This window comes from Streptomyces sp. NBC_01498, assembly GCF_036327775.1.
GTDB lineage: Bacteria > Actinomycetota > Actinomycetes > Streptomycetales > Streptomycetaceae > Streptomyces.
In genome coordinates this window covers 461,372-576,714 of record NZ_CP109598.1, presented here as the reverse complement: position 1 = coordinate 576,714, position 115,343 = coordinate 461,372, and the positions used below count along the sequence as shown (strand labels likewise).

The window sequence follows — 115,343 nt, the reverse complement described above, 5'->3', positions numbered from 1 at the left end:
GTAGCCGGGCACGGGGGAGGAGACGCCTCCCGAGCCGCCGGTCTTGTGCCCGCCGTCCGTGAGCTTGAGCCGGGCGAACGTCTCCGGGCCCGGCGCCCCGTCCGCGTTGGTGCCGCTCCACCCCTGCGCCCGCTGGAACGCGGTGCAGGCGGCCTTGGTCTCGTTCCCGAACAGTCCGGTCGCGCCGGACGGGATCTTGTGACCCTTGGCTATCAGGGCCTTCTGGAAGGTCGTGACACACGGGTCCTTCGATCCGTGCTTCACATGACTGAACTCAATCGCTGCCACGCCGTATCTCCTTGTGCGGTGAGTGCGCCAACACGGAGGCTCAGGCTCTTCGGAGCATGAGAATTCATGTCCGAGAGTTCATGTCCGCGAGTTCCTGGCATTCGTGTTGGTGCGAATTCCGTTGCCAGAGACGGTATCCGCCCCGATCCCGCGATTCCTTGTTGCTGAATGAGAGGTCTCTTGACGATGCGTGCACTGCGACCGGCTTCGCCAAGGGAGCGTTGCCGATAGTCCGCCGACGACCGACCCGTCCGACGCCCTGAGCGCCCGGGTGCTGTGACATCGCGCCGGATTGTCAATTCAGGCCACATGCCGCGTGAAAAGGATCAATGAGCTCGGCGGGACCAGGCTGCGCGAATGCGCCCCGCCGGTCGGCTCATCAAGCCATATCGCTCCTGGGTGAAACCGGGTTCGCGACGCCACCCGTCTCACTGCGGGACAGGACCACACCGCGCACGGGGGAGTACGGTGAACGAGACGGTGTTCCGGACCTCAGATGTCGCTCCGGAGGAAAAGTTCGACATGTGGCACGAGCTGATGGCGAGCACCATGGCTCCGATGGAATTGACCGCTGATCGACCCGACCAGTTCCAGGCGGAGATGAGCCTTCGCACCCTGGGCGAGGTGACCGTCTGGCCGGCGAAGTCGAAGTCCATGAGATTTCAGCGGACTCCGCGGTTCATCCGCCAGTCCGATCCGGAGATCTGCCACCTGACCCTCATGCTGACCGGAGGAATCGGAATCAGCCAGAGAGGCCAGAGTGGTTTCCACGGTCCGTGGGAGATGTACGTCGTCAGCACATCGGAACCATTCGACTGCATCAACAAGGACGACAGCGCGGTGGTTGCACTTGAGGTCCCGCGACGGCTTCTGCCTCTGCCCGGCGACCAGGTGCGCCGGCTGGTGACGCGCCGTTTGTCGGGCCGGGAAGGGCCGGGAGCCCTGCTGGCCGAAACACTCGTCAGGCTCGGGACGGAAAGTATCTGTTCATTCCGTCCGTCGGACGGGCCCCGTCTGGAGCCGGTGGTGGTCGACCTGCTCGCCGCGACCCTGGCTCACCATCTGGACGCCGACAACGAACTCCCGCCGGAGACGCGTACCCGCGCCCTCGCCCTGCGGATCCAGACCTTCGTCCGCCATCACCTCCACGACCCGGACCTCACCCCCGGCACGATCGCCGCCGCCCACCACATCTCCCTGAGACACCTGCACACCGTCTTCCGTACCCTCGGCCACCACACCTCCCCGGCCGCGTGGATCCGCCAACAGCGTCTCGAACAGGCCCGCCGCTTCCTGATCGACCCCGCCCACCACACCACCCCTGTCCACCACATCGCCGTCCGCTGCGGCTTCACCGATCCTGCGGTCTTCTCCCGCACCTTCCGCAACGCCTTCGGCCTCCCGCCCCGCGACTACCGCCACCAAGCCCTGAGCAGCGAAATCACGTCACCCACCCCGGACAGCCGAGCCCTCGACGGCTGGGCCTGACCCCGTGAACACAGCGATCCGGCCCGTCCGTTGAGGCTCTTCCCGGACCGCACCACGTGCCCGCCGCCGTCCGAGAACGAAGGGATCCCGCGTGACCCGTCGAAGGTGCGAAGCCGCCCGGATCGCGGCCCGCGTGGACGAGGTTCAGGCGCTGTGTGAGACGGGCACGCCAGTGCTCCGACCGGAAACGACCACCGGGGTGGTGTGATGGCCGAGCGTCCGCGGCGGCGGAGCCGCGCAGCTCGACCCACGTTCAGGACACGGCCTGTCGGTTCTCTGCTCTAGGGTGCCCGCATGGCTGAGTCCTCCTACCTGACCGCCGTCCGCGAGTCGTACGACACGGTCGCCGCCGACTACGTCGAGCGCGTCCCGTCACCGGCCGAGATGGACCCGCTGTCACGCGCGATGCTGGCGGTGTTCGCCGAACTGGTGCGGACGGCCGGTCCGGGGCCGGTCGCGGACCTGGGGTGCGGCCCCGGCCGCGTGACGGCGTACCTGGCCGGGCTGGGGGTGCCCGCGTTCGGCGTCGATCTGTCGCCGAAGATGGTCGCGCTGGCCCGGCACGCCTATCCGAACCTCCGGTTCACCGAGGGCTCGATGACCGCGCTGGAGACGGCGGACGACGAGCTCGGCGGCATCCTGGCCTGGTACTCCACCCACCACACGCCCCCGAAGTGGCTGCCGGCGGTGTTCGCCGAGTTCCACCGCACGCTGGCGCCCGGCGGCCACCTGCTCTGGGGAGACTACGTCGGCGACGAACGGCTGCGGCCGACCCGGGGCTACGGCCGTCCGGTGTCCTACGAGTCGTATCTGCTGCCCCTGGACCGCGTGAGCGGCCTGCTGGAGCGGGCCGGATTCGTCGTCACCGCTCGGCTGGAGCAGGAGCCGGGCGGACGGGTGAACAGACCGCGCGCCTGCCTGCTGGCCCGCAGGCCCGAAAAGCCCTGACGGGCCTTGTTCCCGCGGCGGACGCCGACGGGCCGGCCGGCCCGTCGACGAGGACGCTCGTGTCGGATCACCGGCCGGTCACGCCGGGGCGGTACGGAGCCCGAGAACCGGAGCCCGGGGGCTCCGTACGGTGTGCCCGGGGGCGGCTCAGCAGGGAGCGGTGACGTTGTCGCAGTAGATCCAGCCGTACACGGTCTTGGGGATGCCGTTGCCGAACACGTACTGGACGTAGTACCAGCGGTTCCCGGAACTGTTGATCGCGTAGTGGCTCCACCGCACCGTCTCGCCGGGTCCCGGACGCCAGACCTCGTCGCACGAGGCCGCGTAACACTCCCTGATCGGGCCGTTGTTCAGAGTGGTGGTCGGAGTCCAGGCGGTGGCTGACGTACCGCCGCGGGTGTCGGCCGCGGCCGGTGTGGCGGTGATGCCGGTGCCGAGTGCGACCGCGGCCGCGGCGACGGCGAGTGCGTTTCTGACGCGCATGATGGCTCCCCCTCGGGTTGGTCGGGGAAATCTCCCACCCCGACCTTGGGGGAATCTGCGGGGAACCTTGAATGTCCCGCTCAGGGCACAGTCGCGGGACGCTGCCGCTCGAAGCGAGCGACTTCCACGGGCCGAAGCGGCGTGACATCCACGAACTCCACGAACTCCCGTTAGATTGAAGGAAGGTGACGGTCAGTCGGACAGACCCCGGACGCGGGCGGCGATCTGTCTGGAAAGATGCGGGGAGCGATGAACCACTTACCTGAACAGCCCTCCCCGCAGTCGTCCGCACGACCCAACCCGCCGCCGTTCCCGGGGCCCGCCGAGCCCCCGGACGGTCCCCGCACCGAGCACCCCGCGCGCCGCCGCGCCCCCCGCCCCGTCCCCACCAGCGCCGACGTCGCGCGGCTGGCCGGAGTCTCGCGGGCCACCGTCTCGTACGTCCTCAACAACACGTCGGCCGTACGGATCAGCGAGCCCACCCGCCGCAAGGTCCGGGAGGCCGCCGAGGAGCTGGCCTACGTCCCGCACGCCGCCGCGCGCAGCCTGCGCGCGGGGCACACCAGGATCGTCCTGCTCCCCACCGCGCACATCCCCGTCGGCCCGCTCTACAGCGGTTTCCTCAACGAACTCCAGTGGGCGCTGCGGCGGTTGGACTACACCGTCGTCCAGTACGGCAGCCTCGGACTCGGCGGCGACGAGGCCGCCCGCGCCTGGGCCGAACTGCGCCCGGTCGCCGTCGTCTCCCTCGGCGAGATCGCGCTCACCCCGCAGGGGGTCGAGATACTCAAGCGTTCCGGCGCGAGGGCCGTCATCACCCTCGGGCCGCAGCGGGTCGAAGGGGCGCACGCCCTCGTCATGGACCAGCGCGGGATCGGCAGGTGCGCGGCCGAGCACCTGCTGGAGCGGGGCCGCCGCCGGATCGGCGTCGTGATGCCTGAGGAGACGGGCCTGGCCCTGTTCTCGGAACCCCGGCTGGCCGGGGCACGGGCCGCCGTCGCCGAATCGGCGACCGGGGCCCGCGTCGTACCACTGCCGCTGGCGTACACCGAGGAGTCGGCCGCCGCGCTCGCCGCCCGCTGGGACGCCCTCGGACTGGACGCCGTGCACGCCTACAACGACGAGTACGCGATGCTCCTGATGCGGGCCCTCCAGGACGCGGGCGTCTCCGTCCCCGGCGACACGGCGGTGCTCGGCTCCGACGACCTGCTGCTCGGCAAGCTGCTGCGCCCCCGGCTGTCCACCGTGCGGATCGACCTCGTCACCGGGCAGCGGCTGGCCGCGCTGGTCGACCGTGTGGTGCGGGACCCCGGCGGTGAACCGGAGCGGCACGACCTGATGGGGGCCCGCGCCGTACTCCGCGAATCGACCTGACACCTCCGCACACCTCCGTACACATACACCTCCGTACACCTCCGTACGCGGGCGCGCGCCGTCCCCGACACGCGCGCGCCGCCGGACACCCCGCGCGCGGTCCGACGACATGCGCGCCCCCGGCCCGTTGTCTAGCGTCACCGGCATGAGCACTCACTGGCATCCCTACCCGCGGCTCTTCGAGATCCTCCTGGTCCCGGAGCACGCCGACGACCACACGGGCCCGCCCGACGCGTCGACCGCGCTGCGCTCCGCCGTGGTCGAGGTGACCGGCGAGATCGGGGAGTCGGGGTACCCGCGCTACGCGGGCAGCGGCATGGTCGCGGACATCGACCCGGAGACCCGGACCGTCGAAGGTCTGCTGATCGACGGCTACGAGGTGGACTACGGGCTGTCCGCGCGGGTCCGCGACGTTCCGGACCCGATCGGCGGCGCGCAACCCCCCGCCTCCTGATCCCCGCTTCCCGACCCCCATCCCCCTGACCTGACCTGACCTGACCGCCCGCACTCCCGCCCGCCGGCCTCCCCGCCCGTCCCGCGACCTCCCGGCCCCGCCGCTCCCGCCCGCCCGGTTCCGCCCGCGCCCGCCGTGAAAGAGTGCCGCGAGCGACAGCCGACCGAAGGGGAGAGCCGATGAACGACCCGATGACCATCCGTGACGTCTACATCGTCGACGCCGTCCGCACACCGATCGGAAAGTTCGGTGGCGCGCTCTCCTCCGTACGGCCGGACGATCTCGCCGCCCATGTCGTACGGGCCCTCCTCGACCGCACGCCGGACCTCGACCCGGCCAGGATCGACGACGTCGTGCTCGGCGCCGCGAACGGCGCCGGCGAGGACAACCGCGACGTCGCGCGTATGGCGGCACTGCTCGCCGGGCTGCCCGTGACCGTCCCCGGAGTCACCGTCAACCGCCTCTGCGGCTCCGGTCTCGAAGCCGTCATCCAGGCCGCGCGCGCCGTCGCCCTCGGCGACGCGTCGATCGTCGTCGCGGGCGGCGTCGAGTCCATGTCGCGCGCCCCTTGGGTGCTTCAGAAGCCCGAACGCGCCTTCCCCGCCGGGCATCAGCAACTGCACTCCACGACCCTCGGCTGGCGCATGACCAACCCCCGGATGCCCGCCGAGTGGACCGTCCCGCTGGGCGAGGGCGCCGAACTGGTCGCCGACAAGCACGGCATCACACGGGAGGACCAGGACGCGTTCGCGCTGGCGAGCCACCGCAAGGCGGCACGGGCGTGGAGCGAGGGACTGTACGACGCGGAGGTCGTGCCGTACGCGGGAGTGGACCTCGTCCGCGACGAATGCGTCCGCGACAACACCTCGCTCGAAGCGCTCGGCAAGCTGCGGCCCAGCTTCCGTGCGGACGGCCGGGGCACCGTCACGGCGGGCAACGCCTCCCCGCTGAACGACGGCGCCGCCGCGCTGCTGCTCGTGGACGAGGCGGGCCTGCGGGCCACCGGACGCGAACCCCTCGCCCGGATCAGGACCTCCGCCGTCACCGGCATCGAGCCGCAGCTGTTCGGCCTCGGTCCGGTCGAGGCGGTACGCCGGGCCCTCGGCAGGGCGGGCCGGGACTTCGACGACCTCACCACGTTCGAACTCAACGAGGCGTTCGCCGCCCAGGCGCTGGGCTGCCTCGCCGAATGGCCCGGACTGGACCCCGCCCTCGTCAACCCGCGCGGCGGCGCGATCGCCGTCGGCCACCCCCTGGGTGCCTCCGGCGCCCGCCTGGCCGGCTCCGTCGCCCACCAACTCGCCGCGGCGGGCTCGGGAACCGGCCTCGCCGCCCTCTGCATCGGGGTGGGTCAGGGCCTCGCCCTCGTACTGGAGCGCTGACGCGGCCGCTCCAGGGCCTGTCGTTCGGAGCTTGCCGGGCTCGCGCGCCCCGGCACCACGCCTCGCCGCCGTTAAAGCACCGGAGGGAGGAATGGCCTCAGCCATGCCTCCCTCCGCCGCCGTGCGACCTACGGCACCGACGTGACATCGCCCGCCGACGCGGCGGGCGCTCACCGATCCGGCCCGATCCGAACGACGGAACCTACGCGCTCGCGGCGCCGCCGTCCTGCGCCGCCCCGCCCGGTGCGTTCGCCCGCGCGGCGGCCTCCGCCTCCGCGACCGACTTGCGGACCTCGTCCATGTCGAGCGCGCGCGCCTGCCCGATGACGTCCTCCAGGGCCGTCTCGGGCAGCGCGCCGGGCTGCGCGAAGACCGCGACGTTCTCCCTGACGATCATCAGCGTCGGAATGGAGCGGATCTCGAACGCCGCCGCCAGCTCCTGCTGCGCCTCCGTGTCGACCTTGGCGAAGACCAGATCGTCATGGCGCTCGGACGCCTGCTCGTACACCGGGGCGAACTGACGGCACGGACCGCACCAGGAAGCCCAGAAGTCGATCAGGATGAAGTCGTTCTCCGACACCGTCCGGTCGAAATTCTCCTTGGTGAGTTCCACAGTGGCCATGACCTCATACCTCTTCCTGGTTTCTCCGGGGGAAGCCGCCTCGGACAACGGTGGGTACCACCGCCGTATTCCTGGCCCATGCCCGAAGATCGTCTGGCCATGCGGCGGACGGCGCACCAGACTGGCCCCATGACGGATGCCGTGGAATACGACGTGGTGGTGCTGGGCGCGGGACCGGTCGGGGAGAACGTCGCCGAACGCGCGGGAGCGGCGGGACTCAGCACGGCCGTCGTCGAGAGCGAACTCGTCGGCGGGGAGTGCTCCTACTGGGCGTGCATGCCCAGCAAGGCGCTGCTGCGCCCGGTGATCGCCCGCGCGGACGCGCGCGCACTGCCGGGACTGAGCACGTCGGTCCAGGGGCCGCTCGACGTCCCGGCGGTCCTCGCCCGCCGCGACTCGTTCACCTCGCACTGGAAGGACGACGGCCAGGTCGCCTGGCTGGACTCCGTCGGCATCGCCCTGCACCGGGGCCACGGCCGGCTCGACGGCCCGAAGCGGGTGGTCGTCACCGGCCCCGACGGCACCGAACAGGTCCTCACCGCCCGCCACGCCGTCGCCGTCTGCACCGGAACCAGCGCCGTCGTGCCCGACCTGCCGGGCCTCGCCGACGCCCGGCCCTGGACGAGCCGCGACGCCACCGGGGCGTCGAGCGTGCCGGACCGGCTCGTGGTGGTGGGCGGGGGAGTGGTCGGCGTCGAGATGGCGACGGCGTACCGGGGCCTCGGCTCGGAGGTCACGATGCTCGTACGGGGAGAGGGCCTGCTGCCCCGGATGGAGCCCTTCGCGGGCGAACTGGTCGCCGAATCGCTGACGGCGGCGGGCGCCTCCGTACGTACGGGCGTCTCCGTCACCTCCGTCGCACGCGACGGCGGCACGGGACCGGTCACCGTCGTTCTCGACAACGGCGAGCGGATCGAGGCGGACGAGATCCTCTTCGCGACCGGCCGCGCCCCGCGTACGAAGGACATCGGCCTGGACACCGTCGGTCTCACGGCGGGCTCCTGGCTGACGGTGGACGACAGCTGCCGGGTCGAGGGAACCGACTGGCTGTACGCGGTCGGCGATGTCAACCACCGCGCGCTCCTCACCCATCAGGGCAAGTACCAGGCCCGCATCGCGGGAGCCGCGATCGGCGCCCGGGCCCGGCGCGTCCCCCTGCTGGAGACCGACCGCTGGGGCGCCCACGCGGCGACCGCCGACCACGACGCCGTCCCGCAGGTCGTCTTCACCGACCCGGAGGTGGCCTCGGTCGGCCCCACCCTGAAGGAGGCCGAGGACGCGGGCCACCGGGTCCGCGCGGTCGACTACGACATGGCGAACGTCGCGGGCACGAGCCTCTACGCGGACGGCTACCGGGGCCGCGCCCGCATGATCGTGGACCTGGACACCGAGACCCTGCGGGGCGTGACGTTCGTGGGCCCCGGCGTCGGCGAACTCCTCCACTCGGCCACGGTGGCGGTCGCCGCCGAGATCCCGATCGACCGCCTCTGGCACGCGGTCCCCGCCTACCCGACCATCAGCGAGATCTGGCTGCGGCTCCTGGAGACGTACCGGGGCTGAGGGGGCGGGCGGCCTACGGGACGTCGCCCGGGAGCAGGGACCGGGCGAAGCGGCCCAGCGCACGGAAGTCGTCCTCGCGCAGCCCGACGCGCGGGTTGACGTGGCGCAGCAGGCACGGCGCGCGATGGTGGGCGGTCACGTACGCCTGGTCGCTGTCGCTCTGTTCGTCGTCCACCCAGGCGAAGGGACGCCCGTCGGCATGGTCCACCAGTACGGCGGTCTTCCAGTGGACTCCGTCGGGGCGCTCCTGGAACAGAGCGTCACCGAAGTCGACGAACGGGAGCGGGGGAAGGCCGAGCACCGGGGCGATCCACCGGTTGGCGTCCGCCATCCATGTGGTGGCCCAGCACAGTTCGTAGCCGAGCCCGAGCAGTTCGCGCCCGTGCGCGGGGTTGAGCCAGATGCGCAACGGCCGTCGGCGGAGGAGGAGTTCATCCTCCTCCGGAGTTCCGCCTGCGCGGGGCACCCTGATCGTTGTGCAGCCCTCGGGCCGCCTCTCCGGCTGCGCCGCACAGGGGTTGAGGGGCCCGTCCACATCGAGGAACAGCAGTGGTCGGCTCACGGTCGCCCCCGGCGTGTTCGTTACGGGCTCTGCTGGTGGAAGCGTGGTCACGGCCTTCGCCCGAGAGGCCGTCCGCCCCACGTCGAGAGGTGCTCGGCACGGGGCGGCGTCCGGTCGTCGGGGGCAGCACGCCTCAGGAAGTCGAACTCGGCATGCACTGGGCGGGACGGGGTTCCGCATGGGCCGTTGCGACGCTCCGGGGCACGTCCGTGCGCTCCGGCAGTTCGGGATTCGCTGTCATCAGCAGCACGGCCACAAGAAAGTCAGGGGTCACTCGGGAGATCCTTCGGGGGCGGGCTCGAAAGCCAGTACGATCTATGCCCGAATAAGATCATCCGAGTGCCCGAGTATGCAAATCGAGAGCGATTCGCGACCGATCTGGATCGGTGTACGACCGTTCTTCGCTCACCCTATTGGTGTAGACCAGCGTCTTCGATTGCGCTCATTTTCTTTCGGATCCGATCGGCCTCGAACCTGTTGATGGGCTCGAATGCGGAGTGCGCCCTCTCCAAGTAGGAGAGAGCTTCTCGTGTCCGTCCGGCCGCCAGTTCCAGTTCGCCCAAACCGGCATATGCCAGTGCTTCCTCGTGGCGCGCGCGAATGCGCTGGGAAAGGGACAACGCTGTCGTCAGCTGACGTGACGCGGCATTCCGCCTCCCCGCGCGCAGTTCCGCCCAGCCGAGGCCGCAATGGGCCGACGCCTGCTCCTGTGCGATGCCGATCCGGTGGGCCAGGCCGAGGGCCGTGGTGTGGTGGGCCGCCGCCTCCGCGTACTGGCCGGCGCGGAACAGTGCCGCTCCGACGGCGTTCAGCGTCACCGCCTCGTTACGGCGATCATTTATCCTGCGGAAGGTGAAAAGCGCCTCCCGCAACAGATGCAGACAATCCTCGAGTTTCGCCGAAGGCGGCATCGTACTCGCCTTGTTCAGCTGAGCGATTGCCTGTTCCGAAAGACTTCCCACGCGCAGTGCGATATCGAGTACCCGGGTGAAGGTTTCGTGGGCGGCTTCCCTCTCACCCATGCGTTGGTATCCGTCCGCGAGATTGTTCAGCGCCTGTGTCTCGCCCCGCGGGTCCATTTTCTGTACAAATCCGGTCATCGCTTCCCGGAAAAGCTGCATGGCCTCTCTGTTCAGGCCCAGATGCAGGACGGTTATCCCCAGGTTGTTCTTGTACCGCGCGATCTGCCAGGGATCTCCGGCCGCCAGTTTGATGCTCAGCGCTTCTTCGCTGCATTCACGCGATTCGTCCAGTCGGCCGGTGTTCCAGTAGAGCAGCCCGAGTGCCCGAAGGGCCTCCGCCTCCGCCTCGGTGTCGCCCACGGACCTCGCCGTGCCCAGGGCGCGCCGCGCGCTCCGCTCCGCCTCGGTGTACCGACCCGTCTGCGACCGGACCGCCGCGAGGTCGATCAGCGAGCGTGCCTCCCGGGCGGCGTCGCCCTCCGTGCGCCAGTGGTCGACGGCGAAGGTGTGGAGTTCCTCCGCCTCCTCCCAGTACCCCTCGGACTCCAGGAAGCCCGCCAGCACATGGGCGAGATGAGCGGCACGGCCCGGACTGCCGTGCCGGCGGGCGTACCGCGCGGTCGCGGCGAGGGCGGTGTGCTCCGCGACGAGCCAGGCGCGCGCCTGCTGCGGCTCCGCCCAGTCCGGCAGGACGTACGGCGACGGCGGCAGCGACAGATCGGTACGCGGGCGCAGCGGGTTGAGGGCGTGTTCCGCCTCCGCCGCCGCCCTCAGGTAGAAGTCCGACAAACGGTCGAGTGCCGCCTCGCGAACGGGCGCGGAATCATGGGAAACGGTCAGCATGAGCGCGTATTCGGTGATCAGATCGTGCCGGGAGAAGCGCTCGGGAGTCGGTTCCCGAATGAGGTGCGAGTCCTGGAGCGACTCCAGGATCCTTTCGGCCCGCTCCAGTGGCAGATCCGTGAGCGCCGCCGTCGAGTGCACGCCGAAGTCCGTTCCGTGGTGCAGGCCGAGAAGGCGGAACGCTCTTCTCTGATCGGTGGGCAGCGTGTCGTACGACATGGCGAAAGCGGAAATGATCTCGGAGCCGCCGTCGCGTAGTTCCGCCAGTCGTCCCGACTCCTTGGACATGCGCCGCACCAGGTGCGAGACCGTCCATGCCGGGCGGGAGTTGAGACGCCCCGCGGCCAATTCGATCGCGAACGGAAGATGGTCACAGAGCTGCGCGAGAACGGAGATGTCGCGCTGGTCCCGGGCCCGTTCCGGAGTGACGAGACTGGTGAAAAGGTCCACCGCCTCCTTTGTGGAAAGGACATCCAGGAAGAGCTGCTGGGCCCCGGGAAGTCCGCTCAGCCTGCGCCGGCTGGTGATCAGGATCAGGGACGGCGACGTGCCGGGGAGCAGCGGAAGGACCTGAGCCGTGTCGGACGCGTCGTCGAGGATGATCACCGTGCGGCGGGCGCTGAGCAGCGTGCGCCAGAGGCTGACGAGGTCCGCCAGGTCATGGGGTATCCCGGCGGCCGTCACCCCCAACTGCCGTAACAGCGCGGCCAGGGCGGCCTCAGGTGTCAGCGGGTCCCGTCCCGACGCGTGGGCGGCGAGGTTGACGTAGAGCGCCGCGTCCGGGTAGTGCCTGGCGAGCCGCCGGGCGGTGTGCAGGGCGAGCAGGCTCTTTCCGGTACCCGCCATTCCGGAGATGGCGTGCAGGGCGACGGTGCCGGACGACGGCTTGCGGAGCGCGCGCAGTTCCTCGGCGCGGCCGATCAACTCGCCATGTGCCGGAAGGGTGTTGGGCGCGGGAGTTCCCGTCGCGGACGCCTGGCCCGTCAGTAGGTCGGCGACGGGCGCGCGATCCAGGACGGCGCGGTACGCACGGGTGACGGCCTCGCCCGGTTCCGTACCCTCCTCGCGCAACAGCCGCCGCAGCGTCTCGTACGCGCGCAGCGCGTCCGTCTGCCGTCCGCATCCGTAGGAGGCCGTCATGTACTGCCGGGTGATCACCTCGTCCGCCGGACGGCGGACGATCAGGTCGGACAACGCACCCGCCACGTCCGCGAAGTGGCCCATGCGCAATTCGATCTCGGTCCGCAGCAGGGTGGCCGTGAGTCTGCGCTCGCCGAGCGCGTGGCGCACGCGGTCCACCCACAGTCCCGTCATGCCGGTGAGGGGCTTGCCACGCCACAGGGCGTCGGCCTGCCGGAGAAGGGTCAGTGCCTGAGGGTCGTCGCCGCTGGCGGCCAGTGAGCCGGCCTGGGCGACCAGCCGATCATGACGGTGCCGGTCCACCGCGTCCGGCTCGACGTCCAGCGTGTACGCGTGGGCTTCGTGCCGCAGCCGGTCGGCGCCCAGACGGGTGCGGATCCGGGTCGCGTACGAGTGGAGGGACGCACCCGGCTTCCCGGGTGGCCGGTCGTCCCACAGGCGCTCGACAAGTGTGTCCAGGGGCACGGCGCGGCCGACGTCGAGCGCCAGCGCGGCCAGCATGCGGACGGCCTTGGCGGAGCCGTACATCTCCCGGAACCCGTTCCGCCGCAACTCCACCGGCCCCAGGATCAGGATCTCGAAGTCCACCAGCACCCCCCGTAGCCGGTTCACCCCGCGTGTCTCAAGAGTGACATGCGGTCAACTTCGATCGATAGTGATGCTCAACTCGGGATATTTATTGGCCGAAATGTGTCTGATTTCGTCACACTCTTGCGGTGTCGTGCGGAATTCGCGCAGAACTGGTCGGCGCCCGGAGCCGCACTCGTACAGCGCCCGTACGGCGCCCGTACGCAATCCGCGCCGGACCCGTACCGGACCCGTACGGGCGGCGAACGGACCCGTACGGATGGTGCTCGGGCATACACACGGAGCGATCGTGGCTCTACCGTGAGGAGTTGACGCGGACGGCGCAGGGGGGCGGCGGCATGGACCGGTTGACGGTGCCCGCATTGGCGGGCGCACTGGGCAGGGCCGACGAGACGGCCCGTCGGACCCTGGCAGGTCTGGCGCCCGGCGAGTCGCTTCCACGAGGGCCCTGGGACACGGCCACGGCGTCCGCGCTCGCCGGAAGCCTCCTGGCCGAGGCCGACGCCCGGCCCGAACTGGCCGAGGCGCTGCGCCTGTGGCTGACTCTCATGACCCCGGCCGGTCCCTCCGTGTCCGCCGCCAACTCCATCGCGGGCGGCGCGAGCATCGACGGCACCGCCATCCAGGCGGGTGAGATCCATGGCGGCGTACACGTCCACACCGGCGAACGACGCCCCGCACCACCCGTACCCCGTCAACTCATCCCCGGCCCCGCCCACTTCACCAACCGGCTGTCCGATCTCGGGGCCCTGGAGTCCCTCCGCTCCGCCCACCCGGGCGCCTCGGCGCTGACGGTCGTCGTCACCGGCGCGGCCGGAGTCGGCAAGACCGCCCTGGTGTCGCGTTGGCTGCACGGGCTCACCGCCGACTATCCGGACGGTCAGCTGTACGCCGATCTGCGTGGCCATTCGAAGGACGGACCCGTGGGACCGGGCGCCGTACTGGGCCAGTTCCTGCGGGCGTTCGGCCTGGACCAGGTGCCCGCGGCGGCGGCCGAACAGGCCGCCCTCTGGCGCACCGTCACGACCGGCCTGCGCATCGCCGTACACCTGGACAACGCGCTCAGCGCCGCGCAGATCCGCCCCCTGCTCCCCTCGGCCGCCACCGCTCTCACGGTGGTGACCAGCAGGAACCAGCTTCCCGGGCTCGGTGTCGACGGCGCGGCCTTCCATCATCTGGGCATCCTCGATCCGGCCTCCGCCGTGGAACTGCTGACCCGTCGCCTCGGCGACGAACGCGTGGCCCGCGAGCGCGAGACGGCGCACCAACTGGCCCGGCTCTGCGCCGGGTTGCCACTCGCACTCTGCGTCGCCGGGGCCCGGATGGCCGCGCGTCCCCGGCAGTCACTGACCGCGATGACCCGGGCGATGAGCCGGGAGGGCGGCCGGCTGGCCGCCCTGGACGCCGGAGGGGAGCAAGCCGTGGAGCGGGCACTGGACGGGTCGTACGAGGTGTTGTCCGACGAAACCGCCAGAGGCTACCGGCAGTTGGGCCTGCCACCGGTCGCCGAGTTCCCGGCCGCCGTCGCGGCGGCGGCCTGCGCCCTGAGCGTGGAGCGGGCCGATCGGCTGTTGGACGAGCTGATCGAGGTCAATCTCGTGGAGGAACTGGGGCCCGACCGCTACCGCTTCCACGATCTCGTACGCCTGCACGCCGCCCAACTCGCCGCCGCACGGGACACACCGGAAGCGTGCGAGAGCGTCCTGCGCCGGGTCGCGGACTGGTACGTGGCCTCGGCCACGGCCGCGGAGGCGCTGCTCTCCCCGTCCCGCCGCAGACTGCGCCGGGACTACGCGCGGACCCCGGTCGCCGTACGCCGCTTCGCCGACCCCTCCGCCGCACTGGCCTGGCTCGACACCGAACGCCTGCATCTCATGGACCTGCTGAGAACCGCCGTCGACCGGGGCTGGCACGCGACCGCATGGCAGATCGTGGACGGCATGCAGCCGCTGTTCCTCCGGACCAGGCCGTACGACCTCTGGGTCGAGGCCCACCGCCTGGGACTGGCCGCCGCCGAGCGGGCGGGCCACCCGGAGGCGGTGAGCCGGATGCTCACCACCGGAGGCAGCGGCCTCTACAACTCCGGCAGTCACGACGAGGCGATCGGCTGGTTCACCCAGGCTCTGGAAGGCGCCCGCCGCGACGGCAACCGGCGTACTCAAGCCCAGGCGCTGCACGGTCTGGGACAGTCCCACCGGCTCGCGGGACGGCTCGGGACCGCCACCACCCTGTTCACCGAGGCCCTCGGGCTGCGGGAGGAGATCGGTTACGTACGGGGCGCCGCGCTGTCGCGACTGTGCCTCGGCGACATCGCGCTCGCCTCCGGCGAGTCCGGGAAGGCCGTCGCGCTTCTCACCCGCGCCCGCGCCGACCTGCGCGCGGTACCCGATCCGTACGACGCCGCGCGAGCGCTGGCCTTCCTGGGCCGCGCCCACGCGGCCCCCGCAACAAGGGACTTCGCCACCGCCGAGCGGTTACTGGGCTTGGCGCTCTCGGAGTTCGCGGACACCGGTTCGGTCCACTGGCAGGGGCGGGTCCTGGAGATGCTCGGCGAGACGGCCCAGGAGAGGGGCGACACGCAGCGGGCCAGGGACTGGTACGAACAGTCCCTGGCCCGCTACGCCCCGGTCAGTCCGACGGACGCCGCGCGTCTGGAGGAACGCCTACGGGCCCCGGACCCCCTCTGAGCGCCAGCAACAGCCGGTAGAGCGCCGAGACGACCAGCGCGTGATCCCGTTCGTCCCGTACCCGGCCGACCTCGACGGTCCGGGGGACACCCCGGGCCGCCGCCGTGCAGCGGCCGTCCACGCGGTCCCGGACACTGGCCAGCAGACAGCCGGGGTGGGCGTCCAACACCCGCGCCGCCATGGCCGGTTCACCGGTGCCGTACAGCACGTCCGCGCACTCGAGCCACGCCGCGGAGGCGTCACTGTCGAGGTCGACACGGACGTGATCGGGGAGGACGGCCCGGTCCGCCCCGATCATGTGCGCGTCCGGCGCCCTCGCGTCCCGCCGTCCGCTCACGCCGCCCCCAGTTCTTCGAACTCGTGCAGCGCGGGCGGCAGCGGCACCGGTTCGGTGGTGGGTGCGAACGCGGGCTGACCCAGCCCCAGCAGCCGGTACATCAGTCCGCGCATGTTCCGGTTGAAGGCTCCCGGCTCGGAGGAGAGCCGGGCACCGATCCGCGCGTACTCCTCACGCGGATACCGCGCCGCCGCGTAGTCGAGCTGCTCGTCCAGCCGCCGGGACAGCGACAGCGCGGGCGTGGCGAGCGCCATCGCGACACCCGGCGACACGGGATTGGCGTCACCGTGCGGATAGCGCGTCAGCAGGATGGGCGCGTCCGTCATCGTCGCGTACAGCGTCAGCGAACCGTAATCCCCGATCACCGAGTCGGCGGCGATCAGCGGGGCCCGCCAGTCGACCGCGGGCGGAAGCACCACCACCCCCGCCCGCCGGCAGTCGGCGAGCCACGCCCGGACCTGCCAACTCCCATGGAACGACCACACGTTGGGATGAACGAGCAGCGCCGTCCGGAACCTCCGGCCGGGCAGTTCCGTCAGTAACCGCGGCAACAGCGAATCCAGTTGGCCGAACGACGAGCGTCGGCCCCAGGTCATGGTCGCCAGCACCAGATGCTCGTCCGTCCGCAGGCCCAGCGCTGCCCGGTAGCGCTCCCGGAGCGGCAGGCTCGCCGCGATCCGGTCGTAGGCGGGATCACCCACCACCTCGGCCACCGGCAGCGCCTGCGGGCACCACCGTCGCAGGGCCGCGAGGTCGTCATGGTGCGGCAGAGCGACCGCACGGGGCACCACCACCCCGTTCCAGGTCAGATAGCCGGGGCCGGTGATACCGGCGGGTCCCCGAACGCCGTCCGTCACGCTCCCGCCCTCGGAGCCGTGCGACACCCGCTCCAGGGACATGTGCCCCGCGCCGTGGGAGATCCTGACGAGCGGCCCCCGCACCTGCTCCATTCCCCGCGACCCCGCGGCCAGCACCAGGTCGAACGCGGTGCGGACCGCGTCCTGCCAGGGCAGCACCGTCGCGCCCAGCTCCCGCAGGAATCGCGCCGCGCCGTCGTTGAACGCGTGCGGGGCGACCGTGAACACCACCTCGATCCGCAGATCGGACTCCAGCAGCGGCAGCAGGTCGCGCAGCCGCCTGCCGTACACCTCCGTGTGCACGAGGACGAGCACCCGCTTCTGCCCCGGCAGCGTCACCCACGGCCCGCCGCTCACCGCGCGTCCCTCCTCCGTCGCCCGGCGCACGGCGACGTCCGTACTGTCTCCGACATCCCTCACTGACATGTCTCCCCCGGTGAAATCGACTCCGTCCGCACAGAACCCGAACGGATCCCGTGCGAGGGAAGACATTCCCGAGAGGCGACGCGGAAGCCTTGCCGGGCGCTTGACGAAAGCTTGCTCCGCAGGAAAACGGCCTGCGGCTCCCGTCCGGCTCACCGTAGTCAACCCGCTTGAGGGAAAGGGAAGTTGAGCGAATCGGGGCTCGCTCCGGATCACCACCTCCGCCGCCGCGTGCCGACATCCGCCGGCGCGTGCCGACGCGTGCCGGCGCAGGGCGGCGCAGGGCGGCGCGCGGGGGGTGGTGCACCACGCGCGGGCCGGCCGAGGTGGGGCCCGCGTCCGAGAGCAGGGCGAATGCCGACAGGCCGGTGGCCGGGTCGCCCGTGGTGGCCGGACTGGTCGCGGTGGTCCGAAGCATCGACCCCACCGCTCCCGCACTCCCGTGACCAGGCACTCCCCGGGAGCCGTACGCCCGCTCGCGACCACGATCCCGTTCAGCCGCTGCCCCGTGTCGGCCACGCGTCGTCGTACGCCCTCCGGCCCCCGTCAGGCGCCCTCGACGTACCCTCCGACGTACTCCCGCAGGTGCCGCGCCGTGACCGTGTCCGAGTGGGCCACCAGGTCGGCCGGTGTGCCGGTGAAGACGATCCGGCCGCCGTCGTGACCGCCGCCCGGCCCCAGGTCGACCAGCCAGTCCGCGTGGGCCATCACCGCCAGATGGTGCTCGATCACGACGACGGTGTTGCCCGCGTCCACCAACCGGTCGAGCAGCGCGAGGAGTTTGTCCACGTCCGCCATGTGCAGCCCGGTCGTCGGCTCGTCCAGGATGTAGACCGACGACTTCTCGGCCATCTGGATCGCCAGCTTCAGCCGTTGCCGCTCGCCGCCGGACAGGGTGTTCAACGGCTGGCCGAGACGCAGATAGCTCAGCCCCACATCGGTGAGCCGGCCGAGAATCGCGTGCGCCTGACCGGAGGTGAAGGAGTCGTAGGCCTCCGCCACCGACATGGACAGCACCTCGCTGATGTTCTTGCCGTTCAGCCGGTACGTGAGCACCTCGGGCGTGAACCGCTTGCCCTCGCACTCCTCGCACACCGACGCGACGCCCGCCATCATCGCGAGATCGGTGTACACGAGCCCCAGGCCGTTGCAGTTGGGGCAGGCACCCTCCGAATTGGCGCTGAACAGCGCCGCCTTGACGCCGTTGGCCTTGGCGAACGCCGTACGGATCGGGCCCAACAGCCCTGTGTACGTGGCCGGGTTGCTCCGCCGCGATCCCCGGATCGGCGACTGGTCCGCCACCACGACACCGTCCCGGCCGGAGAGATAGCCATGGATCAGCGACGACTTGCCCGATCCGGCGACTCCCGTGATCACGCTCAGCACGCCGGTCGGGATGTCGACGCTCACGTTCTTCAGATTGTGCAGACCGGCGCCCTCCACGGACAGCTGTCCGCTCGGCTCACGCACCGACTCCCGCAGTTTCGCCCGGTGTTCGAGATGCCGCCCGGTCAGGGTGCCGGACGCGCGCAGCCCCGCCACGTCACCCGTGTAGCAGACCCGCCCGCCGTCCGTACCGGCGCCGGGCCCCAGGTCGACCACATGGTCGGCGATCGCGACGACCTCCGGCTTGTGCTCGACGACCAGCACCGTGTTGCCCTTGTCCCGCAGCCTCAGCAACAGGTCGTTCATCCGCCGGATGTCGTGCGGGTGCAGGCCGATGGTGGGCTCGTCGAAGATGTACGTGACATCGGTGAGGCTGGAGCCGAGATGCCGCACCATCTTCACGCGTTGCGCCTCGCCGCCGGAGAGGGAGGACGAGGTGCGGTCCAGGCTCAGATAGCCGAGCCCGATCTCCACCAGCGACTCCAGCAGATCGCGCAGATTGCCCAGCAGCGGCGCCACGCCCGGGTCCTCGATGGTGCGGATGAACTGAGCCAGATCACTGATCTGCATCGCCGAACACTCCGCGATGTTCACGCCGTCGATCCGGGAGGAGAGCGCGGCGGCGCTCAGCCGGCTGCCCCCACAGGAGGGGCACTCGGCGAACACCACGGCCCGGTCCACGAACGCCTTGACGGGCGCCTGCATCGAGTCCCGGTCCTTGACCAGGATCATACGGTTGACCTTGGTGACGAGCCCCTCGTACGTCATGTTGCCGGTGCCGATCTTGACCTTCGTCGCGCTCCGGTGGAGGAAGACCTCCCACTCCTCGGGCGTGAAGTCCTTGAGCTTCCTGTCCGGGTCGTAGAAGCCCGAGGAAGCCATGATCTGCCAGTACCAGGAGTCCACGGCGAAGCCGGGGACGGTGATCGCGCCCTCGTTCAGGGAGAGTTCACGGTCGACCAGCTGATCGATGTCGATCTTCGACACCTGGCCGATGCCCTCGCACTCGGCGCACATCCCCTCGGCGGCGTTGAAGCTGAAGGCGGTCGACGTGCCGACGTGCGGGACACCGAGCCGGCTGAACACGATCCGCAGCATCGTGTACGCGTCGGTCGCCGTGCCCACCGTGGAACGGGAGTTGGCGCCCATCCGCTCCTGGTCGACGACTATCGCGGCACTCAGATTGTGCAGCGAGTCGACGTCCGGCCGGCCCATGCTCGGCATGAACGACTGGATGAACGCCGTGTACGTCTCGTTGATCAGGCGCTGCGACTCGGCGGCGATGGTGCCGAAGACGAGGGAGGACTTGCCGGAGCCCGAGACGCCGGTGAAGACCGTGAGCCTGCGCTTGGGGATGTCGACGGAGACGTCCCTCAGATTGTTCTCGCGGGCCCCGCGGACCTGGATCACATGGTGACTGTCGGCGGTCGGGATGTTCACGGACGGCTCCTCGGCAGGCTCGGCGAGCAGTCAGCGTACACCGTACTCAGAAGGGTTCGAACCTTTTTTCGAAAGGGTGGACGCGGGCCGGCGGGACCGGGGCGGGAGAAGGCGGCGAGGAGACGGCGAGGAGGCGGCGAGGAGACGGCGAGGAGAAGGGGAACGGCTGAACGGGGGCGGGTCGAACGGGGCACCGAGGGGTCGTGGAGGGCGGTGGACGGCGGTGGGGGTCGTGACGGCGGGCGGTCCCGGACCGCCGTCACAGCCAGCCGTTGCGCCGGAAGCTCCGGTGCAGCACGTAGCAGGCGGTGGCCATGAGGGCGCCGGCGGCCGGATACCCGTACGTCCACCCCAGACCGGGCATGTGCTCGAAGTTCATCCCGTAGATCCCGCAGACCATGGTCGGTACGGCGATGATCGCGGCCCACGCGGTGATCTTGCGCATGTCCTCGTTCTGCGCGACGGTCACCTGCGCGAGATGCGCCTGGAGGATCGAGTCCAGCAGACTGTCGAAAGCGGCGATCTGCTCGGTGAGCCGGGCGAGATGGTCGGTGACGTCGCGGAAGTACGGCCGTACGGCGGGAGTCACCACCGGAAGCGCCCGGTTGGCCAGCATGCCCAGCGGCCGGTCCAGTGGTGCCACGGCCCGCTTCAGCTCCAGCAACTCCCGCTTGAGCTGGTAGATACGGCCCGATTCGCCCCCGCCCGGGCGCCCCGCCGACGTGTTGAAGACATCGGACTCGACATGGTCGATGTCGTCCTGGACGGCGTCCGCGACGGTGAGACAGTCGTCCACCACCTGGTCCGCGATCGCGTGCAGAACGGACGACGTTCCCATCGCGAGCCGTTCCGGCGCGGCCTCCAGCCGCTCCCGCAGAGGACCCAGCGAACCGTGCCTGCCGTGCCGGATCGTGATCACGAAGTCGGTCCCGGCGAAGACCATCAACTCACCCGTGTCCACGACCTCGCTGGTGGCGGTGAGCTTCTCGTGCTCGACATAGCGGCAGGTCTTGAACACCGCGAACAGCACCCCGTCGTACTCCTCGACCTTCGGCCGCTGATGGGCGTGCACGGCGTCGTCCACCGCCAGCGGATGGAGCCCGAACAGCTCGGCCAGCCCCTTCAGCTCGGCTTCACCGGGCTCGTGCAGACCGATCCACACGAAGCCCCTGCCGGTACCGCGGACCCGTCGCACGGCTTCCTCGGCCGGGTGGTCGCCCGGCTGCCGTATGCCGTCCTCGTAGACGACGCAGTTCACCACGGCGCTACCGAGCGGCGACCGGGCCGGGTGGCTGAGGTCGACGGTACTGCGGTAGACGCGCCGCACCGCCCGGCGGAGGCGACGGATCATGGGCACCAGGGAACTCCGTTCGAAAGACCGGCGGCCAGTCTGCCACCACGCTTCCGGCCCCGTCCCGGCCGTCTCGGCGCCGGGGCGGAGCTACGACGCGCCGCCCGGCCGTGCCTCGGACTCGACCAGGGGGCGGGGCGGCGTCCCGGACGCGGACCCGGCCGGCGTCCCGGACTCGGTGTTCCCGTCCGTGCCCCTGTCCGCGTCCGCGTCGGTGCCGGTGCCGGTGTCCGTATCCGTATCCGTGTCCGTATCCGTGTCCGTGTCCGACGGTGCCTCCGTGATGTCGAGGAAGACATGGTCGGCCTCGGGCCAGGTCCTGACCACCGAGCGTTTGATCCGTACGCAGATCAGCTCGATCTCCTCGCTGTCGAACCCCGGCACCAGATCCATGCGCGCCGCGATGAGCGCCGAGTCCATCCCCAGCCGCATCGTGAGCAGTTCGGCGACGTTGTCGATCTCCGGCTGGGCGTCGAGCAGCGCGACGATACGGCCCCGCAACTCCGGATCGACCGACTCACCGACGAGTTGGACGCGGGCCTCGGCCCCCAGCCGATACGCCACGTACACCAGCAGCAGCCCGATACCGAAGGACGCGCCCGCCTCCCAGACGACCTCCCCGGTGACCAGGTGCAGCACCATGCCCGCCATGGCGAGCAGCACACCGAGCACGGCGGTCGCGTCCTCGGCGACGACGGTGCGTACGGCGGGGTCCTTGTCGCTGCCCGCCTGCTTGCGGAGCTGATGGAGCGCGCGGAGCAGCGAACTGCCCTCGGCGATCAGCGCCACCGCCAGGACGATCAGGCCGACCGTGTAGCCGCTCGGCTGCTCCCCGTCGTCCGAGGCCAGCGCGTGATAGCCCTGGTAGAAGGAGAAGCAGCCGCCCATGACGAAGATCCCGACCGCCGCGAGCAGGGACCAGAAGTAGCGCTCCTTGCCGTAGCCGAAGGGGTGCCTGCGATCGGCGGGGCGGCGGCTGCGGCGCAGCGCGGTGAGCAGGAAGACCTCGTTCATGCTGTCGGCCACGGAGTGCGCGGCCTCGGAGAGCAGTGCGGGCGACCCCGAGAGGAGACCGCCGACGGCTTTCGCGGCGGCGATGACGATGTTCGCGGCGAGGGCGACGAGGATGGTGATGCGGGTCTTCGAGTCGGATTCTTTCTGGTTCACGTCCGCCCACTGTCGAGTCGATGAGGGTCAAGATGAGGGTTGATCGGAAGACGATCAATCGGAACCGGCGGCCACCCGGTAGACGGTGACCGCCGGTGATGCGTCAACTGCGCTGTACGCGGGGCCTGTTCGGTCCACCACGGCGCGGAATGTGCCGGGATTCGTGAGCCGTGAGTCGCAACTCGCCACCTATGAGTTTTCGTTGACGAGTCGTCACCCGCGCCTGTCGCGTGGCGAGTTGTATGTGCCGAGTTGTGTGGTGCCGTGTTGTGTCGAGGGGCGCCTCAGCGGTTGTTCAGCCGTTCAGCGCCCGCGCGAGCTGCTCCTTGTTCATCGTGGAACGGCCGTCCAGATCGCGGCGCCTGGCCTCCGCGTACAACTGGTCGTACGTGGGGCCCTGCGCGCCGCTGTGCGAGCGGCGACCGCCGCGCCGGCCGGACGACATGTCCTCGGTGGAAACGCGCGACGCGGTCTTCGACTCGCCGTGCCTCGCCCGCTCCTTGTTGACCGTCCGGGAGGCGATCTCCTCGGCACGCGACGTGCTCTCGCCGCGCTTCTCGGCGCTTTCCTTGATGTGCGCGTACTGCCGTTCACGCTTGGGACTGGATCCTCGCGGCATGACGGACCCTCCTTTCGTCCGGGCGAGCCGACCGTCTCGTACCGGCCGCTGCGCCACGTGTACCCCGCGCACCCTGGCCGAATCGGCGACCGGAGCGGTGACAGGTCCCGGGGCGGCCCTGCGGCCTGAGGTCCCGAGGGGTACGCGGAAGCGGTGCGCGACGCTGGTGGGCCGCCCGATGCACAGCAGCCCGCTTCGCCGCCCCCTCCCCGCTCCGCCCCTCCCCGTTCCGTCCATGGTCACAGCGATCCGCCGCGCCCGCAGGGAGAGGCCCCGGCCCACCCCCGGACCGGCCCTCCCAGGGGGCGACATGCGGGCCGCCCGCACTGCTGGCACAGTCGTCAGTGAGCGCGCGGGAGCGCGGGGGCTTCCACTGGCACGACCGGAGTGAGGCGAGCGCCCATGGCACCGAGGCATCCTGTGTTCGGGGCGCCGTGCTGGGCGAGCCTGCTGGCCCGCGACCTCGCCGACACACGGAACTTCTACGGTGCGGTGCTCGGCTGGACCTTCCGCCCGGCCAGGACCGGTGACCAGTTCGTGGTGGCCGAGACCGACGGCGTACCGGTCGCGAGTATCGGCGCCCTCGCCTCCGCCCTGCGGATCGCCGTGGCCTGGACGCCGTACTTCGTGGTGAGCGACGTCGACGCGACGGCCGCCCGGATCCGGGAACGCAGTGCCACCGTCGCCGTGGGCCCCCTGTCCTTCGAGATGGGCCGGGCGGCGCTCGCCGCCGACCGGGACGGCGCGGTCTTCGGCTTCTGGGAGGGCGAGCCGCTGCCCGACGTGACCGCCCGGCGCGGCGCGCCGCCCGTCCGGCTGGAGTTGCGGACCCACGACGCCATCGCCTCGGCGATCTTCTACGGCGAGGTGCTGCGGTGGGCCGAGGACGGTTCCGGGGGCATCGACGTCAGCTACGAGAAGGACGCCGTCGTGCTCCGTACGGGCCACGGGCCGGGGCATGTCGTGGCCCGGATGAGCAGCGGTGGAGTCGAGGCCGCGCTGAACCCGCATCTGCGTCCCCGCTGGCACGTGGCGTTCCCCGTGGACGGCGTGCGGTCGCTCGGGGCCGCCGCGGAGACCGCCGAGAAGCTCGGCGGCGGCGTGGTGGCGGTGAAGGAGCGGGGGCGCGACGGCGTGGAACAGGTGACGCTGCGGGACCCGGACGGCGGACTTTTCACTCTGACGGACCGCTGACCACTGACCGGACCTCGGCGGGCCCTGACCGGCGGACGGGAGACGAGGGGCGGGAGGCACGAGGCAGCGGACAAGGACGGGGAAGGGGCGCCGATCGTCCGGTTCCCCGGTACGTGATCGGGTAGGCGGCGAGGACCCGCCCGGCCCCGGCGAGGGCCCGCGACGAAGGGAAACAGAATGAGCAACCGACATCCGGACGACGACGAGGGCGACCAGGAGGCCGTCCCGAGGGATCTGCCCGATCAGCACGCCCGCCCGCCCGGGGACGACCCGCTGGACGTGGACATCGACGAAGACATGGACACCGTCGAACCGGACACGCCCGACGACCCGGAGACCCCTGAAGAGGCCGTCCCCGACGAACCTTCGGGCTAGGCACGGCCCACCACCCCTATCAGCGGAGGAGCCACGGTGAACAGCTCGCACGACCCCGCGCACGACCCCACACCCCATTCCACACCCGATTCCGCGCCCCACCCCGCGACGGCACACGACGGAGCCGGCGAGGTGACGGTGGAACTCAGCGGTTGCGAGACCCAGGACGCGCACGCCGTGTTCGGCGCACTGCGCACCGTCTTCGCCTCCGACCGCGCGCCCGACGACCGGCCGCAGGAGCGGGCGGGCGCCCGGCCGACGGTGTGGAGCTCGACCTTCGACGTGTCGGACGTACGGGAGCGGCCCGGTCCGACGCCGCTGACCCGACCGGTGACCGCCGAGATCCAGGGCGGCTACTGGGCGGTCGCCAGACTCCAGGAGGAGCTGACCGGCGCGTTCGCGGTGGAGGTCCTCGGGACGGCGGCGGGCGACCAGGAGCAGGAGGTCCAGCTACGGCTGGCCGGCCGCCGTTCCTGAACCGTGTCCGGTGCACCGTAGCGATGCACGAACGGTGCACAAGGCGTGACGGGGAGCGATGGCCGCAAATCCGACAAGTTGCGCATTCGGCTCCCTCGGGTCAGTCTTTTCAGTGACCCAAGAGTGGCAAATGCTCACGCTTCGTGTTCGGGGCTCGTTGGTACAACGAGGTGAAGCACGTGGGCCTCTGTGTGAGGAGCCTCGACCATGACGATTCCACACGACCGTTACTACGTCGTGGAATTGCACGCCTCTCCGGAGCGCGTGACGCAGATCCGGCGCATCGTCGCCGCGCACCTCCGGCACTGGGATCTCGACCCGCACGTCGACCCGGTCTGCTCGGGCATCGGCGAACTGCTGACCAATGTCCACCGGCATGTCGGCACGGACAACAAGTGCATGGTCGAGCTCCGCTGGACCGGCCGGTTTCTCACGACCGCCGTCTCGGACAACGGCCCCGAACTTCCCCGGCTGCCCTCGGGGGGCGGCGGCGGACTCGCGCGTCTCGCCTCCCTCAGCGACAGCTGGGGCACGTGCGGCACGGTGGAGGGCAAGGTCGTCTGGTTCACCAGGAGCGTCGAGGCGCCGCAGAACGTGCTGCGGCTGCCCGTCGTGCCCGACGGCGGGACCGACACGTCGGCCAAGGAGCCGGTCGCGTCCCCGGCGTCGCAGCCCGAGTCCGTGCCGCTGCCGTCGCTGATCTCGGCCTGACGGGTCTGCCCCGCGCAAGCCGCACGCGCGCGACTCGTACGCGGTTCGTACGCGACCCGTACGCGGCGCAACTCGCCTACGGCGGGGGGCACTTCGCGGTCGGCCGGCCCGCCAGGTCCGAGTCCGGGGCCGGATCCGGAGTCGTACGCCGACCGGACCGGAGTCGTGTCGCGCCTGTGGCGCAGTCCTGTCGCAGCCGTGGCGGACCCGTATCGACCGCCGAACCCGAACCCGAACCCGAACCGGAGGCAGCACGGCCGAAGCCTTCCGGCCCGGCCCGGCCCCCGCTTTTCGGTGCCGGAACGTCGGGTACCCGACCGGTGAGCCCGCGCCTGTGGCGCGAAGACAAGGAGCCTGAGATGGAAACCGACCAGGGCCTCATAACGGCCCGTCGTCGACGAGCGGCCGAGCGCGAGGGGCGGTTGCGGACCTGCCAGCCGGCCCGCCTCCCGGCGCGCGACCACGAGGCGAGAGACCGCAAGGAACACCAGGAGACGGTGGACCAGGACTGGAACGTGGTGCGGGGAGAGGACTGAATGACTGCGCGGCTGAACATCGATCAGAGGATCACGACCGACGAGGACCGGACCGGAGCGGGCGCGGACACGTGGGAATGGCTGCGGGACGCGGCCTGCGTGGGCGCCGATCCCGAACTGTTCTTCCCGGTGGGGGACTCGGACCCCGCCGCCGAACAGGTCGAGCGCGCCAAGGCGGTGTGCCATTCCTGCCCGGTGGAGAGCCGGTGTCTCGACTGGGCCCTCAACACCGGCCGTACGTCCGGGGTTTGGGGCGGTACGGACGAGGAGGAACGCCGTCGGCTGCGCCGCAACGGCCGCCGTAACGTGCCCGCGCCACGCGGCAGGCAGGCGTCGGCGCCGGGCGGTACGCGGCGACCCCGTGCCCACTAGAGGACGCGGGCGCGCCACGGGCGGGGACCCGGGCGGCCCGGCGGAGACCGAGGTACGGGCGGGCGACCGGACCGTACGGATCCACCGCCCGTACAAGGTCCTCTTCCCCGGCGACGGGGTCGGCGCCGACGCGCACGGTGGGGACGGCGGCGGTGACGGCGGCGCTGTCGGCGGGAGATCCGCCCTCACGAAGGCGGATCTTGTCGAGCACTACCGCTCCGTCGCCCGCTACATGCTGCCGGAGATCAAGGGCAGACCCCTGACGGTGGAGCGGTATCCGGACGGTGTCGGCGGTCCCCACTTCATGCAGAAGAACGTTCCGGGGAACTATCCCGACTGGGCACACCGGGCCGAGATGCCGAAGAAGGGCGGGACCGTCACGCACCCCGTGTGCGACGACACCGCGACGCTCGTGTTCCTCGCCGACCAGGCGAGCGTCACCTTCCACCGCTCGCTGTCCCGGGCGGACCGCCCGGACTTCCCGGACCGGCTGGTGTTCGACCTCGATCCGGCGCGCGACGACTTCGAGCCCGTACGCGCCGCCGCGCTGCTGCTCCACGACCTGCTCGACGAACTGGGCCTGCCGTCGGCGCCGATGACGACCGGCTCCAAGGGCCTGCATGTGAGCGTCCGGCTGGACGGCCGGACGGGCCACGACGAGGTACGGGCCTTCGCCAGGGACGTGGCCGGCGTCCTCGCGGCCCGTGACCCGGACCGGCTGACCACGGAGCAGCGCACGGACGCGCGCGGTGGCCGGCTCTACCTGGACATCCAGCGCAACGCGTACGGGCAGACCGCCGTGGCCCCCTTCTCCGTACGGGCGCGGGAAGGCGCCCCGGTCGCGACGCCGGTCAGCTGGGACCAGGTGCGGGATCGTGCGGTCAACGCGCGGAGCTGGACGGTGACGAACGTGCTGGAGCAGGCCCGCACCCGCCCCTGGTCCGGCGTCCCGGCCAGGGGCCGGGCGCTCGGCCCGGCCCGCCGACGGCTGACGGCGCTGTCCTGAGGTGCCGAAGGTTTCCCTCAGCCTTCCTGATGCTGACCCGCTGAGGAGCACTCCTCCGGTGGGTCCGGTGCCCCGTCACACGGCGGGGAACTCGCCCCCCAGCGCGGCGGCCATCCGCAACTGCGGCGCGGCGTCGGCCACCCGGCCCTGCCGCTCCAGCGTGCGGCCCAGCATGAGGCGCGCGTACTGCTCGACGGGGTCGCGCTCCAGTACGGCGAGCAGCTCGGTCTCGGCCTTGCGGAGCCGGGCGGAGTGGTAGTAGGCGCGGGCGAGCAGCAGCCGCGGCGCGACCTGCTCCGGGACCTCGGCCACCAGCCCTTCGAGGATGGCGGCGGCGGGGACGTACTCCCGCGCGTCGAAGAACTGCTGAGCACGCGTCCAGCGCTCGGCGGACGTCCCGACGTCGTAGTACGAGCTGTTCACGTGTCCTCCTTCAAGCCTGGCCGGCCGGGCCGGTCGTTGTTTCCGTACCCGGTCACTGCTTCCGTCGGCTCCAACACGACGGTGTCGTTGAACATTCCACTATCGCCCGTACCGTTATCGAGGGGATGCTGCCGACGGGCGCCGGACGGGCTTAGGTTGGGCGTCATGAGCAATCTTGATCGTCAGGCGACGCCCTCCGTCTGCGGTGGCCGTGGCTTCGTCGTCGCCGAGCCGGTGCGCGAACTCCTCAGCCCCCGGCGCGTCACGCTCGGCGAATCCACCGAGGTCCGCCGACTGCTGCCCAACCTCGGGCGCCGGATGGTCGGCGCGTGGGCCTTCGTCGATCACTACGGCCCCGACGACATCGCCGACGAGCCGGGCATGCAGGTACCGCCCCACCCGCACATGGGTCTCCAGACGGTCAGCTGGCTCCACGACGGCGAGGTCCTGCACCGCGACAGCCTGGGCAGCCTCCAGACCGTACGGCCCCGGGAACTGGGCCTGATGACCTCGGGCCGCGCGATCAGCCACTCCGAGGAGAGCCCCCGCCCGCACGCCCGGCTGCTCCACGGCGCCCAGCTGTGGGTCGCGCTCCCCGACGCCCACCGCGACACGGAGCCGCACTTCCAGCACCACACGGACCTCCCCGTCGTCACGGCCCCGGGCCTGACGGCCACCGTCATCCTGGGCACCCTGGACGGCGCCACCTCACCGGGCACGACGTACACCCCACTGGTCGGCGCCGACCTGACCCTCACCCCGGGCACCGACGCGCGGCTGCCCCTCGACCCGGACTTCGAATACGCGGTCCTGGCGATGTCGGGCGAGGCCCGGGTCGACGGCGTCCCGGTCCCGGCGGGCTCGATGCTCTACCTCGGCTGCGGCCGCACCGAACTCCCCCTCCGTACGGACTCCGAGGCCGGCCTGATGCTCCTGGGCGGCGAGCCGTTCGAGGAGGAGATCGTGATGTGGTGGAACTTCATCGGCCGGTCGGACGAGGAGATCGTAGAGGCCCGCGAGGCGTGGATCGCGGGCGATCGCTTCGGCGATGTCCACGGCTTCGACGGCCCTCGCCTCTCCGCCCCGGCGCTCCCCACTGCCCCGCTGAAACCCCGGGGTCGGGTGCGCTGAACAGGCCTTTTGTCCTTCTCAAGGAATGTTATGACTCCTCGTGAGGCTTGGTATCCCCTCCTGTCGAACATGGCCTGCGGGGACCTGAGTAACGGGCTGCCGAGCGTCCCGGGAGGAGGGGTGCGGAGTCCCATGTGCGGCCTGCCGAAACAGGATTTTCCAGGATCAATGCTGACCGAATGCTGGCTTTCTGATGGCTAGTCATCTGCCGGACCATCCGTCCGACTGGCATTTTGACCTCGGGCTAGACCATCGCGCTGGCGGCAAGCGAAGGCGCCTGGGAGCGCCTGATGCGACCCTGGTCACTCCCCGCGCGGGCGGGGAGGATACGCCCAGGACCAGGACGACCGCGAACGGAACACCCCCGCGCGCGGGGAGGACGGCGAGGGTCCGCTGGTAGCCGGGGGAGGCGGTGGAACACCCCCGCGCGGGCGGGGAGGACGTCGGCCAGCGTAGTGGTGAGCACGGGAAGTCCGGAACACCCCCGCGCGGGCGGGGAGGACCTCCTGCAACGTCAGCAGTCCGGCCAGCACTGCGGAACACCCCCGCGCGGGCGGGGAGGACCCAGGCCCGGTAAGCCGCCGTGCCGTCCTCTTCGGAACACCCCCGCGCGGGCGGGGAGGACGTCGACACCCCCGAGCTGGAGGCCCACCCGCACGGAACACCCCCGCGCGGGCGGGGAGGACACGTCCACACTCTCCGCATCGAAGCCCGCTCCCGGAACACCCCCGCGCGGGCGGGGAGGACACGAACGGGCGCGCGGCCACGACCTGCGCGTCCGGAACACCCCCGCGCGGGCGGGGAGGACGCCGACTCACTGCCCCCGGCTCCGGTCACAGGCGGAACACCCCCGCGCGGGCGGGGAGGACCACTTCAACCGCCCGCGCCCGGTCCCCCTCGCCGGAACACCCCCGCGCGGGCGGGGAGGACGTCGACAGGAATGCGGCGGCGGTCGCCGGCGGTGGAACACCCCCGCGCGGGCGGGGAGGACGTCGACAGGAATGCGGCGGCGGTCGCCGGCGGTGGAACACCCCCGCGCGGGCGGGGAGGACGGACACGTGAGAACCACGACCTACGCTTGGTGCGGAACACCCCCGCGCGGGCGGGGAGGACTCGTCGACCGGCTCCAGCGGCGGCGCCACCTGCGGAACACCCCCGCGCGGGCGGGGAGGACGCGGATGAGGTCCATGTAGATGGCGACGGGGTTGGAACACCCCCGCGCGGGCGGGGAGGACGGCTCCTCGCCCGCGCGGTCAGTCCAGGCTCGCGGAACACCCCCGCGCGGGCGGGGAGGACCGGGGGCGGGTACGGGCTCGTCACTGGACATTCGGAACACCCCCGCGCGGGCGGGGAGGACACTTCGCGACCTGCGGGTTAGTACGGGCTTTGCAGTTTCTTTGCTGCCGCGGCGGCGAGATCGCAGTTCGTCACCGTGCGAGCGTAGCGCGCGTGGTGATCGGCTGGATATCTGACGGGCTCGATGAGCTTCGCGCGGTCGTCGGCGCTGGCTGCGGTGGGTGGTGTCTCTTGCGCACCATCAGGGACGCTGACAGTCGGTTCCTCGCCTGCTGTTCGACGTGTTCGCTGAACGAGATGCGCACTATCCGAGGGGTGTTGGTGCAACTGGCTTTGCCAACCACGGCCTGGGAAACGAGACGAACCCCCAGTCTGCGGCAAGTCCGTGCTGGGGGTCTTGTCAGTTGATCAGTGCGAACCTGATGCGCTCGGTTTCAGAGGGAGAGCGTATGGACCATTCGTGGTCGAGGATGGCCTGCGCGACCGAGTCGCGCCATATGCCGTTCTTCCGGATGTGTTCTCGGATCGTGTACTCCTCTTTCATTCCGGCGGTTGGCCATGGTCCTGGCGGAGGCAGAGTTGAGCGCCGAGCGTGCGCCCCGTATCCGGTAGGGGCCCAACTCGTTGAATCCGAGCCTGAGAGGGAGACGCACGGTCTCGACGCCGTAGCCGATGCCCGACCGGTCCGGGCGCAGCGCGAAGCCGATCGTGGCGGCGCGCTGTTGGTGTGGATCTGTCGCGAGGCGTGCGAACCCGATCAGTTCACCCCCGTCGCGCTCCACCACCGCAAGGGCGAATTCGACGCGCGGCACGGCGGCAGCCGATGCGACGGAGCGTTCGAGGATCTGCCCGACCTCGTCGCGGGAGCGCGGCTCGAACGACAGGTGCTCCGTCGCTTCGTCGCTTCCGTAGATCGCGAAGACGGCGTCAGCGTCCTCGGTGGTGAACTCGCGGAGTTCCAGGCGCGGGGCTGTGCGGCTGACCGGCCACATGCCACCGGACTGTGCCCGCAGCTTTCTAGGGCGTGTCTTCAAATGATCTTGAGTGGTGGATCATGGTTGGGTGATACGTCGTCATGAACTGTCGGATGCCGAGTGGGAGTTCGTCCGGCCGCTGCTGCCTGAGTCGTTGCGGGGCAGGAAGCGGTTGGACGACCGCACGGTGCTCAACGGGATCGTGTGGAAGTTCCGCACCGGGACCGCTTGGCGTGACGTGCCCGAGCGGTACGGTCCGTGGGCCACGCTGCACACCCGGTTCCGCCGGTGGGCACTGGACGGCACGTTTGAGCGGATGCTCCGAGCCGCCCAGTGCCGGGCGGACGCCGACGGGGACATCGACTGGCTCGTGTCGGTCGACTCCACCATCGTCCGCGCCCACCAGCACGCCGCCGGGGCGCGAAAAGGGGGCTCCGCGGCCCCGCACTCGGACGCTCCAGAGGTGGCCTGACCAGCAAGATCCATCTGGCGTGCGATGCCATGGGGCGTCCGCTCGCCTTCACTGTCACCGGCGGGAACACCAACGACTGCACCCAGTTCACGGCCGTGATGGACGCGATACGGGTGCCCCGCCTCGGCCCGGGACGGCCACGGAACCGGCCCGACCACCTCTTGGGCGACAAGGGCTACAGCTCCAAGGCCATCCGGGCCTGGCTCAGGCGGCGGGGCGTCAGCCACACCATCCCGGAACGGGCCGACCAGATCCGCAACCGGCTCCGGCGCGGCAGCCGCGGCGGACGACCGCCGGCCTTCGACAAACACCTCTACAAGCAGCGCAACACGGTCGAACGATGCTTCAACCGCTTGAAGCAATGGCGAGGCATCGCCACCCGCTACGACAAGACCGCCGAGTCCTACCAAGCAGCCGTCACCCTCGCCTCGCTCCTGATGTGGGCGTGACATTTGAAGACAACTCCTAGCGCAGAAGTGCCGGTCGTACGGGCTGGAACATGGAGATCTCCGTGCTCAGGTCCCGTGCCACGGCGGCGTCGCGCGCGGCGCCGCCGACGAGGGCGTCCCGGACACGTTCGGCCGAGACGGCGATGCCGTTGTTCCGGTGGCCGGGGGAGAGGTCGAGAACGGGCCGAACGGCCTCGGCAGCTCCGTCCCGATTGTCGGCGAAGAGGCGGACCAGAGCGAGGTTGCACTGAGAGCCGGCCAGGTCCCCGAAGGCCCAGCCCGGGAATTCGGGGTCGCTGAATCGCTTCACCGTCTCCTCGGCCTCGGCCGAGGAGCGGCCGCGATCTGCGCGTCTGCACGGCCGAGCAGTACGGCCGACTCGACCGTGTAGTAACTCTGCTTGGCCTCCGGACAGGTGAACAAGCCGCCCAGGGCGTCGAGGTCGTTGTGCACGACCCGCTCCCGCGGAGTCTCCGCCCGCTCGTTGGCCGCGCGGACGGTGCTTTCGTCACCGAGCAGGGCCGCCGCTCCGGCCTCCAAACCCGGGAGCCAGACGGACACCGTCCCCCGCACGCCGGAGTCTTCCTACGTACCCTTCCGCGCGTAGTGGAGCGCGTCCTCCGGCCTGTTCGCCCAGTAGGAGATGAACGACTGGAGTCCGTCGACCAGGGCGATGAGCCCCGGGTGCTCGGACTGGCGGGCGCAGAAGCCGGCGGTGCGCGCCTGCGTCACGGCGGTGCGCGAATCACCCATGTCCTGCTAGCCCTCGGCCATGAGGGACGACAACACAGTGGCCATGGAGTGCAGGTGCAGGTCGCGCCTCTGCCACGGGCGGGTGCGACCGCTCTCCGTCAGCGGGAACGCTTCGTCCTGTTGCTTGGGCCAGATCGGCCCAGATCTCCGCCCAGCCGGATCCGCCACGCGCTCATCCTCGCAGGACGCCCAGGAGACAACCTCGTCACCGGCCGGCCCTCCCGCCGGGAGAGGGTGACAGCGGCCAGCCTGCGGGACGGCGAGAGCTGGACGAGCCTCACGCCGCCGGTCGAGTCACCGGACGTCGCGTTCAGATCGTGGGATCGGCGGCGTGGCAGAGACTTGCTCGAAATTTTTCGCCCAAATCAAAACCTCGGGGATTTCCTCGGATTCGCGTGTGTGTGGAATATTCTCACAATATTGAAAATGAAACTCGTTGGAACTCGGCTGTGTCTATTTCCGTCGGAAGGAAATCAATGCTTACTCTGCCCGCGACAGAATGAAGGTTTTCCGGGCGATCGGTAGCGGCCCGGCAGGCCCCCGTATCCCCACAGAAATGGTCTCGATGAAGCTCAATACCCTTGGCGCGGCTCGACAACGATCCATTTCCGGATGGTTCACCGCCGTGCTCACGACGACGGTCGCCGCTGCCATGGTCGCGGTGACGCCGACCCAGGCGCTCGCCATCGCCACACCGGTTCCGCTCGGTACGGCCGACGCCTTCGCCGTTCTGGCCGGAGAGTCGATCACCAACACCGGCCCCTCGGTCATCACCGGCGACATCGGGGTGAGCCCCGGAACGGCGATCAGCGGATTCCCGCCCGGTCTGGTCAACGGCGCCCAGCACTCCGCCGACGCGGTGGCCCTCCAGGCCAAGGCCGACCTGGTGACCGCGTTCAACAACGCCGCCGGACAGGCCACGGACGCGGTACTGCCGCCGGACGCGGGCGGCCTGACGCTCGTTCCCGGTGTCTACACCGCCTCGTCGACGCTCGGTCTGACCGGCACCCTCACCCTCGACGCGCAGGGCAACCCCAACTCCGTCTGGGTCTTCCAGGTCGGCTCCGGGCTGACGACGGCCTCCGCCAGCCGGGTCGCGCTCATCAACGGCGCGCAGGCGTGCAATGTGTTCTGGGAGATCGGCAGTTCGGCCACCCTGGGCACCAACTCGACGTTCGTCGGCAACATCCTGGCCCTGACCTCGATCAGTGCCACGACCGGGGCGACCATCGACGGGCGCGCCCTGGCGCGTAACGGCTCGGTGACCCTGGACACCAACCGGATCACCCGTTCCACCTGCGCGGGCGGCACCACATCCGGTACGACGACCGGTACGACCACGGGCACGACGACCGGTACCACCACGGGCACCACGACCGGTACGACCACCGGCACCACGGGCAGCGTCCTCGGCGGCGTCCTCGGCGGTGTGCTCGGGGGCGCGACGACCGGTACGACCACCGGCGGAGTGCTGGGCGGCGTCCTCGGCGGCGTCGTGACCGGCGGCACCACGGGCGGCCCGACAGGCGGCACGACCGGCGGGCCCTCCGGCGGCGTCATCTCCGGCAACACGACCGGTAACACCAGCGGCAACACGGTCGGCAACACCACCGGCGGCAACATCACCGGCGGCAACGGCGGCGGTCACGGCGGTCACACCGGCGGCGGCCACGGCGGGAAGCCCCCGGGGAAGCCCGACCACGGCTACGGCCACGACGAGGGCGGCTACGGCGACAAGCCGCCGGAGCACGGTGGCTACGGCGACAAGCCCGAGCACGGCGGCTACGGCGACAAGCCCGAGCACCTGGCCTGACCAAGCCGGCCAGGGATCGCGCCGCGCGGCGGAACCACTCCGGTTCCGCCGCGCGGCGCACAAGAAATCCCCCGCGAGAATTCCGGGCGTGAGTAGCTGATATGAAAAAGACAGGGTGGGTGCCGGTGCCGGGCAGAATTGATTCGGTGGAATCGGTCGATTCGGTTGAATCGTCGGAGCCGGTGAAATCGGCGGGAGCAGTAGCGGTCGACAGGGCTGAAAGACCGTTCTCACTGAGGGACGGTGAACCCGATGCCGCGGACGTGCCGGTCATGTCCCGCGTACTGAGAGCGGGAATCCGCACGATCGTATGCCTCTGCCTGACGGCCGTGCTGACCCACGCGGTGCTGGTTTTCCTCCACATCGCACCCTCCAACGCCGTCTCCCAGCGTTACAGCGCGCAGATCAACGCCTGGGTCTATCCGCTCTTCGAGCAGAACTGGAAGCTCTTCGCCCCTGATCCGGATTCCGTCAACCGGCGGATCTCCGCGCGCTCGGCCCACACGGAGGCCGACGGGACGGTCCGGGTGAGCCAGTGGTTCGACCTCTCGGCCGTGGACCACACGGCGGTCGAGCACAGCCCGTTCCCCAGTCACACCGCGCAGAACGAACTGCGCCGGGCCTGGACGTCGTACCTCGAACTGCACGGAGGCAGCGACGAGCCGCGCTCGGAACGCGCCGTGATGCTCCAGAAGTATCTGCGCAACATCGCGGTGGCCCGCATGACCGAGCACGCCGACGACCGCTCGGGCGAGCGCATCGCCCATATCCAGCTCCGGGTGGTCACCGTGCCCGTCACCGCCCCGCGCACGAACGCCACGACCACGGCACAGGCGCCGCCGAAACCCGCCGAGACCCGGCTGCTGCCCTGGTGGAAGGTGACCCCCGATGGCAACTGAACAGCTCTCCCCACGCGCACGGGGCAGGCACCTGTACGCCCTGCTGACGGAACAGCCGATCTCCCTGTACGCCGCGGCCGTGCTGCGCATCGGCTACGGCCTGCTCTATCTGGGCTTCCTCCTCAGGGAGTTCCCGCACCGCGACGAGATCTGGGGGCCCGGCTCACCCTGGACCCCTGGACTGGCGGCACAGCTCTACGAGCAGACCGGCTGGGCCAGCATCCTCTCCCTGTCGGAGAGCCGTACGTACTTCGAGCTCTGCTACGCGCTCGCCGTCGTCACCGCCGCGCTGTTCGCCCTCGGCTGGCGGACCCGCGCGATCTCCATCCTCTTCGCCCTTCTCGTGGCCTCGTTCCACGCCCGGTCCATCTTCATGACGGACGGCGGCGACAACCTGATCCTGCTGATGGTCTTCTACCTCGTGCTCACCGCCTGCGGCCGGCGCTGGTCGCTGGACGCCCGCCGCGCGGCCCGCCACACGGCGGCCGACGACGGCCGTACGAGGAAACCGCCGGGTCAACTGCGTCAGGCGCGGACCACGCTGGTCACGGTGCTGCACAACTGCGGACTGATCGTCATCGCCGTCCAGGTCTGTTTCCTCTACGGGTCGGCGGGCCTCTACAAGGTGCAGGGCGGTACGTGGGGCGGCGGGACCGCCATGCACTACGTACTGAACCTCGATCTCTTCCGGCCCTGGCCCGAGCTCTCCCGGATCGCGGACGAGCAGACGGTACTGCTCGCGATCACCGCCTACGCGACGGTGCTGCTCCAGGTCGCGTTCCCGTTCGTGCTGTTCGGCAGGCTCAAGTACCCCGTCCTGGCGATGATGCTGGGCATGCATCTGGGGATCGCGGTACTGATGGGGCTGCCGCTGTTCTCCGGTGCGATGATCGTCGCGGACCTGGTCTTCCTGCCCGACCGCTTCTATCTCGCGCTGCGGCGTCTCTGCGCGCAAGCGCTGCGGGGCACACTCCAGTACCTCGGGATCGGCTCCAGGCGTGAACCCTCTCGACCCACGAAGCCCACAGGGGACGGATCACCGGCCACCGGCGTACTGCCGCACCAGGGCGGCGCCGACGGGCCCGCCGACTCGTGGGAAACACCCGGGTCCCGTGTTCCGCCCACCCGCGGCGTCCGCTGACGGACGGTGCCCACCCCGCGCCCACCGCATTTTTCCGCGAGACGAGGCGGCATTTCCGCGACACCACCTGGGCGGCGCTCGTGCCTCGCCGGCTGCGGGAGCTGACCGGCGACATCACCCGGGCCTGCGACGAACTGAGTGCCCGTCTCGGCAGGAACCTGTTCGCCGGTGAACTCGCCGACCGCCTCTACCTGCCCAAGGATGAGATCGCCGAGGACCCGGTGGGAGCTCGGAGTGGCCCGGACGCGCATGGGGCGAAGCTCCGCGGCCGGGCCGCTTCCGTGCGGCCCGGCCCAGGGCGGAGGCTACCGGAGACCGTTTCAGAACGGGCGGCCACCGAAGTGAACATGGCCGTCGGGGCAAGGCGACGGCCGTCACCACCCTCGGCCGGGTCACCCGTGTGGCCCTCGGACATCGGTGCCCGTAGAACGGGCGCGGTCGCGGAACGCGGGACCGCTCTGTCAGGCGTCCGGCGTGCGGTCAAGGGTGAGTTGCGGAGTTCTTCGTTGATGCGCTGTGCTTCGTCGAGCTGATCCTCGAGGATGACGATGCGGCAGGCGGCCTCGACGGGGGTGCCCTGGTCGACGAGTTCGCGGACTCGGGCGGCGATCTTCAGCTGGTACCGGGAGTAGCGGCGGTGTCCGCCCTCGGAGCGCAGCGGGGTGATGACGCGGGCTTCGCCGATGGCGCGGAGAAAGGCGGGGGTGGCGCCGAGGATCTCGGCGGCCCGGCCCATGGTGTAGGCGGGGTAGTCGTCGTCGTTGAGTCGGTCGATGGAGTTGCCCGCTGTCATTGTGCCTCTCTGTGAATCATGCTGGAGGGGCCCTGGTGCCGTACGGCACCAGGGCCCCGAAGGAATTGCTACACCATCTGCCGGCTGTTTTCCTGTGCCGGGCTTCTGTGTCCGCACGGCTGTCCGGGAGAGGACGGGGAATGCGGGGATCGCGGTTGCTTGACCGGAGACCACCTCACTGTCGATGTCCTGCGGTACCCGGACTCAGTCATTCCGCCCGGGCGATCCTGATGGTGCTCGGCTCCTCCGTCTCCCTCTTGACCAATTACCTGACTGCTTACTGCTGGTACCGCGCACTGCTCTGTACTGCTGGTGATGCGAACCGCTGGTGACCTGAGGGAGCGTCACTCTCCGGCGGCCGGCCCCGTCGCCCGTCGCGCTTCTGCTCCGGCTTGGAACCCCACCGTCGGACTTCCCGGTACGCGCGCCCGCAGTCGGCGCCTTTACCGGGGGACCACTGGTCCTGCCCTGCTGTTTGTGCGTACTGCGGTACTGCTGTGGCGGCCCCTGATCCTGCGGGCTGCCCGGTCCGGCCGTCAGTCCCGTCGCCGTCCTGCAACCGCTCTGGCTCCGGAACTCCACCACCGTACCGACCTGCACTTATCGGTACCGCTACCGGCAGTTCATCCCTGCCGGTCCTGCTCGACCTCTTGGCTACGGACAGAACACTAACCCCGCCGAGGCCCACATGTCTACCTTCGCCGTGACAGATTTTCTGCCGGGAGGGTGAGCGAGGTGCTGTGCTCCCCAGAGCCGTGAAGCTGCACCGGAGCGCGCCTTCCGGGGCGTGAGCCCCGCCGGAGCGGGCGCGGTCGTCCGGCGCCCGACTCGGCACGTGGTGCCGGGGGCCGAGTCGGTGAAGAGGCGCGCAGCGGGAACCCGAGAGTCGCTTCGCCCACCCTCGACTGCTGGGAGACCCGGTGTCCGCCGCCAGCTTCATCTCCGCCGCCGCCGCTCCGATTGCCGACGCGCTCACCGCGATCGGTTTGCTCCGCATCAGCCTCCCGAGTTCGAGCGTGCTGATCTCGTACACCAGCGGCGGGTGCCTTGTCCGTGTGGCCTCCCGCCGAGCCCCTCGTCGGAAGGCCGTGGAGGAGGAGTTCCGCCGGGCGTTCACTGAGGCCGGGTGGGACGTCACCGTCCGTCAGACGGGCGGCCTGGCCATGGAACACCCGTCCCGTCCGACCCGCCTCTGACGTACGGATCGGCGCCGGCCAGGGTGCCCGTGCGAAGTGCCAGAGGTGCGCCGCACCGCGCCCTGCCTGGGTGTGAGGGCCCACCTCACCCGGCATCCCGAGAAGGGGAACGGCGTCCGGCCGCGTCGCCGTCGACGGGACGCATGCGTGACTGCGTTCCGTCCCGCCGACGCGGGCACGCACGGAGCTCCGAGGCAAGGCGTATGAAGCGGTCTCACCCTGTCCGACCGGTCGAAAGCCAGAGCGAACGTGAGGCGGCGCGGCTCGGCACGAACGGTCGTCCGGGACCTGCGCGAGCACCGACCGCTCGTCTCGGCGGGGGAACGGCGCCCAAGTTCGTCCCAACGGTGGACAAGACGCTGCCCCGAGGACACCGTCCGCGCCCCGTTCCCGGAGGCCGGGTTCATCGCCGTCCTGCCCCGCGAGCACGGCAGCCGCAGCGGCAGCGGCAGCGTCTTCCGTACCGCCGACGGCCCTCCGCCCGACCGCACTCCGGCCTTCACCAGGACTCTCCGGCCCCGAGTCGGCGGTGTTCCTTCGACATGCCCGGGAGAGTCACCGAGGTCCTTCGCGCTGCCGGGGCGGAGCCCACCGGGCGCCGCCGGGCTGTTCAGGTGAGGACGGCGCCGTAGGCGGCGAGTACCTCGTTGATGGGCTGGACGAAGGACGTGGCGCCCGAGGCGCAGTTGCCGGAGCCGCCCGAGAGCACGCCGACGGCCAGTCCTGTCGTGCCGTCGCCGGTGCGGGTGAACACCGGGGAGCCGCTGTCACCGGGTTCGGAGCAGAGGGTGGTCTGGATGAGTCCGCTGACGATCCCGCCCGCGCCGTAGTTGACGGTGGCGTTGAGGCCGGTGACGGCACCGCTGTGGCAGCCGGTGGTGCTGCTGGCCAGCCAGATCCTCTGGCCGACGGTGGGGTTCGCGGGGCCGGTGATGTCGATGATGGTGCCGCCGCAGTTGACCGTTCCGGGACGGGGTACCGCGGGGTTGGTGTACCGGACGATGCCGTAGTCGTTGCCCGGAAAGCTGGTCGCCGCGGTCGGGCCGATGGTGGTGGTGCGCGACGCGTTCGTGTACCAGGTGGAGACGCCCTGGGTGCAGTGGCCGGCGGTGACGAAGTAGTCGGCGGTGCCGGCCCGTACGTTGAACCCGGCGGTGCAGCGGCCGGCGTTGCTCCAGACCGGCTCGCCGCCCTGGAGGTGTGGCTGCAGGGTACCGGCGGTGCGCTCGAAGGTGAGGGCGTCGGCCTGCGCGCCCGCGCTTCTGCGCAGTTCGGCCACTTCGGTGGCGGACACCCGCTTGTCCACCGTGACCAGGACGGTGCCGGTCGCCGGGTTGACGCCCCAGGCCGTTCCGGCGATGTCGGCGGCGAGGACGGCGTCGCCCGCCGCCGCGAGCTCGGCGGCGCTGAACGTCTGCGGCTGGGCCTGCGCCGCCTGGGGGCCTGCCAGCCCCAGTGCGGCCGACAGGGCGAGTACGGCCAGGGCGGTCACGGGCCGCCGGAAGCGTGGGGCGGTGCGTCTGAGGGGGTTGGTGCGCTTGGTGCTCACGTCTTCCTCCCACGAGGAGTCGAGAACCGGGTGGGACCCACCGCACAGTAACGGCATGCCCCTGACAAACCGCATTCTCTCATCGCACCCCGCGTCGCGAAGGCCGTCTTCAGGCCACCGCCGACCGACCCGGCTACGGCTCGCAACTCCCGGTACTGGACTGCTGGTAGCTGTCCGGCAAGACCTGCCCGGACCGCGACCGGCGGACCCACTCCAGACGCTCGCCCCCTGCGGCGAGCGTCATACCAATGCCGCGCGACCACGGGCGGCCCCGGCTTCCAGCTCCCGTGCCACGTACGCAGGGCTGCTCGCTGCCCGGTCCCGGCGTGACGCCGGTACGGGTGCCACCACATCTGACCGTCGGTCTCGGCAGACGGCGACGAAGCGCCGTCGTCCGCACACGGTCGGCCGGGTCGGCAGGGCTCTTTACACCGGTGGAAGGGGTTCTGCGGGGCTCCGGCACCGGCCGAGTGTGAGACCCGGCCGGTGCGGCGGGCAACGCCGGGCCGGAACGCGGCCCGTGCGGCGTTTCAAATCCAACGCCCCTTTGGCGTCACCGGTCCGGAGCCCACAGGGTGCTGATCAGGGTGCCGGAGGCCGAAGTGGCTTCTCAGACCCAGATGAAGAGGTAGTACATGGCACCGTACGGGCTGCAGTAGGACGGGTGGTTCGCCGGTCCCGGCCTCCCCGCTCTGGCTACCTCGCATGCGCCCGCAGTGAGGTAGGCACCCGCGAAACTGTAGGCGGTCGCGCCGGCCGGGCCCTCCGCGGAAGTCTGGATTTCGGCCGAGAGCGTGGCGGGCCGAGGCTGGGCGGCATGGGCGGGAGCAGCGATGGCGCCCATGGCGAGAACAGCCCCGAGGGCCGTTCCCGTTGCGGCGCGACGGATACGCATCTGTGGATCCTCTCCGTAGATCTGTGGTTGGTAAGCGGTTGAATGCTCCGGACCGGCCCTCACTCGATGGGTCCGGTTTCTGTACCCGCTTGTTTGTCCGGTCGTTGTCTTCACCATGACCGGGGTGCTCGCCCAGACTGCGTTCCCGGCGGGTCCGGTGTCTTGTACGAAGGCGCACTTTCCTGTCTGTCCCGGGTCGGCCGGGGGAGGTCTGCCGGGCGGAGGGGGAACGGTGTGTTGGCGGGCGGGGGTGAGCCGGTCTACATCCGGCGTCCGGCGTCGCTGGTGCTGCGCGGGCAGGTGGTCGGATACCGCGGGTACCGACTGCCCGGGAGCGAGCGCCTGAGGGTCACGCTTCCCACGGCCACGGTCACGCTGGTACTGGGATGGGCGGCCCCCCTGGAGATGTATGAGGGGCCGGGCGGCGGGGAGCCGGGCCGGTGGCTCTCGATGATCGCGGGCCCGCGGACCGCGCATGTCCTGGGCGGCTATCCGGGCACCGGGCAGGCGGTCGAAGTCGACTTCACTCCGCTCGGCGCCCACCGCTGTATGGGCATCCCCCTGCACCACCTTGCCCAGGTACTGGTGCACCCCGATGAGGTCATGGGTACAGGCTGGACCGGGAGAATCACCGAACAACTCGCGACGGCTCAGGACTGGACCGGGCGTTGGGCCCTGCTTGACGACATCCTGACCAGGCACTGTGTCGGCCGTCCCCCGCCCGCGACCGCAGCGGTCGAGGCATGGGGCCTGCTGCGTGCCCGCGGCGGCAGGATGACCCTGTCCGAACTCGCCGAAACCACAGGGCTGGGCCGACGGCGCATCCAGTCGCTCTTCCGCGAGTACGTCGGCATCCCGCCCCAGACCCTTTCCCGGATCCTTCGATTCCAGAGCGCCCTCACCGTGCCGGCCGACAGGTACCGCTCGCTGGCCGAACTCGCGGCCATGAGCGGCTACCACGACCAGGCGCACATGAGCCGGGACTTCCGTGCCCTCTCCGGCCACACCCCCACACAACTGAACCGCATCGCCCGGACAACACCGCCGGACGCCGCCGGCAGCGACGGAAACCTCAGCGACTTCCTCATGCCGTGAGTAGGCATGCGAGCGGTTCGGGACGGTGCGTGGCACTTCACCAACCCCTTTGCGTCCGCTGGTTTCGACGCGTCAGGTCTCGGTGCGAAAGCGGAATGCGTGTGATCGCCGGGCGCTTCGGCGTTCCGCTCATCCGCGAACGTTTCGCCGTGAAGAGAAGCCTTCACGGATGGGCGCCTGCCGAAGCGGAGAAATCTGCTGGTACGTGAACAGAGCCGGCGATGCGAAAGCGGATGCCTTTCAGTCTGTGGGCCGTGGGAAGAGAATCTTTGTCGGACGGATCCTGCGCAGCGCTTGGAATTTCCGGAATTTCCCCATCCGCTAGGAGCGATCACGGACTTTCGCTGACGGGGGGCACGTCTCACGCCTCACGCACATGACCGCGGCGCAGAGTCTTGCATCTCAAGTCGGATGCGATCATTATTCAACTCACATTGCACAAAGAGCAATTGGGGGAAGTGTGTCGGTCGGAGAGAGATTCCTGAATCTGGGCAGGAGGGTTGCCATCACGGCAACCGTCGCCTCCTTCGCGTTCGTGGTGTCAACGTCAACTGCCCAAGCCGGCGGCGCGTGTGACTGGTCGGGCTGCTCCGAGTTCACCAACGGCAGCCATCTCGGAGTGCTGGCCGTAAAGCACTGGAACTGCGGCACCGGAACAACGGGTACCGCTAGCGAAGGCTGCGTGAACACCGGTGACACGAAATGGATCTACACCGGAGAAAGGACTCCGGTAAGCCAGGACTGGGACGCTCTGCGCATCGACGCGGGGTACTGCTACAAAGTCGAATTCCTCAATGAGTTTCCGCTCCTGGCGAAGCGGTGGACCATGACCTACGACAGGACGAACTCCGCCAAGCCCGTGTATGTCAAGATCGAAAATCCCTCGCAAGGGTATGTACTCGCACAGAAGCGCGGGTCCTGCCCGTAGAGCAGGGTGGACGGCGCCGGTATCGGATTCTCCTTGGGCCGTGAAGCGACTCAAGGGCGGGGACCCCGTGGCTCCTGCGCTTTCTGCGCAGGGGCCACGACGGTCGGGGCGTCAGAGCCTGGCTGGTGCCGCGGCGCTGCCCTGCCGCACACCCGCACCGAGATCAGGGAGGTCTCCAACGAAGTCCGGAGAATCCATGACGAGATCGGCCCACGGGCGCCTTCGTTCCCACGGGTGTTCGGGAGCCACTACTGCCCTTCCCGCGGGTGGTGTCGTACGGTGCGTTCTCGCCGGACCGGGGCTCGGTCGGCGGGATCCCGTGGCGCCCCGCGGCCGGTGCATGGGGCGACCCCAACTCCCTTGTTGAAAAGTCGAGTTGGCGTGGAACATACGTGGGAGTCGTAAGAGTTCACGCAAGATTCCCGGGCTTCGGGCGCGGGAGCGGAAACTCGGAAGGCTCACTCGGCGCCTGCGAACGGGCCGGGCGTCGACCCATGCGAGGGGAGACCGATCAATGATGTTCACTCCGGTACGGAGCAGACTGCGGACGGCGGCGCTCGCGCTCTCGGCCGTCGCGGCGCTCGCCTTCGGCACGGCCACCACGAACGGGGCGGCAGCGGCCCCCGCCCCTGCCCCGGCTCCAGCCCCCGCGAAACAAGGGCCGATCTCGGTGGCGTACGTCGAGGTGAACAACAACAGCATGCTCAACGTCGGCAAGTACACCCTCGCCGGCGGTGGTGGCAACGTCTTCGACGTCGCCGTGATCTTCGCGGCGAACATCAACTACGACACGGGCACGAAGGCGGCGTATCTGCACTTCAACGAGAACGTGCGGCGGGTCCTCGACAACGCCGCCACGGAGATACGGCCGTTGCAGCAGAAGGGCATCAAGGTCGTCCTGTCGGTGCTCGGCAACCACGAGGGCGCGGGCTTCGCCAACTTCCCCGATCAGCAGGCCGCTTCGGCATTCGCGAAGCAACTGTCGGACGCCGTGGCCCGGTACGGCCTCGACGGCATCGACTTCGACGACGAGTACGCCCAGTACGGCGCCAACGGCACCGGTCAGCCCAACGACAGCTCCTTCGTGCACCTGGTGACGGCGCTGCGCGCGAACATGCCGGACAAGATCATCAGCCTCTACAACATCGGCCCGGCCGCGTCGCGGCTCTCCTACGGCGGCGTCGACCTCTCCTCCAGGTTCACCTACGCCTGGAACCCGTACTACGGCAGCTGGCAGGTCCCCCGTATCGCCCTGCCGAAGTCGAGGCTGTCGCCGGCTGCCGTCGAGATCGGGCGGACCTCGCAGAGCACGGTGGCCGACCTCGCCCGCCGCACCGTCAGCGAGGGGTACGGGGTCTATCTGACGTACAACCTCGACGGTGCCGATCGCACCGCCGACATCTCCGCGTTCACCAGGCAGTTGTACGGCGGCGACGCCGTTCGCACGCCTTAGGCCGACGGTGTCCCGGCACGCGGTGCTCCGTTCGGGCCTGCCGCACCTGTAGGGCCGTGGCGCGCACGCGGGCGACGCCTTCGACAACGATGTCGGGGTGGGCGATCGCCCGGCCGTCCCAGCCGCACGGCACCACTGGCCGGTCGGCCGACCCGGGTGCGGACCCGGGTCGGCCGACCGGCTGCGGGTTGCCGTGCTTTCCCCCGACGTGCGGACGTCTTCCGACGGCGTCCGCGGTGGGGTCCGGGAGGCCGGACCCCGGGTGGCGCGGGGAGGTGTCGCGGTGGGGCCGGGTCCGGGTCAGCGGACGGAGGTGACCCGGCGTTCCTTCAGGGCCGCGCAGTTGGAGTTCTCCACCTGGACGTACACGTTGGCGATGTGCCCGCCCCAGCTCACGCAGTGGCCCTTGCCGTAGACGCGGCCCGGACCCGCGTAGGACGTGTAGTTCCCGTAGTCCTCGCCCCACTCGCCGGTGTCGGGGACGTAGATGTAGGTGGACATGGCCTTGACGGTGCCCGGGGCGCTGCGGATGGTCACGACGCAGTTCTTGCCGTTCGAGGAGTTGTACGTGAGGTAGACCGTGCCCAGCGAACCGATGGGAGCCGAGTTCACGGTCTTGTAGGCGCTGCCGCAGACTCCCTGCGGCGTGACGTTGGGCGCGGCGTGGGCGGTGGCGCCGATGGTGGCCGAGGCGCCCACCATCGCCACGGTCAACGCACCCACAGTCGCGGCATTACGCGCGATTCCCATAATTTCCCCCTTGTTACTCCGAGAGCGGTTTGCTCACACTTGATAGACCCCCCAACGAGGCGGATGGTTGTACCCGGTTCGGCACGGAAATGTCGCGGCGGCATCCGACGGCGTTCCGACCCTTCGATCAACTTCGTTTGCGGGTAGGCGCCATGACGGATCGTCACCTGATGTCGTACGCTGGCGACCCCACATTTTGGCATGTTCAGATCATCACTCTCAGCGTCATCACCCCCCACGAGAGGCGATCCACATGGGTGTCCGTTCCTCACCCGGCACACGGTCCGTGCCTGCCATCCGACCGGCGTCGGTTGTCCGTTCCGCGCTGTCCGCGCTCCTTCTCGCCCTCGCGTGCGTGCTGGCCGGAGCCGTCGGTCCCGGGGCGCAGGCGGCGGCGGCCGAGCACACCGTCACCTTCGCCAACCAGTCCGGTCAGCGCGTATGGATCGGCAGTACGGTCAACGCCGACGGATCGGCGGTACTCACCGGTCTGCCCGTGCTCGACGACGGTCAGTCGGCCACCGTCACCATTCCCGAGGCGTCCGCGCCCGGCCACTGGCGCGGCAAGTTCTTCGCGCGCCAGGGCTGCGCCGGCGAGTCCGGCAGCACCTTCCACTGCCGGGTGGCCGACTGCGGGCCCTACGCCGACCGGTGCAGTACCGGCGAACAGCCCGCGAGCCTGGCGGAGTTCAACTTCGATCCCTCCGACGGACCGGCGCCCTGGTACAACGTCAGTTACGTCAACGCGGTGTCGCTGCCGGTGACCATCACCCCGGCCGGTGTCGCACCCCCGCCCAACGGCGGCGAATGCGAGGAGATGGGCTGCTCGAACGAGCTGCTCCCGTACTGCCCGCCCGAGAATCTGACGTCCGACCCCGCGACGGGCGCACCGATGCTCTGCGTGAATCCGAACCGGGACGCGCAGACCGCCTACAGCGACGCCGTCAACTCCCGCTGCCCCAAGGCCTACGCGTGGTCCAAACAGGACACGATTCCGGGCAATCAGGTGATGCGCCAGTGCCGGGCGTGCACCGGCTTCACCGTCACCTTCCACTGACACCAGGGGCCGGTCGCGCCCACACTGAGGACGGCCGCGTTCCGAATCCCCCACACCGTTGGAGCGAGCTCCGTGAACGGAACCTCTTCCCTCCCTTCCCTGCCGTCCTCTTCCGCACCGTCCCCCTTCCGTCGGCCGCTGACGATCCTCGCCCTGCTGCTGGCGCTGCTCTGCGCGTCCTTCGTGGGCCCGGCCACGCATGCCCAGGCCGCAGCCTCCTCGCGTAAAGGCGTGAGCGTGAACTCCGTCGCGGGCGCCTCCCAGGCACTCGCCGATCTCGGCGGGTCCTGGTACTACAGCTGGGCCTCGAACCCGGGCACGGTCGCCCGGCCGGCCGGCACCGAGTTCGTACCGATGATCTGGGGAGCCGGGTCCGTCACCGACGCCGCGCTGGCCGAGGCCCGGCAACAGGGCACCCAGCTCCTGGGGTTCAACGAGCCCGACATGGCGGCGCAGGCCGACATGACGGTCGAACAGGCACTGGACCTGTGGCCGCGCCTGCAATCGACCGGCCTGCGGCTCGGCGCGCCCTCCGTCGCCTACGGAGGCGACACCCCGGGCGGCTGGCTGGACCGGTTCATGTCCGGGGCGGCGGCGCGCGGCTACCGCGTCGACTTCATCCCCCTGCACTGGTACGGCGGCGACTTCGGCTCCGCTGCCGCCGAGCAGCTGCGCGGATATCTCCAAGCCGTGTACGACCGCTACCGCAAGCCGATCTGGCTCACCGAGTACGCCCTGATCGATTTCTCCGGCGGCACGCCCCGCTACCCCAGCGAGCGGGAGCAGACCGACTTCGTCCGCTCGTCCACGGCGATGCTGGAGAGCCAGCCGTACGTGGAGCGCTACTCCTGGTTCACCCTGTCCATCGAGACCAGCCGGACCGGGCTCTACAACGGCGCGACCCCGAACGCGTCCGGACTCGCCTACCGCGAGGCGGGCCGCTGAGTCCGGGCGACCTCCACGGCGGTGCGGCGCCGACCGGGGCCCCGTCGGCGGGCCCCGGGCACGGACGTACCCGGTAGCGGGATCCGCCCGCGCCGACGGGTGATGACGCGCGTTCAACTGCGTCGGCGCGGGCAGTTGAACGGCCTCCGGACGACGGGTGCCGTGGTGGTTGTCGCTCCCGCGACGGCGCTGTCCGCAACCGGCCCGGCCACTTGCTGACAGCACGGCCGAGTGCCGAGGGGCCGTCCCACGGGTTTGGATGGAGAAAACAGCTCGCGGGATCCGCCCGACGGCCCGGTTCGTCCCGCTGCGCGTGGTGCGGACGTGCGACACCGAGCCCTGCGGGGTGCCGAGGTCGACCGCCGTGACAGCGGGCGCGACGGTGCCCCGCGGCGCGGCCCGCTGACCGGCGAGGACCCGTGCCGGACCGCCCCGGCACGGAGCCGTACGCGGGCCGGCACGCAGCCGCACGGGGGTCCGCTCGGGGCCGTACGCGGGTCGGCTCGGGCAGATCGGAGAGACCGATGGTACGTGTCACGGATTTCGCGGCCCCGCGCATCGTCCTCGTGGGCGCGACGGGCGCCCTGGGGGCCTCCGTCATCGAGCTGATCGGGGACCTGGGAATGCGCTACCGGGAGATCCGGCTCGTCGCCTCGGCCCGGTCGGCGGGACGTGAGCTCCTCGTCGAGGGGCGGGCGCAGCCCGTGGTCCGCCTGGACGACGTCGACTTCGCCGACGCCGACCTCGTCCTCTTCTGCGCCGGGGAGGCCGTCACCCGCCGCTGGGCCCCGGCGGCGGTGGCCCGGGGAGCCGGGATCGTGGTCGACGGCTCCGGTGCCTTCCGCACCGACCCGGACAGCCCCCTGCTCGTCCCACCGGTCAACGGTCATCTGCTGGAACGGCGCCCCGTCGGGGCCGTCGTCGGGGCGGGCAGTCTGACCGTACCGCTGGTACGGCTGCTGCACGGCATCGAGCGGTGCTGGGGCCTGCGCCAGGTGGTGCTGAGCACGTACCAGGCGGCCTCCGGGCAGGGACACCATGGCGTCGAGGAACTCCTGGAGGGCAGCGAACTCGCCCTCCAGGACCCGGACGCCGACCGGCCCGCCGACCGTTTCCGTTCCCCGCTGGCGTTCAACGTGGTGCCCGCCGTGGGGGAGTTGCTGGAGAACGGGTCCAGTGCCGAGGAGCAGCGCCTCGTGCAGGAGACCCGCCGGATCCTCGGCCTGCCGCATCTGGACGTCGCGGCGACCTTTGTCTTCGTACCCGTGGTGCACGGTCACGCGGCGGCCGTGTACGTGGAGGCGGGGGCCCCGCCGGAGCGCCGGGAACTCGTGGAGCTGCTGGCCTCGTTGCCCGGGGTCGTGGTCCACGACGGCGGGAACCCGGCGGCGTTCCCCACGCCGCTGACCCTCGGCGACCCGGACAGCGTCCACGTGGGGCGGATCCGGTTCACCCCGCACAACCCACGGGGATTCTGGCTGTGGGTGGTCTTCGACAATCTGCGCGCCGGGGCCGCGCTCAACCTGCTCCAGATCGCGCGCACCTCGCTGGCCCGGCACCCGTTGCCGGGCCGCGCGGACCCCTGTTGACGACGTCTGCGCGCCCCCGGGGTGAACCGGCCGTCCGGTACCGGACCGTGCGGGCGGCGGGGTGGGCGCGGGCGATGCCCTGTTCAGTTGTTCAGGGATGTGTTCCGGCCGTTCGTTCCGATAACGTGAGGATCCCGGTCAACGGGTGACCCGTTACGCCAGATCCCATTTGTCATCGGTAAGGGTGACGGCGGCCTTTCCCGTTCCGGGCGATACGGTTCCGGTCGCGGCTGTGTTCTCCTGAATTCCGGCGGAGAGGAAAAGGGCCGCCGTACGGCGGGCCGGAACGTGTCGGTTCTTCACCATCATGTTTCCACCCATTCGACTGAGTTCAACTCTGTGGCACTCCCGATTCCGGGATCTTCAGCAGTATGCCGGTCGAAAGGATTCGTTTCGGGAATCGGGGGTGTCCTGTGGTGGCTCGGCAACAAGTGGACAGCAGGGGGACGTCGAGTGGAGGGTGCTCCGTGGACAGCCACGTCTTATTGGGTCAACTGGAGGTCCGCGCCTACCGGTCGGCGCTGCGAACCGGTGTCTTCGTCGACGAGGAGATAGCCGCCCAGCTGGGTGCGGAGCTCTCGCGGGTCGCCGAGGCCCGCAAGATCCTCCAGGATCTGCGACTGCTCAGCCCCTCCGGCGAATGCGGTCCCGTGGTGCCGCTCGACCCGGAGGTCGTGGAGGCAGAACTGGTGACTCCGCTGGAGATGTCGATCGCCCGCCGGCGCATTCAGATAGCGGGAATCCACCGGGAATTCCACTCACTTGCCGGACTCTACCGGTCGGCCGAGCGGTCCCAGGCGCGAGATGTTCCGATTCGTATTCTCGACGATGTGCGCGAGGTACGCCGGGAGATCGATCTGGCGCGGCACCGCTGCACCGAGGAGCGGTTGAGTCTGCAACCCGGCGGAGGCAGATCGGCGGAACTTCTCCGTCAGGATCTTGTGCAGACACAGGAAATGCTGCGGCGCGGTGTCCGTATCCGGACGCTCTATCAGCACACGGCGCGGGCGAGCCTCACCACCCGGACCTATGCGCGGGACATCTGCGCGGCGGGCGCGGAGGTCCGTACGGCGGAGGAACTGCCGGAACGGCTCATCATCTACGACCGCAGAATCGCGTTCGTGCCCATGGAGCGCAAGGGCTCCGAACCGCCCGGTGCCGTCGTGGTCACCGATCCGACGCTGGTGGCGTATCTGCGCCGCTCCTTCGAGGCTTCCTGGCAGGTCGGCAGGCCCTTCGGGACCGAGGCCGATACCGAGGCCGACACCGATACCCGGACCGGGACCGGGACCGGGACCGAAGCCGGGAGCGACAGTGAGGCCGAGGCCGAGGGCGGGAGTGACAGCGGGGGCGGCCGTCAACCGGGCGCGGATCCGCGGTCGTCGATACTGCGCCTGATGTCGATGGGGCTCAAGGACGAAGTGATCGCCCGCCGGCTCGGCATGGCCACCCGCACCTGCCGCCGCTACATCTCGGCTCTCATGGACGATCTCGGCGCCACCAGCCGCTTCCAGGCCGGACTCCTCGTCGGCCGCCGGGAAGCCGGGGCGGGGGACGGGGCGGGGGCCGGGACACGGGCGGGGACACCGACTGCGGCGAAGGACGGCGAAGACACCGACGGGACGACGTGACCACCACGGGGCCGACGGCCCGGCCGTGACCGCCCACACCGCCACCAGGTACGAGGGGGCGGCAGCGGTATCGCCACGTGCCCCGCCGGGGGCTGTCCACAACTGGTCGCGCCAGCTTAGGACGCCGTCAACTCCTCGCAGCGGCTCCCTCTCCCGTGCGACCTTTTCGTCACCGGCGGTCCACAACGATGTCGGATGGGAGAGACCGATGGCGGAACTCATCAGCCTCGAAGAGGCCGAGAAACTTGACGTCGACCAAGTGCACGAGCTCTACCGCACATACATCAACAAGAGCCAGGTCCGGCTGATGACCTCCTTCGGCTTCGGCCGGGAGCTCGTCGACCACGCCGAGGGCGCCTATGTCCACACCCGCGACGGCCGCAGCATCCTGGACTTCACCGGCGGGGTGGGCGTCCTGAACCACGGGCACAACCACCCGCGCATCCTGGCGGCCCGGCAGCGCTTCCAGGACCAGCGGCGCATGGAGGTGCACAAGACCTACTTCTCCCCCTACCTGGCAGCCCTGGGCCACAATCTGGCGGCGGTGCTGCCGGGCGACCTGACCCGCTCGTTCCTGCCGAACTCCGGGGCGGAGGCCGTCGAGGGCGCGGTGAAACTGGCGTACAAGTACCACGGCGGCCGGCGGCGGCAGATCCTGCGGGCCGACATCAGCTTCCACGGCAAGCTGCTGGGCTCCGGCGGGCTCACCGGCGGCGCGCAGAACCACTTCGACTTCCCGACCATCCCCGGCATCCGCACCTTCGCGTACGACGACCTGGACTCGGTGCGCCGTACGCTGGCCGACGCCCGCGACGCGCGCGGGCGCAGCGACGTGTACGCCCTGCTCATCGAGCCGTTCAGCGCGTCCACGATGCGCTGGTGCTCGGAGGAGTTCCTGCGGGGACTGCGCGAGCTGTGCACGGCCGAGGACATCGTGCTGATCTTCGACGAGATCTACACCGGCTGGGGCAAGACCGGCAGCATGTTCCACTTCACCCGGTACGAGGGCCTGGTGCCGGACGTCGTGACCACGTCGAAGTCCTTCGGCGGCGGCAAGTCCTCCGTCTCGGCGTACGTCGCGCGGGAGCCCGTCTTCCGCAAGGTGTACGACAACATGACGGACGCCATGATGCAGAGCACGAGTACGACGTACTACGGCTTCGGTGAGGAGACCGCCACGGCCATCGAGGCGATCAACGTGGCCGTCGAGGACGACTTCCCCGCGCGGGCACGGGCCATCGAGGCGGTGCTGCGGCCGGGCCTGGAGCGCATCCGCACGACGTATCCGGAGCTGATCACGGACGTGTGCGGCTCCGGCGCGCTGTTCGGTGTCTTCCTGTCCGGCGGGCCCAAGGTCCTGGATCTCGTCGGCAGACTGCCGGCCGGCGGCCTGGCCAAGGACCCGCTGATCCGCACCAAGATCATCACCGCGGCGGTCATCGACACCCTGTACCGCAAGCACGACATCTACACCTACTACACGCTCAACGGCCGCAGCCCGCTGATCGTGAGCCCCCCACTGGTGGCCGGTCCGGAAGAGGTCGAGCGGTTCCTCGACGCCCTGGACGCCACCCTCGCCGAGGGCATGAGCCGCTTGGTGGGCCGATTCGTACGGGAGCGGGTGAGCTCGCTGTGGTGACGAACCCTCAGGAGAACGGGGCCCCGGCCCCCGGGTGGTCCTCGCTGCCGGACCGCGTCGCCGTCACGGGCGCCGCCGGGGTGCTCGGCGCGCACCTGGTGGAACGGCTGCTGGAACAGGGCAAGGAGGTCCGCGCCTTCGACCGGCGCCCGGTACCGGCAGCGCCCGGCCTCGTACCGTTCACCGGCGACATCCGGGACCGTAAAGCCCTCGCCCGCGCACTGGACGGCGCCGACGCCCTGGTCCACTGCGCCTCCGCGCTGCCCAGCTACCCGACGGCCGACATCCGGTCGATCGTCGTCGAGGGCACGACGACCGTGCTGGAGGCGGCCCGCGCCATGGCCGTTCCCCGGGTGGTGCACATCTCCTCGACAGCCGTGTACGGGCTGCCTCGACTGGTCCCGACCCCGGAGAGCTACCCCCACTCGCCCGTCGACCCCTACAGCTCGGCGAAGGCCGAGGCCGAGACGGTCGCCGAGCGGTTCCGCGCGGCGGGCATGTGCCTGCCGGTGCTGCGGCCCAAGACCTTCCTCGGGCCGGGCCGGATGGGACTGTTCGACATGCTGTTCCAGTGGGCCGAGGAGGGCCGCCACTTCCCGGTCCTGGGCAAGGGCGACGTCCGTATCCAGATGCTGGCCCTGGAGGACCTGGTGGACGCGGTCCTCACCGTGCTGCGCGCCCCGGACGACCTGGCCTGCGACACGTACAACATCGGCGCCGCCGAATTCGGCACGCTGCGTGAGGACTTCCAGGCGGTGCTGGACGCGGCGGGGCACGGCCGACGGGTGGTGTCCGTACCGGGCCGGCCCGCGGTGGCCGTGCTGCGGACCCTGGAACGGACCCGGCTGTCACCGGTGTACGGGCGGCTGCTGTCCAAGCTGCTGGCCGACTCGTACGTCAGCGTCGACAAGGCCCGGGAATGCCTCGGTTTCCGGCCCCGGTTCTCGAACCGGGACGCCATTCTCCGTACGTACGCGTGGTGGCGCGGCCGGCAGACGGAGGCCGTGCCCGGTGGGCCGGGCGCTTCCGGCGGCCCCACCAGCCGGGACCCCTGGCGGCAGGGTGTCCTGGGCATCGCCAAGGTGCTCTTCTGAGATGACCACGACCAACGAACCCCTGGCCGCCGCGCCCGAACGGGGATCGGCCCCCGCTCCGGACGCCGGGACCGCACCACCGGCGCGGGCCCGCTGGTGCGCGGGCACCCGGCTGCTCGTCGGGGCCACGGCGGCATGGGCCCTGCTGCTCACCCTGCACCTGCTGCTCGCCGGTCGGTGGTGGCCCTGGCTGCTGGTCGAGGCCACACCGCCCCTGACCCTGGTGGCGGTGCCGCTGCTGCTCCTCGCCCTCGCCCCGCTCGCCCGGCCCGTACGCCGGTGGCTCTCCGCCGTCCTGGTCGTCCTGCTGCTGGCCGGGGTCCATCTCGCCGACCTCGGACCGAGGTGGGGTGAGGACGCGGGCACCACCCGGGGCACCACGGTCAAGGTCTTCGCCTGGTCCACGGACTACTGGCAGATGACCGACGACAAGGACGACTTCTACACCTTCCTGCGCCGGCAGGCCGCCGATGTGTACCTGCTCCAGGAGTACCTGTACTGGGAGGGCGACCAGCCGGTCCGGATCGACGACTCGGCCCGGCTGCGCAAGGAGTTCCCCGGCTACCGCCTGTCCGTGGAGGGCGAGTTGCTGACCCTCTCCCGGCTGCCCGTGGTCGCCGAGCACCACCGGCCGGTCTCCGGCGGCGGCACGGACTGGTACTGGAAGGGCGCCAGGGCCCAGCGCACCGACGTCCGGGTCGGCGGCAGTACGGTCTCCTTCTACAACGTGCACCTCCCGGTGCCCTTCCGTGTCGGGGACAACCCGCTCACCGGCCGCTTCCGCGACTTCCTGCGGGAACAGTACGACCGGCGCGACCAGGAACTCGGCGCCCTGCGCGCCGACCTGGCCGGCAACCCCCACCCCGCCGTGGTCGCCGGCGACCTCAACTCACCCTGGATGAAACGGGTGACCCCGCTCGGCTCCGGCACCCGGACGCACGACCCCGGCGGCTCCCCGCTGTCCGCCCTCTCCTGGCCCGTGTCCGACTACCCACTGCCCCGACTGTGGCGGCTGGACTGGCTTTTCACCACCGGCGGTCTCGCCGTACCCGACTACACCTTCCGGGGCGGCCAGGACTTCTCCGACCACGTGGCACAGGAGATCCGCGTCACCGTCCCGGACGACGACGCGCCGAACGACCCGCGTGGGCGCAGTCTCTGACAGAGCGTCAGATGTCAGTCACGACTGGTCACACCTGCGACCACCCGCCACCACGGCCGAAACACGCCCGAAGCACACCCCCTTGAGACCCTGAGGAGTGACTCCGCCATGCGTGAGACCGACGCATTCGATGTGACGGTGATGCTCGACTACTACGCCCCGTACGTCAGCGGGCTCACCGAGGCGGCGCGGCTGACCGCGGAGGGCCTGGCGGCCCGTGGCTGGAAGGTGGCCGTCGCCTGCGCCCAGCACGATCCGGCGCTGCCCCGCCACGAGGTCATCAACGGCGTCCAGGTATTCCGGGCGCCGGTGCTCGCCCGCGTCAGCCGGGGCTTCCTCGCGCCCGCCCTCCCGCTGCTCGTCCGGCGCCTCGCGGCACGCTCGAAAATCGTCCACATGCACCTGCCCAACCCGGAGGCCGCCTTCGTCGCCGCCCTCAAGGGCAGCGCGCGGCTCGTGGTGACGTACCACATCGACGTGTTCCTGCCCGACAGCCCCGTGAACCGCTTCGGGATGCGCGCCGTCGACGAGGTCTGCAAATCCGCCGTCCGGAAGGCGGACCTGGTCATCACCAACAGCGAGGACCAGGCGCGCGGTTCACGGATCTGGCCCACGATCCGCAACCGCCGGCTCGTCCCCATCCCCTCCCCGTGCGTGGACCGCGCCGGCGGCACCCCCCGGCTGCGCGACGGGGGCGGGCTGCACATCGGCTTCATGGGCCGGATCGCCGTCGACAAGGGCATCGAGTACCTGATCCGGGCCTTCCGCTCCCTCGACGATCCCGGGGCCCGCCTGCTGATCGCCGGGGACCACACCACCGTCGCGGGCGGCAGCAACATCGCCCAGCTGCGCCAGGAGGCGGGCGACGACCCGCGGATCCGGTTCACGGGCCTGCTGCGCGGTGAGGCGGTACGGGACTTCTACGCCTCGATCGACGTCTTCGCGCTGCCCTCGGTCTCGGAGTCCTTCGGCATCGTGCAGGTCGAGGCGATGATGGCGGGCATCCCGCCCGTGTCCACCAACCTGTCCGGCTCCCGCTACCCGGTGGAGGCCACCGGGTTCGGCCGGCTCGTGCCGCCCCGGGACCCCGCCGCGCTGCGCCGGGCGATCCTCGAACTGGCCGAATTGCCCGCCCAGGAGCGGGAGACGGGCCGGGAGACGGCGACGAAGCTTTTCGGCGGTGAGGCGTTCCTCGACGCGCACGAAGAGGCGTTCCGCACGCTGCTGCCGGGGGTACGGCCGTGAAGCCGCCGGGCGCGACGGACACCCGCGACGGGCGGGGCGCCCCGTCCACGACCGCGACGGCCGCCCAGGACCCGGACAACTCCGTTGGCGGACACCGGCGTTCGCGGCTTCCGGCGGCGCTGGTGCTGCTGCGGCCCCGTCAGTGGGTGAAGAACGTCTTCGTCCTGATCGCCCCGCTGGCCGTGGACCCGGCGGCCCTGTTGCGCCATCCCGGACGCCTGCTGGCCACGCTGGTGGCGTTCACGGCGGCCTCCGCCGCGGTGTACGTCCTCAACGACTGGCTGGACCGGGAACGGGACCGGCTCCATCCGGTCAAGCGCCACCGGCCGCTGGCCTCCCGGCGCGTGGGCCCCCTCGGCGCCCTGCTGCTGGGCGCCGCCTGCACGGGGGTGCTGGCCGGGGCCGGGGCGCTGCTGCCCCCGGCGGGGCAGGCGGCCATCGCCGGGTACGTGGTGATCAACCTCGCCTACTGCCTGGCCCTGAAGCACTATCCGCTGGTCGACGTCAGCCTGGTCGCGACGGGTTTCGTCCTGCGCGCGGTCGCGGGCTGCGTGGCGGTGGCGGCCCCCTTCAACCCCGCGCTGATCATCAGCGTCTACTGCACCTGCCTGCTGCTGTCCCTGGGCAAGCGGCGCCACGAACTCGCCACCGCCCAACTGCGGGGACAGGCCGCCGCCCAACGGCCCGCCCTCGCCGGGTACTCGGTGCCGCTGCTCGACCAGCTCATGGCGGTCCTCCTGGCCGCCACCCTGATCAGTTACGAGCTGTTCGCCCTCTCCGCGCCGCATCCGCACGCGGCCGTCCTGGCCGTCGTCACCCTGCCGTTCGCCGTCTTCGCCGCCTGCCGCTATCTGCAACTGGTGGCGGTACGGCGCGGCGGCGGCGAGCCGGGACAGGACGTGTTCAGGGACCTGCCGCTCGTGATCAACGCCGTCCTGTGGCTGACCTGCCTGGCCCTCGGCCGACTCCTGTGAGGTGCCCCATGACCCCCCTGATGCCGACGATCCTCCCGGCCCCGCGCCCTCACCGGCGCCGAACGCCGGGTACCACCGGCGGGCCCGTGACCGGGACCGGCCATGCCTGACCCTTCGTCCGGCGCCGCGCGCCGCCGCCGGTGGTGGGCCGCGGTCCGAGGGTTCGCGGGGCGGCCGTGGGTGCGGCGAACCCTCACGGTGCTGGTGCTCGCGCTGTGCGCCCTCTTCCTCGTGCGCTCGTTCGCGGGGGCGGGAACCCGGGCGGCCACGGGCGCCGCCCTGACGCGGCTGAGCCCCGCGCTCCCCGTGGCCCTGATCCCCGCGGTGGCCGCGCTGTGGCTGACCGCGCTCTCCTGGCGGGAGCCCCTCCAGGCCCTGTCGGTGCCGCTGTCGCGCGCGGCGGCCGTACGGATCTTCGCAGCGGGCCAACTGGGCCGCTACGTACCCGGGGTGATGTGGTCGATCGTGCTCCAGTCCCGTCTCGCGGCGGCGTCCGGCATCACGGTCCTCCACCTCACCGTGGCCTTCGGGGCCGGCGCCGGGGTGGCCCTGTCCACCGGTGCCGTACTGGGGCTGCCCGCCCTGGCGGGGTACGCGTACGGCACCGGGGCCGCGGTCCTCGCCGCCGCCCTGACACCGGGGGCGCTGTGGTTCCTGCCCCGGGTGCTGACGGCCGCGGTACGGCTGCTCACGGCGCTGCCGGCGCTGGCCCGCAGGCTGGCCCCCGTCCCGCGCGACGTGCTCCGGCGGTCCGTGTGGCTGTACGCGGCGGCCTGGGTGGTGACCGGCACCCATCTGTGGCTGCTCGCCGTGGCGTTGGGCGCGGACCCGCTCGCGGCGGTGGTGCCGTGCGTCGCCGGATTCACCCTGGCGACCGCGCTGGCCAGCGTGGTGGTCGTCGTACCGGACGGGCTCGGGGTGCGGGAGGCGCTGCTCGCGGTGTTCCTGGCCTCGGTGCTCCCCGCGCCGGAAGCGGTCGTCGCGGCGGCGGCGAGCCGCCTGGTGCTCGCCGCGGCGGACGTCCTCGCCTTCGCGTACGGCTCCCTCGCGGTTCGGCGGACCGGTACGAAGGCCGAGGACACGGGACCCTCGGCCGGACCCGGCCTTCGGTCGGCTCCCGGTTCTCCGGGTGCTCCCGCTCCGCCGCCCAAGGCCGATGTCAGCTCGTCCGGCTGAACCCCGGGCGCCTTCCCGCCATGAGCCGGGACGGGCCCCACGCGCGCTCAGTTGGGCGAGTCGTCCAGGGCCTTGGCCATCTCGCACCACACCTCCGCGTAACCGAGCAGCAGTTGGGCGATCGGACCCCGGCAGTGCGGTGGCACGTTGTCCATGATGGTGAGGCGGGCGCGGGCCGCGTGGGTGCTGGAGTCGAACAGGCGCAGCACGAGACGCCCGGTGTCGGTGAAGCGCAGCGACGGATCCCGCCGCAGGGAGTCGAGCAGCGGAAGCAGTTCCGCCAGCGGACGGCCGCCGGGTGTCGGCGGGTCCTCCACCGGTTTCCGCCGACCGGTCGTTCCGCCGCCGGGGCGCAGCTTCGACGGCACGGGATCGTCGCCCCGGCTCAGCCTCTTGCGCACGTCCGCCACCGTCGCCGGGGAAACGTCCGCGACCCGGGCCACCTGCCGCAGTGAGGCCGAGGGGTTGGCCCGGAGGAGCTGACTCGCCAGTTCCCGGCCGCGCGTGGAGTTCAGCGGCCGTACCCGGCCGTCGAGTCCGACGCGTACCGCCGACATCGGACTTCCGTCGATCATGCTCCGGCGCACCGCCGACACCCGGGCCGCCGACAGCCCGGCCACCGAGGCCACCGCCCGGTCGGACAGTTCCGGACGCGTGGACAGGATGCGCCGCACCGCCGCCAGCCGGTCGGCCCGGGAGAGCGGCAGTCCATGGGTGACGTTGACGGCGACGGACAGAAGGTACGCGTCTCTCCTGTCGCCCTCGAAGAAGCGCACGGCGATGCGGTCCTGTCCGCCCAGCAGGGCCGCCCGTAACCGGTGCACTCCGTCGATGACCCACATCGACTGCCGGTGCACGGTGATCGGCGGCAGTTCCGACTCCGATTCCGCGAGTGCCCGGACGTGTTCCTCGTCCACCCCCAGAAGGCGGGGAGAATCGACGGCGACGAGGCGGTCCACCGGGATCCATTCCGTGTGTGATTTCTGTATCTCTCTGCCCAACCCGGTCACGTATTCCTGGGCGCCGGACCCGCGCGGGTCCCGTTGCCGGGGCACCGTATTTCCGGCGGTGGGGGACATCGTCAGGTTGTTGGAATTCACAGTGGTACCGCTCCCCGTGCAATGGATCTGTCATGGACGGAAGTGTGGTGCGAGAGAGGACCCGGCCAATTCCCTTGTGCGACGGGTAAGGTGCGGAGGTCGGGGAGGTGGCCTGGTCGGGCGCGTTGTCGGCGAATTCCAGTGTTCTTTCGGCGTCGCCGACTCGACAGTGACATTTGTCATCACTCCCCACCTGTCGGACTTGCCCGGCCTCGTCCACGGAGTGGGGCGGCGCGAGTGGAACTGTGCTCCTCGCCAAAGGAATTCAGCGGCGTCCGAGTCGCCTGAGCGGGCGCCGGTTCCCGTGGTTCTCCCGGCGGGCGTGTCGATGTTCCGGCTTCCACTGCCCCGCCTTCCGGCCCGGGATCTTTCCGGTCCCGTATCCAATTCCCGAACGGGTGGGGAAGTCCCGGCGTGGTCGGCCGTGCCGCGCCCAGCCGGGCCGCGTACGCCCGGGGTGACGCGTACACCGCGTGGACGCGCCGATGCCCGGCTCCCTCGCGGGAGCCGGGCATCGGACGGTGCGGCGGGCGGGGCGCGTCGCCGCGTTCCTTCCGCCCCGGTCCTCCCCCGTGACCGCTCGGCGGCGTCAGGTGCCGGGGGAGCGACGGTGCGGTCCGGCGGACGGTGTCCGGTGGCGGCCGGCGCCACCCGTGCCGGCCGCACGGCCGCCGGGGGTCATCCCTTGGTGGGGACGTAGTCGAAGTTGGGGGTCAGGGTCCCGAACAGGGCGCCGACCCGCGGGGCTTCGCCCCCGGTCACCGAGGCGAAGACGCGTGAGGTCTCGGCGGTCATGTAGAACGGCGCCTTCTTGATGCGCCACCCGGTGAGGGTCGGCCGGGCTCCCGCGACGACCTCCGTGTAGGTGGATTCGGCGATCGTGACCTCGTCGGAGAGCTTCCCGCCGTCGACCGAGACACCCGCGCTGTACGCGGGCGTCGGCATGACGCGGATGTAGGTCGGCATGAGGGTGATGGTCTTGCCGGAGCGCGCGTGGTGGAACCTGAGGCCGCCCGGGTAGAAGATGCGGCCCTTCGAGTCGAGGCCGTCACCGGCCGTCGAACCGATCGGCATGCTGAATCCCCGGCCGTCGGCGTCCATCGCGAACGGGCTGATGGCCTCCAGGGTGATGCCCTCGCGGGCCATCCACGCCAGCGCCTCGTCGCCGAGCGCGACCTGCGCGTCGCCCCACGGGGAGAGGTAGAGACCCGGGAACGGGTCGGCGGCCGGCGCCGCCTGGGGGGCGGGGACGGGCAGCGGGGCGGTCGCCCCGGCCGAGCCCAGACCCAGCGGGAGGGACAGCGCGGCCGCTGCGGCGAGGACGGTGAGACGACGGAGTCCGTGCGTGAACATGTGGCGTGTCCTGTCTGTGACGGGGGAGAGGTCCGGCGGATCGGGCGCGGCAAGCCGCGTGGGGCGCCGATCCCTTGGTGTACACGCGTATCAATGCATAGATGTGCACAGAAATAAATCATCACCGGACTAGTCGGGTGAAAAAGCCGCACAACGGTCCAATTCGGATCGTCGGCGCTCCAGACTGGGGCGACTGCCCCCCACTCCTGGAGAGCCGCATGCCCGGAACCACCGCAGGACCAGCGTCCGTTGGACTGTCCCGCCGAAGAATCGCCGCCCTGACGGTGGCCACCGCCGCCCTCACCGCCGCCGCCCTGGGCGGGCAACTGACAGGTGTCGGCGAGGCGGGCGGGCACATCGACGCCCCCTCGGCGGTACTCGACCCACCCACGGACCTGACCGACGTCTACGCCTTCACCAGCCCCGACGACCCCGGCATGGTCACGCTCATCGCGAACGTCCGGCCGTTCCAGCTGCCCGGCACCGCCGCGAACGCACTCGTCGACCACCCGTTCGCCACCGGTGCCCGGTACGAGATCCACACGGACGCCGACGGTGACGGGGCACCCGACACCACTTACCGCTGGACCTTCCGCGACGAGGACCGCAGACCCTTCGGGATCGGGCCGAAAGTCGGGCCGCTGCCGGTGACTTCACTCGACGACCGGTCCCTCGGCGTACGCCAGAAGTACACCCTGGAGAAGATCGGCGAGGGCCGCCCCGCCGAGACACTGCTCCGGGACGCGATCGCCTCGCCCACCCACACCGGCCGCGCGCTGATGCCCGACTACGGCAGGCTCCGGACCCAGGCCGTCCGCGAACTCCCCGGTGGCGGACGGACGGTGGCCACCCAGGCGGCGGAGGCGTTCAAGGCCGACACCCAGGTCTTCGGCCTCTACACCCTCGGCACCCGGGGCCCGGTACCGGGATGGCTGCCGGACGCCCAGCCGCTGTCCGTGCTGAATGTGAACAGCCTCGTCCTCCAGGTGCCCAAGCGTGACGTGGCCCTGAACGGCGATGTGAAGCGCAACCCGGTCGTCGGCGTGTGGGCGTCGGTCTCCCGGCAGGGCGCGGATCTGAGCCGGAGCCTGGCCGCGCAGGCCCCCACCTACCGGCAGGTCTCCCGGCAGGGCACCCCGCACCTCGCCTTCGCCCTCTTCGGTTCCACCGTCGGGCTGGCCAGGCCCGGCGGGCCGGAGGACCGGCTCCAGGCCCGCACCCCCGAGGACGACCACCGTCAGGCCGACTTCCTGGCCGCGACACTCGATCCCGTACCACCGCACCGCATCGAGCGGGCCCAGGGATGCAAGGCTCCCGCGACTCCCCGCCACGACATCCAGGCCCTGTTCATGAAGGGCATCGGCAAGGACAACGGAGCCGCGTTCGGCTTCGACCTCAACACCCACACGATGAACGCCGACGCCGACCCCGGGCGCATCGTGCTCGCCGAGGAACTGCGGCTGAACCTCGGCACCCCGCTCACCGCCCGCCCCGAGGCGTACGGGGTCCTCGACGGGGACCTCCAGGGATTCCCCAACGGGCGGCGCCTCAACGACAACATCGACGGGCCGCTGATCCGGATGCTGGAGGGCGAGCCCGCCGGGCCGTCCGCCGCCGACCTGCTGCCGAAGCCGATCGTCGGCCTGGAGCCCGCCGACGCGCAGAGCGTCTTCCCCTACCTCAACCTCCCCCACGCGGGCCCGTGAAGTCTCTGATCAACGCCGCCGGCGCGGCGCTGGCCGTGGCCGCGTGTGTGGCGGGGCTGCTGTACCTCGGCCCCGACGCCGCCCGGCCCACGGCCGCTCCACCCGCCGGAGCCGACACCGGCGCACCGGGTGCGGGCCGGGCGGACACCGGCGCGGTCGGCGCCGCGCGGAGCCGCACCCGCGACCACCCGGGCGACCCGGCCGCCTGGGCCGGACTGGCACGCGCGGAGATCGAACAGGCCCGCACCACTCTCGACGCGGCCCGCCTCGACGCCGCCGAGAAAGCACTGCGGCGCTCGCTGGCCCTCGACGGCACGGACAACTACGCCGCCGTGACGGGACAGGGGCTGCTCGCCAACTCCCGGCACGCGTTCACCCGTGGGCGCGCGTACGGACTCGACAGCACCCGGATGGCCCCCGACCGGCCCGACGGCTACGCCGTCCTCGCGGACGCCGAGATCCAGCTCGGAAACTACCCGGCCGCGCGGACCGCCGTACAGCGGCTGCTCGACATCGCCCCGACCACGGCCGCGTACAGCAGGGCCGCCTACGACCTGGAGACCCACGGCAGGACCCAGGACGCCGCCATCGCGCTCCGGCGGGCCCTGGACCACGCGGGCACCGTGGACGAACGGGCCTTCGCCGAGGCCCGGCTGGGCGACCTGGCCTGGTCGGCGGGCGCGGTCGACCGCGCGGAACGGCACTACCGGCGGGCCCTGGACGCCGTACCGAAGCACCCGTACGCACGGGCGGGCATCGCCCGGGTCACCGCGGCACGAGGGCGTACGGGCACGGCACTTGAGCTCTACGGCCGGTTGACCGAGGAAACCCCGCTGCCCCAGTTCCTGCTCGAAGCGGTGGAACTGCGCCGGGCGGCAGGGGACATGGGCCAGGGCAGGGAAGGAGCGGCACTGGCGGCGCAGGTGCGCCTGGTGCGCGCGGACGGCGGTCCCGTCGACCCGTACCTCGCCCTCTACGCCGCCGACCACGGCGATCCGGCACTCGCCGTGGAACTCATGCGGAGGGAATGGCGACACACCCGGAGCGTGATCGTCGCCGACGCGCTGGGGTGGGCACTGCACCGTGCGGGACGACACACGGAAGCCCTCGGCTACGCCCGGGAAGCGGCCCGGACGGGATGGAAGAACGCCCAGTTCCACCACCACCGGGGCACGATCGAGCAGGCACTCGGCATGCCCGGGGCAGCCCGCAGTCTCCGCGAGGCCGCCGCGCTGCGCCCGCGTCCCACCCGGGAGACGACGAAGCCCCCGGCGCCGCTCGGGGCACGAGCGGACGCCGGGGGCTTCGCCCGGTAACTCCGGATCACCGTTCGGCGAGGAGCCGTGGGGACTTGGGGTCGGCCGGCCGGCACGGTACGGCTCCCGCCGACCGTGCCGGCCGGCCGTGGTCGCACGGCCGGTGGGAACCGCCGCTACCTGGTGTCTCCGTCGGTGCGACGCCTGGCCAGGAGGTTCCTCCTGCGGAGCGTGCGCGGAGCGGGAGCGGGCCGGTGGTGGCGGGTCGGCCGGGCCGACACGGCCGCGAGGGTGAGGGCGGCCAGGTCGATCCAGTCGGCGGGAAGCCCCAGAGCGAGGAGCGTCCCTCCGAGGGCCATCAGGCCGACGGCCGTGACAGGCACGCGGCGGAGGAGGAGCGCGGCACGGCCCTTCGATCGCATTCGCATGACGGTTGCCTTCCTGGTTCGTGGAACGGGTAGATGACCAGGGTGTGTTGATGGTCTGATGTCCCTTTACGTCCGTTCACGTCCGGTGACGTCCGCGCAGGTCACAGCGCCGAAACGGGACAAGAACCCGGGACGCGCGGACGGATCCGACTCCCGTGGAGGCGGTACCAGTGCATGACGACGAGCGGCCCACCCATCGGCTGACCGCCCGGTACCGCCCGGTGGCGGGGGACACGGCCGAGGCGAACGAACTCGCGGAGTGGTTACGCGCGCGGGTGGCCGGACATACGGTGCGGCAGCTGGCGGACGGATTCCCGTGCAGCCGCACGCAGTGGAGCGAGTTCCTCAGGGGCCGCAAGCTCATTCCCCTGTCGGTGCTGGACAGCGTCGTCACCAAGCTCGTCCCCCGCCAGGACCAGCAACTGCACCGGGGGCTCGGGCACGAGCTGCTGCGCGCCGCCACCGACGCGGACGCGATCCGCCGGGCGGAGTCGGCCCCCGCTGCGTCCCCCGGTGGCAGCCCGCACGAGTACGAGATGCGCCTGGACAACGCCCGGCAGGGCCAGATCGAGGCGCAGGAGACGGTACAGAGCCTCACGCTCCTCATCTACGCCTTCATCCGCGCGATGGCCGACCTGAACCAGCGCTGCCGCACGCTGGAGGCCGAACGGGACCAGGTGCGCCTCCAGTTGCACCAGCAGGAGTCGGCCACGACCGCCAATCAGCACCGCGCCGCACAGATCAGACGACGCTCCGCCGAGCGCCAACGGCGGCTGGCCGAAGCCGAACGGCGGCTGACCGAGACCGAGCGGCGGCACGCGGAGTTCGAGGAGAGACTGGCCCGCGCCCGCCGGGAACAGCAGCAGGCCGAGGAACTGCGCATCGAGGCGTTCCAGCAGGCCGAGGAGAACCGCCGCGCGTTCAAACAGCTCACCGGGCGGGACTCTCCCGCCGGTTCCTCCGGCGAGGCCCCCGGCCAGGTGCCGGCTCCCGAGCCGTCGGAGTACGACCGCTTCCTCGAAATCGCCGACGCCGAACTCGACTCCCACAACGCCCGCATGGACACCATCCGCGAGCAGATCGGCCTCCCCGCCCTGACCGCCCCGACGGGGCCGCGGACCATCGTCGGCCAGGTCGTCCGCACCTCGTCCACGGACGGCGCGGACAGCGCGGACAACACGCTCATTGGCCAGAACCCTGTCCCGGGCCCGTCCGCGGACGACGCGGACAACGCTTCCGGCGCCCCCGCGGAGGCCCCCGCCCCTGTTGCCGGGAAGACCGACCGGCACGGTTTCGGCGCCGAACCGCCGGAGGGCGGGCCCCGACGACGGCGTCGCGGGAGCGGCAGGGGACCGGTCTCCGCACTGGCCGGAACCGCGTGCCTCGCGCTTCTCGCCGTCGGCGGCTGGTTCCTCTGGATCCACGAGCCGGCGTCGTTCCCCGAGACCGAGGCCCTGGTCGCGCTGAGGAACGCCCAGAACGGCAAGGGGACTTTCAGGATCGGCGTCAAGGACAACCAGCCCGGACTGAGCACCAATGAGGGCACGAAAGAGAAACCCCGGTGGATCGGAGCGGAGATCGAATACGCCAGACACATCGCCGAGTTCATGCGGATCCCCCCGGAGAACATCCATTTCGAACCTCTGGGGAGCAACACCCGTGAGACTCTCCTGAGAAACGGGGATGTCCACATGGTGGTGGGGACCTATGGCATCAGCGACAAGAGGAAGAAGGAAGTCGACTTCGCCGGCCCCTATTACCAGACCAAACAGAAGGTCATGCTGCGAAAAGGCCAAGGGGACGACGAGGCCGAGTTCAGGGACGAGAGTGGGGCGATGGGTTCGGAGATAGTCAGATCCGTCGCCAACTTGAAGGACAATCCCCGTATCCCCCTCTGCACGGTCGAGAAGTCGACCTCGCTGGATCGTCTCAAGAAGGAGGGGTTCACGCAGGTGGCCGCCCTCACCGACTACGAGGACTGCATGGAAGGACTACAGGAGAAGGACGGGTCCGACGGCTACCGGTACGACGGGGTGGTGACGGACGAAATCATCCTGTCGGGCCTGAAGAACAACAGCCCGGACGGCGACAAGCTCATGATCATCCGGGATGGTCTGGGCGAGGCGGAGCAGTACGGGATCGGACTGAAGAAGGACAACGGCGCCCTGAAGGAGAAAATTTGCGAGGCGATAAGGAGCATCGAGGCGGACCAAGTGGAGAAGATCTACGAAGAAATATCGGAGGAAACGTCGACACAGGTCATCCCCGACCCGACCGAGTGCTGAGGCCGAGCGCTGACTTCGAGTGCTGAGACCGGGTGCTGACGACGGCGCGCGGGCGACGGCCCGCCGGGGCCCCGGACCGGGACGGTGCCGGATCGCCCCCCGGCCACCGTCATCGCCGCCGCCGCCCCGCCGGTCCCACGCGCACCGACGGGGCCCGGCCGCCGCGCCTCCCCCTCCCGCAGAAGACAGCGCCGGCCGGCGGACGCTCACCGCACGGGTGTCAGGCGCCCCGGCGCACGGCGATCGTGTCACCCACGCCCACGGCCGTTCCGCGCGTGGCGGTCGTGAACGCGGATCCGTCGACGCTGACCTTCCAGGTGAGGGAGCCGCTGTTGGCGGTGCCGTTGACGGAGGTGACCGCGCCGGTCCCGGAGGCCGGTGCCACGGAGGTGACACAGCCCGCGGGCGTGGCGGCGCCGGTCGCCGCGTCGAGGACGGCCCCCAGGGTGGTGGTGGCACCGGTCGGAGTGAGGGCGACCGAGCACACCTTGAGGGCCCCGCCGGTCCCGTCGTCCACGGTCAGGGCCAGCGTGGTCGCCGTACCGGAGGTCAGGGAGGTCTGACCGACCCACTGCGGGGCACCGGCGGTGACGGGGACGGGCGGCGTGGCGGTGAAGCCACCGCCCGCGACGGCGCGCAGGCCGTCGATGGACGCGTACGCGGACGGACCCGTGTCGCTCGGCAGGTACTTGAAGCCGCCGCCCGGGTTGAACTGCTGGGCGATCAGGAAGTCGACCGGGGTCTTGCCCATGGTGGTGAGGAAGTCGCCGGTCTGCGGGTTGACACCGCACGCGTTCAGACCGGAGACCGCCCAGCCGTTGGAGTCGGTGTTCACACCGAACATGGCGTTGAACGCCCCGCTGCTCGCGATCAGTTTGCCCTTGAGGAACGCCTTGGCCTGCACGATGTCCGTATCGGTGTTCGGCACGCCGGAGGTGCACAGGGCGGCCATCGCCGCGCCGGTCATGTCGATGTCGCTCGGTGCGGCCAGCTGGGTCGGACTGCCTTCCGCCTTGCCGAAGTTCCAGCCGCCGTCGTTGTGCTGGTTGGCGCGGAGACGGGTGACGATCGCGTCGCGCAGCGCCCCGGGGACCCGTACCTGACCGGCCGTCGTCCTCGCCCCGTTCAGCGCCAGGGCCGCGAAGACCGTGCCGTTGAAGTTGGCGGACGGGCCGAAGTAGCCGGGCTCGGCGGTCTGCCAGTAGCGGTAGATGTCGGCGATCAGGTTGCGGGACGCGGAGACACGGGCCGGGTCGACGCCGGCGGCGTAGGCGTTGAGGGCGGCGCGCTCGTAGTCCGTGACGACGGGGGAGGAGGACGGCCAGCCGCCGGACGCCAGGAGGTTGCGGTAGACGGTTCTGGCGTTCTTGCTGGTGTCGCCGCCCGGTGTGACGTCCACGGCGGCGGTGCCGGCGGCGGCCAGCGCGCTGAACGCCCACTCGTTGGACAGCCCCGAACCGGCGTACGAACCGTCCGCCGCCTGAAGGGACTTGAGGTAACCGACGCCGTTGGTCTTCGACGTGGCGATCTGGGCGGGGGTCGCGGTGGCCGCCGCGGGCAGGGTGGTCAGCGCGAACGCGCTGAGGGCCGCGGACGCGGTGAGCGCGGCACGGCGGAGAGCGGTGGTACGGGACATGGCCTGCTCCTGGGATGAGGGACGCCGACCGTGCCCGTGCCGGAGCCGCCCTCGCGGTGCGGCGGAGCAGCGGGCGGGCCGCGTCCGGAACGCGTGGACGGGCTGTCGAAGGTGGTGAACCGTGTGGGCACTCGGGCTCGGGCCGGCCTTCCGCCGTCCCACACCGCTGCGCGTCAGCCCCGGATTCCCACCGGGTTCCCCCACTCGGCAGTGCGGGACGGTACCCGACCGGCATCCCGGTCGCCAGAGGGGCGCCTGACGGACCGTCGGAGGTCCGGAGACCTGCCTTGACGCTGTCCGGGAACCGTGCTCCAATCCGCCTGATACGTAAGAGTTCCAGGGGAAGCCGGTCGAAGTCCGGCGCTGACCCGCAACCGTAGGCCCGGCGTCACGCCCGGCGAGCCGGAATGCCTGGAGCGTGATCGAGCGACAGACGCCGTCGCGGACTACGGCGTGGTGCGACCAGCTCTCGTGCGGGGGACCTTTCCCGACGGGGGCCCTCAGCCACGTTCCCGTCCCGCGCCGGACCGGGGACGAACGAGGGGGCCGCTGTGGGGACCGGAGAGCGAAGAGAAGGGCGGGCGGGCGCGAGTCCCGCGCCCTGGGCGGTGCTCGGGGCCGCGCTGCTGGTTCTGGCGGCGGCCTGCGTGACGTTCCTCACCGGCACCTCCCCGGCGGCGGCCGACCCCGTCGGTGACTGCACCGCCACCGAGGGCGCGGTTGTCGCGGTGGACTTCGGACCGTTCGGCGGCACGCTGCGACGCGGCTGCGACACCACACCGACCACCGGCTACGAGCTGCTGCACGACGCCGGTTTCACGACGGCCGGCACCGAGCACGACGGGCCCGCGTTCATCTGCCGGATCGGCCACGGCTCAGTCAACTCCGGTACGCAGTACCCGACTCCGGCCACGGAGTCCTGCGTCCTGACCCCGCCCGCCTCCGCCTACTGGTCGTACTGGGTCGCCTCGCCCGGCCAGGACACGTGGAGCTACAGCCCGTACGGCGCCATGGACCGCAAGCTCGGGGACGGCGACGTCGACGCCTGGGTGTACGGCGGTACGGACGTCGGCGGCACCACCGGGCGGCCCACGTTCACCCCCGACGACGTCCGCGCCGGAGGAACCGGCACCCCCGGTCCGGGCGGCACGCCGACCGGCGCCCCCGGCGAGATCGACCTGGCCGCCGCCACGGGCTGGCTCAAGGGCCGTCTCACCGACGGCGAACGCGTCGACGACGACGCCACCACCCCCAACTACCCGCTGACCACCGAGGCCGCGTACGCCCTCGCCGCCACCGACGGCACGAGCGCCGGCCTCGACAAGGTGACCGCCTATCTCGCGGCGCACACCGGCGGCTACGCGTACCCGAACGGCGCCGGCGAGGCACCGGACGCCACCGCCGCCGCCCGCCTCGCCCTTCTCGCCGCGAGCACCGAGCGCGATCCGCGCGCCTTCGGCGGTCACGACCTCGTCGGCGACCTCATGGCGAACGTGTGCCCGGCGGGCCCCGAGTCCGGCGAGCCCACGCCCGGATGCACGGCCAGGGGCGACTTCCGCAACGCCGGCTACACCGACGGCCAGGCCCTGTCCGTGCTGGCCCTGGCACGGGCCGGGAAGACACCGCCGGCGGCGGCCGTCGACCGGCTGACCGGTCTCCAGTGCGCCGGCGGCGGCGTCACCGGCATCCTCATCCGCCCCGGCGAGTACTGCGACGGCGACCCCGCCACCACCGGCCTGGTCGCCCTCGCCCTGCACACGGCGGGCGGCGCCGACACCGCCGTGACCAGGGCCCGCGGCTATCTGACGGCGTCCCAGCGGGCGGACGGCGCCTTCCCCGGCTCCACCGGTGCCACCACCGGCAGCGTGTACGCCACGGCGTACGCCGCCCAGGCGCTGCGCGCCCTCGGCGACACCGCGCGGGCCGACGCCGCCGTGGGCTGGCTCTCCCGCCAGCAGCTCGACGGCGGCGGCTTCGGCTTCGAGGAGGGCGCCACCGATCCGGCCTTCTACCCGACACCGGCCGCCGTCCTCGCGGGCGCCGGAACCAGCCTGGCCACCCTGACCACGAAGAGGACCGACCCGTCCGACCCGCCCACCTCCGGCCCGCCGACGACACCCGGCACCCCCTCACCGGGCCCCGGCCCCGACCTGAGGAAGGGCGTCGCCTACCTCACCGGCCCGGCCAACCTCCTCCAGGGCCGGTACTACACCGCGGGGCCGGGCACCGCCCGCGCCGACTTCGGGCTCACCATCGACGGCGCCTACGCACTCGCCGCCACCGGCCTGAACAACGCCAGGCTGCGCGGTCTCGTCGACTTCCTCGACCAGGGCGGCAAGGACGCCGAAGGCCGTACCGTCAACGACTGGACCGGCATCGGCACCCCGTACGCCGCCGGCGGCTCGCTCGGCAAGACCGCGCTGCTCGCCGAGGCCGTCGGCCGCGACCCGCGCGACTTCGCCGGACACGACCTCGTCGCCGCGCTCGACAAGGCCGTCTGCGCGAAACCGAGCACCGCGCCCGACCGCTCCTGCGCCGCCAAGGGCGCCTACACGTACGCCCCTTCGGTCTTCGCCCAGTCCCTGGCCGTCATCGCGCAGCTGCGCGCCGGGGAGAAGGCCGAGGAACCCCTCGCCTACCTGGCGGGCCTGCAACACGACAACGGCGCCTGGCCGAGCCTGATCCCGGCCACGAAGGACTCCGACGTCGACTCCACCGCCATCGCCGCCATGGCTCTCGACCTGGCCGGCGGCGAGAAGGCGGACCGGGCCGTGGACAAGGCCCTCGGCTGGCTCGCCGGAAAGCAACTGCCCGACGGCGGCTACCCGGGCGCGGCGGGCAACTCCGTCAACTCGGCCGCCCTCGCCGTCCAGGGCCTGTCCCTGGACACCGCCACGTACGCCGACGAGATCCGCCGGGCACGGACGTTCCTCGCCGGACAGCAGAACGCCGACGGCGGATTCAACGTCGCCAAGGAGGGACAGCGCGGCTCCGACCTGCGGGCCTCCACCCAGGCGGTCGGCGGCTCCACCGGCATCTCCTTCGCCGCGCTGGACCGGAGCCTGGACGGTACGTCCCCGCAGCCGACACCCAGCCCCAGCGGTACCGGCCCGGAGATCGTCACCCCCGGCGATTCGGGCGGACCGGACGGCGGGCACACGGCCGACGGCGGCGGTGGCCCCCTCGCGTCGACCGGCACCCAGGCCGGTGTCCTCGCCGGCTGCGCCGCGCTGCTGGTGGCCGCGGGCTGGCGCACGGTCGTCGTCGCGCGCCGGCGGGCCGGGGCGGGGAGCCGGTGATGACCTTCCCCCGCCTGTCGCGAACGGTGGCCCGTACGGCGGGCGCGCTCGGCCTGACGGTCGTCGCGCTCGCCGCCACCACCGCCCCGGCCGCGGCCGCCCCGCAGCCGATCGGCCGCTGCACGACCTCCTCCGGCGCGGTGCTCGCCGTCGACTTCAGCCACTGGGGCGGCCCCGTCTACCGCTCCTGCGGCACCACCCCCACCACCGGCTACGAACTGCTCAACCAGGGCGGCTGGCGCACCACCGGCACCGGGCACGACGGTCCCGCGTTCATCTGCCGCATCGGCTACAGCGGTCACCAGAAGGGCAGGCAGTACCCGACCGCGGCCGACGACGACTGCGTCCTCACCCCGCCCGCGTCCGCCTACTGGTCGTACTGGCACGCCGACCCGGGCGCGAAGGACTGGAGCTACAGCCAACTCGGCGCGATGCTCCACAAGCCCAGGCCCGGCAGCGTCGACCTGTGGATCTTCGGCGGCACCGACATCAAGGGCACCGAGGGCCGGCCCACCGTCACCCCGGACCAGCTCCGTGCCCACAACACCCGCCCGCAGGGCGGCGCGGGCACACCCCCTCCCACCGGCCAGGCCCCCGCGCTGCCGCCGGACGTCGACACCGGACCGGCACCCGAGCAGCCCAGGGCCACGCCCCCGAAGCCGCCGTCGAAGAAGCCCGAGGCACGTGCGTCGGCCTCACCTTCACCTTCGCCGACACCGAGCCCCACCCTCGGCACCGCGACACCCTCGGCCGTCGCGGCTCCCCGCTCCACCACCGACGTGGTCGACGCGGCCCCCACCGCCGACGCCCGGCACGACCCCGGCTCGATCACTCCCGTGATCACCGGCGCCGCACTCGTCGTCCTGATCGGCGGCGCGGCGGTGTTCGCGGCGCGCCGACGCCGCCGTACCGGGTGACCGCCCCGGCCGGTACCACCACCCCGGCGCCCGCCCCCGGATCCCGCGCCGAGCCGGACCCCGGCGGGCGCCGGCTGCCGCGCCTCCTGCACCCGGTGGCGTGGTGGGTCTGGGCCCTGGCGCTGGCCACCGCCGTCAGCCGCACCAACAACCCGCTGCTGCTGTTCCTCGTCCTCGCCGTCCTCGGCTACGTCATCAGCGCCCGGCGGACGGAGGCGCCCTGGGCACGCGGATTCAAGTACTACCTGTACCTGGCCCTGACGGTCGTGGCGATCCGGGTCGTCTTCCGCGCCGTCTTCGCCACCGGCATCACCCCCCGCGACCACTTCCTGTTCTCCCTCCCGCACATCCCCACCCCCGACTGGTACGCGGGAATCCAGATCGGCGGACCGGTCTCCCTGGAGGCCCTGCTGTCGGCGGCGACCGACGGGCTGCGCCTGGCGTGCATGCTCTGCTGCGTCGGCGCCGCCAACACCCTCGCCAACCCCAAACGCGCGCTGCGCGTGCTCCCCGGGGCCCTGTACGAACTCGGCGTCGCCGTCACCGTCGCCATCAGCGTCGCACCGCAACTCGTGCAGAGCGTCCAACGCGTCGCGCGCGCCAAGAAGTTGCGCGCCGGACGGGCGAAGGGCATGAAGGCGCTGCGCGGCATCGTGGTCCCCGTCCTGGAGGACGCCCTGGAACGGTCGCTGCGCCTGGCCGCAGCCATGGACTCGCGCGGTTACGGCCGGGCCGGCACCGCCACCCGCCGCTCCCGCAGAATCACCGGCGCGCTGATGCTGCTGGGTATGGGCGGCCTGTGCGCCGGGGCGTACGGACTGCTGGACGCGACCGCCCCCGCCTTCCTGGGACTGCCCGCCATGGGGCTGGGCGCGGCGCTGTGCGTCGCGGGCCTGCGGCTGGGCGGCCGACGCATCACCCGCACCACCTACCGGCCCTCCCCGTGGCGGCTGCCCGAGTGGGCCGTGGCCGGCAGCGGCATCCTGTCCGCCGTCCTGCTCATGAGCAACCTCGGGTACGACCCCGCGCAGCTCAACCCCACCTTCTACCCGCTGACCTGGCCCGACCTGCCCCTGGTGCCGACCGCCGCGATCCTGCTCGCCGGCACGGCCGGATTCGTCGCCCCGCCGCCCGGCCCCGTCCCGAGAGGCGACGCCCCGTGATCACCTTCGACCAGGTCACCGTCCAGTACGACGACGCCCCGGAACCGGCCCTGCGCGACATCGACCTCACCGTGGAGGAGGGGGAACTCTGCCTCGTCGTCGGGCACACCGGCGTCGGCAAGTCCACCCTCCTGGGCGCGGTCAACGGGCTGGTGCCGCACTTCACCGGCGGCACCCTGTACGGCAGGGTCACCGTCGACGGGCGCGACACCGCCCGGCATCCGCCCCGCGAACTCGCCGATGTGGTGGGCGTGGTGGGACAGGATCCGATCGACGGCTTCGTCACCGACACGGTCGAGGAAGAACTCGCCTACTGCATGGAGCAGTTGGCGATCCCACCGGCCACCATGCGCAAACGCGTGGAGGAGACCCTCGACCTGCTCGGCCTCGCCGACCTGCGCCACCGCGCGCTGTACGAACTCTCCGGCGGACAGCAGCAGCGCGTCGCGATCGGCTCCGTCCTCACCGCCCACCCCCGGGTCCTGGTCCTCGACGAACCCACCTCCGCGCTCGACCCGACAGCCGCCGAGGAGGTCCTGGCCGCCGTCATCCGGCTCGTCCACGACCTCGGCGTCACCGTCCTCATGGCCGAGCACCGGCTCGAACGCGTCGTGCAGTACGCCGACCGCGTCCTCCATCTCCCCGGCGACGGCCACGCCCGTATCGGCACACCCTCCGAGATCCTGGCCACCTCCACGATCGCCCCGCCGATCGTGGAGCTGGGCCGCGCCGCCGGATGGTCCCCCCTGCCCCTCTCCATCCGCGACGCCCGCCGCGCCGCCGGACCCCTCCGGGCCCGGCTGGCCGACCGGGCGCCGCGTCCCGTCCGCCCGGCTCCGCCGGGCAAACGCCCGCGCCTGCTGACCGCGAGCGGCGTCACCGTCACCTACCAGGGTGTTCCGGCCGTCCGTGAGGTCGACCTCGACCTGCACGGCGGCGAGGTGACCGCGCTCATGGGCCGCAACGGCTCCGGCAAGTCCTCCCTGCTGTGGGCACTTCAGGGCTCCGGCCCGCGCCGCGCCGGAACGGTGAAGGTCACCGGGCAGCACGGCGGGCCGGACACCGACCCGCACACCGTGTCCGCCGCGCGCGCCCGCGCGGTCGTCGGCCTGGTCCCCCAGACCCCCGCCGACCTGCTCTACCTGGAGAGCGTCGGACAGGAACTCGACCAGGCCGACACGGAATCCGGGGGAACCGAGAGCGCCCGGTCGATCCTCGACCGCCTCGCCCCCGGCATCGACGGCGCCACCCACCCCCGCGACCTGTCGGAGGGCCAGAAACTCGCCCTCGTCCTCGCCATCCAACTCTCCGCCGCACCCGGGGTACTGCTCCTGGACGAACCGACCCGCGGCCTGGACTACCGGGCCAAGTCGGAGCTCATCCGCATCGTCGACGCCCTCGCGACGGAGGGAAGATCGGTCGTCATCTCCACCCACGACGTGGAGTTCGCCGCCCGCGCCGCCGACCGTGTGGTCGTGATGGCGGAAGGAGACGTCGTCGCCGACGGGCCGACCACCGAAGTCATCGTCGCCTCACCGGTCTTCGCCCCGCAGACGGCCAAGATCCTCGCCCCGCTGCCGTACATGACGGTCCATCAGGTCACCGGGGCGCTGGCGACCGCGGACGACGAGGGAGCGGTGCGATGATCTCGCGTACGGCCCCGGCCATCCGGCTCACCCCACGCGTCGGCGTCGTCATCACGCTGGCCGCCCTCCTCGGAGTCGTCGCGTTCTTCTGGCCGTTCGTCGTCGCACCGGGGACGTTCGGCTCGAACTACGCGCCTCCGCTGATCTTCGGCGTCCTGCTCGTCCTCGTGCTCTGCGTGGTGCTGTCGGAGATCGCCGAGGGCGGCATCGACTCCAAGGCCCTCGCCATGCTGGGCGTCCTGTCCGCCGTCAACGCGGCCCTGCGCCCCCTGGGCGCCGGCACCGCCGGTATCGAGACCGTCTTCTTCGTCCTGGTCCTGGCCGGACGCGTCTACGGGCCCGGTTTCGGCTTCACCCTCGGCTGCACCTCGCTCTTCGCCTCCGCGCTCATCACCGGCGGGGTGGGGCCGTGGATGCCGTACCAGATGTTCGGCTGCGCGTTCGTCGGCATGCTCGCCGGATTCCTGCCGAAGGCGACCGGGCGGCGCGAGGTGCTGCTCCTGGCCGTCTACGGGTCCCTCTCCGGCTACCTGTTCGGATTCCTCCTCAATCTCTCCTTCTGGCCGTTCTCCGTCGACCCGAACAGCTCCCTCGCCTATCTGCCGGGACTGCCGTTCACCGAGCAGTGGCAGCGCTACCTCGCCTTCGACCTCGCCACCTCGCTCGGCTGGGACACCGGGCGCGCCGTCACCAACTTCGTGTGCGTCCTGCTGGCCGGCCCCGCCGTGCTGACCACGTTCCGGCGCGCGGCCCGGCGCGCCCGCTTCCGCGCCCCCGTGCGCTTCGTCGAGCCCCGGCAGGCCGCGTCCGACGGCACGGGCGGCACCGGCAGCACGGACGGCATCGACCGGGCCGGCGGGCCGGGTGCGGAGCGGGCCGACCGGTGGGACACGACCGAGACCGACCGGTCGCGTCGGGACCTCACCGACCCACGTGGGTATGAGAATTGACACTTCATCAGACATGTCGATACGTCAGCTGATGACACGTCATGTCAGACTCTGGCGCGGCGCCCTGGACCGGCCTTACCATGCGAGTGCTTCGGAGCGAGCGTCCGAAGCGACAACCGAATGCGTGCGTGCTCGGGGGAAGCCGGTGGGAATCCGGCGCTGACCTGCAACCGTGTGCGGCCCGACCGGGCCGCGAGTCGGGGAACCCGGTGCGTGACGTGAACCGCTTCCCACTGTCATGGTCTGCAGCGCGAAGCCCGCGGGTGTGTTCCGCCCTGCCCCGCCGCGCGACACGCCGCCGGGGGCGACGGTGGACGTCCGGTGCGGCGAGGGCGGCAGACGACCCGTAGCAGGAAGGCACCTCCGTGCACCTGAACGCCCGCCGCACCCTCGTCTCCATGGCCGTCCTCGGCCTCGCCCTCACCTCCGCCCCCGCCGTCGCGCAGCCGCACAGCCCGGCGGAGACGAACACCGCCGTCAAGGTGACCCTGGTCGTGAAGGGCCCGGACGGACGCCTGTTCAAGGGGAAGATCAAGACGAAGGGTCATGACGTGACCACCGCCACCGGCGGTACCCACAGATGCGACGGCACCAACGGCGGCGCGTACCCCACCGCAGTCCCCACCCCGACAGCCGCGCTGGACGACGCCGCCCGCAAGAGGGGCTTCACCTGGGACGGCGCCTGGTACGCGTCGTTCGACGACTTCTCGGTCGACACCGTCAAGGACGTCGACGGCGGCGGTGCCGCCTACTGGAACATCTCCGTCAACGGCACCCCGACGCCCGTCGGAGGCTGCCAGTTCAAACTGAACGCCGGGGACAAGGTCGCTTTCACCTGGACCGCGTTCCAGAGCTGACAGCACCCGGCACCGCCGCGCTGGTCCCGCCCGTCGCGGACACCCCGACGGGCGGATCAGCCGCGCGCGCGAGACGTTCCGGGTACCCGCCAGAGGTGTCCGCCGGCGCGTCAGCACCACGTGTATCAGCCTGTGGACAGCTCCCGGCTTCCGCCCGAACCGGCCGCTAACCTGCGCTTATGTCTCTCGGTATCCCCAGCACAAGGCCGGACCACGCGGATTCCATCCGCGACCTTCTCGCGTCCGGGGGCCGTTCGTACTCCTTCGAATTCATGCCGCCGCGCAGCCAGGCGGCCGAAGCCGGACTGTGGACGGCGATCCGACGGCTGGAGGCCCTGTCACCGACCTTCGTCTCCGTGACGTACGGCGCCGGGGGCTCCACGCGGGGACGCACCATCAACATCACGGGGCGGATCGCCCAGGAGACGACCCTCACCCCGGTCGCCCACCTCACGGCCGTCGACCACAGCGTCGCCGAGCTGCGCAACATCCTCGGCCACTACGCCGACCAGGGCGTCCGCAACATCCTCGCCCTGCGCGGCGACCCGCCGGGCGATCCCCTCGGCTCCTGGACGAAACACCCGCAGGGAGTCGAGTACGCCGCCGAACTCGTGCGGCTGATCAAGGAATCCGGCAACTTCTGCGTCGGGGTCGCGGCCTTCCCCGAGATGCACCCCCGCTCACCCGACTGGGACAGCGACATCCGCCACTTCGTCGACAAGTGCCGGGCGGGCGCCGACTACGCCATCACCCAGATGTTCTTCGACGTCGACACCTACCTGCGCCTGCGCGACCGCGTGGCCGCCGCCGGATGCACGACACCGATCATCCCGGAGATCATGCCGGTCACCACGATCCGCTCGCTGCGCCGCATCCCCAGCCTCAGCACCGCCGCCTTCCCGCCGAAGCTGGCGGAACGGATGCTCGCGGCCGAGGACGACCCCAAGGCGGTCAGGGCGCTCGGCATCGACCACGCCACCGAGATGTGCCGCCGCCTGATCGCCGAGGACACGCCGGGCCTGCACTTCATGACGATGAACTTCTCCAAGGTGACGGCGGAGATCTACCAGAACCTCGAACTGCACCCGCGAGACGGGGCGGTTGGTCCGCCCACGGACGCGTGAGGCGGGTCCGCCGGGTGCGGCGCCGGGCCGAAGTACCGGCTGCCGCACCGTCGGTTCCGACTCAGCCCTCGACCTTCGCCGCCGCCGCTGCCGAGGCCGACGCGTTCCGGGCCCGGCAGTAGTACGCGGCCCGGGTCCCCTTCGCGTAGTAGAACCACGGCAGCGCTCCCACGTACCCGTCGACCAGCCGGAACTGCTCGATCGCCATCTCGTGCCGGTCCTGCCGCGACAGGTAGAACGCCAGCAGGTGCCGCAGTTCCGGCAGCGCCGGATTCGCCGGGTCGGCGGCGGCCGCGTCGATGAGGCCCGCGTCGACCCGTGCCACCATCTCGGGTGTGTTGTCGGCGTCCTTGTCCTCGGACTCCTTGTGCTCGAACTGAGCGATCAGGGGGAGAGCGGTGAGCAGACTGCCCGGGGGCGCCCCCGCCGCCGCGCGCTCGGCGAAGTCCATGGCCAGCCGCTCCGAACCGCGCCACTTCTCGCACCAGTACTGAAGGGCCGCGAAGTGGGCGCCGTAGTGGTAGGGGTCGCGGGCGACCGTCTGCGCCCACAGCGTGGCCATCGTGGCGCGCGGATAGCCGAGCCCGAGCGCGACCCAGATCTCCACCGCGTGGGGCGTCGGGTCGTCCGGGTTCAGCTCGGCCGCCTTCGCTATCTCGTCGCGGGCACGCACCAGCGTGCGGTGGAAACCGTCGAACTGCTTCCCCGACGTGTACTTGGCCCGTTTCCCGCCCCGCCGCCGCCACGCCAGCCTCACCGTGCCCTGGGCGCGCACCACGGCCGCGTCCGGGTCGCCGGGACAGGCCGTCTCCCAGGCGACGAGCCAGGCGTCGTCCTCGGCCACGAGATCACCCAGGCAGCTCACGGCGAGGTAGCGGCGGCCCCAGTCCCGGCCGATGCCGCGCAGCAGGGCGGCCGGCGTCTGCCACTCACCCTCGCGTGCCTTCGCCAACGCCGCCCGCCACTCGGCCGGGAGCGGGCCGGGGGACTCCGCGTCCAGCTGCCCGGCGGGCAGCAGCCCGAGCTTCTCGGCGGCCTTCCGGCCGGCCGCGTTGCCGACATCGTGCCCGGCGAAGAAGAGTTCCTTGAAGAACACCCAGACCAGCCACAGGGCGAAGATCAGGGGTGGTGCGGCGAGGATGCCGAGGATCCACAGCAGGACGGTCATCGGTGAGTTGTTCCGTTTCTCTGTCGTGAGGGTGGCGCCGACCGGGACGCCGGTGACGTACGGGGAGGTGGGCGGGCGGCGCCGGGTGGGCGGCACCGCCGGACTCGGTGACCGTCCGGCCGCAGGGGCGTGCGGAGCCTGTGGACGGTGCCCGCGGTGTCGGCCGGTGGGCCGGTCGGCCGGTCGGCCGGTCGGATGTTCGGTGCCGGTGCCGGTGCCGGTGCCGGTCCGGTGCTGTGTCGTCGGTTTCCGCAGTGATTGCGGTCGTCCGACCGGTCCTGACGTGCCGTCAGGTCGTCCGTCGGGTTGAGGGCGACGGGACGCCGCGGGGCGGGGGCGCCGCCGGGCGCGCCCTGCTGGGGCGGTGCCCGTCTCCGTAAGTCATACGGCCGTGGTCTCCTCGGTGCCTGTCGGGACGAGGGGCAGAATACGCGGGCGATCGCCCGGCGCCGACGGGGAGGTCCTCGGCCGTGAACCCGCCCAAGTCGGCACGGTCGGCAGTAGGCGCGGGTGACCACGGGTGGGCCCGAAGTCCGCTCTGACGCGGTCGTGTTGACCGTCCCCGCGTCGACCGGCCGAGCGTCGACATTCCGCGCGTAGCCACTCCGCACGCGGCGACTCCGCGCGGAGTCGCCCGCCCACGTCGGCGGGGCATCGGCGTTTCGGCCAACCCGGGATCGTCGGCGATCTCCGCGCCGCAAGGGTCCGTGCACCGCACACCTGCGGGGAACCGCTCAACTCCGGGCAGCGCAACCCGGCCGAAAGACATGTGTTCGAAACCGGCGCGGCGTCGTTGAACCCGACGACATCGCCCGGACATCCACGAAGGAGGCACGTTGACATCAGCCGAGCCACCCACCGACGCGGCCCAGAGCGAGCGGAACACCCCGAACACCCCGAACGCGCAGGGCGCGCAGGTCCCCCAGGACACGCAGGACACGCCGCGCACGGACGAGGCGGCCAAGGACACGATCTCGGACGCCGAGCGTGAGCTGTACGGAGGTCGGCTGCGCTACGACCAGTCGTACATCCGCCACGAGCGCCCGCTGACCCGGCTGGGGTTCGGGCACATGGCCGCCGCGCTGCCGCGCATGACGGGGATGGTCCTGCGCACCGGTTGGCAGACGGACCCGCGGGCGCTGACGGGGGTGGTGGTCGCCCAGTTGGGGCAGGGGGTCGCGGCCGGGTGGGGACTGCTGGCGGTCAACAGTGTGCTCACGGAGTTGTTCGCGGACGGTCCGACCGCCGACAAGCTGCGCGAGGCCCTGCCCGCGCTGGCGGTGCTCGCGTTCACGGCGGTCGCGACGGCGCTGCTGACGGCGTGGTCGACGGCCATGTCGGGACGGCTGGAGCCCCAGGTGGAGCGCGCGGTGTCCGCCCGGTTCTACACGGCCGTGACCGGCGTCGAGGTGGAGGCGACCGAACGGCCCGAGGTGCAGCGGGTCCTGGAGGCGGGGAGGTTCGGCACCGACTCCGCCCGTGGCATGCTCCGGCTCTCCGTCGGTGTGGGGAACGTACTGATCGGCATGGCGGCCGCGGCCGTCGTTCTGGCGTCGCTGCACTGGACCCTGCTGCCGATGCTGCTGGCCATCGCCCTGCCCAAGGGCTGGGGGGCCGTCCGCGTCGCGCGCCGCGAGTATCTGTCCCGGCTGAACTGGCTCGACCACCGCCGGGCGATCGCCTCCCTGCTCGCCTATCTGACCCGCCCGCACGCCGCCGGGGAGATCCGCGTCCACGCGGCCGGTGCCAAACTCCTGGGCAGTTACGAGGAGATGTCCCGGCAGATGGAGGCGGAGCAGCGGCGCCTGGCACGGGCGCAGGCGACGACGGACCTGGTCGCCGGCGGCTTCGCGGGCCTCGCGTCACTGGGCTGCTACGGGGTGCTGTGGTGGCTGCTGGCCGCCGGTGGGCTGCCGCTGGCCGTCGGCGGCACGGCGGTGGTCGCCATCCGCACCTCGACCGCGCGGCTGACCTCCCTGGTGCAGCAGGTCAACCGGCTCTACGAGGAACTGCTCCTCCTCACGGACACCGAGGACGCCATCGTGGTCGCGGGCGAGCACGCGATCCCCCGTGCCGGCGCCCCTCTTCCCGCGCCCGTGCGAGCGGTGCGGACGGAGGGAGTCACGTTCACCTACCCGGGAGCCGGCTCTCCCGCCCTGACGGGGGTGAGCGTGGAGATCCGCCGGGGCTCGGTGACCGCGCTGGTCGGTGCGAACGGCTCGGGGAAGACCACCTTGACCAAGATCCTCGCCGGGCTGCTGCTGCCCGCCGAGGGAAACGTGTGGTGGGAGGGCGGGTCGGGGGAACGGGTCGAGCTGCGCGAAGCGGACCGCCGCCAGGTCTTCGCGACGGTCGGCGCCCTGGCCCAGGACTTCCCGCGCTGGGAGATGACCGCCGCCGCGAACGTGGCCATCGGCGCCGGGGACCGCCCCCGGGACATGGACGCCGTCCGCCGGGCCGCCCGGGACGCCGGCGTACGCGACCTGGTGGAGACGCTCCCGCACGGCTGGGACTCCATCGTCTTCAAGGGCTACGAACGCGGTGTCCAGCTCTCGGGCGGGCAGTGGCAGAAACTGGGCACCGCTCGCGCCCTGTACCGGGGCGCGCCTTTTCTCCTGGTCGACGAGCCGACGGCGGCGCTCGATCCGCACGCGGAGATCGCCGCCTTCCAGGGACTGTGGTCGCTGGCCCGGGAGGGGCACGCGGTCGTGCTCGTCACCCACCGGCTCGCCGCCACCATGAACGCCGACCACATCTACGTCCTCGACGAGGGGCGCGTGGTGGAGGACGGTACCCACGAGGAGCTGATGGCCGACAGCGGCGGGCGCTACCAGGGGATGTTCACGGCCCAGGCGGCCCAGTACGGACTCGCGCCGGCGGCCGGCGCCGTACCGGGCCCGCGAAGCACCTCACCGGCCGACCACACGAAGGAGGCACGGTGATCGCGCCGGACGAACGGCGGGGCGGCGAGGGCGGCGGCTTCTCCTTGACGCTCCAGCAGTACGCCGAGACGGTTCTGAAGGCGACCGCCTGGGCGTGCCTGTACTTCACCGACGAGGACGACCGGCCGCTGCAACTGCACTCCGTCTACTCTCCCGCCCACCCCTGGCAGTTGGTGGGCGGGACGATGGACCCCGGCGAACGCCCCTGGCAGACGGCGGTTCGCGAGTGCGAGGAGGAGACCGGCATCACGCCGACCGGGCCGCCGAGGCTCCTGGCCACGGTGTACGGGCTGCCCGGCGCCGCCTGGCCGTACAGCACGGTCGGCCTGGTCTTCGACGGCGGCCGGCTCACCGCCGCGCGGATCCACGGCATCACCGTGAACCCGGAGGAGCACGACGAGGTCCGTGTCCTGCCCCTGGCCGAGTGGCAGGCACTGATGCCGGCGCGTGACTTCGCGCGCCTGAGCGCCGTGGAAGAGGCTCGCCGTACCGGGGTGGCCGCGTACGTCGATACCTGGGACTGGGGGAGCGACTGAGCATCCGTCACGGCGGCCACGGGGCCCTCCCGCCGCGTACGCCCGCGCCGGTGGTGATCGCCTGGCCGGCGAGGGCCGGGGCCAGGAGGGCGATCACCGCCGACGCGAGCGGGTGTGCGGGTGTGGTGGCCCATGGCTACCGCTCACCTCGCGGGGCCCGCCGACCACAGCCACGGGTGTCGGCGCGCGGGACCGGAGCGCTGAGGTCAGGCGACCGGGGATCCCACCTTCTCGCGCGGGTGCGGAAGTTCGGCGGAGGAAGCGGATGAATCGGAGGAAGCGGAAGAGGCGGAGGCCGGAGCGAGCGAGGGCGAGGGGGCCGAGGCAGCGGACTCGGAGTCGGCGGCCGGGGGCGGCGTGGCGGACTCCGGTGCCCGTACGGGCTCCTCCGCCGGTCCGTCCTCGGACACCGGCTGCCGCGCCGGGTGGCGCAGCGCCAGCAGCGCGGCCACCGGGGCCACCAGCGCCACCGTGCCGCACACCAGCCAGGTGACCTTGAGACCGATCGCCAGCGACAGGCTGCCGAACAGGGCGATGGAGATCGGTCCCACACCGATGCTGGCCAGCGTCAGGGTGGCCAGCGCCGAGCCCATCCGGTCCTTCGGGGCGGCCTGCTGGTAGACCGTCACGATGGCCGGTCCGTTCAGCCCGGTCATAAGGCCGACGGCGGCGCCGGTCGCGGCGATCGTCAGGACCGACGGCATCAGGGCCATCACCAGGATGCCGACGGCGATTCCCGCGCCGCTCACCACGAACCGCACCATCAGCGGAATCCGGTGCGCGAGGACGGCGCCCAGCGCGCTGGAGACCAGAGCACCGGCGCTGAACGCTGCGATGATCACACCGATGGCGTGCACACCCCAGCCGTTCTCCTGGACGAGCAGCGGCAGCGCGACGTCGATCGGCCAGCCGAACGCCATGTCCAGACAGAGCGCGGCGACGAAGGTCCAGCGCAGCCGGGGGTGCGAGACCAGCAGGCGCAGCCCGTCGCCGGAGGAACGCACCAGGCTCCGGCCGCTCGGCTCACGCTTCGGCGGCTCCATGCCCTTCGTGACGACGAAGAGGGTGCCCAGTGAGATCGCGCAGGTCACCGTGGTCACGAGCAGCGCCCGCCACAGCTCGCCGGAGGCGATCATCCAGGCACCGACCGGTGAGCCGATGATGGGGGCGACCCGGGTGACCATCGCGTACAGGGAGTTGGCGCGCGGGAGTTGGTCGTGGGTGGCCAGGTGCGGGATGACCGAGCCCGCCGACGGACTGGCCAGCCCGAAGAGCAGCCCGTCGAGAAGGCTGATGACGACGAGGGGGGCGAGCGTCTGGGAGGAGTGGACCACCACCGTGCCGACCGCCAGCAGCACCAGCCGCGCGCTGTTGGTCCGCAGCAGGACGTGCCGGGGGCCGAACCGGTCCGCGACCGCTCCTCCGAAGATCAGCATCAGGGCGCGCGGGATCGTGGCGGCGAGCATCAGTGTGGTGACCGCGCCCGCGCCCCCCAGCTGGATCGCGGTCCACCCCATGGCGATGAGCAGGATGTAGTCGCCGCCCATCGAGGCGCCCTGCCCGGCGACCAGGGCGTTGATCCTCTTCCACTGGATCGGCGGCTCGCCGCCGGTGCCGGATGCCTCTGATACGTCCGTCGTAGCCATGGGTCTGTCCTTCGGGAGATCGGATGAGGATCAGTCGGAGTCGAGCATCAGTCGGAGTGGTCGGAGTGGTCGGAGTGGTCGGCACGGTCCGGACGCTGTGCACGGTCCGACCGGTCGGACCGGTCGGAACGCCCGGAACGGGGTGCGCCGGACACCGCCCGTCCGCCGGGGAGCCGGTCACCCGGCCAGTGACCGGGCAGCGGCAGCCGTACGGTGCCGGAGCCCCCGCGCAGCGCGTCCTCCACCGCCCGGACCGTCGCCAGCCGTTCACTCGCCGCCGGGATCCGGCCGAGCCGGGCCGGCGCGTCGGAGGTGACCTCCAGATGACCCCCGAGATGACCGCGGCCCTGCGCCGCGAGCACCAGGCCCGCGGCACGGATCGCCGTAGCCCGGTGGCCCGGCCCCGTGGTCAGCCCCGGGAGGTCGGAGGGCGTGAACCGCACCCGTACCGAGTACGTGGGCGTCTCCCGCCCCGGTTCGAGCGGGCACGCCGCGCCCCGCCGTGTCTCCCCGGCGTGCGGCCGGCGGGACGCGACTGCGCGCGTGGCGGTACCACGTGCCGTACGGGACGGCGGACGGACGGACCGGTGGGTGTTCATCGTGAGCACTCCCCTCGCGGCCACGGCTCTGCGAGCGACCGCTGGAATTCGAACGGTAGGGAACGGGGCGCCTGGCCGGCGGCGCTTGACGGGGCAGGCGGGCGGAAGTTTCCCGGCTCGGGACCCGGCGCGCGCCAGCCCCAGTCGAACAGCCGCAGTCCGCGCGCCTCGTCGCCCAGGACGGCCAGCGCCGCCACGAAGCCCGGCGGCGCGGACAGGTCGCGCAACTGCCACCGCTCCCCGGCCATCGCGCCGGTGCCGTGGACCGTGCCGGGCGTCAGCACGTTCAGCCGCAGCCCGTCGAGCAGCCGGCCGCCGCTCGCCTTCACGCACGCCTCCTTGCGCGACAGCAGCCGGTGGTAGACGACGCGCGCCGCGTGCGGGGTCTTCTGCGCGGCGACGCACGCCGCCTCCTCCAGCGGCAGGAAGCGGGCGGCCAGCGCCACGGCCGGGGTCTGTTCGTCGACCCGTTCGATGTCCACCCCGACCCGCGCCGACAGGCAGACCGCCAGCAGCGCGTGCTCCGCCGACCGGCTCAGACTCCACTGCCAGTGGCTCAACGGGCCCTCGAAGGCGGGCTTTCCGTGGGTGCCCGCCGACCAGTGGACCGCGCAGCCCGCGATGCCCAGGTAGCCGCCCAGGATGGTGCGGACCGCGCCGTGCGTGAGGACGTACCGCTCGGCGGACGGAAGGTCCCGGGTACGCGCGGCGCGCTCCCGTTCCCGGGGGCCGAGCAGGGAGCTGACCGGGCCGAGTGCCTCCGCGCCGCCGTCCAGTCCGATACGCCACACATCGGCGCCCGGCGGCGGTCCCGGTATCGCGGGCGGCGGCGGGTGCGCGGCCGAACAGGCGGGGCACGGCGCGGGCAGGAGGGCGGATGCGGCGGGGGAGGCCGCCGCCGTCCCCCGCCCCGGCTCAGGCGGCCGGCCGGACATCGTCGAGCCTGCCGTTCAGATGCCCCTGCGCGAGGGTCAGCCGCTGGACGTTGCTGGTGCCCTCCATGAACTCGAACGCCCGCGCGTCGCGAGCCCACTTGTCCAGCATCGGGTGCTCCCAGCGGGCGCCGGGCCCGAACATCCGCAGCGCCAGGAGCGTGGATTCCTCCGCGAGCGCGGTGGCCCTGATCTTGGCCGCCGACGCCAGCGTCCCGTCGCCCGGATCGTGGTCCGCCGACTCGGCCGCCGCCATGACCGTCGCCCGGGTGCCGGCCAGCCGGTCCGCCAGGTCCGCGAGCCGGTCGCGGTCCCCGGCGCCGAGCTGCCGCCGGTGGGCGACCACGTAGTCGTGGGCGCCCTGCGCGACACCCAGGGCGAAGGACGCCACGACCGGGCGGTACCGGTTGAACGTCCGTACGGCCGCCCACATACCGCCCCGCGTCGCCGGACGGTGCCGGCCGAGCACGTCCGCGTCCGCGACCGGCACGTCCCGCATCCGCAGCTCGCTCAGCTGAAGACCGCGCAGCCCCAGCGTCTCCAGGGGAATTCCGGTGAAACCCGGCCGGTCGGTCTCCAGCAGGACGGCGACCACGCCCAGCGGACCGGGGTGACGACGGGCGAACACCACCCCGACCCCGGCGCGCGCCCCGTTGCCGACGAACCGCTTCGTGCCGTTCAGGACCAGGCCCGCACCGTCCTCGCCGGCCGGTCGCAGAGCTGTCCCCATGCTCGCCGGGTCCGAGCCGTGCGCCGGTTCCGTCATCCCGAAGAACGTCCAGGTGGGACGGTCGGCCAGCCGCCGGTAGTAGCGGTCCCGCTGCTCCTCGTCGGCGATGTCGGCGACGACGAAGCCCGACATCGAGGGACCGGGCAGCGCCAGGACCGCCGCCGCGTCGACCCGGGCCAGCTCCTCCATGACGACCACCTGCTCCACGCAGCGGTCGACGTACACGGGGCGCCCGGCGACCCGCAGCGGGTCCGGGTTGTACGCGGCGGGCATCCCGGTCAGCCGCAGCCAGCGCGGGTCCGAGCCCAGCAGGGCGGGCCCGGTCGAGGGGTCCGCGTCGAGCCCGAGCGCGGTGGGCCGCAGCAGTTCGGCGTGTTCGCGGGCCAGCCCGCGCAGGCCGGCGAGGAATCCCGGGTCGGTGGTCATGGCCGCTCCAGTTCGGTCGTCGGTGGGTGTCCGGCCGGTGCCGTACGGCCGTCGTACGTGGCGTGGCCGCACGAGGCGTGGTCGTACGGGACGCCGGTGCCGCTGTGCTCACCGCCGCTGTCGCCCGCGCCGCCGTCGTCCGCCGTCGGCGCGTAGGTGTCGGCGAGCAGTTCGGAGACCCGTACCTCGCTGCCCGGCCCGTCCGCCACGAAGCCCGCCGCGCCCAGGAGATGGAGGCAGGTCCGTCCGGTCTCGTCCAGGCTCCGGTGCACCCGCCGCAGGGTCGCCGACGTCGGTGCGGCTTTGAGCAGCGCCCGGCACTCGGTGGTCCCGGCGACCGCGTCGGCCAGCATCGCCCGTACCAGCGGCAGATTGAGCGTGACGGTCCGCTGCACCGTACGGCCGCCGAGATGCGTGGTGACCCGGTCCACCAGACGCTCGGCCAGGCCGAGCCTGAGCCAGGCGAGCCCGGTGGCCCAGCCGTCCGGCTCGCCGGCGGGCGGGCCGGAGCCGTCGACCCGCAGGGCGATCAACTCCCGTCCCTCCAGGGCGATCAGGCCCAGCCGGTGCTCGTCGGCCCCGGCGCCGCGCGGGCGCGGCCCGGCGGAGGCGCCGTACCGGTCGCAGGTCGCCTCGGCCTCCCGGGGCACGAAGACGTGACCGCCGGGCCCGGCGGGCAGGACACCGGGGCTGGTCGCGTCGTGCAGCTGGATCAGCGCGGACACCGGCCCGTCGCGGTACGCCGCTTCCCGGTGGCGTTCAGGTCCGCCCGCCGGCCCGGCGGTGACCGGGGCGCCCGCGGGCGGGCCGGTCGTGGTGACGGTCATGACACCAGTTCCTTCCGTCTCGACGCCGCCAGAGCCGGGGGGTCACCGGCGGGCAGGGTGAGCAACAGGCCGCAGTGGTAGGGGAGTACGGGGTCGCGGTCGGCGATCAGGACCTGTCCGCCGGGCCGGCCGTCCGCCCGTTCGAGCAGCCCGGCCAGGGCCAGCCAGACCCCGGCACACGGGTGGCCGGGCTCGGCCCGCGCCAGGACGGGGTCCCCGTGCTGGCCGCCGAGGCCGGTGAGGCCCGCCCCGGCGACGACGCCGTCGGCGCGCGGGGCGTACGGCATACCGGCGCCGTCCCCGGCCGGACCCGCGACGTCCGCCGCGTTCCGGCGGTCGACGGTGACGACCGGACGCTCCAGCGGCATCGCCCCGCCGGGCCCCAGCAGCAGCGCCACCGCCACGTCGCGCGCGGGCCGCACCGCCCGGCCGTCGGGCGGCAGCGTGCTCTGCTCCATCACGAGGACCAGCGCCCGGTGCGAACTGCCGTCGGCCAGCCGGTCGTAGGCGACGCGCAGCGCGGTGAACGGACCCGCGACGCCCTGCTCGGAGATGCCGAGGAGCATCGGGTCGCCGGGCATCAGGTCGGCCAGCAGACAGCCGGGGAAGCTCTGGTGGCGGCAGTCGGGGCTGCCGTCGACGGTGATGACGAGGTCGACGTCCGCCAGTTCGGCGGCCAGCTCCCCGGCGATCACGCGGGCCATGTCGTGGTAGCTGACGGCGGAGCCCTCCTCCAGCCAGGAGAAGTCCGGGAGGGCGCCGTACACCGACTCCACGTGGTCCCGGTAGGGCCGGGTGTCATTGCCGCCGGAGTCGGCGGCGGTGAAGGCGAAGGGGATGACGCGTTCGACGGTCGGTCCGGCCGCGCCGTCTCGCGCGGCCGGACGTCCCCGCGTCCCCGGGGGCGGGGTGAGGGTCACGGGTCACCGGCTCTCGGCGATGTAGCCGGCCAGGGCGCCGACGCTCTCCAGGTGGCTCTGCTCCAGGCTCTCGGGGTCGACCTCGATGTCGAGGGCGTCCTCCAGGGCCATCAGCAGCCCGAGGACGCTGGTGGAGTCGAGGCTGAGGTCGTCGAAGAGGCGGGTCTCCTCGGTGACGTCGGTCAGCTCCTTGCGCAGGACGTCGGAGAGGGCGACGACGATGGCGTCGATGATCTGCGTGCGGTCGGTGTCGTGGGCGACGGTGGTCATGAGGGTTCCTGCCTTCTGTGAGAGATCAACGGATGTGCTGAACAAGGGAGTTCGGGCTTGCAGGGGGTGCGGGAGCCGCGCCGGCGGCCGGAGGGCCGCCGGCCGGCGGCTCAGCCGAAGTCGTGCAGGATCTGCGGCGCGAGCATGCTCGTCGCGTCGTCGCGGGTACGGATCAGCCGGGCCTCGCCGTCGTGCACCAGCACCTCGGCCGGGTAGCCGTGGCTCAGGAAGTACACGGGTGAGGCGGTCGGCCCGTACGCCCCCGAGCGCTCCACGCCCACGAGGTCGCCGGGGCGCAGATCGGCCGGGAGTTCGACGGCCTTGCCGATGGTGTCGTTGGGGGTGCAGAGCGGCCCGGTCACGTTCCACGCCGCGCTCTCGGCGGCCCCCGCGCGGTTCAGCAGCCGCATCGGGAAGTTGCGCTTCACGAACGAGCCGATCCCGACGGCCGCCATGTGGTGGTTCGTCCCGCCGTCGGCCACGGCGAACCGCTCGCCCATCGACTCCTTCACGTACCGCACCTCGACCGCGTACAGCCCGCTGTGGCCGACGAGGAAGCGCCCCAGTTCCATGACGAGACGGGTCTCGGGGTGGCGGGCCGCGAAGGACTCGAACACCGGGTTGAGGCGCTCCGCCAGCACCGGCACGTCGAGGTCGCGCTCCTTCGGGAAGTACGCGACCCCCAGGCCGCCGCCGACGTCGACCACCTCCAGCGGCACGCTCAGCAACTCCGAGAGCCGCTCGGCGAGTTCCAGGATGCGGGCCGAGTTCTCGGCGATGACGGCCTCGTCCAGGAACCGTGTCCCCATGTACGCCTGGAAGCCGACCAGCCGTACGGAGGGATGCCGGGCCGCCAGATCGGGCGCGGCGGTCAGCGCGTCCTCGTCGATGCCGAACTGGCGCGGCTTGCCGCCCATCGTCAGGCCGCCGCCCTTGACGGCGAAGCTCGGATTGACCCGCAGCACCACCCGGGCGACACCGCCCAGACCTTCCGCGACCTCGTCGATCATCGCCAGTTCGCCGAAGGACTCACAGATGACGGTGATGTCCTGCTTCAGGCAGGCGGTGATCTCGTCGCGGCTCTTGCCGGGGCCGAGGAACATGATCCGCTCGGCCGGCACACCGGCCCGCTGCGCGGTGACCAGTTCGGCCAGCGACGAGACCTCGGCGCTCGCGCCCAGCGACCGCAGCAGGGCGCACACGCTGACGTTCGGGTTGGCCTTGAGCGAGTAGAACATCTCCACCGACGGGTGCAGCAGATCGCGCAGACCGTTGTACTGACGGGCGATGATCTCGCCGTCGTACACGTAGAGCGGGGTGCCGAAGCGCTCGGCGAGTTCGGTGAGGGGCAGGCCCTGGACGAGGTGGGCGCCGCCGGTCGCGGGGCCCGTCGTCGTACCGTTCTCAGACATGGGTGAGGGTCTCCTTCCGCACGCGCAGTGCGACGGCGTCGTCGAGTTCGGCCAGTTCGGCCTCGGAGTGGGCGATCAGCAGTCCGTACAGCCGGCCGCCGTAGGTGCCCGGCGTGTTCCCGGCGGGGCCGGCCGGCGCGGCGGCGTTGACCGTCGCGAAGTTGTTGACGAGCAGGCCCCGGCCGGACGCGGTCGAGAAGAGCAGGTCCCCGAGCCGCTCGCGGAGTTCGCCGAACGGCAGGGCGCCGGTCAGCGACACCGGGTACTGCCGGGCCAGCGCGACCGTGCCGGGAGCCATGAACCGCTCCTGGAGGGCGGTCTGATAGGTCGACATGTTGTTGCGGGCGTTGATCTCCAGGACCGGCAGCAGACCGCCGTCACCGGTGACGATCGCGTCCACCCCCACCACCCCGTGGAAGCCGTCGGCGGCGAGCCGCGCGCCCAGCAGGTCCGCGCACCGCTCGATCTCGGCGGTGTGCGCGGCGGAGATCCGGGCGGGGATGCGGTGCCCCTTGTGCACCCCGTTCTCGGTGATCGCCTCTTTCACGAAGTCGAACCGGACCGAGCCGTCCCGGCCCACCGTGAAGTGGTAGTTGAGGTCGACGGCCTTGTCCGCCCACTCCTCGATCACCACCGCGAGGCGCGGGTCTCCGGTACGCCGGGCCACCCGGGCGACCATCCGGACGAGCTGGTCGAGCCTGCGCTCGTCCTCGACCACCATGATCCCCTTGCCGGAGACCCCGAAGGCGTCCTTCACCCCGACCCGGTGCCCGGCCGCCAGCGACCGGCGCGCCTCGTCCGCCGCCGCCGTGAACTCCTCGACCGACTCGCACTCCCAGCCCCGGGCCTGGGGGAGCCCCAGCTCGTCGGCGACCCGGCGGCTGTAGATCTTGCTGTTGACGGACTTGACCAGGGCGGCGGGCGGCAACGCCGGTGCCAGACCGGTGAGTTCGCAGAGCTGCTCCTCCAGCACGGACATGCCGTGCGGCAGCAGGTGCGCACCGCGCTCGGCGAGCCGGGCGAGCGTCTCGGTCAGTACGGGGGAGCGCAGCGCGTCCACACTGACGCTGTGGGCGGGATCCTGCGCGTCGGTGACCAGGATCTCCGGCAGCTCAAGGCCCAGGTCCGCCAGGTAGGAGAGATAGCCGGGGTCCGGCGCGGACTTCAGTACGACGCTGTCGCCGGGGCCGGCGAGCAGCAGCGCGAACTCGTCCATGCGGTTGACGATCGCCGCGGAGGCGCTGCCCCCGACCGACGGGAGACCGACCTCGTCCACGGCCCACTCGTCCTCCACCTCGAAGTTGCCGAGCAGGACGAACGGGGTCCGCGGGTCGCCGGTGCAGGCCTGTTTCACACCGTCGAGGAAGTTCGGGCGGGGGGTCGGTGGCATGGGCTTCTTCCTTCTCGCGGGGGCGGAGTGGGTGCGGAGTGCTGGTGGTGCCGCGCGGGCGGGCCGGGGCCCGGTGCGCGGCCGGTACGGCTGCGGGGCGGGGGTCAGTGGCGCAGTACGGCGGCCGAGAAGGTCGCCCCGAGGCCGACGGCGGCCATCAGGTACAGGTCCCCGGGCCGGAGCCGGCCCGCCTCGCGGGCGTCCACGTGGTTGATGAAGGGGTCGGCCGTGAAGCAGTGCCCGGTCGTCGGGATGTTGTCGAGGAAGACCCGGTCGAGGGGGACGCCGAGGAGCTTGCAGGTCCACTGCCAGGACAGCCGGTTGACGTTGTGCGGCAGGATCAGCGCCAGGTCGTCGAGACCGGCGCCGGCGTTGTCGGCGGCCTCGCGCATCACGGCGGCCAGGGTGCTGTTGTGCTCCTTGAGGAACATGGGGTCCAGCGGGTACGGCGGGAACTCCTCGCTGTACCGGCCGCGGGTACGGGTCGCGAAGCCGAGCAGCCGGTCGCGGTCCCCGTCGGCCGAGACCAGACAGGCCGCGGTCCCCTCACCCATGACGGTGCTCTCCGGGATGATCTGGAGGGTGCGGCTGAACGCCTTCTCACCGGTCAGCACCAGCGCCAGCGCGTCCGGGTCGCCGTCGGCCGCGAGCAGCCGCCCGGCCAGCTCCACCCCGAACAGGCCGGTGGCGCAGCCGTGCTGGGTGAGCGTGAACGCGGTGGCCCGGGTCAGGCCCAGTTCGGCGCACAGGTCCTCGACGGTGTTCTCGCCGGCCGGGGCGACGGTGGAGACCGTACGCGGGTGGATCACGTAGCGGACCCGGTGCTCGTTGCCGCGCAGTTCGGTCAGCGCCTCCACGGCCGCCGTGAGGGTGGCGCGCAGATCCCGTCCGGGGGCGCGCAGCACCGTGCGCAGCCCGTAGAACCTGCGGAAGGTCCACATGAGACTCGCGTCGGCCCCGACGTCCGCGCCGATGTCGGCGATCGGGACGTTCTCCTCGGGCAGATGACGCGCGATGTCCAGCAGGGCGGTCATGCTCGTCCTCCGATCCGGTCCGCGGGAGCGGCCGTGGGGGTGGCGGGGTGCGCGGCGTGCGCGGAGCGGGCGGACGGAACGGTCTGCGCGGATGCGGATCCGGGGGCCCCGGTGCCGTACGCGACGGGCCGGTCCGGCCACCACAGGTCGTCCGGGGTGAGGGCGTCGGCCGCGTACTTGCCGAGCGCGCTGATCAGCAGCCGGGTCTCCAGGGCCAGCGCCTCCACCAGCCGTACGAGCCCGTTCTCGGGGTCCTCGTCGACCGCGACGAGCGCCGCCCGGCCCAGTCCGGCAGCCGTGGCGCCCAGCGCCAGGCCGCGTACCACCCGGCCGCCCTCCCACATCCGGCCCGTCACCAGCAGCGGGCCCTCGGGGTGGCCGATCCGGCGCAGGCACTCGGCCAGCGGCAGCCCGACCTGGTCGAGGAAGACACGCGGCGCCCAGCCGGTGCCGCCCTCCGCGCCGTCGACGGTCACCGCGTCCGCGCCCGCCCGCCAGGCGGTCGACGCCGCCGCGGCGATGTCCCGGCCCGGATGGAACTTCGCCCACACCCGGGCCCGGGGGAAGTTGTTCCGCATGAAGCGCAGCTGCTGGCGGACGATCTCCTCGGTGTACGTGCCGGGGCTGGCGAGCCGCAGCCGGCTGCCGGGGCCGAGCACGTCCCGTACCGCGAAGCGCCTGCCCAGCCGTTCGGCGTCCGCCTCGTCCACCACCGTCATCCCGCCGAGACCGGGCTTGGCGCCCTGGCCGATCTTCAGCTCGAAGGCGAGCCGCCCGGACTCCAGCAGGGGCTGCGTCGCCGGGTCGCTGTAGAGGAGGTTCCAGACCTCCGAGTCGGCGTCCTCGGTGCTCTGCTGCACCACCACGCCGCCCGCGTCCCCCGGGCACTCGTCGAGATAGGCGCGGACGCGCGCCGTGATCGCGGAGGGCGCGGTCCTGGCCGCTCCGGTGCGATAGCCGTGCACCGGGACCATGTTCTCGCCGATGACCATGGGGATGCCGAGCCGGCCGGCCTGGCGGCTCGCGGCGATCCCGAGGTCACCGCTGCCGGCGCGGGTGGAGCCGAAGGCGGAGAGATAGACGGGGAGGGCCGAGTCGAAACCGCCGATGACGGTCCGCAGGCTCACGTCGTCGTCCAGCGGTTCGCGGCCGAGCTCGATCAGCTTCTCCAGCCGCCGGGGCATGAAGACCGGCGGGACGATCCGCGCCCGGTCCAGCTCGTCGGCGGGGGCGCCCCGGCCGGCCGCGTCGGACCCGGCGCCGAACAGCTCCGCGCCGTACGCCGCCACCGGCGGGAACACCTCACGGGTGCCGTGCCGGGCACGGGCCCGTATCGCCGCCTCCGGGAGACCGGCCGCGCCCAGGGGGGTGTCCGGAGTCGTCACGGCGCGATCACCCCCGGAAGCTTCGGGTACGCGCTGACCTGCCAGAGCGCGTCGAGTCCGGTCAGGAAGCGGACCAGGCGCTGCACACCCATGCCGAAGCCCGCGCTCGCGGGTATGCCCTCGCGCGCCATGGCCAGGTACCACTCGTACTTGGCGGGGTTCTCGCCGCTCTCCCGCATGCGGGTGACGACGGTGGCGTAGTGCGACTCGCGTTCGCTGCCGCTCACCAGTTCGCCGAAGCCGCCGTGCGCGATCAGGTCGAAGTTGCGCAGCACACCGGGGCGGTCGGGGTCCTCGCGGTCGTAGAAACCACGCGAACCCTTCGGGTAGTCGGTGATGAAGAAGGGCCGGTCCGCGTCGCGGGACAGCGCCTCCTCGCCGGTCCAGTCGATCTCGGCGTCGGCGCTCTGCCCGTGTCCCTGGCCGCGCAGCCGGCCGACCGCCTCCGCGTGCGTGCAGGCGTCGAACTTGCCCGTGAGCAGTTCGGTGAAGGCCAGCGGGTCGCGGCCCAGACCGGACAGGACCTCCGGCACGGTCTCCCACACACGGGCGGTGACGTGCTGGAGCAGGCCCGCCGCGATCTCCATGACGTCGTCGCGCGACGCCCCGGCCATCTCGACGTCGATCTGGTGGAACTCCACCAGGTGCCGTCCGGTGTGCCGGGTCTCCGGGGGTTCCACCCGGAGGTTCGGCGCGATGTAGAACAGCTTCGGGAAGCCGCGCAGAGACGCCTGCTTGTAGAGGATCGCGCTGGTCATGAGCTTGTACGGCTCGCCGTAGTAGTCGACGTCCAGCGCTTTCGCGCCGCGCCCGCCGGGGTCGGTGACCGGCCCCACGAGCGGCGGGAGCAGCTCGACGAAGCCCCGCGAGCACAGGAACTCCCGCGCCGCGTGCAGCGCTTCCTGCTGGACCAGCATCGCGGCGCCCAGCGACGGGGAGCGCAGGTGCTCGCCGAGAGGGGCGGGCGTCCGCGCGTCGGCGGTCCTGGTACCGACATCAGTCCGGGTACCGACATCATCCGTGGGGCGCATCAGGTCTCCTGATCTCATTGGTGGTCGAACCTCCTTGCGACACCGTGCAGGGCGGACATCAGCTGGTCCGAGGTCATGGCGGTCCGCGCTCCGGGCGCGGCCCGGGGCCGTATCGGCATCGACCCCACCGACGACCAGCGCAGCAGCCCCTCCGGGTCCACGAAGCTCCGGGACCGGCCGGCGTTGTCCGGGTGCAGACAGAACGGGATGTCCAGATGACCGCGCTCGAACGCCGTGGTCAGCGACCGTCCGAGGTCGTCGCCGAGGTCCAGCACCGCCGTGACGAAGGCCCGCGCCTCCGCGTACACCCCGCTCTCGGCGGGACCCGGTCCCGCCGGACCCGACGCGGTCCCGGCCGCCGCGCGCGCCGCGGCCTCCAGCGACTGGACGTTCTCGTCGACGGTGGGGATACGGTGCGCCTCGGCCGCGGTCTTGACGATCAGACGCCGTGCCCCGGAGCGGACCGCGAGGCGCGCGGACTCCTCCAGCAGCCGCCGGGCCCCGTGCGGGGTGACGGGGAAGACGCCCATGTACGTGTAGAGGACGATGTGCCAGTCGGTCCCGGCCGGCAGGAACTCCGCCGCCAGCCGGCGCAGCGCGAGGACCGCCTCCTCGTCCTGGCCCGGATGCGTCTGCTGCGCGTAGCTCATGGAGACGCTGCCGATTCCGTGCCGGGTGAAGAACACCGCCTCGAGGAGGCTGATCGCGACCAGCAGGCTCGGCGGGCAGAGCTGGCCGAGCATGCAGCCGCCGAAGCTCTCCAGATGCGGGGCGGGCACCGTGGCGGCCAGCAGTTCGCAGGCGTCCGCCCAGTTGCGGACCGACTCCCGCAGGGGTGTACGGCCGTAGGGCAGGCAGTACGAGACGGGGCCGCCCTCCGTGGCGTCGAGCCCCACCCCGGCCAGCGCCCGGATGATGTGCCGGGGCTGCGAGGAGCCGTGGCGCACCTGCACCGGGAAGGACGCGTCGTGCACCCCGTCGAGCAGCGCCCGGGTGGTCTCCCGGGTGTGGCTGACGATCGGGTAGCCGTTGAGCCGGGCCCCGTCGTCCAGGGCCCGGCGGGCCGCCGCGTGGTCGCCCAGCCGGGTGTAGCTGTCGATGGTCAGGGTCCCGACGGTGGTGGCCGCCGCGGACCTGGTCCGCTCCAGGCCGTGCCGCATCCGGGGGAATTCACCGAACCCCATCCGGGGCTGGACCACGAGCCGGCCCGCGTCGGCGGACTCGGCCACGAACCGGCCGAAGGGCGAGGCGACGGCCGGCGCGCCGGAGGAGACGGGCGTCCCGGGGGTTGCCGTACGGGTGGTCGCCGTCCGCGCCCCGGTACCGGCGGTGCGGGCGGTCGGCGTTCGCGTCGTGGTCCCGGCGGTCGTCATGCCGTCACCCGGTTCCGCCGCGTGCCGGCCGGCGTACGGCCCGGCAGCAGCGCCAGGAACTCCCGGAAGGCCGCCACGTTCCCGTCGTCGAAGACGGCGGTGAATCCCGCGTCGAGCAGCTCCAGCGCACTGTCGGTGTCGGGCGCCCCGGTCACCCCGAGCTTGCCGCCGATGACGACCGGCAGCTCGGCGAGCCCCGGCTCCTGGCGCAGCCGGACGATGGCACCGAGTCCGTCGCGGTACCCGTGGCCGTTGACGCTGCTCATCACGACCAGGTCCGGGCGGTGCGCCAGGCACCGCTCGATCAGCAGCTCGTCCGGCACACAGGGGCCGAGCCCGATCACCCGGTGCCCCAGCTCCTCGACGAGAAGCTGAAGGAAGACCAGGTTCCAGTTGTGCGAGTCGGATCGGGTACTGGTCACCAGAACCGTGAGCCCGCCCTGCGACTGCGCCATGGAAGCTCTCCGAAAAGATATATGGGTCTCTGCTCCGGCGGACACTTTCTTGAACCGGCGCCATTCCTTGTACCGCACGAGAAATATAGAAGTGCGCGGAGGCCGTGGACGGAAGTTGGTGCGGCAGTAAGGCGGGCAGTCGGAGAAATGCGACGGCGGCCGGCGGCGGGCCGGAAAAGAAAATCGGCGGCCCGCCGTGCACACAGGCACGGCGGGCCGCCGACGGTATTTCAGGAGATACGCGGAGAACGAGCGCTCCGACTGCCGGGAAGCCTCAGGAATTCACCCCGGGCATCAGGTGTACTGGGCCACCAGACTCTTCGGGCGGATGTCCGTCCAGTTCTTCTCGATGTAGTCCAGGGACTCCTGACGGCTGCTCTCACCTTGGGCGATGTCCCATCCGGCGGGCACGTCCGCGAACACCGGCCACAGCGAGTGCTGGCCCTCGTCATTCACCAGGACGAGGAAAGTGGCGTTGTCGTCGTCGAAAGGATTGGTCATCTCAGTTCCTTGTCTCGTTGAGGCCGAGGTCAATGACCTGCGGATCCGACAGTCGTCGCCGAAGAATTCGGCCGATGTGCGCGAGCGGTTCGGGTTCGGTCATACGGAGATGGGTGGAATCGATGTCGTGCCGTTCGGTCTCTCCGTCGGTGTACGGGTTCCACAGATCGGCGGACGGTGAATCGGGACCCCGCCCCCCGGCCGCGGTGAAGAACAGCGGATCGCCGGTGAAAACGCGGGGCCGGTAGGCGCGCATGAGAAGGGCGTGATTGACGGCGGCACCGACCAGCGCCGCGACCTCCGCCTCCGCGAAGCCCGCCAGCACCGGGTCCCGGCGGCGCAGCACCTCCACCACGGCGGCCGTGTCGAAGCGCGTGAAGAACGCGTCCGGCAGCGGGTCCGGTCGCCCGGCCTCCTCACCGGCCGGCCCCACCAGCATCTCGACGGTCTCCCGGTCCGTCATCGGCTCGGCGGCCTCCCCGGGCGGCACCGGGTACGCGTCCATCAGCGCCAGCAGCTCGACCTCCTCGCCGGCCGCCTGGAGCCGGGTCGCGACGGCGTGCGCCACGACCCCGCCGAAGGACCAGCCGAGCAGCCGGTACGGCCCCCACGGCTGGACCCGCCGGATCTGCTCCAGATAGTCCTCGGCCAGCTCCTCGACGCTCGACGCCCGGTAGTCCGGCCGGGTCAGCGCCCTCGTCTGGAGGGCGTACACCGGCTGGGAGTCGCCCAGATGCCGGGTGAGCCCGGCGTACGCCCAGCCCATGCCCGCTCCCGGATGGACACAGAACAGCGGGCGCCGGCCGCCTTCCGCGCGCAGCGGCAGCAGCACCCCCAGGGCGTCGCTCTCGGGTTCGTCACCGAGCAGCCCCGCCACCGTGGGCGAGCGGAACAGGTCCCGTACGGAACGCTCCACACCCAGCACCGACCGGACCCGGCTCATCAGCCGTACCGCCAGCAGCGAATGCCCGCCCCGGTCGAAGAAGTTGTCGTCGATGCCGACCCCCGCCACACCCAGGACCTCGGCGAACAGCCCGCACAGCACCTCCTCGCGCGGGTTGCGCGGCCCGCGCCCGGCGGGCGCGCCGTCGTGCGCCGGGGCGGGGAGCGCGGCCCGGTCGAGTTTCCCGTTGACGGTCAGCGGCAGCGAGCCGAGGACCACGACCGCCGAGGGGACCAGATACTCCGGCAGGGTCTCCGCCAGCCAGGACCGCAGCGCCGCCGTGTCCACCGGCGCGGAGCGGGGCACGACGTAGGCCACGAGCCGCTTGTCGCCCGGCCGGTCCTCACGGACCACGACGGCGGCACGGCCCACGGACGGGTGCCGGGCGACCGCCGCCTCGGCCTCGCCGGGCTCGATACGGAAGCCCCGGATCTTGACCTGGTCGTCGGCCCGGCCCACGAACCTCAGCTGTCCGTCGGTCGTCCAGCTCACCAGGTCGCCCGTACGGTAGAGGCGTTCACCCGCCGCGCCGAACGGGTCGGCGACGAACCGCTCCGCCGTCAGACCGGCCCGCCCCAGATAGCCGCGCGCCAGGTGCGACCCGCCGAGGTACAGCTCACCCGTCCCGCCGCGCGGCACCGGCCGCAGCCGGTGGTCCAGCACATAGGCCCGGGTGTCGTCCATCGGCCGGCCCAGCCGCACCGGGACGGCCTCCTCGGCCGGTCCCCGCCCGTCCGGCCCGAAGCGCTGGTAGTGGGTGCCGAAGGTGGCCTCGGTCGGCCCGTAGGAGTGGACCAGCACCGTGTCCGGGCAGTGGGTGAGCACCCGCCGTACGGCGTCCGGCGACAGCACGTCGCCGCCCGTCCACACCTCGCGCAGCAGCCCGAGGGTGTCCACCGCCTCGTCGGCCATCAGATGGAACAGCCCGACGGTGAAGTACGCGGCGGTCACCCCGTGCCGCTCGACGGTGCGCCGCAGCGCGGGCAGATCGGTGGCGTCGCCGCTCCCGACGACCAGCCGCGTCCCGGCCAGCAGCGGGACCCAGATCTCGTAGGTCGACGCGTCGAAGCCGAAGGCCGAGTGGACGAGCATCCGGCGATGGGTCTCCCGGTCCCAGCAGCGGTCGGCCGCCAGCCGGGCCACGTTGCGGTGGGTGACCCCCACGGCCTTGGGGCGGCCGGTGGAGCCGGAGGTGAACATGACGTACATCAGGTCCTGTTCACCGGTCGGCACGACGGGTGCGGTGTCGGGCGTGCCCGCCGGGGCGGGGGAGCCGGCCCGCAGGACCACGGTCCCCCCGGCGCGTTCCCCGTCCGCGATCCCGCCGGCCGCCCGGCCGGCGTCGGTCACCAGGACCGTCGCACCGGAATCCTCCATGATCACGCGGACCCGCGCCGCCGACAGTGCGGTGCCGACCGGTACGTACGCGGCCCCCGCCTTCAGCACGGCCAGGGTCGCCACGATCAGGTCCGGTCCGTGGTCCATGAGGACACCCACGGTGCCCCCGGGCACGGTCCCGGCGGCGATCAGACGGTGGGCGAGGAGGTTGGCGCGGCGGTCGAGCGCGGCGTACGTCAGCTCGCCGGCGTCATGGCTGACGGCGACGGCGTCGGGCGTGCGCCGGGCCTGGGCCGCGAACAGCTCGTGGACCGTGCCGCCCGGCAGCGGGCCCGTCGGGGCGGTGTCGTTGTAGTCCAGGACGAGCCGGCGGTGTTCCTCCGCGGTGAGCAGGTCGATGTCGTCCACGGGACACCCGGGGTCGGCCGTCACCGCGCGCAGCACCTGGGTCAGCCGTACGGAGATCAGCTCCGCCGTCCCCGCGTCGAACAGGTCGGTGGCGTACTCCAGATACCCGTGCATCCCCTGCGGCGCGCCGTCCGCGTCGTGCCGCTCGGTCAGCGACAGCGTCAGGTCGAACTTGGCGAGCCCGGTGTCGTACGGGATCTCCGTGGCCGCCGGTGCGGGACCGCCACCGGCCTGCCGCCCGCTGTTCTGGAGCAGCAGCATGATCTGGATGAGCGGGTGGTGGGCGGTGGAGCGCGCCGGGTTGAGGTGTTCCACCAGCCGTTCGAAGGGCAGGTCCTGGTGGGCGTAGGCGGCGAGGTCGGTGTCCCGGACCCGGGTGAGAAGGTCGGTGAAGGCGGGGTTGCCGGAGACATCGGTGCGCAGGACCAGGGTGTTGACGAAGAAGCCGACGAGATCGTCGAGGGCCTCGTCGCCCCGGCCCGCGACGACGGTGCCGACGGGTACGTCGGTGCCCGCGCCCAGCCGCGCCAGGGCCAGCGCGAACGCGGTCTGGAGGACCATGAAGAGCGTCGCCCCGTGTCCGGCCGCGAGCCGGGTCAGCCGCGCGTGCTCCGCGGCGTCCAGCACGAGCGGCACCGAAGCGCCCCCGTGGGTGGCGACCGCGGGCCGGGGCCGGTCCGTCGGCAGCTCCAGGACGGGCGGCGCGCCGTCCAACGCCTCGCCCCAGTACGCCAGAAGACTCCCCTCCGGCCCCTCCGAGCCCTCCGTACCCTCGGCGCCGCCCAGCATGTCGCGCTGCCAGAGCGCGTAGTCGGCGTACTGCACCGGCAACGGCCGCCATTCGGGGGCGTGTTGGGCCAGCCGCGCGGCGTACGCGGTCCACAGGTCCGCCATCAGCGGGCCCATCGACCAGCCGTCGCCCGCGATGTGGTGCAGCACGAGCACCAGGAACCGTCCGGCGTCCTCGCCGTGCTCCTCGTCGCACTCCACCAGGGCCGCCCGCAAAGGCAGTTCGGCACTCAGGTCGAAAACGTGCCCGGCGGCGGCGTCCACCGTGGCCGCCAACTCCGCACGGGACACCCGGATCACCCGCAGCTCCGGGCGGGCGCCGGGCAGGACCCGCTGGTACGGCTCCCCGTCCACCGCCCCGTACACCGTCCGCAGCACCTCGTGCCGCTCCCCGACGTCCGCCAGCGCCGACGCCAGCGCGGCGGCGTCCAGCGGCTCGTCCAGCCGCAGCACGACGGGGATGTTGTACGCCTGGCTCGGCCCGTCCAGTTCGTCGATGAACCAGAGCCGGCGCTGCGCGAACGACAGCGGAACCCGCTCCGGCCGCGCCCTCGGGACCAGCGGGGCCCGCACCGGCACCCCGGCCGTCGCGTCGATCCGCTCCGCCAGCCCGGCCGGCGTCGGCGCCTGGAACAGATCGCGGATCGCGACCTCCGCGCCCAGCGCCGCCCGCACCCGGTTGATGAGCCGGGTCGCCAGCAGGGAGTGACCGCCGAGGTCGAAGAAGCTCTCGTCCACCCCGGCCCGGCCCAGCCCCAGCACCTCCGCGAACAGCCCGCACAGGATCTCCTCGCGGAGCGTGCGCGGCGCGCGCCCCGGCGCACTGCCCCGGGCGTCCGGCGCGGGCAGCGCCTTCCGGTCGAGCTTCCCGTTGACCGTCATCGGCAGGGCGTCGAGCGCCACCACGGCCGACGGCACCAGATAACCGGGCAGACTCCGCGCCGTCGCGGCACGCAGCCCCGCCTCGTCCACGGTCCGGCCCGGCCGCGGCACCACGTACGCGACCAGCCGCTTCCCGCCCGGCCCGTCGTCCCGCACCACCACGGCGACCCGGCCCACGGACGGGTCACGCGCGACGACCGCCTCGACCTCACCGGGCTCGATACGGAACCCGCGGATCTTCACCTGGTTGTCGGCCCGGCCGACGAACCGCAGCTCGCCGCCGGTCGTCCACGCCACCAGGTCCCCGGTGCGGTACATCCGGCCCCCGTCCGCGCCGAACGGGTCGGGCACGAACCGGTCCGCCGTCAGCTCCGGCCGGCCGATGTACCCCCGGGCCACGTGGTCGCCCGCGATGTACAGCTCGCCACTGGTGCCCAGCGGCACCGGGTGCAGCCGCCCGTCCAGGACATAGGCCCGGGTGCTGTCCAGCGGGCGCCCCAGGGAGAGCGTCTCCGGCAGACCGCCGGACCGCTCGTACTTCAGCAGATGCGAGGCGAAGGTCGTCTCCGTCGGGCCGTACACATGGGTCACCGCCGTGTCCGGGCAGTGCTCCAGTACGGTGCGCACCGCCGCCGCCGACACCACGTCACCGCCGGTGCCCACCTCGCGCAGCAGCGCCAGGGTGTCCAGCGCCTCCTCGGCCATCAGATGGAACAGCCCGACGGTGAGGAACGTGGCGGTGACCCGGTGCCGCTCGATCGCCCGGCTCAGGGACCGCACGTCCGCGCCGTCCCCGCCGGTCGTCACCAGCGTGCCGCCCGCCAGCAGCGGCACCCAGATCTCGTACGTCGACGCGTCGAAACCGTACGGCGAGTGCACCAGCACCCGGCGCTGGACCTCGTGGTCCCAGAACCGGTCCACCGCGAGCCGCACCACATTGCGGTGGGTGACCCCGACGCCCTTCGGACGGCCGGTCGAACCGGACGTGAACATCACGTACATCAGGGCCTGTTGGCCGGTCGGCACGGCGGGCGAGGTGTCGGGCGTGCCCGACGGCGCCGGCCCGTCGGCCCGCAGGATCTCCGTACCGGCGACCCGCTCGGCCGCCGCGACCTCGCCGTCCGCGGTGGTCGCGCCGACCAGCATCAGCCGGGCGCCGACCTCCGCCATCACCAGCCGCACCCGGTCGGCGGGCGAGCGCCCGTCGACCGGCACATAGGCCGCGCCGGTCTTCAGCACCGCCAGCAGGGCGACGATCAGGTCCGGGCCGTGGTCCATCAGCACGGCGACGCTGCCCTGGGGCACCGTTCCGGCGGCGATCAGACGGTGGGCGAGGAGGTTGGCGCGGCGGTCGAGCGCGGCGTACGTCAGCTCGCCGTCGTCGTGGACGAGCGCGACGGCGTCCGGGGTGTGCCGGGCCCGCGCCTCGAACAGTTCGTGCACCGTGCCGCCGGGCAGCGGGACGCCCTCGGTGTCGTTGTACTCGGTGACGAGCCGGCGGTGTTCGCCGGCGGTGAGCAGGTCGATGTCGCCGACCGGCCGGGCCGGATCGGCCGCCACCGCCCGCAGCAGATGCGCGAGGCGGGTGGAGAGGAGCACCGCCGTCTCCGCGTCGAACAGGTCGGTGGCGTACTCCACGAACCCTTCCAGACCACGGGGTGTTCCGTCGTCGTCGCGCCGCTCGGTCACCGTCAGGGTCAGGTCGAACTTCGTCAGACCCGTGTCGAACGCGACGTCCGAACCGGCCAGCGGGGAGCCGTCCCCGGCCGCGCCCGCCGCCCCCGCGCCGTTCTGGAGCAGCAGCATGACCTGGACGAGCGGGTGATGGGCGGTGGAACGGTCCGGGTTGAGGTGCTCCACCAACTGCTCGAAGGGCAGGTCCTGGTGGGCGTACGCGGCGAGATCGGTGTCCCGCACCCGGGCCACCAGATCGGTGAAGGCGGGGTTGCCGGAGACGTCCGTCCGCAGGACCAGGGTGTTGACGAAGAAGCCGACGAGATCGTCCAGGGCCTCGTCGCCCCGGCCCGCGACGACGGTGCCGACGGGTACGTCGGTCCCCGCGCCCAGCCGCGACAGGGCCAGCGCGAGGGCCGACTGGAGGACCATGAAGAGCGTCGAGCCCTGCGCGGCGGCGAGCCGGGCCAGCCGCTGGTGGGTCGGACCGTCCACCGCGAACGGCACCACGGCGCCCCCGTGGGTGGCGACCGCCGGCCGGGGCCGGTCGGCGGGCAGGTCGAGCACCGGCGGCAGACCGTCCAACTCCTTTGTCCAGAAACCCAGTTGGCGGGCGAGAGGGCTCTCCGGGTCCCCGGCGTCGCCCATCGTGTCCCGCTGCCAGAGCGCGTAGTCGGCGTACTGCACCGGCAGCGGTTCCCACTCCGGGGCCGCGCCGGCCGCCCGTGTTCCGTACGCGGCCGACAGGTCCGCCAGCAGCGGCTCCATCGACCAGCCGTCCCCCGCGATGTGGTGGACGAGCACCACCAGCACCTGGGCGCCGTGCGGGTCCGCCGACTCCAACAGCCACGCACGGAGCGGAAGTTCGCCGCTCAGATCGAAGACGTACCCCACCGCCGCGTCGATCGACGCGGCCAGGGACTTCTCCGTGGTGCGCACGACCGTCAGTTCGGGGCGGGCGCCGGTCAGGACACGCTGGTGCGGCTCGCCGTCCACCGCCCCGTACACCGTCCGCAGCACCTCGTGCCGCTCGGCCACATCGGCCAGCGCCTCCGCCAAAACGTCCGCGTCCAGCGGCACGTCCAGCTTGAGCACGACGGGGATGTTGTACGAACGGCTGGGCCCGTCCAGCTCGTTGACGAACCAGAGGCGGCGCTGCGCGTACGACAGCGGAATCCGCTCCGGCCGCTCGACGGGCACCGGCGCCGGGCGCCCCCCGGCCCCCGCCAGCTCGTCCAGCCGCCGGTCCAGACCGCGCACGGTGGGCGCCAGGAACAGGTCACGGATGCCGAGATCGGCGCCGAGCACCGACCGCACACGGTTCACCAGCCGCACGCCGAGCAGTGAATGCCCGCCCAGGTCGAAGAAGTTGTCGTCGGCACCGGCCGACGGAAGGCCCAGCACCTCGGCGAACAGCCCGCGCAGGATCTCCGCGCGCGGCGAGAGCCCGCCCCGCGAGGCACCCCCCGTCACGGCGGCGAACCCGCCCGCCCGCCCACGCTCGTCGGCCACCCGGGCACGCCGTTCGGCCAGGGCCGCGCGCTCCTCGTCGGTGAGGGCGACGGCGTCGGTGACGCGGACCGCCGGGTCGGTGGCGACGGCGTCCAGCGCGCGGGTGAAGAAGTCCAGCAGCAGGGTCGCGGTCGACGCGTCGAACAGGTCGGTGGCGTACTGGAACCACACCTCGATCCCGGCCGCGTCGTCCGCGCCGTCCACCGTCTCCACACAGGACACGCTCAGATCGAACTTCGCCGTCTCCAGCCCGGCCGGCTCGATGGCGCCGGGGACGTCCCCCAGGGGGATACCCGGATCGGCGTCGTTCTGGAGGGTGAGCATCGTCTGGAAGAAGGGGTGATATGCCAGCGAACGCGCCGGGTTGAGGTGCTCCACCAGGAGATCGAACGGCAGATCGTCGTGGGCGTACGCCGCGAGGTCCGACTCCCTTACCCGGTCCAGGAGTTCGGCGAAGGCCGGGTCGCCCGAGACGTCCGTCCGCAGGACCAGGGTGTTGACGAAGAACCCGACCAGCTCGTGCAGCGCCTCGTCCGGGCGCCCCGCCACCGGCGTGCCGATCGCGATGTCGTCCCCCGCGCCCGCCCCGGACAGCGCCGCCGCCAGCGCGGCCCGCAGCACCATGAACAGGCTCGCCCCCTGCCCGGTGGCCAGCTCCCGCAGCCGCCGGTGCGTCCCGGCACCGAGCCGGACCGTCACGGTCTCGCCCCGGTACGACGGCTCGGCGGGGCGCGGCCGGTCCGCCGGCAGGTCCAGCACCCCCGGCAGCCCGGCGAGCGCCGTCCGCCAGAAACCGATCTGACGGGCCATCACACTCGCCGGGTCGTCCGCGTCGCCCAGCATGTCGCGCTGCCACAGCGTGTAGTCGGCGTACTGCACCGGCAGCGGCTCCCACTCCGGGGCCACGCCCGCGCACCGCGCCGCGTAGGCCGCCGTCAGATCCCGCAGCAGCGGGCCCATCGACCAGCCGTCCGTGGCCACGTGGTGGATCAGCAGCACCAGCACCGATGTGTCCGGTCCGGTCACGAACAGCCGTACCCGCACGGGGACATCGGCCGGAACGTCGAACGCCTCCCCGGTGAACGCCTCCACCGCCGCGTCACCCGCCCCCGGCGCGCACGCGACCACCGCGAACACGTCCGCCACATCGTCCCGCACCCACTGGTACGGCTCCCCGTCCACGGCCGGGAACACCGTCCGCAGCACCTCGTGCCGCTCCACCACGTCCGCCACGGCCGCCGCCAGCGCTTCCCGGTCCGGGACACCGTCCAGCCGCAGCACCAGCGGCACGTTGTACGTCGCCGAAGGGCCCTCCAGCCGGTTGAGGAACCACAGCCGCCGCTGCGCGAACGACAGCGGCACCCGGTCCTCCACCGGGGGGTGTCCGTGCTCCGGCGGCGCCGTCGCCTCCGGGCGGACCACCTGCTCACGGGACGGCCGCATCGCCCGCAGCAGCGACCGGTCGATCTTGCCGGTGCTGGTCCTCGGAAGCGACTCGATCAGACTGATCACGCCGGGCACGGCGGGCGGCGGAAGCCGCTCCGCCAGCGTCGCGCGCACCTCGGCCGGGCTCAGATCGCCGTCCGCGACGACATACGCCACCAGGCGCTTCGTCCCGTCCGCCGACTCCTGCGCCACGACGGCCGCCGCCCGCACGTCGGGGTGCCCCAGCAGTACCGACTCCACCGCCGCCGGGTCGATCCGGTGCCCACTGATCTTGACCTCGTCGTCCACCCGGGCCACGTGCACCAGCTGGCCGTCGGACCCGAGCCGCACCACATCGCCGGTACGGTAGGCCGATTCACCGGCCAGCCGCGTGAAGCGACGGGCCGTCAGCTCCGGCCGGTCCAGATAGCCACGGGCCAACCCGCCGCCCAGCAGCCACAGTTCACCGTCCACCAGCGCGGCCCGCACTCCCGGCAGGGGCAGTCCGATCGGTACCCCGTCGGTCTCCGCCGTGCCGTCGGCCGGGCCCTCGGTCAGGTCGGCGACGGTGGCGACGACGGTCGCCTCGGTCGGCCCGTACGTGTTGAGCAGCCGCACCCGCGAGCCCACGGCGCGCCGCCAGCGCGCCACCCGCTCCGGGAGCGCGGCCTCACCACCGATGATCACCGTGCGCAGGGCGGCCGGCAGCTCCGCCACCCCGGCGGCCACCGCGTACGCCAGCTCGTGCCAGTACGCGGTCGGCAGATCCAGCACCGTCACCCCGTGCGCCACGCAGCCCGCCAGCATCCCGGGCACGTCCAGCATGCCGTCCGTGCGGAGCACCAGCGTGCCGCCCGCGCACAGCGTCACGAAGACCTCCTCGACACTGGCGTCGAAGTGCAGCGGGGCGAACTGGAGCACCCGGTCGTCGGCACCGATCCCGTACCGCTCCGTCGCCCCCGCCACGAAGTGCGCCAGCGCCTCGTGGCCGACGAGCACCCCGTTGGGGGTGCCGGTCGACCCGGAGGTGTAGATGACGTACGCGATGCCCGTGCCCGCGGCCTCTCCCGGCAGCACGGCCTCACCGTCGGCGCGCAGCGCGTCGGGGTGCGGCGGTTCGCCGTCGCACGCGTCCGCGAGGATCGCCGTGTTGCGTGCCAGGGGCGCGTCCGGGTCCAGCGGCAGATAGGCCGCGCCGGAACGCAGCGCCGCGAGAACACCCACGATCGCGTCGATCCCGCGCGGCCTGCACACCGCGACCAGCCGCCCGGGACCGGCGCCCGCGTCCTGGAGCAGACCGGCCCGTGCCGCGACCGCCTCGGCCAACTCGCCGTAGGTCAGGCGCACATCGCCGTGGACCAGGGCGGTCCGCCCCGGATCGGCGGCCGTGCGCCGGGCGATCAGCTCCAGCACCGGCACCACCGGTGCGGCCGGGACACCGCCGTCCAGGAGCACGGACGGCTCCGGGACCTCCGGGTTCGGGTCGGCTCCGGCGGTGAGCACCGGCAGGTCGGTTGACCGCATCGGACTTCCTCCTTGCGGGGGCGTTGGTCGGACGGACCGGCGCCGGGGGAGCGGCGCCGGGACGACGGCCGACGGGAACGCGCCCGGTCAGGGGCCCGCCGTCCTTCTGCCAGAAGGCTAGGTACGCGCCCGCCCGGCGAACGGCAGTAGCTGAGGCAGATTCGGCGGAACGAGCGCATGCGGCCCAGGGCCGGCCGCCGCTCCGCCGCACGCGCGAGTACCTGGTCCGAGGGCGCCCCGGGCGGCGCCCGTTCCGACACGCCAAAGGGCCGTGCCCGTAGCGAAGTTACGGGCACGGCCCCTCGATGATCCCGGTGACTACGGTCGGCCCGCCGGGACCCCCGCCTCGTGGACGCGGCTGCCCGCCCGGGTGCGGCGGCGCAGCGTGGGGCGGCTCTCCTGCGGAGGCATCTCGGGCTTCGGCCCGTCGTTCGCGGGCAGACGTTCCACCAGGGTGGCGACGCTCGGTGCCGTGAACACGTCGCGCAGGGTCAGTTCGGCGCCCAGCGCGGAGCGGATGCGGTTCAGCAGCCGCACCGCGAGCAGCGAATGACCGCCCACCCGGAAGAAGTTGTCGTCCCTGCTGATCGGCCGCCCGCCGAGGATCTCCACGAACAGGCCGTGCAGAATCTCCTCCCGCGCGTCACGCGGTGGCTCCGCCGACGGTGTCCGTACGTCCTCGGGCGCGGGCAGCGCCGCCCGGTCGAGACGGCCCTCCGGGGTGAGCGGAAGCGCGTCGAGGACCACGAACTCCGCGGGCACCCAGTGCGCGGGCAGCGTCTCCGCCACGGCCGCCCGTACCGCCGTCAGGTCGGCAGCGCCCGCCCCGCCCGCCGCGACCAGGTAGGCGACCAGCCGGCGCTCCCCGGGTGCGTCCTCCCGCAGGAGCACGGCGGCCCGGCGGACGGACGGGTGCCCGGCGAGGACCGCCTCGATCTCCCGGGGCACCACCCGCAGCCCCCGCACCGACGGCGGTGCGTCCCCCGCCCGGCCCAGCACACGGACGGTCCCGTCCGCCGCCCGGACCGCCGACTCGCCCGTACGGTGCATCCGCCCGCCCACCGGGCCGAACGGATCCGCCGTGAGGTACGCCGAGGACGCGGCGCCCCGGCCCGGGAAGCCGTCCGCCGTGCGCGGACCCGCGACATACAGCTCACCCGGCACCCCGACGGGCACCGGACGCAGTCTGCCGTCCAGGACGTAGCGGCGCCCGGCCGAGGCCAGCTCCCGCCCCGGCTCGTTGCCCACGCTCCCGCCGTGGCCGAACACACTGCCCGCCGCACCGTGGCCGTGGACCGTCCGTACCTGTCCGAACCGGCTCTGTGCGTGCGCCAGTCGACCGCCCGAGGGCGGCTCGTCGGCGGTCACCACGAGATCCAGCCGGGCGAACGCCTCCGGGTGGTCGTCCACCAGCACGTCGAACACCCGGCCGGGCAGCACCGCGGCGGTGACCTCGTGCTCGGTGACGAGCGACGCGATCCGCTCGGGCCGCCCGCTGCCGCCGGACGACAGCACGCACGTCGCACCGCTCAGCAGCGGCGCCCACAGCTCCAGAGCGAACCGCCCCGAGGAGACCGGTGTGTGCTGGAGCCACACGCTCGGTCCGACGAGCGAGGGGTCCGTGGCGGCGGCCACGACGGCACGGTGCGAGAACAGCGGGGCGGGCGAGCCCGGCAGGACATACGCCCCGTCCGACGCGCTCCCCGCGAGCAGCGGGGCTGCCACCCCGGTCGTGGTCTCCTCGGAACTCCCCCCGGCGGCAACGCCGTTGGTGTCCACCTCGATCACCTGTGCCGCCGCCCACACGGACCCCGAGCGGTCCACCGCACCCGGACCGCCGTGGACCAGTGCCGCGAGCGGTACGGCGACGTCGTCCCGCCCGCCCTCCGCCGCCGGGTCCCTCAGCGCGTACGCGGCACCGGACTTGAGCGCGGCCAGCGCCGACACGACCAGGGCCGTTCCGGGCTCCAGCAGGACCCCCACCACGTCACCGCGTCCGACGCCACGCGCCACCAGCTCCCGGGAGAGCCGGTCCGACGCGGCGCCGAGCGCGCCGTACGTCGTCCGCCGGCCGTCCGCGACCAGCGCCACGGCATCCGGGGCGGACGCGACCCGCCGGGCGAAGAGGTCGGTGATCCGCACGTCCGGCGCGTGGATTTGGTCGGGGTCCGGGCCCGCCGACGCCGCCCGTTCGGCCGCCGACAGCAGGTCGAACTCCTCGATCCGCCGCTCCGGAGCCGACGCCGCCTGGCGCACCACGGCGACGAGGCAGTCCACGACCAGCCGAGCCGTGGCGGCGTCGTACAGATCCGTGGCGTACTCCAGCACCCCCGTGAGGCCGGCCCGCGCCCCGTCCGCCCCCTGACGCTCCGTCAGTGCCAGCGTGAGGTCGAATTTCGCGCGCCCCGTGTCGAAGAGGACGTCGGACCCCGACAGCGCCGACCGGCCCCCGGTGCCCGCACCGCCCGCCCCGCCCGCGCTCCGCAGGAGCAACATGACCTGGACGAGCGGGTGATGAGCGGTGGAACGGTCCGGGCTCAGATGCTCCACGAGCTGCTCGAACGGAACGTCCTGGTGCGCGTAGGCGGCCAGGTCGGTGTCCCGCACCCGGGCCACCAGGTCGGCGAAGGCGGGATCGCCGGACACGTCCGTCCGCAGCACGAGGGTGTTGACGAAGAAGCCCACCAGGTCGTCCAGCGCCGCGTCGCCACGCCCGGCCTCGACGGTCCCGACCGGCAGATCGGTCCCCGCCCCCAGCCGGGACAGCGTGACCGCCAGCGCCGCCTGGAGGACCATGAAGAGCGTCGCGCCGTTCGCCCCGGCGATCCGGGCCAGCGCGTCGTGCACGTCCGCGTCGAGCGCGAACGGCACCAGCGCCCCGTCGTGGCTCGCCACCGCCGGCCGGGTCCGGGCGGCCGGCAGCTCCAGCACCGGGGGAGCACCGGTCAAAGCGCCCCGCCAGAAGTCCAGTTGACGCGCCAGCACACTCTCCGCGTCGGACTCCCCGCCCAGCATGCCGCGCTGCCAGAGGGCGTAGTCGGCGTACTGCACGGGCAGCGGCTCCCACTGCGGGGCCGCGCCCGCCGCCCGTGCTCCGTACGCGGCCGACAGGTCGGCCAGCAAGGGCTCCAGCGACCAGCCGTCCCCCGCGATGTGGTGCACCAGCACCACCAGCACCTGCCCGCCCGAGTCCGCCAACTCCAGCAGCCGCGCGCGCAGCGGCAGGTCCGCGCCGAGGTCGAAGACCTGGCCCGTCGCCGCGTCGACGGCCGCCGTCAGCCCCGCCTCGTCGGTACGCACCACCTCCAGCGGCGGCCGGACCCCGCTCAGGATGCGCTGGTACGGCTCCCCGTCGGCCACCCCGCACACCGTCCGCAGCACCTCGTGCCGCTCGGCCACATCGGCCAGCGCGTCCGCCAGGACATCCGCGTCCAGGGGCGCGTCCAGCCGGAGCACGACCGGGATGTTGTACGAACGGCTCGGCCCCTCAAGCTCGTTGACGAACCACAGCCGCCGCTGCGCGAACGACATGGGCACCCGCGCGGGCCGCTCCACCGGCACCAGCGGTGGCCGCGCCGATCCTTCGCCGGCCAACTCGTCCAGCCGCCGGTCGAGTCCGGCGGGGGTGGGCGCGAGGAACAGGTCACGGATGCCGAGGTCGACACCGAGCACGGACCGCACACGGTTCACCAGCCGCACCCCGAGGAGCGAATGCCCGCCGTTGCGGAAGAAGTTGTCGTCCGGGGCGACCCGCCCCCGGCCCAGCACCGAGGCGAAGAGTCCGCAGAGGATCTCCTCGCGCGGCGAGCGCGCCGCCGCCCCGGCCGCCGAGGACCCGGTCCGGCCCTCCGTACCGCCCGCCGCCCGCTCCCCGGCCTTGTCCTCCGCCGCCGTACGGGCGTCCGCCACCCGCGCGCGCCGGTCGGCCAGCGCCCGGCGTTCCTCGTCGGTGAGGGCGACGGCGTCGGTGACGCGGACCGCCGGGTCGGCGGCGACGGCGTTCAGCGCTCGGGTGAAGAAGCCGAGCAGCAAGGTCGCGGTCGACGCGTCGAACAGGTCGGTGGCGTACTGGAACCACACCTCGACACCGCCGGGCTCGCCGTCGTCGCCGTGCACCTCCGTGCAGAAGACGTTCACGTCGAACTTGGCGGTGCGCAGCCCGGCCGGCTCGGCGGAGCCCGGGATGTCACCCAGCCGGACACCGGGGTCGGTGTCGTTCTGAAGCGTGAGCATCGTCTGGAAGAAGGGATGGTGGGACAGCGAGCGGGAAGGGTTGAGATGCTCCACCAGAAGGTCGAACGGCAGATCGTCGTGGGCGTACGCCGCGAGGTCCGACTCCCGCACCCGGTCGAGGAGTTCGGCGAACGACGGATCGCCGGACACATCGGTGCGCAGCACCAGACTGTTGACGAAGAACCCGACCAGATCGTTCAGCTCCTCCTCCGGGCGTCCCGCGACGGCCGAGCCGACGACGACGTCGTCCCGCCCGCTCACCCGGGCCAGCACACCCGCCAGCACCGCCTGCGCCACCATGAACAGGCTCGCCCGCCTCGACCGTGCCAGTTCCAGCAGCCGGCCGTGGGTCCCGGCGTCGATCCAGCCCTTCACCAGGTCGCCCCGGCCGGACGGCTCCGCCGGGCGCGGCCGGTCCGCCGGCAGCTCCAGCACGGCGGGCACCCCGGACAAGGTCTCGCGCCAGAAGGCCAGTTGCTCGGCGAGCAGACTCTCGGGGTCGTCGGCCTCGCCCAGCATGTCGCGCTGCCAGAGCGTGTAGTCGGCGTACTGCACGGGCAGCGGCTCCCACTCCGGGGCCGCGCCCGCCGCCCTGGCCGCGTAGGCGGCCGACAGGTCCCGCAGCAGGGGCGCCGTCGACCAGCCGTCCGTGGCCACGTGGTGGAGCAGCAGCACCAGCACGGACTCGCCGGAACCGGTCACGAACAGCCGCACCCGCAAAGGGCGTTGGGTTGTGATGTCGAAGGGCTCGTGCACGAACGCGTCCACCAGCGCGTCGACCGCGCCGGGGACGCACTCCACCCGCTCCGGCTCCGGTCCGGGACCGTCGAGCAGATGCTGGAACGGCTCACCGTCCACGGCGGGGAACACGGTACGCAGCACCTCGTGACGGTGCGTCAGGTCCGCCACCGCGGCGGCCAGCGCCCGGTGGTCCGGCACCCCGCCCAGCCGCAGCACGACCGGCACGTTGTAGGTCGCCGACGCGCCTTCCAGGCGATTCATGAACCACAGCCGACGCTGCGCGAACGACAACGGGAGCACAGTCATTCCTCCAGACACCTCAGAAGAGTTGAACGATCTCGCCGTCCGCCGGCGGGAGTCCGGGCGACGTGAGCGGCGACGGAGCGAGAAACGGGGACAAGGGGAAACGGGGGAGACACGGGAGACAGGGGAAGCGACGCGGGAAACGAAAGCGAAGCCGTACGCGGCGACGTGGTCCGAGCCGTATGTGAAGCCGTACGTGGGGCCGCACGCCGAGCCGTACGCGAAGCCGCTCGCCGGGAACGCGGGGGCGTGTCCGCTGCCGGGGAATCCCCCGACGGCGGGGCGCGGCCACCGGCCCGGGTGCCGGTGCCGCGCCTCGGGAGGCGCCGGTCTCAGGCCGACGCGCCCGCCAACCGCGGTTCGGCGGCGTCACGCGCGGCGAGCGCCGCCTCGATCTGCCGGGCCAGGTCACGCAGGCGCGGGTGCGCGTACACCGTCTTCACCGGCAGACCCACCCCCAGCTCCCGGCGGACCCCCGCGACCAGTTTGATCGCCAGGAGCGAGTGGCCGCCCAGCTTGAAGAAGTTGTCGTCGGCGCCGATCCGGGGCCTGTCGAGCACCTGCGCCCAGACCCGGGCGATCAACTCCTCGACGGGCCCGGTCGGTTCGTCCGCCGCCGGGCCACCGGCCGGGGTCCCGGCCCCGGCCGCCTCGGCCACCGGGGCGGGCAGCGCCGCACGGTCCAGCTTGCCGCTGGGGGTCGTCGCGAACCGCTCCACCTCCATGAGGACGGCCGGCACCATGTACTGGGGCAGCCGCGCGGTCAGGTGCTCGCGCAGCGCGGCGCCCGTGACGGCGGACGAGGCGCGGTAGTACGCGACGAGCCCGGCGGTCCCGTTGACGTCGTCCCGCAGGACCACCGCCGCCTCGGCCACGGCGGGGTGCGCCGCGACGGCGGCCTCGATCTCGTACAGCTCGACACGGTGACCGCGCACCTTGACCTGGCCGTCCGCGCGCCCCAGATAGGCGAGCCGCCCGTCCGGCAGCCGGCGGCACAGGTCACCGGTCCGGTACATCCGCGCGCCGCCGCCCGTCGACAGGTCGGCCACGAACCGCTCGGCGGTCAGCCCGGGGCGCCGCCGGTAACCGCGCGCGACCCGGGGGCCCGCCAGATACAGCTCGCCGGACTCGCCGTCCGCGACGGGCCGCAGCCCGTCGTCCAGCAGCCGCATACGCAGACCGGGCAGGACCGCGCCGATGTGCGGGTCCTCGCCCGAGGCGATCCACCCGGCGGTGGCGTCGACGGTGCACTCGGTCGGGCCGTACAGATTGACCGCGCGCAGCACACCGGCGTCGACCAGCTCCGCGAGCCGCGCCCACAGGACGGGGCTGATCGCCTCGCCGCCGATGAGCAGGGTGAGCGGTCCGTCGGCGGCCGGGTCACGGGGCGGAAGGTGCTCAAGGAGCGGTTCGGCGTGCGACGGGGTGATGTCCAGATCGGTCAGCGACCGGTCCGCGACGAGCGCGGCGAGCAGCGCCGGGTCGGACCGCGTCTCGGTGTCGATCATGACGAGGGTGTCGCCCCGGCAGAGCCGTACCCACTGCTGCACCGACGCGTCGAAGGACGGCGACGCGTTCCAGCCGACCCGGCCCGGCCCGGCCGCCGCGATGCCCTCGGACTCCAGCTCGGCCAGGAGCGCCGAGGCGGAGCCCCGGCCCACCTCGACACCCTTCGGGAGGCCGGTGGAACCGGAGGTGTAGATGACGTACGCCAGACCGTCCGCGCCGACCGCGACCGGGGCGAAGCCCTCGTCCGCCCGCGGCTCGCCGTCCACCGTGCCGACGGGGGAGGCGAGTTCACCGAAGGGGACCGTGGAGGGACCCCGGGACGGCTCGCCTTCCGCGACGATCAGCAGATCGGCGGCGGAGTCCTCGACCAGATACCGCTTGCGTTCCGCCGGAAGCGCCGGGTCCACCGGCAGATACGCCGCGCCCGCGGTGAGCGTGCCGATCAGCGCCACCACCAGATCGGCGCCGCGCGGCAGAGCGAGCGCCACCACACTCTCCGGGCCGACCCCGCGCGCGGCCAGCCGCCGGGCGACCCGCCCCGCCTCGGCGCGCAGTTCACCGAAGGTCAGCTCCCGGTCCCCGGCCACCACGGCCGGGCGGTCGGCCGGCAC

85 protein-coding genes, 2 pseudogenes, 1 CRISPR repeat array and 1 riboswitch (2 of these 89 running past the window's edge) are annotated in these 115,343 nt (G+C 72.0%); of the genes and pseudogenes, 45 read left to right on the top strand and 42 right to left on the bottom strand.

The window, feature by feature from the left end; genetic code table 11:
• A protein-coding gene (locus OG875_RS02090; RefSeq protein WP_330172482.1) for a peptidoglycan DD-metalloendopeptidase family protein crosses the window boundary here: on the bottom strand, positions 1–288 show its 5' end (the start). Its footprint begins 363 nt before the window's first position; only the first 288 of its 651 coding nucleotides appear in the window; its start codon is at positions 286–288; the stop codon falls past the left edge of the window.
• A gap of 522 nt (positions 289–810) precedes the next feature.
• Here OG875_RS02090 and OG875_RS02085 point away from each other — a divergent pair.
• Together OG875_RS02085 and OG875_RS02080 are read left to right on the top strand one after the other, a co-directional pair.
• Positions 811–1,776 (top strand): AraC family transcriptional regulator, encoded by a 966-nt coding sequence (locus OG875_RS02085; protein ID WP_330172481.1) that lies wholly within the window; start codon positions 811–813, stop codon positions 1,774–1,776.
• A 294-nt stretch (positions 1,777–2,070) separates the two neighbouring features.
• Positions 2,071–2,724 carry a class I SAM-dependent methyltransferase gene (locus OG875_RS02080; RefSeq protein ID WP_330172480.1) on the top strand — a complete coding sequence of 218 codons (654 nt, stop codon included), beginning with the start codon at positions 2,071–2,073 and terminating at the stop codon, positions 2,722–2,724.
• 147 nt (positions 2,725–2,871) lie between these two features.
• Here the strand turns inward: OG875_RS02080 and OG875_RS02075 are convergent, their stop codons facing one another.
• Complete coding sequence (locus OG875_RS02075) at positions 2,872–3,207, bottom strand: hypothetical protein (RefSeq protein ID WP_330172479.1); 336 nt, start codon at positions 3,205–3,207, stop codon at positions 2,872–2,874.
• Positions 3,208–3,456: 249 nt separating this feature from the next.
• Between OG875_RS02075 and OG875_RS02070 the strand changes: the two genes are divergently transcribed.
• From OG875_RS02070 to OG875_RS02060, 3 genes are all read left to right on the top strand, one after another.
• Positions 3,457–4,581, top strand: a complete 1,125-nt coding sequence (locus OG875_RS02070) for a LacI family DNA-binding transcriptional regulator (RefSeq protein WP_330172478.1) — start codon at positions 3,457–3,459, stop codon at positions 4,579–4,581.
• Positions 4,582–4,726: 145 nt separating this feature from the next.
• Positions 4,727–5,035 (top strand): hypothetical protein, encoded by a 309-nt coding sequence (locus OG875_RS02065; protein ID WP_330172477.1) that lies wholly within the window; start codon positions 4,727–4,729, stop codon positions 5,033–5,035.
• A gap of 191 nt (positions 5,036–5,226) precedes the next feature.
• The gene (locus OG875_RS02060) at positions 5,227–6,417 is read left to right on the top strand and encodes a thiolase family protein (protein WP_330177568.1); all 1,191 of its coding nucleotides are present in this window, start codon (positions 5,227–5,229) and stop codon (positions 6,415–6,417) included.
• Positions 6,418–6,619: 202 nt separating this feature from the next.
• On the opposite strand, the gene trxA is transcribed toward OG875_RS02060, so the two are convergent.
• A complete protein-coding gene (trxA, locus tag OG875_RS02055; RefSeq protein WP_330172476.1) occupies positions 6,620–7,039 on the bottom strand; it encodes a thioredoxin in 420 nt (139 codons plus the stop codon).
• Between the two features lie 129 nt (positions 7,040–7,168).
• Here trxA and OG875_RS02050 point away from each other — a divergent pair, with 129 nt between their 5' ends.
• Entirely contained in the window at positions 7,169–8,599 is a 1,431-nt protein-coding gene (locus tag OG875_RS02050) for a dihydrolipoyl dehydrogenase family protein (protein WP_330172475.1), read from the top strand.
• A gap of 13 nt (positions 8,600–8,612) precedes the next feature.
• On the opposite strand, the gene OG875_RS02045 is transcribed toward OG875_RS02050, so the two are convergent.
• Both OG875_RS02045 and OG875_RS02040 read right to left on the bottom strand, forming a co-directional pair.
• Positions 8,613–9,161 carry a hypothetical protein gene (locus OG875_RS02045; protein ID WP_330172474.1) on the bottom strand — a complete coding sequence of 183 codons (549 nt, stop codon included), beginning with the start codon at positions 9,159–9,161 and terminating at the stop codon, positions 8,613–8,615.
• A gap of 410 nt (positions 9,162–9,571) precedes the next feature.
• The gene (locus tag OG875_RS02040) at positions 9,572–12,718 is read right to left on the bottom strand and encodes an AfsR/SARP family transcriptional regulator (RefSeq protein WP_330172473.1); all 3,147 of its coding nucleotides are present in this window, start codon (positions 12,716–12,718) and stop codon (positions 9,572–9,574) included.
• Positions 12,719–13,032: 314 nt separating this feature from the next.
• Between OG875_RS02040 and OG875_RS02035 the strand changes: the two genes are divergently transcribed.
• A complete protein-coding gene (locus tag OG875_RS02035; protein ID WP_330172472.1) occupies positions 13,033–15,381 on the top strand; it encodes a tetratricopeptide repeat protein in 2,349 nt (782 codons plus the stop codon).
• On the opposite strand, the gene OG875_RS02030 is transcribed toward OG875_RS02035, so the two are convergent.
• From OG875_RS02030 to OG875_RS02005, 6 genes and pseudogenes are all read right to left on the bottom strand, one after another.
• Positions 15,323–15,718 carry a hypothetical protein gene (locus OG875_RS02030; protein WP_330172471.1) on the bottom strand — a complete coding sequence of 132 codons (396 nt, stop codon included), beginning with the start codon at positions 15,716–15,718 and terminating at the stop codon, positions 15,323–15,325. The genes OG875_RS02035 and OG875_RS02030 overlap by 59 nt on opposite strands.
• Complete coding sequence (locus OG875_RS02025) at positions 15,715–16,995, bottom strand: hypothetical protein (protein ID WP_330172470.1); 1,281 nt, start codon at positions 16,993–16,995, stop codon at positions 15,715–15,717. The genes OG875_RS02030 and OG875_RS02025 overlap by 4 nt, the downstream gene beginning before the upstream one ends.
• Positions 16,996–17,544: 549 nt before the next feature.
• Complete coding sequence (locus tag OG875_RS02020) at positions 17,545–19,794, bottom strand: excinuclease ABC subunit UvrA (protein WP_330177567.1); 2,250 nt, start codon at positions 19,792–19,794, stop codon at positions 17,545–17,547.
• Between the two features lie 289 nt (positions 19,795–20,083).
• Positions 20,084–21,175: a magnesium and cobalt transport protein CorA gene (locus tag OG875_RS02015; RefSeq protein WP_330172469.1), complete on the bottom strand. Its 1,092-nt coding sequence runs from the start codon at positions 21,173–21,175 to the stop codon at positions 20,084–20,086.
• 270 nt (positions 21,176–21,445) lie between these two features.
• Positions 21,446–22,342 (bottom strand): annotated as a pseudogene (locus OG875_RS02010) (cation diffusion facilitator family transporter); the annotation flags it as partial.
• A 295-nt stretch (positions 22,343–22,637) separates the two neighbouring features.
• Positions 22,638–22,961, bottom strand: coding sequence for a plasmid stabilization protein (locus OG875_RS02005; RefSeq protein ID WP_330172468.1), 324 nt, complete (start codon positions 22,959–22,961; stop codon positions 22,638–22,640).
• Positions 22,962–23,363: 402 nt separating this feature from the next.
• On the opposite strand from OG875_RS02005, the gene OG875_RS02000 reads away from it, so the two are divergent.
• The 7 genes from OG875_RS02000 to ligD all read left to right on the top strand — a co-directional run bounded on the left by OG875_RS02000 (position 23,364) and on the right by ligD (position 27,632).
• Complete coding sequence (locus tag OG875_RS02000) at positions 23,364–24,155, top strand: VOC family protein (protein WP_330172467.1); 792 nt, start codon at positions 23,364–23,366, stop codon at positions 24,153–24,155.
• 177 nt (positions 24,156–24,332) lie between these two features.
• Positions 24,333–24,530, top strand: a complete 198-nt coding sequence (locus OG875_RS01995; RefSeq protein ID WP_330172466.1) for a hypothetical protein — start codon at positions 24,333–24,335, stop codon at positions 24,528–24,530.
• Positions 24,531–24,566: 36 nt separating this feature from the next.
• Entirely contained in the window at positions 24,567–25,007 is a 441-nt protein-coding gene (locus OG875_RS01990) for a hypothetical protein (protein WP_443079046.1), read from the top strand.
• A 207-nt stretch (positions 25,008–25,214) separates the two neighbouring features.
• The gene (locus tag OG875_RS01985) at positions 25,215–25,718 is read left to right on the top strand and encodes an ATP-binding protein (RefSeq protein ID WP_330172465.1); all 504 of its coding nucleotides are present in this window, start codon (positions 25,215–25,217) and stop codon (positions 25,716–25,718) included.
• 359 nt (positions 25,719–26,077) lie between these two features.
• Positions 26,078–26,254: a hypothetical protein gene (locus OG875_RS01980; RefSeq protein ID WP_330172464.1), complete on the top strand. Its 177-nt coding sequence runs from the start codon at positions 26,078–26,080 to the stop codon at positions 26,252–26,254.
• A 30-nt stretch (positions 26,255–26,284) separates the two neighbouring features.
• On the top strand, positions 26,285–26,626 hold the full coding sequence (locus OG875_RS01975; protein WP_443079235.1) for a WhiB family transcriptional regulator: 342 nt from the start codon (positions 26,285–26,287) through the stop codon (positions 26,624–26,626).
• Positions 26,616–27,632 (top strand): non-homologous end-joining DNA ligase, encoded by a 1,017-nt coding sequence (gene ligD / locus OG875_RS01970; RefSeq protein ID WP_443079045.1) that lies wholly within the window; start codon positions 26,616–26,618, stop codon positions 27,630–27,632. Before OG875_RS01975 ends, ligD begins: the two co-directional genes overlap by 11 nt.
• A gap of 75 nt (positions 27,633–27,707) precedes the next feature.
• Here ligD and OG875_RS01965 read toward each other — a convergent pair whose 3' ends face one another.
• The gene (locus tag OG875_RS01965) at positions 27,708–28,055 is read right to left on the bottom strand and encodes a tetratricopeptide repeat protein (RefSeq protein ID WP_330172463.1); all 348 of its coding nucleotides are present in this window, start codon (positions 28,053–28,055) and stop codon (positions 27,708–27,710) included.
• Between the two features lie 165 nt (positions 28,056–28,220).
• On the opposite strand from OG875_RS01965, the gene OG875_RS01960 reads away from it, so the two are divergent.
• Entirely contained in the window at positions 28,221–29,186 is a 966-nt protein-coding gene (locus tag OG875_RS01960) for a pirin family protein (protein ID WP_330172462.1), read from the top strand.
• Between the two features lie 413 nt (positions 29,187–29,599).
• Positions 29,600–30,543: a CRISPR direct-repeat array (repeat unit 29 nt; unit sequence CGGAACACCCCCGCGCGGGCGGGGAGGAC).
• A gap of 373 nt (positions 30,544–30,916) precedes the next feature.
• Here the strand turns inward: OG875_RS01960 and OG875_RS01955 are convergent.
• Positions 30,917–31,474: a GNAT family N-acetyltransferase gene (locus OG875_RS01955; protein ID WP_330172461.1), complete on the bottom strand. Its 558-nt coding sequence runs from the start codon at positions 31,472–31,474 to the stop codon at positions 30,917–30,919.
• 73 nt (positions 31,475–31,547) lie between these two features.
• On the opposite strand from OG875_RS01955, the gene OG875_RS01950 reads away from it, so the two are divergent.
• Positions 31,548–32,377 (top strand): IS5 family transposase gene (locus OG875_RS01950; RefSeq protein WP_330177563.1). Its coding sequence is split into 2 segments (ribosomal slippage): positions 31,548–31,887 and positions 31,887–32,377, totalling 831 coding nucleotides; the frame shifts between segments, so codons are not numbered across the junction.
• Positions 32,378–32,393: 16 nt separating this feature from the next.
• On the opposite strand, the gene OG875_RS01945 is transcribed toward OG875_RS01950, so the two are convergent.
• Genes OG875_RS01945 through OG875_RS01935 form a run of 3 tightly spaced genes read right to left on the bottom strand, consistent with a single transcriptional unit; the run spans position 32,394 to position 33,130 of the window.
• Entirely contained in the window at positions 32,394–32,687 is a 294-nt protein-coding gene (locus OG875_RS01945; protein ID WP_330172460.1) for a hypothetical protein, read from the bottom strand.
• Positions 32,684–32,950, bottom strand: a complete 267-nt coding sequence (locus OG875_RS01940; protein WP_330172459.1) for a hypothetical protein — start codon at positions 32,948–32,950, stop codon at positions 32,684–32,686. Before OG875_RS01940 ends, OG875_RS01945 begins: the two co-directional genes overlap by 4 nt.
• Positions 32,951–32,962: 12 nt before the next feature.
• Complete coding sequence (locus tag OG875_RS01935; RefSeq protein ID WP_330172458.1) at positions 32,963–33,130, bottom strand: hypothetical protein; 168 nt, start codon at positions 33,128–33,130, stop codon at positions 32,963–32,965.
• A 565-nt stretch (positions 33,131–33,695) separates the two neighbouring features.
• Between OG875_RS01935 and OG875_RS01930 the strand changes: the two genes are divergently transcribed.
• The 3 genes from OG875_RS01930 to OG875_RS01920 all read left to right on the top strand — a co-directional run bounded on the left by OG875_RS01930 (position 33,696) and on the right by OG875_RS01920 (position 36,983).
• The gene (locus OG875_RS01930) at positions 33,696–34,943 is read left to right on the top strand and encodes an ice-binding family protein (RefSeq protein ID WP_330172457.1); all 1,248 of its coding nucleotides are present in this window, start codon (positions 33,696–33,698) and stop codon (positions 34,941–34,943) included.
• Between the two features lie 272 nt (positions 34,944–35,215).
• On the top strand, positions 35,216–35,842 hold the full coding sequence (locus OG875_RS01925; protein ID WP_330172456.1) for a DUF5819 family protein: 627 nt from the start codon (positions 35,216–35,218) through the stop codon (positions 35,840–35,842).
• Positions 35,832–36,983: an HTTM domain-containing protein gene (locus OG875_RS01920; RefSeq protein WP_330172455.1), complete on the top strand. Its 1,152-nt coding sequence runs from the start codon at positions 35,832–35,834 to the stop codon at positions 36,981–36,983. Before OG875_RS01925 ends, OG875_RS01920 begins: the two co-directional genes overlap by 11 nt.
• A 484-nt stretch (positions 36,984–37,467) precedes the next feature.
• Here the strand turns inward: OG875_RS01920 and OG875_RS01915 are convergent.
• Positions 37,468–37,776, bottom strand: a pseudogene (locus OG875_RS01915) (MerR family transcriptional regulator); the annotation flags it as partial.
• Between the two features lie 920 nt (positions 37,777–38,696).
• Between OG875_RS01915 and OG875_RS01910 the strand changes: the two are divergent.
• Entirely contained in the window at positions 38,697–38,972 is a 276-nt protein-coding gene (locus tag OG875_RS01910; RefSeq protein WP_330172454.1) for a hypothetical protein, read from the top strand.
• Positions 38,973–39,582: 610 nt separating this feature from the next.
• Here OG875_RS01910 and OG875_RS01905 read toward each other — a convergent pair.
• Entirely contained in the window at positions 39,583–40,521 is a 939-nt protein-coding gene (locus OG875_RS01905) for a S1 family peptidase (RefSeq protein WP_330172453.1), read from the bottom strand.
• Between the two features lie 1,129 nt (positions 40,522–41,650).
• Between OG875_RS01905 and OG875_RS01900 the strand changes: the two genes are divergently transcribed.
• From OG875_RS01900 to OG875_RS01890, 3 genes are all read left to right on the top strand, one after another.
• The gene (locus tag OG875_RS01900; protein ID WP_330172452.1) at positions 41,651–42,511 is read left to right on the top strand and encodes a helix-turn-helix domain-containing protein; all 861 of its coding nucleotides are present in this window, start codon (positions 41,651–41,653) and stop codon (positions 42,509–42,511) included.
• A 376-nt stretch (positions 42,512–42,887) separates the two neighbouring features.
• Positions 42,888–43,439 carry a hypothetical protein gene (locus OG875_RS01895; RefSeq protein ID WP_330172451.1) on the top strand — a complete coding sequence of 184 codons (552 nt, stop codon included), beginning with the start codon at positions 42,888–42,890 and terminating at the stop codon, positions 43,437–43,439.
• A 517-nt stretch (positions 43,440–43,956) separates the two neighbouring features.
• Positions 43,957–44,892: an endo-beta-N-acetylglucosaminidase H gene (locus tag OG875_RS01890; RefSeq protein ID WP_330177562.1), complete on the top strand. Its 936-nt coding sequence runs from the start codon at positions 43,957–43,959 to the stop codon at positions 44,890–44,892.
• Between the two features lie 300 nt (positions 44,893–45,192).
• On the opposite strand, the gene OG875_RS01885 is transcribed toward OG875_RS01890, so the two are convergent.
• The gene (locus tag OG875_RS01885) at positions 45,193–45,594 is read right to left on the bottom strand and encodes a spore-associated protein (RefSeq protein ID WP_443079234.1); all 402 of its coding nucleotides are present in this window, start codon (positions 45,592–45,594) and stop codon (positions 45,193–45,195) included.
• A 334-nt stretch (positions 45,595–45,928) separates the two neighbouring features.
• On the opposite strand from OG875_RS01885, the gene OG875_RS01880 reads away from it, so the two are divergent.
• From OG875_RS01880 to OG875_RS01835, 10 genes are all read left to right on the top strand, one after another.
• Entirely contained in the window at positions 45,929–46,699 is a 771-nt protein-coding gene (locus OG875_RS01880) for a thaumatin family protein (protein WP_330172449.1), read from the top strand.
• Between the two features lie 72 nt (positions 46,700–46,771).
• Complete coding sequence (locus OG875_RS01875) at positions 46,772–47,644, top strand: glycoside hydrolase family protein (protein ID WP_330172448.1); 873 nt, start codon at positions 46,772–46,774, stop codon at positions 47,642–47,644.
• A 524-nt stretch (positions 47,645–48,168) separates the two neighbouring features.
• The gene (locus OG875_RS01870) at positions 48,169–49,233 is read left to right on the top strand and encodes an aspartate-semialdehyde dehydrogenase (protein ID WP_330172447.1); all 1,065 of its coding nucleotides are present in this window, start codon (positions 48,169–48,171) and stop codon (positions 49,231–49,233) included.
• 467 nt (positions 49,234–49,700) lie between these two features.
• Positions 49,701–50,864, top strand: a complete 1,164-nt coding sequence (locus OG875_RS01865) for a LuxR C-terminal-related transcriptional regulator (protein ID WP_330172446.1) — start codon at positions 49,701–49,703, stop codon at positions 50,862–50,864.
• A gap of 208 nt (positions 50,865–51,072) precedes the next feature.
• Positions 51,073–52,503, top strand: coding sequence for an aspartate aminotransferase family protein (locus tag OG875_RS01860; protein WP_330172445.1), 1,431 nt, complete (start codon positions 51,073–51,075; stop codon positions 52,501–52,503).
• A complete protein-coding gene (locus OG875_RS01855; RefSeq protein ID WP_330172444.1) occupies positions 52,500–53,597 on the top strand; it encodes an NAD-dependent epimerase/dehydratase family protein in 1,098 nt (365 codons plus the stop codon). The genes OG875_RS01860 and OG875_RS01855 overlap by 4 nt, the downstream gene beginning before the upstream one ends.
• A gap of 1 nt (position 53,598) precedes the next feature.
• Positions 53,599–54,759: an endonuclease/exonuclease/phosphatase family protein gene (locus OG875_RS01850; protein ID WP_330172443.1), complete on the top strand. Its 1,161-nt coding sequence runs from the start codon at positions 53,599–53,601 to the stop codon at positions 54,757–54,759.
• 108 nt (positions 54,760–54,867) lie between these two features.
• Positions 54,868–56,004: a glycosyltransferase family 4 protein gene (locus OG875_RS01845; RefSeq protein WP_330172442.1), complete on the top strand. Its 1,137-nt coding sequence runs from the start codon at positions 54,868–54,870 to the stop codon at positions 56,002–56,004.
• On the top strand, positions 56,001–56,978 hold the full coding sequence (locus OG875_RS01840; protein ID WP_330172441.1) for a UbiA prenyltransferase family protein: 978 nt from the start codon (positions 56,001–56,003) through the stop codon (positions 56,976–56,978). The genes OG875_RS01845 and OG875_RS01840 overlap by 4 nt, the downstream gene beginning before the upstream one ends.
• A gap of 180 nt (positions 56,979–57,158) precedes the next feature.
• Positions 57,159–58,154: a hypothetical protein gene (locus OG875_RS01835; protein WP_330172440.1), complete on the top strand. Its 996-nt coding sequence runs from the start codon at positions 57,159–57,161 to the stop codon at positions 58,152–58,154.
• A 47-nt stretch (positions 58,155–58,201) separates the two neighbouring features.
• Here OG875_RS01835 and OG875_RS01830 read toward each other — a convergent pair whose 3' ends face one another.
• Complete coding sequence (locus OG875_RS01830; protein WP_330172439.1) at positions 58,202–59,113, bottom strand: ParB/RepB/Spo0J family partition protein; 912 nt, start codon at positions 59,111–59,113, stop codon at positions 58,202–58,204.
• Between the two features lie 819 nt (positions 59,114–59,932).
• Positions 59,933–60,607 carry a hypothetical protein gene (locus tag OG875_RS01825; RefSeq protein ID WP_330172438.1) on the bottom strand — a complete coding sequence of 225 codons (675 nt, stop codon included), beginning with the start codon at positions 60,605–60,607 and terminating at the stop codon, positions 59,933–59,935.
• A 284-nt stretch (positions 60,608–60,891) separates the two neighbouring features.
• Between OG875_RS01825 and OG875_RS01820 the strand changes: the two genes are divergently transcribed.
• A complete protein-coding gene (locus tag OG875_RS01820) occupies positions 60,892–62,313 on the top strand; it encodes a DUF4331 domain-containing protein (protein WP_330172437.1) in 1,422 nt (473 codons plus the stop codon).
• The gene (locus tag OG875_RS01815; RefSeq protein WP_330172436.1) at positions 62,310–63,629 is read left to right on the top strand and encodes a tetratricopeptide repeat protein; all 1,320 of its coding nucleotides are present in this window, start codon (positions 62,310–62,312) and stop codon (positions 63,627–63,629) included. The genes OG875_RS01820 and OG875_RS01815 overlap by 4 nt, the downstream gene beginning before the upstream one ends.
• A 116-nt stretch (positions 63,630–63,745) precedes the next feature.
• On the opposite strand, the gene OG875_RS01810 is transcribed toward OG875_RS01815, so the two are convergent.
• A complete protein-coding gene (locus tag OG875_RS01810; RefSeq protein WP_330172435.1) occupies positions 63,746–63,997 on the bottom strand; it encodes a hypothetical protein in 252 nt (83 codons plus the stop codon).
• Between the two features lie 170 nt (positions 63,998–64,167).
• On the opposite strand from OG875_RS01810, the gene OG875_RS01805 reads away from it, so the two are divergent.
• A complete protein-coding gene (locus OG875_RS01805) occupies positions 64,168–66,282 on the top strand; it encodes a transporter substrate-binding domain-containing protein (RefSeq protein WP_330172434.1) in 2,115 nt (704 codons plus the stop codon).
• A 220-nt stretch (positions 66,283–66,502) separates the two neighbouring features.
• On the opposite strand, the gene OG875_RS01800 is transcribed toward OG875_RS01805, so the two are convergent.
• Positions 66,503–67,918, bottom strand: a complete 1,416-nt coding sequence (locus OG875_RS01800; protein ID WP_330172433.1) for a hypothetical protein — start codon at positions 67,916–67,918, stop codon at positions 66,503–66,505.
• A gap of 551 nt (positions 67,919–68,469) precedes the next feature.
• Here OG875_RS01800 and OG875_RS01795 point away from each other — a divergent pair.
• From OG875_RS01795 to metF, 7 genes are all read left to right on the top strand, one after another.
• Positions 68,470–71,217 carry a prenyltransferase/squalene oxidase repeat-containing protein gene (locus OG875_RS01795; protein WP_443079044.1) on the top strand — a complete coding sequence of 916 codons (2,748 nt, stop codon included), beginning with the start codon at positions 68,470–68,472 and terminating at the stop codon, positions 71,215–71,217.
• Entirely contained in the window at positions 71,217–72,134 is a 918-nt protein-coding gene (locus tag OG875_RS01790; protein ID WP_330172432.1) for a hypothetical protein, read from the top strand. Before OG875_RS01795 ends, OG875_RS01790 begins: the two co-directional genes overlap by 1 nt.
• The gene (locus tag OG875_RS01785) at positions 72,131–73,297 is read left to right on the top strand and encodes an energy-coupling factor transporter transmembrane component T (RefSeq protein ID WP_330172431.1); all 1,167 of its coding nucleotides are present in this window, start codon (positions 72,131–72,133) and stop codon (positions 73,295–73,297) included. Before OG875_RS01790 ends, OG875_RS01785 begins: the two co-directional genes overlap by 4 nt.
• Positions 73,294–74,943, top strand: coding sequence for an ABC transporter ATP-binding protein (locus OG875_RS01780; protein ID WP_330172430.1), 1,650 nt, complete (start codon positions 73,294–73,296; stop codon positions 74,941–74,943). The genes OG875_RS01785 and OG875_RS01780 overlap by 4 nt, the downstream gene beginning before the upstream one ends.
• Positions 74,940–75,893, top strand: coding sequence for an ECF transporter S component (locus OG875_RS01775; RefSeq protein WP_330172429.1), 954 nt, complete (start codon positions 74,940–74,942; stop codon positions 75,891–75,893). The genes OG875_RS01780 and OG875_RS01775 overlap by 4 nt, the downstream gene beginning before the upstream one ends.
• A gap of 135 nt (positions 75,894–76,028) precedes the next feature.
• A riboswitch (cobalamin riboswitch) is annotated at positions 76,029–76,101 on the top strand.
• 157 nt (positions 76,102–76,258) lie between these two features.
• Positions 76,259–76,750 (top strand): DUF4430 domain-containing protein, encoded by a 492-nt coding sequence (locus tag OG875_RS01770; protein ID WP_330172428.1) that lies wholly within the window; start codon positions 76,259–76,261, stop codon positions 76,748–76,750.
• Positions 76,751–76,929: 179 nt separating this feature from the next.
• Entirely contained in the window at positions 76,930–77,874 is a 945-nt protein-coding gene (gene metF / locus OG875_RS01765) for a methylenetetrahydrofolate reductase [NAD(P)H] (RefSeq protein ID WP_330172427.1), read from the top strand.
• A gap of 61 nt (positions 77,875–77,935) precedes the next feature.
• On the opposite strand, the gene OG875_RS01760 is transcribed toward metF, so the two are convergent.
• A complete protein-coding gene (locus OG875_RS01760; RefSeq protein ID WP_330172426.1) occupies positions 77,936–79,042 on the bottom strand; it encodes a hypothetical protein in 1,107 nt (368 codons plus the stop codon).
• Between the two features lie 971 nt (positions 79,043–80,013).
• Here OG875_RS01760 and OG875_RS01755 point away from each other — a divergent pair.
• On the top strand, positions 80,014–81,984 hold the full coding sequence (locus tag OG875_RS01755; protein ID WP_330177560.1) for an ABC transporter ATP-binding protein: 1,971 nt from the start codon (positions 80,014–80,016) through the stop codon (positions 81,982–81,984).
• Positions 81,981–82,520: an NUDIX hydrolase gene (locus tag OG875_RS01750; RefSeq protein ID WP_330172425.1), complete on the top strand. Its 540-nt coding sequence runs from the start codon at positions 81,981–81,983 to the stop codon at positions 82,518–82,520. Before OG875_RS01755 ends, OG875_RS01750 begins: the two co-directional genes overlap by 4 nt.
• Positions 82,521–82,726: 206 nt before the next feature.
• Here OG875_RS01750 and OG875_RS01745 read toward each other — a convergent pair whose 3' ends face one another.
• From OG875_RS01745 to OG875_RS01660, 18 genes are all read right to left on the bottom strand, one after another.
• Positions 82,727–84,166, bottom strand: a complete 1,440-nt coding sequence (locus OG875_RS01745) for an MFS transporter (protein WP_330172424.1) — start codon at positions 84,164–84,166, stop codon at positions 82,727–82,729.
• A 47-nt stretch (positions 84,167–84,213) separates the two neighbouring features.
• Positions 84,214–84,609, bottom strand: a complete 396-nt coding sequence (locus OG875_RS01740) for a hypothetical protein (RefSeq protein ID WP_330172423.1) — start codon at positions 84,607–84,609, stop codon at positions 84,214–84,216.
• Between the two features lie 152 nt (positions 84,610–84,761).
• Positions 84,762–85,556 carry a 4'-phosphopantetheinyl transferase family protein gene (locus OG875_RS01735; protein WP_330172422.1) on the bottom strand — a complete coding sequence of 265 codons (795 nt, stop codon included), beginning with the start codon at positions 85,554–85,556 and terminating at the stop codon, positions 84,762–84,764.
• Between the two features lie 124 nt (positions 85,557–85,680).
• Positions 85,681–86,853, bottom strand: coding sequence for an acyl-CoA dehydrogenase family protein (locus OG875_RS01730; RefSeq protein WP_330172421.1), 1,173 nt, complete (start codon positions 86,851–86,853; stop codon positions 85,681–85,683).
• Entirely contained in the window at positions 86,850–87,680 is an 831-nt protein-coding gene (locus OG875_RS01725; protein ID WP_330172420.1) for a hypothetical protein, read from the bottom strand. Before OG875_RS01725 ends, OG875_RS01730 begins: the two co-directional genes overlap by 4 nt.
• On the bottom strand, positions 87,677–88,600 hold the full coding sequence (locus tag OG875_RS01720; protein WP_330172419.1) for a hypothetical protein: 924 nt from the start codon (positions 88,598–88,600) through the stop codon (positions 87,677–87,679). Before OG875_RS01720 ends, OG875_RS01725 begins: the two co-directional genes overlap by 4 nt.
• A 3-nt stretch (positions 88,601–88,603) precedes the next feature.
• Complete coding sequence (locus tag OG875_RS01715) at positions 88,604–88,870, bottom strand: acyl carrier protein (protein WP_330172418.1); 267 nt, start codon at positions 88,868–88,870, stop codon at positions 88,604–88,606.
• Positions 88,871–88,980: 110 nt separating this feature from the next.
• Complete coding sequence (locus OG875_RS01710) at positions 88,981–90,282, bottom strand: alanine racemase (RefSeq protein ID WP_330172417.1); 1,302 nt, start codon at positions 90,280–90,282, stop codon at positions 88,981–88,983.
• Positions 90,275–91,672: an ATP-grasp domain-containing protein gene (locus OG875_RS01705; protein WP_330172416.1), complete on the bottom strand. Its 1,398-nt coding sequence runs from the start codon at positions 91,670–91,672 to the stop codon at positions 90,275–90,277. The genes OG875_RS01710 and OG875_RS01705 overlap by 8 nt, the downstream gene beginning before the upstream one ends.
• A gap of 104 nt (positions 91,673–91,776) precedes the next feature.
• A complete protein-coding gene (locus tag OG875_RS01700) occupies positions 91,777–92,706 on the bottom strand; it encodes a 3-oxoacyl-[acyl-carrier-protein] synthase III C-terminal domain-containing protein (RefSeq protein WP_330172415.1) in 930 nt (309 codons plus the stop codon).
• Complete coding sequence (locus tag OG875_RS01695; RefSeq protein WP_330172414.1) at positions 92,703–94,091, bottom strand: glutamate synthase-related protein; 1,389 nt, start codon at positions 94,089–94,091, stop codon at positions 92,703–92,705. Before OG875_RS01695 ends, OG875_RS01700 begins: the two co-directional genes overlap by 4 nt.
• Positions 94,088–95,122 carry an asparagine synthetase A gene (locus OG875_RS01690; protein WP_330172413.1) on the bottom strand — a complete coding sequence of 345 codons (1,035 nt, stop codon included), beginning with the start codon at positions 95,120–95,122 and terminating at the stop codon, positions 94,088–94,090. Before OG875_RS01690 ends, OG875_RS01695 begins: the two co-directional genes overlap by 4 nt.
• A 14-nt stretch (positions 95,123–95,136) precedes the next feature.
• Positions 95,137–96,495 carry a methylaspartate mutase gene (locus tag OG875_RS01685; RefSeq protein WP_330172412.1) on the bottom strand — a complete coding sequence of 453 codons (1,359 nt, stop codon included), beginning with the start codon at positions 96,493–96,495 and terminating at the stop codon, positions 95,137–95,139.
• Positions 96,492–96,950, bottom strand: a complete 459-nt coding sequence (locus OG875_RS01680) for a cobalamin B12-binding domain-containing protein (RefSeq protein WP_330172411.1) — start codon at positions 96,948–96,950, stop codon at positions 96,492–96,494. Before OG875_RS01680 ends, OG875_RS01685 begins: the two co-directional genes overlap by 4 nt.
• A 294-nt stretch (positions 96,951–97,244) precedes the next feature.
• Positions 97,245–97,451: an MbtH family protein gene (locus OG875_RS01675; protein WP_330172410.1), complete on the bottom strand. Its 207-nt coding sequence runs from the start codon at positions 97,449–97,451 to the stop codon at positions 97,245–97,247.
• Between the two features lies 1 nt (position 97,452).
• Positions 97,453–107,946, bottom strand: coding sequence for an amino acid adenylation domain-containing protein (locus tag OG875_RS01670; protein ID WP_330172409.1), 10,494 nt, complete (start codon positions 107,944–107,946; stop codon positions 97,453–97,455).
• Between the two features lie 318 nt (positions 107,947–108,264).
• Entirely contained in the window at positions 108,265–113,226 is a 4,962-nt protein-coding gene (locus OG875_RS01665) for a condensation domain-containing protein (protein WP_330172408.1), read from the bottom strand.
• Between the two features lie 329 nt (positions 113,227–113,555).
• Positions 113,556–115,343, bottom strand: partial view of a non-ribosomal peptide synthetase gene (locus OG875_RS01660; RefSeq protein WP_330172407.1) — the 3' portion only. The gene runs 87 nt beyond the window's last position; 1,788 of the gene's 1,875 nt are visible here — the last part of the coding sequence; the start codon falls outside the window, past its right edge — the gene reads right to left on this strand; the stop codon is at positions 113,556–113,558.

Excerpts from the sequence above, each read along its gene's own strand:
- OG875_RS02085 (WP_330172481.1), top strand. The coding sequence starts at position 811 with ATGTGGCACGAGCTGATGGCGAGCACCATGGCTCCGATGGAATTGACC.
- OG875_RS02080 (WP_330172480.1), top strand. The coding sequence starts at position 2,071 with ATGGCTGAGTCCTCCTACCTGACCGCCGTCCGCGAGTCGTACGACACG.
- OG875_RS02075 (WP_330172479.1), bottom strand. The coding sequence starts at position 3,207 with ATGCGCGTCAGAAACGCACTCGCCGTCGCCGCGGCCGCGGTCGCACTC.
- OG875_RS02070 (WP_330172478.1), top strand. The coding sequence starts at position 3,457 with ATGAACCACTTACCTGAACAGCCCTCCCCGCAGTCGTCCGCACGACCC.
- OG875_RS02065 (WP_330172477.1), top strand. The coding sequence starts at position 4,727 with ATGAGCACTCACTGGCATCCCTACCCGCGGCTCTTCGAGATCCTCCTG.
- OG875_RS02060 (WP_330177568.1), top strand. The coding sequence starts at position 5,227 with ATGACCATCCGTGACGTCTACATCGTCGACGCCGTCCGCACACCGATC.
- trxA (WP_330172476.1), bottom strand. The coding sequence starts at position 7,039 with ATGGCCACTGTGGAACTCACCAAGGAGAATTTCGACCGGACGGTGTCG.
- OG875_RS02050 (WP_330172475.1), top strand. The coding sequence starts at position 7,169 with ATGACGGATGCCGTGGAATACGACGTGGTGGTGCTGGGCGCGGGACCG.
- OG875_RS02035 (WP_330172472.1), top strand. The coding sequence starts at position 13,033 with ATGGACCGGTTGACGGTGCCCGCATTGGCGGGCGCACTGGGCAGGGCC.
- OG875_RS02015 (WP_330172469.1), bottom strand. The coding sequence starts at position 21,175 with ATGATCCGTCGCCTCCGCCGGGCGGTGCGGCGCGTCTACCGCAGTACC.
- OG875_RS02005 (WP_330172468.1), bottom strand. The coding sequence starts at position 22,961 with ATGCCGCGAGGATCCAGTCCCAAGCGTGAACGGCAGTACGCGCACATC.
- OG875_RS02000 (WP_330172467.1), top strand. The coding sequence starts at position 23,364 with ATGGCACCGAGGCATCCTGTGTTCGGGGCGCCGTGCTGGGCGAGCCTG.
- OG875_RS01995 (WP_330172466.1), top strand. The coding sequence starts at position 24,333 with ATGAGCAACCGACATCCGGACGACGACGAGGGCGACCAGGAGGCCGTC.
- OG875_RS01985 (WP_330172465.1), top strand. The coding sequence starts at position 25,215 with ATGACGATTCCACACGACCGTTACTACGTCGTGGAATTGCACGCCTCT.
- OG875_RS01980 (WP_330172464.1), top strand. The coding sequence starts at position 26,078 with ATGGAAACCGACCAGGGCCTCATAACGGCCCGTCGTCGACGAGCGGCC.
- OG875_RS01960 (WP_330172462.1), top strand. The coding sequence starts at position 28,221 with ATGAGCAATCTTGATCGTCAGGCGACGCCCTCCGTCTGCGGTGGCCGT.
- OG875_RS01955 (WP_330172461.1), bottom strand. The coding sequence starts at position 31,474 with ATGTGGCCGGTCAGCCGCACAGCCCCGCGCCTGGAACTCCGCGAGTTC.
- OG875_RS01935 (WP_330172458.1), bottom strand. The coding sequence starts at position 33,130 with ATGGGTGATTCGCGCACCGCCGTGACGCAGGCGCGCACCGCCGGCTTC.
- OG875_RS01930 (WP_330172457.1), top strand. The coding sequence starts at position 33,696 with ATGAAGCTCAATACCCTTGGCGCGGCTCGACAACGATCCATTTCCGGA.
- OG875_RS01925 (WP_330172456.1), top strand. The coding sequence starts at position 35,216 with ATGTCCCGCGTACTGAGAGCGGGAATCCGCACGATCGTATGCCTCTGC.
- OG875_RS01920 (WP_330172455.1), top strand. The coding sequence starts at position 35,832 with ATGGCAACTGAACAGCTCTCCCCACGCGCACGGGGCAGGCACCTGTAC.
- OG875_RS01895 (WP_330172451.1), top strand. The coding sequence starts at position 42,888 with ATGACCGCGGCGCAGAGTCTTGCATCTCAAGTCGGATGCGATCATTAT.
- OG875_RS01890 (WP_330177562.1), top strand. The coding sequence starts at position 43,957 with ATGTTCACTCCGGTACGGAGCAGACTGCGGACGGCGGCGCTCGCGCTC.
- OG875_RS01885 (WP_443079234.1), bottom strand. The coding sequence starts at position 45,594 with ATGGTGGGCGCCTCGGCCACCATCGGCGCCACCGCCCACGCCGCGCCC.
- OG875_RS01870 (WP_330172447.1), top strand. The coding sequence starts at position 48,169 with ATGGTACGTGTCACGGATTTCGCGGCCCCGCGCATCGTCCTCGTGGGC.
- OG875_RS01860 (WP_330172445.1), top strand. The coding sequence starts at position 51,073 with ATGGCGGAACTCATCAGCCTCGAAGAGGCCGAGAAACTTGACGTCGAC.
- OG875_RS01850 (WP_330172443.1), top strand. The coding sequence starts at position 53,599 with ATGACCACGACCAACGAACCCCTGGCCGCCGCGCCCGAACGGGGATCG.
- OG875_RS01845 (WP_330172442.1), top strand. The coding sequence starts at position 54,868 with ATGCGTGAGACCGACGCATTCGATGTGACGGTGATGCTCGACTACTAC.
- OG875_RS01825 (WP_330172438.1), bottom strand. The coding sequence starts at position 60,607 with ATGTTCACGCACGGACTCCGTCGTCTCACCGTCCTCGCCGCAGCGGCC.
- OG875_RS01810 (WP_330172435.1), bottom strand. The coding sequence starts at position 63,997 with ATGCGAATGCGATCGAAGGGCCGTGCCGCGCTCCTCCTCCGCCGCGTG.
- OG875_RS01800 (WP_330172433.1), bottom strand. The coding sequence starts at position 67,918 with ATGTCCCGTACCACCGCTCTCCGCCGTGCCGCGCTCACCGCGTCCGCG.
- OG875_RS01790 (WP_330172432.1), top strand. The coding sequence starts at position 71,217 with ATGACCTTCCCCCGCCTGTCGCGAACGGTGGCCCGTACGGCGGGCGCG.
- OG875_RS01775 (WP_330172429.1), top strand. The coding sequence starts at position 74,940 with ATGATCTCGCGTACGGCCCCGGCCATCCGGCTCACCCCACGCGTCGGC.
- metF (WP_330172427.1), top strand. The coding sequence starts at position 76,930 with ATGTCTCTCGGTATCCCCAGCACAAGGCCGGACCACGCGGATTCCATC.
- OG875_RS01760 (WP_330172426.1), bottom strand. The coding sequence starts at position 79,042 with ATGACCGTCCTGCTGTGGATCCTCGGCATCCTCGCCGCACCACCCCTG.
- OG875_RS01745 (WP_330172424.1), bottom strand. The coding sequence starts at position 84,166 with ATGGCTACGACGGACGTATCAGAGGCATCCGGCACCGGCGGCGAGCCG.
- OG875_RS01730 (WP_330172421.1), bottom strand. The coding sequence starts at position 86,853 with ATGACCACCGACCCGGGATTCCTCGCCGGCCTGCGCGGGCTGGCCCGC.
- OG875_RS01725 (WP_330172420.1), bottom strand. The coding sequence starts at position 87,680 with ATGACCGTCACCACGACCGGCCCGCCCGCGGGCGCCCCGGTCACCGCC.
- OG875_RS01715 (WP_330172418.1), bottom strand. The coding sequence starts at position 88,870 with ATGACCACCGTCGCCCACGACACCGACCGCACGCAGATCATCGACGCC.
- OG875_RS01710 (WP_330172417.1), bottom strand. The coding sequence starts at position 90,282 with ATGTCTGAGAACGGTACGACGACGGGCCCCGCGACCGGCGGCGCCCAC.
- OG875_RS01705 (WP_330172416.1), bottom strand. The coding sequence starts at position 91,672 with ATGCCACCGACCCCCCGCCCGAACTTCCTCGACGGTGTGAAACAGGCC.
- OG875_RS01700 (WP_330172415.1), bottom strand. The coding sequence starts at position 92,706 with ATGACCGCCCTGCTGGACATCGCGCGTCATCTGCCCGAGGAGAACGTC.
- OG875_RS01690 (WP_330172413.1), bottom strand. The coding sequence starts at position 95,122 with ATGCGCCCCACGGATGATGTCGGTACCCGGACTGATGTCGGTACCAGG.
- OG875_RS01685 (WP_330172412.1), bottom strand. The coding sequence starts at position 96,495 with ATGACGACCGCCGGGACCACGACGCGAACGCCGACCGCCCGCACCGCC.
- OG875_RS01680 (WP_330172411.1), bottom strand. The coding sequence starts at position 96,950 with ATGGCGCAGTCGCAGGGCGGGCTCACGGTTCTGGTGACCAGTACCCGA.
- OG875_RS01675 (WP_330172410.1), bottom strand. The coding sequence starts at position 97,451 with ATGACCAATCCTTTCGACGACGACAACGCCACTTTCCTCGTCCTGGTG.
- OG875_RS01670 (WP_330172409.1), bottom strand. The coding sequence starts at position 107,946 with ATGCGGTCAACCGACCTGCCGGTGCTCACCGCCGGAGCCGACCCGAAC.
- OG875_RS01665 (WP_330172408.1), bottom strand. The coding sequence starts at position 113,226 with ATGACTGTGCTCCCGTTGTCGTTCGCGCAGCGTCGGCTGTGGTTCATG.